At 62.5% G+C, this 114,373-nt stretch carries 102 protein-coding genes, 1 tRNA gene and 5 pseudogenes (2 of these 108 only partly in view); 72 read left to right on the plus strand and 36 right to left on the minus strand.

The window, feature by feature from the left end; genetic code table 11:
• Positions 1-295, minus strand: partial view of a sensor histidine kinase gene (locus ACE10X_RS11930; protein ID WP_016846830.1) — the 5' end (the start) only. Its footprint begins 665 nt before the window's first position; 295 of the gene's 960 nt are visible here — the first part of the coding sequence; the start codon lies at positions 293-295; its stop codon lies beyond the left edge, outside the window.
• Positions 296-486: 191 nt separating this feature from the next.
• Between ACE10X_RS11930 and ACE10X_RS11935 the strand changes: the two genes are divergently transcribed.
• The 4 genes from ACE10X_RS11935 to ACE10X_RS11950 are packed head-to-tail and all read left to right on the plus strand — an operon-like array spanning position 487 to position 3,170.
• Positions 487-1,470 (plus strand): hypothetical protein, encoded by a 984-nt coding sequence (locus ACE10X_RS11935; RefSeq protein WP_038376411.1) that lies wholly within the window; start codon positions 487-489, stop codon positions 1,468-1,470.
• Positions 1,471-1,480: 10 nt separating this feature from the next.
• Positions 1,481-2,050: a hypothetical protein gene (locus ACE10X_RS11940; protein ID WP_016846832.1), complete on the plus strand. Its 570-nt coding sequence runs from the start codon at positions 1,481-1,483 to the stop codon at positions 2,048-2,050.
• Positions 2,047-2,463, plus strand: a complete 417-nt coding sequence (locus ACE10X_RS11945) for a phage holin family protein (protein ID WP_038379332.1) — start codon at positions 2,047-2,049, stop codon at positions 2,461-2,463. Before ACE10X_RS11940 ends, ACE10X_RS11945 begins: the two co-directional genes overlap by 4 nt.
• Entirely contained in the window at positions 2,460-3,170 is a 711-nt protein-coding gene (locus tag ACE10X_RS11950; protein WP_028344472.1) for a hypothetical protein, read from the plus strand. The genes ACE10X_RS11945 and ACE10X_RS11950 overlap by 4 nt, the downstream gene beginning before the upstream one ends.
• Positions 3,171-3,475: 305 nt before the next feature.
• On the opposite strand, the pseudogene ACE10X_RS11955 reads toward ACE10X_RS11950, so the two are convergent.
• Together ACE10X_RS11955 and ACE10X_RS11960 are read right to left on the minus strand one after the other, a co-directional pair.
• Positions 3,476-3,574 (minus strand): annotated as a pseudogene (locus tag ACE10X_RS11955) (low affinity iron permease family protein); the annotation flags it as partial.
• Between the two features lie 263 nt (positions 3,575-3,837).
• Positions 3,838-4,349, minus strand: a pseudogene (locus tag ACE10X_RS11960) (ferritin-like domain-containing protein).
• A 1,173-nt stretch (positions 4,350-5,522) separates the two neighbouring features.
• Between ACE10X_RS11960 and ACE10X_RS11965 the strand changes: the two are divergent.
• The 4 genes from ACE10X_RS11965 (at position 5,523) to ACE10X_RS11980 (ending at position 9,489) form a co-directional block, all read left to right on the plus strand.
• The gene (locus tag ACE10X_RS11965; RefSeq protein WP_375764193.1) at positions 5,523-5,822 is read left to right on the plus strand and encodes an isochorismatase family protein; all 300 of its coding nucleotides are present in this window, start codon (positions 5,523-5,525) and stop codon (positions 5,820-5,822) included.
• Between the two features lie 1,718 nt (positions 5,823-7,540).
• Complete coding sequence (locus ACE10X_RS11970) at positions 7,541-7,813, plus strand: hypothetical protein (protein ID WP_075969288.1); 273 nt, start codon at positions 7,541-7,543, stop codon at positions 7,811-7,813.
• 229 nt (positions 7,814-8,042) lie between these two features.
• Positions 8,043-8,210, plus strand: coding sequence for a hypothetical protein (locus ACE10X_RS11975; RefSeq protein WP_016843161.1), 168 nt, complete (start codon positions 8,043-8,045; stop codon positions 8,208-8,210).
• Between the two features lie 1,099 nt (positions 8,211-9,309).
• Entirely contained in the window at positions 9,310-9,489 is a 180-nt protein-coding gene (locus ACE10X_RS11980; RefSeq protein WP_016843164.1) for a hypothetical protein, read from the plus strand.
• Positions 9,490-9,813: 324 nt separating this feature from the next.
• On the opposite strand, the gene ACE10X_RS11985 is transcribed toward ACE10X_RS11980, so the two are convergent.
• Complete coding sequence (locus ACE10X_RS11985) at positions 9,814-10,125, minus strand: hypothetical protein (protein WP_233475805.1); 312 nt, start codon at positions 10,123-10,125, stop codon at positions 9,814-9,816.
• A 509-nt stretch (positions 10,126-10,634) separates the two neighbouring features.
• On the minus strand, positions 10,635-11,066 hold the full coding sequence (locus ACE10X_RS11990) for a hypothetical protein (RefSeq protein WP_050999402.1): 432 nt from the start codon (positions 11,064-11,066) through the stop codon (positions 10,635-10,637).
• A 457-nt stretch (positions 11,067-11,523) separates the two neighbouring features.
• On the opposite strand from ACE10X_RS11990, the gene rpoH reads away from it, so the two are divergent.
• The 7 genes from rpoH to ACE10X_RS12025 all read left to right on the plus strand — a co-directional run bounded on the left by rpoH (position 11,524) and on the right by ACE10X_RS12025 (position 18,162).
• Positions 11,524-12,414 (plus strand): RNA polymerase sigma factor RpoH, encoded by an 891-nt coding sequence (rpoH, locus tag ACE10X_RS11995; RefSeq protein ID WP_016843170.1) that lies wholly within the window; start codon positions 11,524-11,526, stop codon positions 12,412-12,414.
• 560 nt (positions 12,415-12,974) lie between these two features.
• Positions 12,975-13,289, plus strand: a complete 315-nt coding sequence (groES, locus tag ACE10X_RS12000) for a co-chaperone GroES (protein ID WP_038375291.1) — start codon at positions 12,975-12,977, stop codon at positions 13,287-13,289.
• 35 nt (positions 13,290-13,324) lie between these two features.
• Positions 13,325-14,947, plus strand: coding sequence for a chaperonin GroEL (gene groL, locus ACE10X_RS12005; RefSeq protein ID WP_016843172.1), 1,623 nt, complete (start codon positions 13,325-13,327; stop codon positions 14,945-14,947).
• Positions 14,948-15,144: 197 nt separating this feature from the next.
• Positions 15,145-15,477 carry a hypothetical protein gene (locus ACE10X_RS12010; RefSeq protein WP_129964896.1) on the plus strand — a complete coding sequence of 111 codons (333 nt, stop codon included), beginning with the start codon at positions 15,145-15,147 and terminating at the stop codon, positions 15,475-15,477.
• Positions 15,478-16,004: 527 nt separating this feature from the next.
• Positions 16,005-16,460, plus strand: a complete 456-nt coding sequence (locus ACE10X_RS12015) for an Hsp20 family protein (protein ID WP_038375292.1) — start codon at positions 16,005-16,007, stop codon at positions 16,458-16,460.
• Positions 16,461-16,598: 138 nt separating this feature from the next.
• Positions 16,599-16,931: a hypothetical protein gene (locus ACE10X_RS12020; protein ID WP_016843176.1), complete on the plus strand. Its 333-nt coding sequence runs from the start codon at positions 16,599-16,601 to the stop codon at positions 16,929-16,931.
• A gap of 133 nt (positions 16,932-17,064) precedes the next feature.
• Positions 17,065-18,162 carry a trypsin-like peptidase domain-containing protein gene (locus ACE10X_RS12025; protein ID WP_253592498.1) on the plus strand — a complete coding sequence of 366 codons (1,098 nt, stop codon included), beginning with the start codon at positions 17,065-17,067 and terminating at the stop codon, positions 18,160-18,162.
• A gap of 88 nt (positions 18,163-18,250) precedes the next feature.
• Here the strand turns inward: ACE10X_RS12025 and greA are convergent, their stop codons facing one another.
• Positions 18,251-18,730, minus strand: coding sequence for a transcription elongation factor GreA (gene greA / locus ACE10X_RS12030; RefSeq protein ID WP_028343859.1), 480 nt, complete (start codon positions 18,728-18,730; stop codon positions 18,251-18,253).
• Positions 18,731-19,022: 292 nt separating this feature from the next.
• Between greA and ACE10X_RS12035 the strand changes: the two genes are divergently transcribed.
• Positions 19,023-19,388: a response regulator gene (locus tag ACE10X_RS12035; protein WP_233475806.1), complete on the plus strand. Its 366-nt coding sequence runs from the start codon at positions 19,023-19,025 to the stop codon at positions 19,386-19,388.
• On the opposite strand, the gene ACE10X_RS12040 is transcribed toward ACE10X_RS12035, so the two are convergent.
• The 6 genes from ACE10X_RS12040 to ACE10X_RS12065 all read right to left on the minus strand — a co-directional run bounded on the left by ACE10X_RS12040 (position 19,363) and on the right by ACE10X_RS12065 (position 23,258).
• Complete coding sequence (locus tag ACE10X_RS12040) at positions 19,363-19,557, minus strand: hypothetical protein (protein WP_035633041.1); 195 nt, start codon at positions 19,555-19,557, stop codon at positions 19,363-19,365. The genes ACE10X_RS12035 and ACE10X_RS12040 overlap by 26 nt on opposite strands.
• A 70-nt stretch (positions 19,558-19,627) precedes the next feature.
• Complete coding sequence (locus tag ACE10X_RS12045) at positions 19,628-20,125, minus strand: Hsp20/alpha crystallin family protein (protein ID WP_016843180.1); 498 nt, start codon at positions 20,123-20,125, stop codon at positions 19,628-19,630.
• Positions 20,126-20,202: 77 nt separating this feature from the next.
• The gene (locus tag ACE10X_RS12050) at positions 20,203-20,658 is read right to left on the minus strand and encodes an Hsp20 family protein (protein WP_016843181.1); all 456 of its coding nucleotides are present in this window, start codon (positions 20,656-20,658) and stop codon (positions 20,203-20,205) included.
• A gap of 613 nt (positions 20,659-21,271) precedes the next feature.
• Positions 21,272-21,439, minus strand: a complete 168-nt coding sequence (locus ACE10X_RS12055) for a hypothetical protein (protein ID WP_155258730.1) — start codon at positions 21,437-21,439, stop codon at positions 21,272-21,274.
• 941 nt (positions 21,440-22,380) lie between these two features.
• A complete protein-coding gene (locus tag ACE10X_RS12060) occupies positions 22,381-22,635 on the minus strand; it encodes a hypothetical protein (RefSeq protein ID WP_016843182.1) in 255 nt (84 codons plus the stop codon).
• 362 nt (positions 22,636-22,997) lie between these two features.
• Positions 22,998-23,258, minus strand: coding sequence for a hypothetical protein (locus ACE10X_RS12065; protein ID WP_155258731.1), 261 nt, complete (start codon positions 23,256-23,258; stop codon positions 22,998-23,000).
• 576 nt (positions 23,259-23,834) lie between these two features.
• Here ACE10X_RS12065 and ACE10X_RS12070 point away from each other — a divergent pair.
• From ACE10X_RS12070 to ACE10X_RS12105, 8 genes and pseudogenes are all read left to right on the plus strand, one after another.
• Positions 23,835-24,155: a DUF736 domain-containing protein gene (locus ACE10X_RS12070; protein ID WP_018270286.1), complete on the plus strand. Its 321-nt coding sequence runs from the start codon at positions 23,835-23,837 to the stop codon at positions 24,153-24,155.
• A gap of 314 nt (positions 24,156-24,469) precedes the next feature.
• On the plus strand, positions 24,470-25,189 hold the full coding sequence (locus tag ACE10X_RS12075; RefSeq protein ID WP_028343861.1) for a hypothetical protein: 720 nt from the start codon (positions 24,470-24,472) through the stop codon (positions 25,187-25,189).
• Complete coding sequence (locus tag ACE10X_RS12080; protein ID WP_028343862.1) at positions 25,170-26,363, plus strand: hypothetical protein; 1,194 nt, start codon at positions 25,170-25,172, stop codon at positions 26,361-26,363. The genes ACE10X_RS12075 and ACE10X_RS12080 overlap by 20 nt, the downstream gene beginning before the upstream one ends.
• Before the next feature lie 417 nt (positions 26,364-26,780).
• Positions 26,781-28,903 (plus strand): annotated as a pseudogene (locus tag ACE10X_RS12085) (ParB/RepB/Spo0J family partition protein).
• Between the two features lie 246 nt (positions 28,904-29,149).
• On the plus strand, positions 29,150-33,478 hold the full coding sequence (locus ACE10X_RS12090; RefSeq protein ID WP_028343863.1) for a strawberry notch-like NTP hydrolase domain-containing protein: 4,329 nt from the start codon (positions 29,150-29,152) through the stop codon (positions 33,476-33,478).
• On the plus strand, positions 33,478-34,578 hold the full coding sequence (locus ACE10X_RS12095) for a toprim domain-containing protein (protein ID WP_035633030.1): 1,101 nt from the start codon (positions 33,478-33,480) through the stop codon (positions 34,576-34,578). Before ACE10X_RS12090 ends, ACE10X_RS12095 begins: the two co-directional genes overlap by 1 nt.
• A 337-nt stretch (positions 34,579-34,915) precedes the next feature.
• Positions 34,916-35,839, plus strand: coding sequence for a DUF2493 domain-containing protein (locus ACE10X_RS12100; protein ID WP_028343864.1), 924 nt, complete (start codon positions 34,916-34,918; stop codon positions 35,837-35,839).
• A 141-nt stretch (positions 35,840-35,980) separates the two neighbouring features.
• On the plus strand, positions 35,981-36,412 hold the full coding sequence (locus ACE10X_RS12105) for a hypothetical protein (protein ID WP_018270293.1): 432 nt from the start codon (positions 35,981-35,983) through the stop codon (positions 36,410-36,412).
• Between the two features lie 12 nt (positions 36,413-36,424).
• Here the strand turns inward: ACE10X_RS12105 and ACE10X_RS12110 are convergent.
• Positions 36,425-36,611 (minus strand): annotated as a pseudogene (locus tag ACE10X_RS12110) (IS630 family transposase); the annotation flags it as partial.
• 354 nt (positions 36,612-36,965) lie between these two features.
• Between ACE10X_RS12110 and ACE10X_RS12115 the strand changes: the two are divergent.
• From ACE10X_RS12115 to ACE10X_RS12140, 6 genes are all read left to right on the plus strand, one after another.
• Positions 36,966-38,330, plus strand: a complete 1,365-nt coding sequence (locus ACE10X_RS12115; RefSeq protein WP_016841760.1) for a hypothetical protein — start codon at positions 36,966-36,968, stop codon at positions 38,328-38,330.
• A 1,018-nt stretch (positions 38,331-39,348) separates the two neighbouring features.
• Positions 39,349-41,091 (plus strand): T3SS effector NEL-type E3 ubiquitin ligase NopM, encoded by a 1,743-nt coding sequence (gene nopM, locus ACE10X_RS12120; protein WP_028343865.1) that lies wholly within the window; start codon positions 39,349-39,351, stop codon positions 41,089-41,091.
• 793 nt (positions 41,092-41,884) lie between these two features.
• Positions 41,885-42,163, plus strand: a complete 279-nt coding sequence (locus ACE10X_RS12125; protein WP_075968518.1) for an AlpA family transcriptional regulator — start codon at positions 41,885-41,887, stop codon at positions 42,161-42,163.
• Positions 42,164-42,345: 182 nt separating this feature from the next.
• Positions 42,346-42,810, plus strand: coding sequence for a DUF2840 domain-containing protein (locus ACE10X_RS12130; RefSeq protein ID WP_016845862.1), 465 nt, complete (start codon positions 42,346-42,348; stop codon positions 42,808-42,810).
• The gene (locus ACE10X_RS12135) at positions 42,807-43,319 is read left to right on the plus strand and encodes a S26 family signal peptidase (protein WP_028343868.1); all 513 of its coding nucleotides are present in this window, start codon (positions 42,807-42,809) and stop codon (positions 43,317-43,319) included. The genes ACE10X_RS12130 and ACE10X_RS12135 overlap by 4 nt, the downstream gene beginning before the upstream one ends.
• 155 nt (positions 43,320-43,474) lie before the next feature.
• On the plus strand, positions 43,475-44,206 hold the full coding sequence (locus ACE10X_RS12140; RefSeq protein ID WP_210262968.1) for a lytic transglycosylase domain-containing protein: 732 nt from the start codon (positions 43,475-43,477) through the stop codon (positions 44,204-44,206).
• Positions 44,207-44,369: 163 nt separating this feature from the next.
• Here the strand turns inward: ACE10X_RS12140 and ACE10X_RS12145 are convergent, their stop codons facing one another.
• Both ACE10X_RS12145 and ACE10X_RS12150 read right to left on the minus strand, forming a co-directional pair.
• Positions 44,370-44,624 carry a hypothetical protein gene (locus ACE10X_RS12145; RefSeq protein WP_016845865.1) on the minus strand — a complete coding sequence of 85 codons (255 nt, stop codon included), beginning with the start codon at positions 44,622-44,624 and terminating at the stop codon, positions 44,370-44,372.
• A 43-nt stretch (positions 44,625-44,667) separates the two neighbouring features.
• Positions 44,668-45,558, minus strand: a pseudogene (locus ACE10X_RS12150) (transposase).
• A 66-nt stretch (positions 45,559-45,624) separates the two neighbouring features.
• Between ACE10X_RS12150 and ACE10X_RS12155 the strand changes: the two are divergent.
• The 15 genes from ACE10X_RS12155 to ACE10X_RS12225 all read left to right on the plus strand — a co-directional run bounded on the left by ACE10X_RS12155 (position 45,625) and on the right by ACE10X_RS12225 (position 61,068).
• A complete protein-coding gene (locus tag ACE10X_RS12155) occupies positions 45,625-47,388 on the plus strand; it encodes a DUF3363 domain-containing protein (protein ID WP_028343870.1) in 1,764 nt (587 codons plus the stop codon).
• A 36-nt stretch (positions 47,389-47,424) separates the two neighbouring features.
• Positions 47,425-49,407, plus strand: a complete 1,983-nt coding sequence (locus ACE10X_RS12160; RefSeq protein WP_028343871.1) for a conjugal transfer protein TraG — start codon at positions 47,425-47,427, stop codon at positions 49,405-49,407.
• A 6-nt stretch (positions 49,408-49,413) separates the two neighbouring features.
• Positions 49,414-49,830, plus strand: a complete 417-nt coding sequence (locus ACE10X_RS12165; RefSeq protein ID WP_018270307.1) for a CopG family transcriptional regulator — start codon at positions 49,414-49,416, stop codon at positions 49,828-49,830.
• Between the two features lie 141 nt (positions 49,831-49,971).
• Complete coding sequence (locus ACE10X_RS12170) at positions 49,972-51,300, plus strand: nitrate/nitrite transporter (protein WP_026192414.1); 1,329 nt, start codon at positions 49,972-49,974, stop codon at positions 51,298-51,300.
• A 232-nt stretch (positions 51,301-51,532) separates the two neighbouring features.
• A complete protein-coding gene (gene trbB / locus ACE10X_RS12175; protein WP_016845878.1) occupies positions 51,533-52,447 on the plus strand; it encodes a P-type conjugative transfer ATPase TrbB in 915 nt (304 codons plus the stop codon).
• Positions 52,448-52,493: 46 nt separating this feature from the next.
• The gene (locus ACE10X_RS12180; protein WP_018270309.1) at positions 52,494-52,775 is read left to right on the plus strand and encodes a TrbC/VirB2 family protein; all 282 of its coding nucleotides are present in this window, start codon (positions 52,494-52,496) and stop codon (positions 52,773-52,775) included.
• Positions 52,775-53,038: a VirB3 family type IV secretion system protein gene (locus tag ACE10X_RS12185; RefSeq protein WP_018270310.1), complete on the plus strand. Its 264-nt coding sequence runs from the start codon at positions 52,775-52,777 to the stop codon at positions 53,036-53,038. Before ACE10X_RS12180 ends, ACE10X_RS12185 begins: the two co-directional genes overlap by 1 nt.
• Positions 53,039-53,048: 10 nt before the next feature.
• Positions 53,049-55,490 (plus strand): conjugal transfer protein TrbE, encoded by a 2,442-nt coding sequence (gene trbE / locus ACE10X_RS12190; protein WP_028343872.1) that lies wholly within the window; start codon positions 53,049-53,051, stop codon positions 55,488-55,490.
• The gene (gene trbJ / locus ACE10X_RS12195) at positions 55,487-56,215 is read left to right on the plus strand and encodes a P-type conjugative transfer protein TrbJ (RefSeq protein WP_026192416.1); all 729 of its coding nucleotides are present in this window, start codon (positions 55,487-55,489) and stop codon (positions 56,213-56,215) included. The genes trbE and trbJ overlap by 4 nt, the downstream gene beginning before the upstream one ends.
• The gene (trbK-alt, locus tag ACE10X_RS12200; protein ID WP_016845887.1) at positions 56,215-56,586 is read left to right on the plus strand and encodes a putative entry exclusion protein TrbK-alt; all 372 of its coding nucleotides are present in this window, start codon (positions 56,215-56,217) and stop codon (positions 56,584-56,586) included. The genes trbJ and trbK-alt overlap by 1 nt, the downstream gene beginning before the upstream one ends.
• Entirely contained in the window at positions 56,583-57,806 is a 1,224-nt protein-coding gene (gene trbL / locus ACE10X_RS12205; RefSeq protein WP_028343873.1) for a P-type conjugative transfer protein TrbL, read from the plus strand. The genes trbK-alt and trbL overlap by 4 nt, the downstream gene beginning before the upstream one ends.
• Positions 57,807-57,898: 92 nt before the next feature.
• Positions 57,899-58,582, plus strand: coding sequence for a conjugal transfer protein TrbF (gene trbF / locus ACE10X_RS12210; RefSeq protein WP_038379344.1), 684 nt, complete (start codon positions 57,899-57,901; stop codon positions 58,580-58,582).
• Positions 58,579-59,613, plus strand: a complete 1,035-nt coding sequence (gene trbG, locus ACE10X_RS12215) for a P-type conjugative transfer protein TrbG (RefSeq protein WP_028344502.1) — start codon at positions 58,579-58,581, stop codon at positions 59,611-59,613. Before trbF ends, trbG begins: the two co-directional genes overlap by 4 nt.
• Positions 59,610-60,821 carry a TrbI/VirB10 family protein gene (locus ACE10X_RS12220; protein WP_038379346.1) on the plus strand — a complete coding sequence of 404 codons (1,212 nt, stop codon included), beginning with the start codon at positions 59,610-59,612 and terminating at the stop codon, positions 60,819-60,821. Before trbG ends, ACE10X_RS12220 begins: the two co-directional genes overlap by 4 nt.
• A 4-nt stretch (positions 60,822-60,825) precedes the next feature.
• Positions 60,826-61,068 (plus strand): DUF2274 domain-containing protein, encoded by a 243-nt coding sequence (locus tag ACE10X_RS12225; RefSeq protein WP_075968962.1) that lies wholly within the window; start codon positions 60,826-60,828, stop codon positions 61,066-61,068.
• A 75-nt stretch (positions 61,069-61,143) separates the two neighbouring features.
• On the opposite strand, the gene ACE10X_RS12230 is transcribed toward ACE10X_RS12225, so the two are convergent.
• Together ACE10X_RS12230 and ACE10X_RS12235 are read right to left on the minus strand one after the other, a co-directional pair.
• Positions 61,144-62,052 (minus strand): TauD/TfdA family dioxygenase, encoded by a 909-nt coding sequence (locus tag ACE10X_RS12230; protein ID WP_026192417.1) that lies wholly within the window; start codon positions 62,050-62,052, stop codon positions 61,144-61,146.
• 283 nt (positions 62,053-62,335) lie between these two features.
• Positions 62,336-63,016, minus strand: coding sequence for an HAD family hydrolase (locus ACE10X_RS12235; protein ID WP_016848237.1), 681 nt, complete (start codon positions 63,014-63,016; stop codon positions 62,336-62,338).
• 847 nt (positions 63,017-63,863) lie between these two features.
• Between ACE10X_RS12235 and ACE10X_RS12240 the strand changes: the two genes are divergently transcribed.
• Positions 63,864-63,966, plus strand: a tRNA-Ser gene (locus ACE10X_RS12240).
• Between the two features lie 282 nt (positions 63,967-64,248).
• Here the strand turns inward: ACE10X_RS12240 and ACE10X_RS12245 are convergent.
• On the minus strand, positions 64,249-66,081 hold the full coding sequence (locus tag ACE10X_RS12245; protein WP_038387433.1) for a PQQ-binding-like beta-propeller repeat protein: 1,833 nt from the start codon (positions 66,079-66,081) through the stop codon (positions 64,249-64,251).
• 265 nt (positions 66,082-66,346) lie between these two features.
• Between ACE10X_RS12245 and ACE10X_RS12250 the strand changes: the two genes are divergently transcribed.
• The 3 genes from ACE10X_RS12250 (at position 66,347) to ACE10X_RS12260 (ending at position 70,154) form a co-directional block, all read left to right on the plus strand.
• Positions 66,347-67,912, plus strand: a complete 1,566-nt coding sequence (locus ACE10X_RS12250; RefSeq protein WP_038387439.1) for a sugar ABC transporter ATP-binding protein — start codon at positions 66,347-66,349, stop codon at positions 67,910-67,912.
• Entirely contained in the window at positions 67,909-68,901 is a 993-nt protein-coding gene (locus ACE10X_RS12255; protein ID WP_038387432.1) for an ABC transporter permease, read from the plus strand. The genes ACE10X_RS12250 and ACE10X_RS12255 overlap by 4 nt, the downstream gene beginning before the upstream one ends.
• A 101-nt stretch (positions 68,902-69,002) precedes the next feature.
• Positions 69,003-70,154, plus strand: a complete 1,152-nt coding sequence (locus tag ACE10X_RS12260; RefSeq protein WP_038387431.1) for a substrate-binding domain-containing protein — start codon at positions 69,003-69,005, stop codon at positions 70,152-70,154.
• Between the two features lie 80 nt (positions 70,155-70,234).
• Here the strand turns inward: ACE10X_RS12260 and ACE10X_RS12265 are convergent, their stop codons facing one another.
• Complete coding sequence (locus ACE10X_RS12265) at positions 70,235-71,029, minus strand: DeoR/GlpR family DNA-binding transcription regulator (RefSeq protein WP_038387430.1); 795 nt, start codon at positions 71,027-71,029, stop codon at positions 70,235-70,237.
• Between the two features lie 240 nt (positions 71,030-71,269).
• On the opposite strand from ACE10X_RS12265, the gene deoC reads away from it, so the two are divergent.
• The 8 genes from deoC (at position 71,270) to ACE10X_RS12305 (ending at position 80,733) form a co-directional block, all read left to right on the plus strand.
• Entirely contained in the window at positions 71,270-72,292 is a 1,023-nt protein-coding gene (gene deoC, locus ACE10X_RS12270; protein ID WP_375764194.1) for a deoxyribose-phosphate aldolase, read from the plus strand.
• Positions 72,293-72,302: 10 nt separating this feature from the next.
• Positions 72,303-74,690 carry an aldehyde dehydrogenase family protein gene (locus tag ACE10X_RS12275; protein WP_038387428.1) on the plus strand — a complete coding sequence of 796 codons (2,388 nt, stop codon included), beginning with the start codon at positions 72,303-72,305 and terminating at the stop codon, positions 74,688-74,690.
• A 77-nt stretch (positions 74,691-74,767) separates the two neighbouring features.
• Complete coding sequence (locus ACE10X_RS12280; protein WP_038387427.1) at positions 74,768-75,232, plus strand: RbsD/FucU family protein; 465 nt, start codon at positions 74,768-74,770, stop codon at positions 75,230-75,232.
• Positions 75,229-76,152 carry a ribokinase gene (locus tag ACE10X_RS12285; RefSeq protein ID WP_038387426.1) on the plus strand — a complete coding sequence of 308 codons (924 nt, stop codon included), beginning with the start codon at positions 75,229-75,231 and terminating at the stop codon, positions 76,150-76,152. The genes ACE10X_RS12280 and ACE10X_RS12285 overlap by 4 nt, the downstream gene beginning before the upstream one ends.
• Before the next feature lie 7 nt (positions 76,153-76,159).
• Positions 76,160-77,035 carry a carbohydrate ABC transporter permease gene (locus ACE10X_RS12290; protein ID WP_038387425.1) on the plus strand — a complete coding sequence of 292 codons (876 nt, stop codon included), beginning with the start codon at positions 76,160-76,162 and terminating at the stop codon, positions 77,033-77,035.
• Positions 77,032-78,069, plus strand: coding sequence for a carbohydrate ABC transporter permease (locus tag ACE10X_RS12295; RefSeq protein WP_038387424.1), 1,038 nt, complete (start codon positions 77,032-77,034; stop codon positions 78,067-78,069). The genes ACE10X_RS12290 and ACE10X_RS12295 overlap by 4 nt, the downstream gene beginning before the upstream one ends.
• 49 nt (positions 78,070-78,118) lie before the next feature.
• Positions 78,119-79,558, plus strand: a complete 1,440-nt coding sequence (locus tag ACE10X_RS12300; RefSeq protein WP_233475792.1) for an extracellular solute-binding protein — start codon at positions 78,119-78,121, stop codon at positions 79,556-79,558.
• Positions 79,559-79,641: 83 nt separating this feature from the next.
• Positions 79,642-80,733: an ABC transporter ATP-binding protein gene (locus tag ACE10X_RS12305; RefSeq protein ID WP_038387423.1), complete on the plus strand. Its 1,092-nt coding sequence runs from the start codon at positions 79,642-79,644 to the stop codon at positions 80,731-80,733.
• A 36-nt stretch (positions 80,734-80,769) separates the two neighbouring features.
• Here the strand turns inward: ACE10X_RS12305 and ACE10X_RS12310 are convergent, their stop codons facing one another.
• Positions 80,770-81,768 carry a helix-turn-helix transcriptional regulator gene (locus ACE10X_RS12310; RefSeq protein WP_244435957.1) on the minus strand — a complete coding sequence of 333 codons (999 nt, stop codon included), beginning with the start codon at positions 81,766-81,768 and terminating at the stop codon, positions 80,770-80,772.
• A gap of 250 nt (positions 81,769-82,018) precedes the next feature.
• Positions 82,019-82,141, minus strand: a complete 123-nt coding sequence (locus tag ACE10X_RS12315; protein ID WP_276325882.1) for a hypothetical protein — start codon at positions 82,139-82,141, stop codon at positions 82,019-82,021.
• Between the two features lie 157 nt (positions 82,142-82,298).
• Between ACE10X_RS12315 and ACE10X_RS12320 the strand changes: the two genes are divergently transcribed.
• From ACE10X_RS12320 to serA, 3 genes are all read left to right on the plus strand, one after another.
• Positions 82,299-82,595 carry a hypothetical protein gene (locus tag ACE10X_RS12320; protein WP_244435956.1) on the plus strand — a complete coding sequence of 99 codons (297 nt, stop codon included), beginning with the start codon at positions 82,299-82,301 and terminating at the stop codon, positions 82,593-82,595.
• 155 nt (positions 82,596-82,750) lie between these two features.
• The gene (locus ACE10X_RS12325; protein ID WP_028339617.1) at positions 82,751-83,119 is read left to right on the plus strand and encodes a BA14K family protein; all 369 of its coding nucleotides are present in this window, start codon (positions 82,751-82,753) and stop codon (positions 83,117-83,119) included.
• A gap of 347 nt (positions 83,120-83,466) precedes the next feature.
• Positions 83,467-84,720, plus strand: a complete 1,254-nt coding sequence (gene serA / locus ACE10X_RS12330; protein ID WP_038387421.1) for a phosphoglycerate dehydrogenase — start codon at positions 83,467-83,469, stop codon at positions 84,718-84,720.
• Positions 84,721-84,729: 9 nt separating this feature from the next.
• Here serA and ACE10X_RS12335 read toward each other — a convergent pair whose 3' ends face one another.
• Positions 84,730-86,163: a short-chain fatty acyl-CoA regulator family protein gene (locus tag ACE10X_RS12335; RefSeq protein WP_038387438.1), complete on the minus strand. Its 1,434-nt coding sequence runs from the start codon at positions 86,161-86,163 to the stop codon at positions 84,730-84,732.
• 145 nt (positions 86,164-86,308) lie between these two features.
• On the opposite strand from ACE10X_RS12335, the gene ACE10X_RS12340 reads away from it, so the two are divergent.
• Positions 86,309-87,946: an isocitrate lyase gene (locus tag ACE10X_RS12340; protein ID WP_038387420.1), complete on the plus strand. Its 1,638-nt coding sequence runs from the start codon at positions 86,309-86,311 to the stop codon at positions 87,944-87,946.
• Between the two features lie 266 nt (positions 87,947-88,212).
• The gene (locus ACE10X_RS12345) at positions 88,213-88,695 is read left to right on the plus strand and encodes a DUF4269 domain-containing protein (protein WP_244435954.1); all 483 of its coding nucleotides are present in this window, start codon (positions 88,213-88,215) and stop codon (positions 88,693-88,695) included.
• A gap of 22 nt (positions 88,696-88,717) precedes the next feature.
• Here ACE10X_RS12345 and ACE10X_RS12350 read toward each other — a convergent pair whose 3' ends face one another.
• The 6 genes from ACE10X_RS12350 to ACE10X_RS12375 form a co-directional block, all read right to left on the minus strand.
• Positions 88,718-89,932 (minus strand): PepSY-associated TM helix domain-containing protein, encoded by a 1,215-nt coding sequence (locus ACE10X_RS12350; protein ID WP_375764195.1) that lies wholly within the window; start codon positions 89,930-89,932, stop codon positions 88,718-88,720.
• Positions 89,932-92,265, minus strand: coding sequence for a TonB-dependent siderophore receptor (locus ACE10X_RS12355; RefSeq protein WP_038387416.1), 2,334 nt, complete (start codon positions 92,263-92,265; stop codon positions 89,932-89,934). The genes ACE10X_RS12350 and ACE10X_RS12355 overlap by 1 nt, the downstream gene beginning before the upstream one ends.
• A gap of 277 nt (positions 92,266-92,542) precedes the next feature.
• Positions 92,543-92,776: a hypothetical protein gene (locus ACE10X_RS12360; protein WP_028339610.1), complete on the minus strand. Its 234-nt coding sequence runs from the start codon at positions 92,774-92,776 to the stop codon at positions 92,543-92,545.
• Positions 92,777-92,984: 208 nt separating this feature from the next.
• Positions 92,985-93,911 carry an acyl-CoA thioesterase II gene (locus ACE10X_RS12365; protein ID WP_051003207.1) on the minus strand — a complete coding sequence of 309 codons (927 nt, stop codon included), beginning with the start codon at positions 93,909-93,911 and terminating at the stop codon, positions 92,985-92,987.
• A gap of 5 nt (positions 93,912-93,916) precedes the next feature.
• Entirely contained in the window at positions 93,917-95,032 is a 1,116-nt protein-coding gene (locus tag ACE10X_RS12370; RefSeq protein WP_375764196.1) for a hypothetical protein, read from the minus strand.
• 49 nt (positions 95,033-95,081) lie between these two features.
• On the minus strand, positions 95,082-96,305 hold the full coding sequence (locus ACE10X_RS12375; RefSeq protein ID WP_038387414.1) for an ABC transporter substrate-binding protein: 1,224 nt from the start codon (positions 96,303-96,305) through the stop codon (positions 95,082-95,084).
• A 203-nt stretch (positions 96,306-96,508) separates the two neighbouring features.
• Here ACE10X_RS12375 and ACE10X_RS12380 point away from each other — a divergent pair, with 203 nt between their 5' ends.
• The 10 genes from ACE10X_RS12380 to ACE10X_RS12425 all read left to right on the plus strand — a co-directional run bounded on the left by ACE10X_RS12380 (position 96,509) and on the right by ACE10X_RS12425 (position 106,102).
• A complete protein-coding gene (locus ACE10X_RS12380; protein WP_038387413.1) occupies positions 96,509-98,062 on the plus strand; it encodes a long-chain fatty acid--CoA ligase in 1,554 nt (517 codons plus the stop codon).
• Positions 98,063-98,094: 32 nt separating this feature from the next.
• On the plus strand, positions 98,095-99,123 hold the full coding sequence (locus ACE10X_RS12385; RefSeq protein WP_157788101.1) for a phosphotransferase family protein: 1,029 nt from the start codon (positions 98,095-98,097) through the stop codon (positions 99,121-99,123).
• Entirely contained in the window at positions 99,120-99,629 is a 510-nt protein-coding gene (locus ACE10X_RS12390; RefSeq protein WP_038387411.1) for a hypothetical protein, read from the plus strand. The genes ACE10X_RS12385 and ACE10X_RS12390 overlap by 4 nt, the downstream gene beginning before the upstream one ends.
• Before the next feature lie 188 nt (positions 99,630-99,817).
• A complete protein-coding gene (locus ACE10X_RS12395) occupies positions 99,818-101,077 on the plus strand; it encodes a Rieske 2Fe-2S domain-containing protein (protein ID WP_038387410.1) in 1,260 nt (419 codons plus the stop codon).
• A complete protein-coding gene (locus ACE10X_RS12400) occupies positions 101,077-101,574 on the plus strand; it encodes an aromatic-ring-hydroxylating dioxygenase subunit beta (RefSeq protein ID WP_038387409.1) in 498 nt (165 codons plus the stop codon). Before ACE10X_RS12395 ends, ACE10X_RS12400 begins: the two co-directional genes overlap by 1 nt.
• Before the next feature lie 236 nt (positions 101,575-101,810).
• Positions 101,811-102,605: an enoyl-CoA hydratase/isomerase family protein gene (locus ACE10X_RS12405; protein ID WP_038387408.1), complete on the plus strand. Its 795-nt coding sequence runs from the start codon at positions 101,811-101,813 to the stop codon at positions 102,603-102,605.
• Between the two features lies 1 nt (position 102,606).
• The gene (locus ACE10X_RS12410) at positions 102,607-103,356 is read left to right on the plus strand and encodes an SDR family NAD(P)-dependent oxidoreductase (RefSeq protein WP_375764197.1); all 750 of its coding nucleotides are present in this window, start codon (positions 102,607-102,609) and stop codon (positions 103,354-103,356) included.
• A gap of 1 nt (position 103,357) precedes the next feature.
• Complete coding sequence (locus ACE10X_RS12415) at positions 103,358-104,293, plus strand: alpha/beta hydrolase (protein ID WP_375764198.1); 936 nt, start codon at positions 103,358-103,360, stop codon at positions 104,291-104,293.
• On the plus strand, positions 104,290-105,483 hold the full coding sequence (locus tag ACE10X_RS12420) for an acyl-CoA dehydrogenase family protein (protein ID WP_080583518.1): 1,194 nt from the start codon (positions 104,290-104,292) through the stop codon (positions 105,481-105,483). The genes ACE10X_RS12415 and ACE10X_RS12420 overlap by 4 nt, the downstream gene beginning before the upstream one ends.
• Positions 105,484-105,625: 142 nt before the next feature.
• Positions 105,626-106,102, plus strand: coding sequence for a GNAT family N-acetyltransferase (locus ACE10X_RS12425; protein WP_038387404.1), 477 nt, complete (start codon positions 105,626-105,628; stop codon positions 106,100-106,102).
• Here ACE10X_RS12425 and ACE10X_RS12430 read toward each other — a convergent pair.
• The 8 genes from ACE10X_RS12430 to ACE10X_RS12465 form a co-directional block, all read right to left on the minus strand.
• Positions 106,099-106,842, minus strand: coding sequence for an NAD(P)H-dependent oxidoreductase (locus ACE10X_RS12430; RefSeq protein ID WP_304556608.1), 744 nt, complete (start codon positions 106,840-106,842; stop codon positions 106,099-106,101). The two genes, ACE10X_RS12425 and ACE10X_RS12430, sit on opposite strands and share 4 nt — an antisense overlap.
• Positions 106,843-107,038: 196 nt before the next feature.
• Positions 107,039-108,199 carry an ABC transporter substrate-binding protein gene (locus ACE10X_RS12435; RefSeq protein WP_038387397.1) on the minus strand — a complete coding sequence of 387 codons (1,161 nt, stop codon included), beginning with the start codon at positions 108,197-108,199 and terminating at the stop codon, positions 107,039-107,041.
• Positions 108,200-108,230: 31 nt separating this feature from the next.
• Positions 108,231-109,277: a branched-chain amino acid ABC transporter permease gene (locus ACE10X_RS12440; protein ID WP_038387396.1), complete on the minus strand. Its 1,047-nt coding sequence runs from the start codon at positions 109,275-109,277 to the stop codon at positions 108,231-108,233.
• Positions 109,277-110,149, minus strand: a complete 873-nt coding sequence (locus ACE10X_RS12445; RefSeq protein WP_038387395.1) for a branched-chain amino acid ABC transporter permease — start codon at positions 110,147-110,149, stop codon at positions 109,277-109,279. Before ACE10X_RS12445 ends, ACE10X_RS12440 begins: the two co-directional genes overlap by 1 nt.
• Positions 110,150-112,084, minus strand: a complete 1,935-nt coding sequence (locus ACE10X_RS12450) for a long-chain fatty acid--CoA ligase (protein ID WP_051003206.1) — start codon at positions 112,082-112,084, stop codon at positions 110,150-110,152.
• Positions 112,084-112,878 carry an ABC transporter ATP-binding protein gene (locus ACE10X_RS12455; protein ID WP_038387401.1) on the minus strand — a complete coding sequence of 265 codons (795 nt, stop codon included), beginning with the start codon at positions 112,876-112,878 and terminating at the stop codon, positions 112,084-112,086. Before ACE10X_RS12455 ends, ACE10X_RS12450 begins: the two co-directional genes overlap by 1 nt.
• Positions 112,875-113,729, minus strand: a complete 855-nt coding sequence (locus ACE10X_RS12460) for an ABC transporter ATP-binding protein (protein ID WP_038387394.1) — start codon at positions 113,727-113,729, stop codon at positions 112,875-112,877. Before ACE10X_RS12460 ends, ACE10X_RS12455 begins: the two co-directional genes overlap by 4 nt.
• A 5-nt stretch (positions 113,730-113,734) precedes the next feature.
• On the minus strand, positions 113,735-114,373 hold the 3' end of the coding sequence (locus ACE10X_RS12465; RefSeq protein WP_375764199.1) for a phytoene desaturase family protein. The gene runs 672 nt beyond the window's last position; the window shows 639 of its 1,311 coding nt (coding positions 673-1,311); its start codon lies off the right edge, out of view; its stop codon occupies positions 113,735-113,737.

Genomic DNA, 114,373 nt, shown 5'->3' on the forward strand with positions numbered 1-114,373 from the left:
TAGCGAGAAAGATCAGGAGGGGCGCGATAGCGGCGCTCGGAGGCGGAGGGATAAAGTATCGCGCCGCCAGCGCCGCGCTCGCGCCGGTGGCGAGAAAGCCTGAGCCGCGATCGAAGATGACTGAGGCCAGGAAAATGGCCGGGATGAACAGCATCAGCGGATCGGGTCTCAACTGATCGTCCAGCAGGAGCTTGGCGACAAATGCCAACCCGACAAGCCCGAGGCTCAAGAGGTACCGCACCCACAGGGGATATCTGGGCGTGACGGACATGAAGCGAAGCAGGAGCCGGTCCATGGAAAGCAACGAACCGGCTTGTCGGCGTGTTCCTGTCGCTTGCCTCAAGCGCTTCGGCCGGCGCGCGGACTGCTGAGCCTAAACCAAAGTGGGGTGCTCTGGGCCTGTCTCTCTTCTGGTCCTGAGGAACGATTCAACAAAGCGTGAGTTCGTCCCGAAAGAACCGAACAAAAATCCAAGAGGGTAATTCCATGACGCGATCAGTGGAGGAGCTGAGGGGGGAGTGCGAGCGAAGCCGTGCCGAGTTCGCGGCGACGGTCGATAGGTTGAGGGAGCGGATATCGGATACCGCTGACGACCTCCGTCACAAGGTCTCGCCCCAACACATCAAGTCGGAAGTCTCCGATTACATCAGCAACAAGACCCAGAGTTGGGTCGAGGCGCTGAAGCAACAAGCCATGGACAATCCGATGCAGGCGGTCGCTGCGGGCACCGCGGTCGCAATCCCGCTGCTGCGCCTGGCGCGCGGTTTTCCACTACCACTTCTGATGATCGGGGCTGGCCTTGCCCTGACCTCGAAGACGGTGCGCGAGCAGGCCGCGGAAGCGGCCGCACCGGTGATGGAGAAGGCGGGAGAGATGCTGGATCAGCCCGCCGACCGAGTGGACGCGCCGAGCAGCGACATGAGAGATCGGCTGAATTTGGCTCAGAGTCAGGCCAGCGACATGGCCAGCGATGCGCAAGATGCCGCTGCGGGCCTGGCCGACGATCTTGGCAAGCGGGCGGCGCAGGCCGCCGGCACTGTCGGCGATACGCTCAAGAGCGGCATGGATGCCGTCAAGGGGAGAGCTGGCGCGGTCAAGGACGCGGCGGCCACGGCGCCTGCAAAGGCCCGGCAGGTCATCGGCGACAATGCCGCCTTGATCGCCGGCCTTGGGATCGCGATCGGCGCCATCCTTGCCGCGGCTCTTCCCGAAACAACCGCCGAAGCCAAGGCGATGGGCCCGGCGAGCGACAGCATGAAACGGGCGGCGGGGGAGGCTGCACAATCCGGTTTCGAAGCAGCCAAGGATGCGACGATGTCGGCGGCCGACGCGGCGGCAAGAAGCGTCGGCGAGGCCGATCTCGGTGGGCATGCCAGCCGCATGACCGAAAACGTGGCGGACAGACTCAAAGAGGCTGCCGACGACGTCGTCAGGGCGGCCTTCAGTCCTTCCCCAAACCCAAACACTTGAAAGAACGATCATGAGCGATGTGGACCTGACTAAAGAGACGAATTCCACGCAGAACCAGAATACCGGCCCTTCGCAGACCCTGAAGGAGCAGATGGCCGATGCCGGCGCAGAGGTGAAGCAGCGCGCCGGCGACGCCCTCCGAGCGTCGACCGATGTCGCCAGCGACAAGTTCAAGGAAGCGGCTGACGCCGCCAAAGACGTGGCTTCCGGGACAGTGGACCAGATCGAGGACCAGGCGCGCGACAAGCAGCGGTCGGGCGCGGACTTCATGGCGCGCCTTGCCGATAACATTCGTGAAGCGGCCCGCGCCTTCGAGAGCGATGCGCCGTTTGCTGCTCGTGGCATGACTTCTGCCGCCGAATATGTCGATGACGCGGCCGATAAAGTCCGCCACGGAAGTTTTCGCGACCTGGTCGACGGCGCCACCGATTTTGCGAAGCGGCAGCCGGCCGCGTTTCTAGGGATTTCGGTCCTTGCCGGGTTCGCGGCAGTCCGTTTTCTGAGGGCGTCGGGCGGGCGTTCCTCACCTTCGAAACACCGCGAACAATCGTCATCCTCGCAGCAAAGCAACGTGTCATGAGCATCCAAAACGATATCAGGACAAGTCAGAACGATCTTAGAACCATCTCGACGCTGCTCGGCGACGCGTTGTCGCAGTTCGCCAAGCTGTTCCAGAACGAGGTGGATCTCGCCAAAGCCGAGTTAGGCGAAAAGGTTCAGAAGGTCGGCAGCGCGCTGGTCTTCATCGCCGGCGGTGCCCTCCTGGTGATCCCAGCCTTGGTGATGGCGCTGTTCGCCCTATCGGCGGCGATGATCGGCGCAGGATGGTCACAGCCGCTCTCCTATTTGACGTCGGCGATCGTGGCCGCGGTGATCGCGGGTATACTGTTCGCGATCGGCATCAACCGGCTAGATGCCCGCGGTCTGGTGCCGCGGGAAACCATGCGGCAGCTCGATAACGACAAGGATACCGTGAAAGGGATGGTGCAATGAGCAGCACGCAGACGAGTTTCTTCGATAGTCTCGTAACGGCGGTGCGGGAAAACCCGCTCGCCGCAGCACTGATCGGAGGCGGTGTGTTCTGGCTGTTGGCAGGCGACGAGAAGCTCAAGAGCGCGACGCGATCGGCGACAGCGGCGGCTTCGCCGATCGTTGATCTCGGCGCGCGCAATGTTCGCGCGGCCGCGTCCGGACTCCAAAGGACCGCGGCGCCGCCGACCGCGCCAGAAATGGATCATGATGACGCCACGGAAACCACACGCGAGGCCGGTAGCGCGGCTTCGGACGCCATGTCGGAAGCGGCGGACAAGATCAAGGACCGGTTTGACGAAGGCCTCGCCTATGCGCGCGAGAACCTCAGCATGCCCGGAAAGGAGGCTTTCACGAAAGCGCAGTCATCGTTGGCCGGCATGTTTGACCGGCAGCCGCTCGTCCTCGGCGCCGTGGGCTTGACAATCGGAGCGGCAATCGCGGGTGCGTTCCGGGCTTCCGATCTCGAGAACGAATGGGTGGGCGAGCTCAGCGACGATGTCAAAGCCGACTTGAACACGCGCGCCGGCGCGGTATCGCAAAGCCTGCGCGAAGCCACCGATACGCTGAGCGCCGAAGTCGGCGACGTCGGCGCCGAAACCATCGATCGGGTGAAGCAGGCTGGCATCGATGCGGCGGATGCGGCACGGAAAAAGGTGAGGTCGCCATAAGCCTGAACCGAACCGGACAAGCTGCAATGTGGCGGACGGTCGGGAAAGAGGCGGCGACCAGTTGGTCGAGCCACAAGGATGCGCGGCAGAGCGCCGACCTTGCACACTACTCGGTGTTCTCCTTGGGTCCTATTATCGTGATGGCGATTGCGAGCGCGGGGCTGTTCTTCGGCTACGACGCCGTCACCTCACAAGTCACCTCCTCCTTGAAGGACATGCTCGGGGACACCGGAGCCAACGCAATCGATGCGATGCTGGCGGGAGCCAGCCGCCCCGCCGAGGGCATTCTGGCGACGGTTCTCGGCGTCGGCGCGCTGTTGTTCGCCGCGATCGAGTTTTACCTGCATGGCAGCGCTGTCGCGGTTCTGCGAATTCTGGATCAGGAAAACCATAAGGAAGGTGACAGGAAGTTCTCGTCGGATTGACACGTTCGACGACCTCGCCTCGCGACCGGCCGGATTAAGTGCCGGTGTGGTTCCTTCGCTCAGGGCGCGCTCTTGGAACGCCGTGCTTGCTCGCCTCTCTGACGCGCAGGCTGCGAGAGCGCTCGCACGTTCGTGCGATTGCTTTGCTCTCGACGATCGAGGCAGCCGCACCGTATGGATCGCCTGCTAGAACGCCTGTCGGAGCGGCGTCGGCCAGACTAAGAGGTCGCGCTTGACATCAGTCAGGCGTCTTCCTCTTCTTTCTCGGCTTCAACGTTGACAACCGACTTGGCGATGCCCGTCAGAGTCTTGTCAGTGTTCTTTTCTTCGGTCAGGGTCTCTTCAAGCAGCTGGACGCTTCATCATAGCCGAGCTCTTCAGCCCATGTGGACAGCGTGCCATAGCGCGAAATCTCATAGTGCTCGACGGCCTGGGCGGCTGCGAGAAGACCCGCATCGAGCGCGGGCATTCCCTTGAAGTCCTTCATGATCTCGGAGCCTTCTTCGGCGATGCCGTTGATGGCCGCGCAGGTTTTGCCGCGCGCGGGCTTGCCGATGATCCTGAATACGCGGTCGAGTCGCTTAACCTGGGCCCTCGTCTCGCGCTCATGCTGCGTGAACGCCGCCTTGAGGTCGGGCGACTGCGCCGCCTTGGCCATCTTCGGGAGGGTTTTGAGGATCTTGTTTTCAGCGAAATAGATGTCCTTTAACGTCTCGTGGAAAAGGTCTTCCAGCTTCTTCGGCTTCCTAGCCATGCGCTGCTCCTCTTAAGTGGCGCACAACAACAATTGGCGGGAAACCCGGTTCCAATTAGGACAATGGCGGACCCTCGGCTGAGCGCGCGTCATGCGTTAGGGAGTCAGGAGCAAGAAGCTCTGGAAGGGGCTTCTCAGCATTCGGCGGCACTGACTGTGGCTGACTTGGTTGTCCGGCTGCACGAACAACGATTTCGAGGTCGGGTTTTTACCCGGGCGCCATTCACAAACGTGAGGCGGAAATTGTGGGTTTCGGAAAAGGGGCGCTTCTCTGGTTCATCGCATACCGCTTCCGATCATCATTATTCCTGCAATGCACCACTGAGGTGCGAATGTCTGGCCTAACTCAGAAGTTCTAGCCGGACCGCGTAGGATAAACATGCGTGACCCGGACGTACGGCATTGTCCGGTCAAGCATTGCAGGCAAGTCCAGAAGAGTTGCGGAAAGCGATAGAAGGAAAGCGATAGAAAAGGTCGGCAATTCAGCTGCCGCTGTTGGTAAGGAATTGTCGGCGTAGCCGAAGGCGCGCGGTATTCCGGCGATCTCAGGAGCGGGGCCCACGCGCTTTTTTTGGGTGCGATGCTTCTCCAGTGCAAGAACTACGTCTTCCGCGCGCTTATCTTCTCGCATCCCAAGATATAGACGAATTGCACATTTCGCGGGAGCCCGTCGATTCGGTGAACGTCGTCATGCCCACCCGGATCGGTTGCCTTGCTGGCGTCCTCAAGTATGGTCGCGACCGCTCCGATAGCCCGGACCACGTCGATATCTTTGCTAAGATCTGTCACGCAACGTCCACTTGCTACCGGGCCCGGCGAGTCGCTGGCTACAACCCTCGAGCACGCAGGAACTAACCGGGTCTCGCTCCGTTGGGGCTCGCTTTCCGGGATTTTGAGACAATGGCGAAGGACGATGAAGTTTGGTACGGGCCGCCCGGTGAGAGCGCGGTTCATATCTGCGTTGATATGCAGTAATGTTCGCTGAAGCCACCGACTGGAAGATGCCCTGGCTCCCGCGCGTCCTCCCGAATATCCTCGCCGCAACAGCTGCTCGTCCCGAGAAAACCTTGTTCACTCGCTTTATTCCTGCCCGCAAGCCGGGCCAGGGCGCGTGTACGTGGCGGCACTACTACGAACGCTGGGGATCGATGACAATCGACATCATCGGGCCAGATGGTGGAATTGGTACCCGACCGCGCGAAGTTCGCTCCCGCGGCCCGCAACTTCGACAAACATGTTTGTTCGCCGTGGACAGGCTGCGATCTTCACCAGCAGCTATGCAGCGATGGCATCGATACGGTCATCATCACTGGCAGAGAGACGGATGTGTGCGTGCTGGCGACCATGCTTGGCGCTATCGAGGGTGTCCAACGGGACCAGCGCATAACGCAACTCCACGCAAAACCAAGAGCCAAGTTTGGCTTGGGTACGTCAAGTCGAGTTGCTACAGCTTGCCGGCCCACCGTCACATAACCAATCCGCAGCGAGGCCCGTTGTGGGGTCCTACGGGGCCTCGCCTTGCACGGTAGGGGTTCTCAGCCTGGAGAGAGCTGAGACTCCAAGTGAAACTGTCTTCGGCAATCCCGTGAAGGGGCAGGAAAAAGCGGCACTTTCGCTCTCCAGAGTTCACATGGGTTATTCCGGAACCGGCGTCGTTTGCATTATCCGAGCAATAGAGCAGGCAATTTTTTATTCCGTATTCTTTCAGCCCTAAAACGACGACCGCTGCCTCCTCTCGGTGGACAGCGGTTCGGGCGATCCGGCCTGGCCCCAGCATGATCCGGATGCTGGGGCCTTTTTGTGAACAGGAACGAAGCGCATGCCGCGGCATTGGCCGCCTGTTCGGTGCCGCACCGCTACCGGCACTGAGACGCCCAGCCTCACACTGGCCCCAGCTTCGCAGTTGGGGCTCTTTCTTGTCGGCCAATAGGTCTTTGCCGACTTTGATGCTGTCTTGGGTACTGTTTTGATTCGCTTGGCGTCGGATCGGCCTCAGCTACCTTCTCGCTGGGGCCGTTTCTTTCCGGGAACAAGCAGTAGCGCGCGAAGTTATCTCTCCACGATGGAGTGGGACTACTTAACGGCTTCGGTGCTCCCCAGTGCGCCGGGGCCGTTCGTTTCTAAGGTGGGACCATGTCGGAAGAAGGCCGCGATTGGACCCTCATTATCGTTTTTCTCAGCATTGCCGGCGCAGTGCTGTTGCTTGACCTCATCTTCTAGCCCTCTGTTGTCCATTCGAGGACTAGCCAATACGTCTTTGCCGGCTTCGTGGACTTATAGTAGGTGCCGCTTACGCGCTTCTGAGCCGGTCATGATCGATCCCGGCCTTCCATTCAGCGGGTGCGCCGCTCGATAAAGGGGCGACCCGCTCGCCAGGTCGCGAACCAGGCGGGGCCCGCTTTAGTTGGAAGCAGTGCGCCTGTGAAGCCGGGCTTCATTAAACCCGCTCGCGCGCCTGCGGAGCAAGGCTCACTTGGGGAACCACCTGCACGAGATCAATACGATGGCTAGCGTATCCAGCTCCATATTAACGGCGGGCGCCGGAAAGCTTTTCTCGACTGGAGGAAGCGCAGAAGTCAAGCCGCTCGTTTCATTGCTCACAAGACGCCGAAACTGCAGCCGATGCTGATGGGCCAAAGGTTTGATCACCATTGTGGATTGCAAGAGTTTAGAGGGCTTCGTCATACAGCTGCTATAAAATCATCATGCGTGAGACGAGCAGCTTTTGGTCACTTGAGCTTGAGAACATGGCCGCGGGCCTGACCCGGACCACAAGCGCGGCTACGCGGAGAAGACCGCCGCAATTTTCGACCGTTAGGTAAAGGATATTGTTGGACCAGGTATTCCGCCGCACCAAGGCGTACTGAATATGCGGTCTGGACCGCGCGGCAAACAAGCTCCCTGAAGGAGACGCTGGGAAAGAGCGATGTTGACCTGCCGATCAAGGAGCTGCCGAAGGAAAGCCTCCGGTGGTCTGACGTCGCTCTCCCTCCCGAATAGGCGCCGCCGTTCTAGGCTTGCCAGATCGTCTTCGCGTCACGTCAGCATGGATCTCACCCTCTTTGGTCAACGGGTTACTTGAACTCGGCCCGGACGGTTCTAATTCAATGTATGGCCGAACCGAAGCTTCGGCTAATTGGAGCATAATAAGAGGCAAGCGCGTAAGCGCTTAAGAAGTTGAGGAAAGGGACATGAGAAAGCTTGCTTTTGCAGTCGTCGCGGCGGCAACGCTCCTCATTGGAACGGTTGCGCCGGCTTCGGCCCATTGGCGTCACCATGGTTGGGGCGGTCCGGGTATTGGCCCCGGGCTTGCTCTCGGGCTGTTCGCTGGAACATTAGCGGCCGCCACCGCACCCCCGGTCTATTATGGACCGGTCTACGGCCCGCCACCCTACTACTACGGCCGCCCGTATCGGGTCGTCCGCTACTATCGGCCGGTTTATCCCTACTGGTACGGCTGGTGACGAGGAGAAGGCGCGGCTCCGGCCGGGCCTTCTGTCAATTCCCGCGATACGTCGCTCGCTGCGCGAGAGGAAACTCTCGCGCGCGAATTCATTTGCTCCCGCAAAAAGCGTGCTTCGCGCGCTCGGGGAGTATGTCGAGGGCGACGTCGGTATCCCGTCGCTGGCGGCGGATTGCGACCTATCGCAGGATACGGTCGCGGTTTGCCCTGGCTCGAGGAGATCGGCGCGATTGACCGCACTTAACGAGAACGGCCGCCGCAATGGCGATGGCCGCGGCAAGCGCACCACGGATCCGATCCAGCTGCCGGTCGATGCCGATATCGCGACGATCGAGGCGCGTGCTGCCGGTCGTGACGTCGACGAAAGCCAAGTAAACTCGATTGGCCCTAGCTGCTAGCAAGGGCTAAATTCCAGTCCCGAAACGATTAGGACTCCGCTAGCCCTCGGCCAACGCTCGCAGCTGTGCGACCACCTAATCTCTGAACCTGAACCGGAAGATCCACATAAATCCCATCGGGGCGATTTCCGGAGATCACAAAACGATCGAAGAAGGCGAGACGGTCGAGTTCGCAGCGGCATTCGAGAGCTATGTCGACCATCAGGTCATGCGGCGACTTTTGCAGCGAGGTAGAAAATGTTTCTGACCTGGTTCAGCGCCGGATATAAACGCGACTGTCGGGACGACGTTGCGGACCTTTTCGCTCGCCAGTTGTCCGACCGGCGTTAGGATGCAAACTCTGGTGAACATCATTGCGGGGAATCCCACGCAAAACACCTTTTAATGAACGCACGAAACCGGCCTTACCGACAGCGCACCTAGCTATTCTGTCGGCGGGAACGGTTTGGAAGCATCAACCACCACTTCCGGCAACGCAAATGATCTGCGCATTTGGATTGATACATCAGCGCAGATTGCCGCGCGATCATCCAATGCGAGCACGTCTTACCGCTGCTTTACCCGCGGATGGTTCGATCCGTTGGAGGGATAAAGCTGATGGGATTTGTAGAGCGAAACAGCGATGGTATCATCGTTGGATGGTTTGTCTGTGAGCAGCTGGCGCCGATGGTGACCGAGCAGATCGCCGACGACGACCCGGCGGTGATTGGATTTCTTAATCCGCCGGCGCCGGTGCCGTCCTCCTGCACCGAACTCGGCTTGAAACGGGCCTTTGACGAGCTCGGCACATGGGCCGCGGCTCAAGGTAGTGATCGCGGCGAATGCGAACGTCCAGGACGAGTCGGATCTCGCGACCGAAATCCGCCGCGCAGATCCTCTGGTCCAGCACATGATCGCGGTCGTCGGCCTCTCCGACGCACAAGTGGACCAGCTGCTATTAGTTCGGGCAAACGCCCTGTCTGACTGGGTCGCAGAACGAAAGCTAAAATGACTAATTTGAAGGTACAAGCTCGATTTACTCTCCGCGTCGATGTGATTGACTACCTAGTTCAGAAGCGCGAAGCTCGCTGTCAGGGCGCTCGCGGGATTGTTTTCAATCATGAAGATGCTTACGGAATACTTGGAACGCGCCGTTGAGTTCGAGAAGTTAGCGGTCACTGAGCAGAATGGAGCGTTCAAGGCAGAGCTGTTAAAGCAAGCCTCGGCATACCGACATCTGGCAGAGATGCGTGCGGCGAAATATGGTTTGCCGAAACCAAGCCCTCCAGAAATCAAGTGAGACTACCTACGCTGGAGCACATTAGAAAGGCTGGAAACGATGAAGCCGCCGACCATGCTGCGCTCGCCATAAAGGCGCTTCGCAAGGCAGCGACCGGACAGCCCGCCGTGCAGCTTGCGCGCCAGCTTTTACGCGGCCTGCCTCGTAACGCCGCTAGACTTCGCCAGCGCCTTCAGGACCCCGGCTCTTGCCCCCGAAGACCCGGGGCATATTCTCGATCAGTTTGGAGCGGTCCCGGCTGGCACCTCGCTGGGGCCGTTTCGCTTCGGGGAACAAGCAGCAGTCCAACGACGTTGAGTAACCACGTGGGACTACTTGCCGGCCTCAGCACTCTCCCCGGGAGCTGGGGTCTTTTTTGTCGCGAGTCGTAAACAGCTTCGCCAAAGTCTCAGCCTGCTCTTTTGTCAGCTTCTCGGCGAACGCGCCGTTCTTTTCTATCTGCGCCGGTCCTTTGAGTTCGCTATCGTAGACCATCCATCCGTTGCCACCCTGCCGAACGAGGAAACGTCCCCGCATCGGGCGTCCAGTAAATTCCATCTGCATCCACCATCTGCGAAATACGAGCGCGTCGATTAGTTCGAAGGATGGAGCGCGCGGCATTGAACTATGTGAATCGTGACGATCAACTTTGGACAAGCACCACTCGGCTTTCGCGGCGAACTGAAAACGGCCCCCACCGGGGGCCGCTAACCCGAACGATACGGGTTTTCCTCTGGCAGTCGGGGGCACCTTGGCTGACCAGAAGCGCCAATTAGACGCTGATCTCCTCGCGATGGTTCCTAGCCTGACGCGTGGCAATTGGACAGGAGCGTACTAAAACTAGCTTCGTCGGATCGCGCGGGAAAAACTAGCAACTTCTGACAGCCGTGTTAGCTTCCACGCCTCGGGTCACGTCCCGATTCATCACGGTGACAGGCCTCAGCACCGGCCTCTAGGCCCCCAAAGCTGAGTCACCCTCGCTGACGTGCTTATCTGCGGGAATGGCGCTGCCGGCGATCCATGTCCAGCTTCGATCGCATAGATTGGTGTTGAATAGGGCTTTTCTCAGCTTCGCTGGAATGTCGTTTGTGGCGCTCATCGTCAGCGTAAGTTGGCTGCTGATCGGCTGAGCGTCCTACCTCTCGTGATGACATGACAACTTGGCCTCAGCGCAGCCCGATTGAGCCAACGACGACGTCGCTATAGAGGATGTTCCATTTCTGCCCGGCTGCGGCTCTGTCGCGCCGACGCGTGAGCTCGGTCACGTCGCATCTCCGGTCGGGCAGCGCCGCCACAGCTGCAGCAGCTCCGCGGCCGGCCGCTTGCCCGCCGTACTGCACTTCACGCAGCGCAGGCGACCGGCGAGATCGCGCACGTTGGTGGTCGGAACGTGGCGCAGCGCGGCTAGGCGCGACCGCGAGCGGTGTCTTGCACCGCGAGCAATTGATTTCGAGCCACGGATAGCCGGCTTGATGGCCTGGTCGATCGACGGCGATGCGTCGACCGGGCCCGCCGTCGGCGCAGATCTTTTTGTTCCAGCTCTGGCAGAGCAGATCGTCGGCCTCGCGGATGAGCGCCTCGCCGGCGGCGCAATCCATTTAAACTTAGCCGTGCCGCACCGCTACCCGACTTCGATAGGTATACGTCTCGGCCAAGGTTCGGAATGTCCCAAGTCTACGAGGTGTTTGAACCCTTGACGGACTGAGCACTCGGAAGCCGCCTGAGGCGTCGGGCTCCTCCTCCGCCTCATCGGGCAGCGGCAGTATGGCTTCCGACGAATTGGCTAGCTGATACGAGGAACAACCTGTTGGTTTCGTAGTTCTTTTGGCGCCGCCGGCCCGAGTGTCGCTGGGCGCCTCATGGCCCAGCTAAGCCAGGCGACACGGCGGCTCGTACCATTTTGCTCCGTGGAGGATTTGGATATGAAAACGACCCGTATTGTCGCTTGGCAGCCGATCAGCCTTACTCGCCTCGGCGGGGTCTCGCAGCTGCATCTTCCGTCTGGCCGCTCGTTAGAACTCAAGAGCGGCGACGGCTTATGAAGGAGGGCAAGTCATGTCAATCAAGTCAGCCCTCACCGCTATCCATTCGGAAGCCGGGTTGTCCCGGTACCTGCACGAGATCCGTAGCTTCCCGCTGCTAGATGCCTCCGAAGAAGTGATGTATGCAAGGCGTCTTCGGGATGCCGGGGATAGCGAAGCTGCCTACCGTCTGGTGACGAGCCATCTACGACTGGCTGCCAAGATCGCGCTGAAATATCGGCGCTATGGATTGCCCATCGCCGACCTCATCTCGGAAGCCAACGTCGGATTGATGCTGGCCGTCAGGCGGTTCGACCCTGAGAAGGGATTTCGCCTGGCGACTTATGCCGCTTGGTGGATCAAGGCGTCCGTACAGGAATTCGTCCTGCGATCATGGTCGCTCGTCAAGCTCGGCACAACCGCGGCGCAAAAAAAGCTGTTCTTTAACCTTCAAAAGTTGAAGAGACGCCTTGGAACGCCGGACGATGGCGAGCTTTCGCCGGAGCAGGTGAAGCAGATCTCTGACCATCTTCAGGTCAAGCAAACCGACGTCGTCGAGATGAACGGGCGGATCCGTGGCGACATGACGCTGAATGTTCAACTCAGTGACGAGGAAGGCGAACAGTGGCAGGACAGGGTCGCAGATTCATCTCCTGATCCTGAAACCCTGCTCGTGGAGGCCGGAGACCGAGAACGGCAGAAGGCCGCACTCTCGGAGGCGCTGTGTGCGCTTTCTCCGCGAGAACGCACCATTGTCGAAGCCCGTTACATGGCAGATGAGCAAAGAACGCTTGACGATCTTGCCAATACCTTCGGTATTTCGCGTGAGCGTATCCGCCAGATCGAGCAGCGTGCGTTGCAGCGTATCAAGTCGACGCTGTGCGCACGCCTTCCGGAGCTTGCGGCTGCTTCAGCGAGCGCATAGTAGAAGCAGAACATAGAAACTGCTGGCCGGCTGCTGATCGATGAATCAGCAGCCGGTGCAGATATCAAGCACGATGGCTCCCGCCGAGAAATCACGGTCCTTGCGGCCGCCGGACTTTGTTCTTGCCCGGGGGCTGGCCGCTTTGATCACTGACAAGCTGCTTAACGGTGGCCTCGGAGCTTCGCACTGCTCGCGACGAATCCGCTTCTTTCGCCTGCAGCGAGATCACCATCCCGATTGGAGCAGCAAGTACCATTAAGCTCCACATCTCTGGTTACCCTCCTTTCGACGATGCTCAATTTGCCGCGCAGAGTTGTTCTGAAGCCGAGACAACGTCTCGGTTTGACGGTTTCAATTCTCAAGGTGCGCTGAGCGTTTCCGGACGCAGGAGAATGCTCTCCGGTTACGAGCCGCGAGCAATATCGACGATCCGGCTTTCGCCGCAAAAATTTTCTTCCAACCTCTTGAAAGTAGAACCCTCGCTCCTAGGTGGATTTTTGCCCGGGGGCCGTTATGGACCCGGTTTTGGACATCGCTGAACCTACCCAAGGAGGATGTGCATGCATTTCCGTCCCTTGCACGATCGCGTGCTCGTGCGACGTCTCGACGCCGAAGAGAAAACCGCCGGCGGTATCATCATTCCAGACACAGCAAAGGAGAAGCCGCAGCAGGGCGAGATTGTCGCCACTGGCCCCGGCGCACGCAACGAACAGGGCCAGCTCATTCAACTCGACGTCAAGCCCGGTGACCGTGTCCTGTTCGGCAAGTGGTCTGGTACCGAGGTCAAGATCGACGGCGAGAAATTCCTGATCATGAAGGAAAGCGACCTTCTGGGTGTTGTCGACAAGACAGCGACCGTCAAGAAGGCAGCTTAGCGCGCTGACAGTCATAGAGGAAAGGAGAGATCAAAATGGCTGCCAAGGACGTGAAGTTCGCAACCGAGGCCCGAGAGCGCATGCTGCGGGGCGTCGACACACTGGCAAACGCGGTGAAGGTCACACTCGGTCCGAAGGGGCGTAACGTCGTGATCGAGAAATCGTTCGGTGCGCCGCGCATCACCAAAGATGGCGTAACCGTCGCCAAAGAGGTCGAACTGGAGGACAAGTTCGAGAACATGGGCGCGCAGATGGTGCGCGAGGTCGCCTCGAAGACCAACGATCTGGCGGGCGACGGCACCACGACCGCGACCGTGCTCGCTCAGGCCATCTTCAAGGAGGGCAGCAAATCCGTCGCCGCCGGCATGAACCCAATGGATCTGAAGCGGGGGATTGACCTGGCTGTCGACGCCGTCGTTTCCGACCTCAAATCACACGCCAGGAAAATCACCTCCAATGACGAGATCGCCCAGGTCGGCACAATCTCCGCCAATGGTGATACCGAGATCGGCCGCTTCCTGGCCGACGCCATGAACAAGGTCGGTAATGAAGGCGTGATCACCGTCGAGGAGGCCAAGAGCCTGCACACCGAGCTCGAAGTGGTCGAGGGCATGCAGTTCGACCGCGGCTACATCTCGCCCTACTTCGTCACGAACCCCGAGAAGATGCGTGTCGAACTCGAGGATCCCTACGTTCTGATTCACGAGAAGAAGCTGTCCGGCTTGCAGACCATGCTGCCGCTGTTGGAGCAGGTCGTTCAGTCCGGTAAGCCGCTCCTGATCATCGCGGAGGACATCGAAGGTGAAGCGCTTGCGACATTGGTCGTCAATAGACTGCGCGGCGGATTGAAGGTCGCGGCCGTCAAGGCACCTGGCTTCGGCGATCGTCGCAAGGCCATGCTGGAGGACATCGCGATCCTGACCGGCGGCAATGTCATCAGCGAGGACCTCGGCATCAAGCTGGAAAACGTCACAGTGAAGATGCTCGGGCGCGCCAAGAAGGTCGTCATTGACAAGGACAACACCACCATTGTTGAGGGCGCGGGCGCCAAGAAGGATATCGAGGCGCGCGCCCAGCAAATCAGGCTCCAGATCGAGGAGACGACCTCCGACTATGATCGCGAAAAGCTGCAAGAGCGCCTCGCCAAGCTTGCCGGAGGCGTCGCAGTGATCCGTGTGGGTGGTGCGACGGAGGTCGAAGTCAAGGAACGCAAAGACCGTGTCGACGACGCGATGCATGCGACTCGAGCGGCGGTGGAGGAGGGGATTCTCCCCGGAGGCGGGGTTGCCCTCCTGCGTGCCCTCGAAGCGCTCGACGGCATCAAGACCGCGAACGCCGACCAGAAGGCCGGCATCGACATCGTTCGTCGCGCCATCCGGATGCCGGCTCGGCAGATCGTGCAGAACGCCGGCGAAGACGGCTCACTGGTTGTCGGCAAGCTTCTGGAGCACCAGAGTTACAACTGGGGCTTCAACGCGGCAACTGGCGAGTACGAGGATCTTGTGAAAGCCGGTGTGATCGATCCCGCCAAGGTCGTGCGCACCGCCTTGCAGGACGCTGCGTCGGTGGCCTCGCTGCTGATCACCACCGAGGCACTCGTGGCCGAAAAGCCGAAGAAGGCTGAATCCGCTTCGGCAGCTCCCGCCATGGACTTCTGAACAACCGAGCCCGGCCGATCAAGGCCGGGCTCCACCGATGAGAGGAGAGAAGACCGCTTCCAAAGATGGAGTGTCCCATGAACAAGCCTAATCGTCGTCGGCTCAGGATGAGGCAGGACACGATCCATTGGTTCATGTTCTCCCTGAGTTTTGTCACCATTGCCTGGATCTGTTTTCGAACGATGGGAGGAGTATAGATGCTGAGTTATCACCATACGTTGTCCGACCGGACGGAGACCAACCGCAATCTGCGGCGAAGCCTGCTTGCTTTAGTAGTAGCCGGCGCAATGTCTCTGGCGGCCTTCGGTGCTTACGGCGTGGAAAGCCCGCGGGGAGCCGAGGCCACACAGGGTACCTTCACTGGACTGCCACTGCCGCCAATCCCGTATCTCGACACGATGCCGTGGCTGAAATGGCAGCCCGCGGCGGCAACGATGAAGATCGACATCTTGCTGCCGCCGACCTCCGCGCCGACCGGCATCTGGCCGCAACCGTCGCCCCATCCCGCGGGACTGGCGGCAACAAGCTGAACCTCAGAGAGCGGCCCGCGAAGGCCGCTCCCTACCTTACGCAATCTCGTCAAGAGCGAGCGGCACTCATGTCCGGGCTGAGTTCGGCGAGGCATTCCGTGCGCGGGAACTCTGATGCAACCTCAAGCAACAGTTGAGCTTGCCGTCCGCGACTTCCTCATCCGAGGTTGTCTGAAGGTGATCGGTCACTACGAGCGCCTGCTCTCAACTGCCAGGAGCGAGCAAGGCGGCAGCTCTATCAAGCCCGGATTGAGCGAGAGCAGCGAGTGATGGATGTCCTACGCCAGGGTGCTTACCCGGATCGCTTGGCCGCGTAGTCGCTGACCCGCCAGGCGAGGTTCGGTCAGAAAAAAGCGCACGGCCTCTTGAATTCACGAGTGTCAGTTCTAATTCGTTTCTCGACCGCGACTGCGGTATGTCGAGCGCCAGGCCGGGCTCGACGAGGCTGGACCGGGGGTGTTCGACGATAATCGAAACTCCGATCCTGCCTTGCTTCGTATCCATATTGCTCTTTGGAGGACTTGGCTATGAGGACACTTGATTTTACGCCACTGTGGCGCACCAGCGTCGGCTTCGATCACTTGGCTGGCCTCATCGACGGCATGTCGCGCCGGCCGAATGAGGATAGCTATCCGCCATACAATATCGAGCGGTCCGGTGAGGATCACTATCGAATCACGCTGGCCGTAGCAGGTTTCGGCGCTAGTGACATCTCCGTGACGGCGGAGCAAAATGCGCTCACGATCGAAGGCAAGACGTCCGACGGGGATGCGCGGCGGTATCTCTACCAAGGTATTCCGGCGCGACCGTTCCGGAGAGTCTTCAGTCTGGCCGAGTACGTCCGGGTCAAGCAGGCATCCTTCCGGGACGGTCTCTTGACCATTGATCTCGTTCGAGAGATTCCGGAGACGATGAAGCCGCGCAAGATCCAGATCGGTGCAACGGCTGCTTCGTCGCAAATTGAGCGGAAGAAGGCAGCTTAGGTAGCTTCGATCCGTGGACCGGCGATGTCATCGGACGTTCCTGACCGATCTCATCTCAACGTGGGTGGCGCATCGACTACGCCGCCACCCAAATCACGAGCACCATCCCCTGGAAAGGAGTGAACAGGGAGGCGAGCCATGACTAACGTAAAAATCGACGGCGGCGATCTGCACCCATTCTTCCACCCCGCCGCTCGCTACATTTCTCCGGCGGAAGTCCTGAATGACATTGAGCTCTCGACGCCTGAGAAGCGAATCATCCTGTCCTCGTGGGCGTCGGATATGTACGCCGTGGAATCCTGTCCCGGCATGCGGGAGGTCCCCGGAATGGGCCACGCTGTGAAGTTGGCCGACATACTGGCAGCGTTGCGGCAACTCGACAGAGACGACGATGATGATCCGCCCAGTGGCGGTGGCGTCCCCATGCGGCTGCGGCGGCCCTGGGCCGCCGCACAGCGGAGGGCGCTGTGATGGTCACGGAAGCCGTTCTAGCGATCGTGCTGCTTGGCCATGCCGCAGCAGCCTGGGCAATTCCGCTCCTAGCATTGGAAGGAACGCGTCTGCCTCAGATTGACGATCCCACAAGCACGCAAGGGTGATCGGAATGTTGGGTCAGCGAACAATATTGGCATGGCTTCTGGTTGTGGCGCTATTCGGGGCTTCACCGGCTATATCCCAAGTGCCGGACCTGAAGACGGGTGGTTCTGTGCCAACATTGGCGCCGGTAGTTCGACAGGTGACACCCGCGGTTGTTAATATTTCCGTGCACGGCCGTGTCCGTGAGGACAATCCGCTTTACCGCGACCCGTTCTTTCGTGAGTTTTTCGACATTCCCAAGCAGGTCGAGAAGGAAATCAATTCGACCGGTTCGGGAGTCATCGTCGATGCCAGGCGCGGCTATGTGTTGACCAACAATCATGTTGTCGAAGGCGCCTCGGTCGTTCGGATCACGACCAAGGACGGCCGGCAGTTAACTGCGAAGGTAATCGGGCGCGATGCGCCAACTGACGTTGCAGTGCTGCAGATCCAAGACCCTGCCGGCCTTCAGGCGCTTCCTTTCGGCGACAGTGATGCGCTTGAGGTCGGAGATTTCGTGCTCGCGATCGGCAATCCCTTTGGACTCGGCCAGACCGTCACGTCCGGCCTGGTCAGTGCGCTGGGTCGCACTGGCTTGAGCAAGGAAGGCTTTGAGGACTTCATCCAGACCGACGCTGCGATCAATCCGGGAAATTCCGGCGGCGCATTGGTGAATCTCCGCGGCGAATTGGTCGGCATCAACTCCGCGATCATTTCGCCGGGCGGAGGGAATGTCGGGATCGGTTTTGCAATTCCCGCGAATATGGCCCGGATCGTTATGGAGCAGATTGTAGATAAGGGACACGTTGAGCGAGGCCGCATTGGCGTTTCACTGCGCGAACTCCAACCGTCGACCAAACAAGGGCGCAACGAAGGCGCGGTGATCGCAGAGGTCGCGGCAGACTCTCCGGCTGCAAGGGCCGGCTTGCGGAAGGACGATATTGTTGTCATGGCAGACGACCGTCGGATCCGCAGCGCGTCGCAACTTCGTAACAAGATCGGCCTGGCGCGTGTCGGTCAAGATGTGAAGCTCACCATCGTGCGGGGCGGTCAAACCAGTTCCGCCGTCGTGAAAGTTGCTCCGCCTGACCAGGCAAGCAGCACATCCACTCGCCTGCTGCATTGATGCAAAAGGTTCAAGACAATCTGGCCGGTCGACTGCCAAATTCATGCTCTGGCAGACGTATTGGCTCAAAAGCCCAGCCCCTCTGCTTTTAGGGCAGCCATCTTACTTGCTCAACTTTGTAACTCTTGTCACCGCCTGGCGTCTGGACGGCTACGACTGACCCTTTGGACCTGCCTATCAACGCCCGTGCGAGCGGGGAACTGAACGAGATCTTGCCTTTTGCCGGGTCGGCTTCCGGCTCGCCAACGATTTGGCAAATTCGCTCCTCGCCCGTATCCTGGTCCGTCAGTGTGACCGTCGCGCCGAATTTGATGGTCTCGCCGGAGAGCTTTGACACTTCGATGATTTCTGCACGTGCAAGCTTGCTTTCTAACTCGGCTATGCGAGCTTCGTTGAGCCTTTGCTCGCCCAACGCAGCCTGATATTCCGAATTCTCAATAAGGTTGGGCTCGTCGGCAATCGCTTGCTGAATGCGCTCGGCAAGATGAGGCCGCTTGATTCTAGTGCGGTCGGCCAGTTCGTCGTTAAGGGCGGCATGACCGGCCGCAGTCATGGGGAGGGTTGGCATCAATTCGGACCGCCTTGTGAGAGCACCGCGAGCGGCCGCGGTCGCCTGCCGGGCCTACCTATCTCGGTACTATGGGCTGGCAACTATGCTGGCCTTTACCTGTTCCAAGGACCGCCCGGTCCAAGGAGCCCGACAAGGGAACGGAACTTGGGTTGTCGCAGGTCTACGGGTTTGCCGTGCGAATATCGACCAGTGCAGTTGTATGAGCCAATTGGGCACTCCTTGCATGGGCGCACGGGAGTACATCCTTGCTGTGGACGACGACGCGAGCGTCCGCGAAACGTCACGGAACATGCTTGACGATCTCGGATACCAGGCGATTGCGGCTGATAATCTGGATGCCGCGCTGTCGACCCTTTCTCATCAAGCAATCGATGTGGCGATTATTGATCTGGCGATGCCCGACGTTTCTGGACTCAACGTCGGACTTGAGCTTCAACGGCAGCAGCCGGGCTTGCCGATCGTGTACTGCAGTGGCTATCCAGATCTCATCGAAAAGCCTAGCAAACACATGAACGACAGTCTGCTCCTCAGCAAGCCGTTTTTCTCCCAGGAACTCTCAGCCAAGCTGGAAGCGATGCTACGCACCAGCCGTCTGCTTGACTCGGACGCAGCGCCAAATCCGCGCGGACTCAATCAATACCGGTCCGCACCATAGCGCGCGCCAGCTCGAGTTCGCTGATAGCCTGGCGCAGCGAACGGCGGGCCGCGCTCTTATCTCCATTCGCACAGGCGACTTTCAGTTCCTCGATGTGTTGAGCCGCGATCTTTGCATGCGCAACAACATCCGCAGCGCCTGCAAAACTGGATTTCCGCTTTGTGTCCATGGTCGGGCACACCCCCGCCCGCTCTTATTGGAAATAGGACGGGAGCGGAGACCGCTCCCATCGATTTGTGTCATTTCGAGTTGATCGCAATACGCTTCACCTTGGATTCTGCTTGCGGCAGCTTTGGCATGGTGACAGTCAGAACTCCGTTCTTGAACGCAGCAGAGATCTTGTCCTGGTCCACGTCTTCGATCGGGATGCGCCGTTCAAACCTGCCGTAGTACCGCTCGCTGAACCTGCGATCCTTGTCTTCCGTCTCAGTCTTCTTCTCTCCCTTGATCGAGAGAACGCCATTGGCGAGCTCGATCTGGACGTCTTTCTCGTCGAGACCTGGCAACTCCGCCGTGACTTTCACGTCCTGGTTACTCTCGTTGACCTCGATGCTCGGCCAATTCATCGACTGCTCGAGAAAGCTGCCGCCAAATGGCGCGACATCGAAGCCGCGGAAGGCGTCATCGAATAGCCGGTTCATCTCCCGGTGCAGGGTTAGAACCGGATTGTAGTTTTCGGAGCGACGGGTGGTCAGATCACGACCGCGGCCCCAGGGGGGCAGATCGGTGATAGCCATGGATTTTCTCCTTCTTTGTTCCAAAATTCGCGACGCGATAAAGCCTCGCCGCAAAATTCAATTGTGAGCAGGCGGTGTTACGCCGCATGCTTGTTCTCATCTTTCTGGTGATCAGCACCTGTGTTGATCGCAATCTGGCGCGGTTTCATCGCCTCGGGAACCTCCCGAACCAGATCGATCTTGAGCATGCCATTCTCGAACCAGGCGCCCTTCACTTGCACGTACTCGGCCAGATTGAAGATCTGTCGGAACGGGCGCGCAGAGATGCCTTGATAGAGATATTGATGGCCGCTTTTGTCGGCCTTGCGACCCTCAACGGTCAGTGTGTTCTGCCCGGCCGTGATGGAGACCGTGTCAGGCGGGAAGCCGGCAAGAGCCAGCGTGATTTGGTAGTGGTCCTCACCGACACGTTCGATGTCGTAGGGCGGGTAATTGTCCGCGCCGGTCCATCGGCCGGAGTCCGCGAGAAGGTCGAACAGACGATCGAATCCAACCGTCGATCGCCACAGGGGAGCGAGATCAAGCGTGGTCATAGCCATATCCTCCTTTTGAGCAACATGGATAAGAGCACCCAGGACGCTTGCCGGGTGCCTGCACGCGCCCCGTAGCAGGCGCCCGATTGTGCCGTGCAATTACTGCGTGGCTACCCATAAAATTAGAAGGGGGGCGTATCGTTTCAAGGCCTTCCAGGCACTTGCGAAAGCGGCAGTGCCGCACCCATGTTTTTGTCGGATCCGGCTGAGGCGAATGTGGAAGGACTTCCTGCCGTCCTGCTGCGTCTCAGCCGGTTCCTCCAAAGGTACTCGCCAACGAAAGTGACCATGGCAGCAGTCCAAAACGACGTGATCGACACGGCGCTTCTGGAATCATTTTTCGGGAGTGACCCGCCGTGCTTCGCCGCGCTCGGCGTCACCATCGGATCTCCTGGCCGGTTTGGTATGTCGCGCGCGCAGCTCCTGGAGATGAAACTCCCACCTTCGGTCGCGGCTGAGCGGAAGACCGCGACAAATAGCCCTGGTGTCGGACAGTCACGAGAGCCGCGCATCGTGAGATCTCGGAACGAAGGCTCCTGCCGGGGGGCATAGCGCTGCGCCGGCGGAGCCATGTCGGTCGAGCCGGCAGAAATCTAAGAGTAATAGGCGATCATCAACCGGTTCTGTCATCGCGCCGTTCGGTTTGACAGCAACTTAAAAGGCTAGCGATCACCGATGCCGGAAAGGCGACAATCAATAATGCGCCAAGCATGATGCCGACGTTCGGCGCAACATCGAGAGCATCGTGCGCGCCGATCGCTAATGCTGCTGCTGCGCCCACGGTATTGAATACTTAAGATGCATCGGACGTCCACTCCGTTCTCCATCACAACGCGTTTCCGTGAGCAACTGTGAGTGGCTGGTCTATGAGCGGCTTGCTTTAGCGATTCTAAAGCTCTCCACGGATCATGCCGATAATCTCCACAGCGTTTCGCCGGGCCCGATCTCGGCAGACCCGCGGCGAATGGAAAGTCGCGCGAGCGGCTTGGGGGACCACCCGCGCTAGTCTGGGTGGAAGCTTGGCCATCTCTGGGGGGCGCGATACATGAGGGCCAAGCCGTATTCCTCCGAGCAACTCGCGTGCCAGACGGGCGCGCGCAGCCTCCTCACGGGGCAAACATAAGCTCATGAAGCGCGGCGCCAGGTCGAAGCCATGAAAAACGTGCGGGCGGCGGGAGATCCGCCCGCACGAGTTGCGCTACGAAGCGGCTTGGGCCTCAGGAGGTCGTGATTGAGCAACCAAGCCGTGCATCACTCAGCAACCGGCGTGCCAGACCGTGAAGAACCGACGAGAGACCAAAAAGTTGTGCTTTTTCACGCCGCGCCAGCCAACTCCTCGGGCGGCTTCCGAACATGAATGTCGGTAACCTGACGCGGTCGTACGAGATCGGAGGGCAGTACCCAATGCTATCGTGCACAACGATCGCATCGGGTCACCGTTCAGCCTTTGCAACTGCTCCTCTTCGATCGGGCAGTTGAGCATTGCGGCCGTTGCGCTGCTATTGATCAGGGTTAGTTTCATGGCTTCCGTCGGGCGGCCACGGCAAACGCGCGAGTTAAATGGCTGAACCTTCGTCCTTGTCGTATTCCTTGAAGATCGACGACCGTCACAGTTCATCTTGGTGCGGCTGAACCTCCGGCCAGCGGGTGCGAGTGGAGGGTTACCCGGACACGGCCTCGCGTCAGTCGCTTCCCACCCACCGGTGTGCTGCTGGTTGCGGATCAATCAGTCTCCTTGTCCGGTGCGTTGCCGCCGGCTGCACTCTTCGCGCCCTTGGTCGATTTCCTGCCCACTTTCCCGCCCGCGGTCCTGAGTTTGGGCAAAGAATCGTCATCATCACTCATGCCGCTCTGTACGCTCCTGTCTTGCATGCCTTTGCGAGCCCTGGCGTCGGTGGCGAGGCTTTGCACAATGACGGAGTATGCGAGGAAAGCGGAAATGCCGCATGCGATTACAGAGGTCTTCGCTAATTTCATCCATGTCTCCTGGATCGAATTGCTTGCGAGGGAGCGATTTTGGCTTAATGCGGCTGCGCCGTTCGCTTCGCGTTGAGGGGTACGAACGGCGCAATACTCACGATGACGCCGAACCAGCTCTGTCATTTGGTTGTGTGACGTCCCGATCCGATGCTTCGCGTCATCAGGATCTGCCGACGGTTTCCAGGCTACGCCCTGACGTGGCGTGAGGTTCAAGCGATTTCTGCAGTTTGACTATCAGTCCGCCGTTCCCGGGGCCGTTTTTTATGTGGTATCAGGCTGCTCTTCCGGGATCGTGCAGGTCTGGGCCTGTCGCTCAAGCGGCTTGACGAAAGCGTCTTTCAGCGCGCTGGCTAATAGGCCTAATTTCTCTGGCAACGTGGATTTTCGTTGGTCTGGGCAATGGCGAGCTGCTCATGCTCGGAATTCGAAACCGTCCAACGGAAGATGGCCATCGAGAGGCAGATGTTTTGCCTGCCCCAGATCGCAATGCTTGCCGGGCTGCCTTCGCTTGCCTCGGCGCGTTTCGTGTTGGCGGCAGGACGCGGACGCGCTTGACTGTGCTTGCTTGCGGTGAGCCGTCCGTTCGAGCCGGCTAGACTTGGCGGAGCCGTCTCAACCATTCTCACGGCCGCCACACGCGAGGGATGATCATTCGTCTCCTTCCTCGTCGAACAAGTTCGGGTAGATCGGTTCGTTGAATGCGGGGTCAAGATGACGAGAACGAGAAGCAAATCCGCCTCTTCGGTGCGCTTCGACCAGGCTGCAGCAATCTCGGCCTAGCCCACTCGTCGCGGTGGCGGATTGCGCGCTCTCGATGTTCGTTCACGGACGATACCGCCCTTTGCAGCAGATCGTTTCTATTTCTTCGCTGAATCGTTCCAACATCTTGTGCAGCTGAACCGAAATTGGCCAATCTTCTCCTTGAAATTGCGCTTCAGCACGCGGACGCACGTGGCCTCTTTGATGGCTTGATCTGGCCGAAGACCGGCTTCGCCTCGATCGTCTGAGCCGCAACGCCGTTGATGCGACTTTCTTCCCCTGGGCTTCGCCCATTCCTCGCGAGACAAGAAAGTCGCCTCAACGCCGTCCTCCGCTGCGCTCCGGCCCGAACGGGTGCGTCGCCGATCGTCCTCGGCCTTTAGATCGCCATCGAGGCCGCGGTGGTCGCGGGCTCGAAACACAACAGGAGAAGTGACATGGCTAACATCGGTTCTTTCAAGAAGCTGGGCAACGATTTCCAGGGCGAGATTGTCACCCTGAGCCTGCAGGCAAAGGGCGTCCGCATCGTCGCCGAGACCAACCGCTCCAACGACAACGCTCCGAGCCACCGAATCTATGTAGGCCGGGCCGAGATCGGCGCAGCCTGGTCGAAGCGCTCCGAAGAGGGCCGCGATTACCTCTCGCTCAAGCTCGACGACCCCTCGTTCAACGCACCGATCTACGCGAACCTGTTCGACGACGAAGGCGGCGAGGGCTACACGCTGCTGTGGTCGCGCCCGCGCAAGAACGGCGAGTGAGCCTCGATCCTTCAGAGCCCCGCTCAGACTATTGGGCGGGGTTCGTTTTTCTGCGCGAGCCAGCGAGAATATCTCGCTGTTGGATAGGTTGCACGGATCGATCTGGGCCGGCTCCTCCGGCGCCGGCGCCCCGCCCAGGTTTTGCGCGCGTCTTAGCGGCCTCAAACACGGGGGCGTTCGTCGCCGCCTGTGCGCGCATAAGCGCGGCCTTCTGCGAGGCGGAGCGAGTCGGCGAAGGCGGGCCTGGCTTTGGGCAAGAACCTTCTCGTCCTCGAATTGCAAAAGCGCAAACAGCCGGCCGCTCGCGCTCGACTGTGAGAAGATGGCGCATCTACACGCCGCGTCATGCGCCTGCCGCGACCCTTGAGAGAAATCTGACTTTTGCGCTCAAGAACGAAGCAATAGAGCTCGCCATCCTGAAGCGGCTTTTCCTCGCCGTGCGGGAGGAGATTGCGGAGCTTGTGAAGCAGACGCCGATCGGGCTCTACACGCGTCGCATCTGGTTTCTCTATAAATGGCTGTTGGGACCCGAACTCAATCTGCCCACGGCGGACAAAATCTCCTATGTCGATGCCGTCGATACCGAACTCCAGTTCGCGAACTCCGGGCAGAATTCGATACGGCATCGCGTCCGCAACAATCTGCCAGGGACGTCAGACTTTTGGCCACTCGTGTTCAAAATGTCTTGTCAAGCGTTGGCTGAGTTATTGCCGCCTCCCTGCGGGACCGGGCTGTCGGCTGGCGCTGAAACCCCGGCTTGCGCCGGGTTTTCACCCTTCGGGCTTCCATCCCTGACGGAAGCTGCGACGCGGCGGATGCCGCCGTCGCGGGTCTTGGTCAAGGGTCTTGGTCAAGGGTCTTGGTCAAGGGTCTTGGTAGAAGGCCTTGGTCGCGCGTCTTGGACGTTGCCGTTGGCGACCGATGATACAGGAGAGGCAGAGGGGAGCGGCCTTGGCCATGACGGGTTGAGGGTCGGAGGAGAGTCTTCCGGCGCCCGTCATGGAGATTGCTCCCATGAATACGCAGATTGTTGATGCCAGCCGCAACGCCAGTTTCGGTTACAGAGTGGATGTGAGCCGCGGCGAGCGCATTGGTCGGGTGTCCTCGGAGTGGTTCTGTCGTCCGGCGGATGAGCGCTATCTGTCGCTCAACGAACTGGCCTGCACGGTGCGCGATCGCGCGGACCGCAGCCGGACGCGCGTGGTCGAAAGCGCGCTCATCCATGTCGAGGCAAACCGTGCCGATCCTGAGCGCCTGGCCTTGATGCTGCCCGGCTTGGACACGCCGCTCGCCCCGACCCACTGGAGCTTCGGCCAGCTTGCAAGCCAGGTTGGCGCTCCGGCCACCTACCTGCGGCAGCTCCCCGCGGCACTCGCAGCAATCAACCTGCAATATGGCCTGACCGACAATCGGGTCGAGCAGATCAAAACGCTCGAGACCGAGGGTAGCCGCATCGAGCTTCGCGCTGTCACCGGTCCCGACTATGGCCGGATCTACGACCACGAGCTGGTTGAGGCCGTACAACGCATCGCTGGCAATGGCACAGGCGATACACGGTGGAAGGTGCCTGGTGCGCTCGACTGGTCAAGTGGCATCTACAATCCCCGCGTCGACATTTCCAAGGACACGACGACCCTCTACGCGTCGGACAGGGACGTTTTCCTGTTTCTGGTCGATGATCTGAATCCCATCGAGGCCGGTCGTCTCCGGGACGGCTCGCCCGACCTCTATTTCCGAGGCTTCTATTGCTGGAACTCGGAAGTTGGCGCGAAGACGCTCGGCATGGCGAGCTTCTATCTTCGTGCGGTTTGTCAGAATCGCAATCTGTGGGGCGTGGAAGATTTCGAGGAGATGACCATCCGCCATTCCAAATACGCAGCCTCCCGCTTTGCTCACGAGGCAGCCCCGGCACTGTTGAACTTCGCCGACTCCTCACCCATGCCCTTTGTCAACGGCATCAAGGCCGCCCGCGAGCGGATCGTGGCACGCAGCGACGAGGATCGCACCGAGTTTCTGCGCCGCCGCGGCTTCTCCAAGGCCGAGACAGGCAAGGTGATTGAGGCGGTGCTGGCGGAGGAAGGCCGCCCGCCTGAAAGCATCTTCGATTTCGTGCAGGGCATCACCGCCGTCGCGCGCGACAGGCCGCATCAGGATGTCCGCCTGGACATGGAGGCCAAGGCCAAGAAGTTGCTCGACCGCGTGGCGTAATTGCGGCCAAGCCGGGGATTCCGTTCTCCGGCTTGGCTTGTCTGCGCTCTTCCGGCTCACCAGTTCGGGGATGGCGCTGCCTCTCGGGGAGACGTTGATGTCCGTCGCGGGCCGGCAATTCCGCGGCGGCTCGGAGACCGTAGCGCCGTCGCCAAAACCGGCGCGGCACCGAAAGATGCACGCCAAGTGTCGCGATACTCGCTTGCAGCTTCGACCCACGTGACCTCGACTTCTGAAACGAGAGGTGAACTGGATCGCATCCGAGCTCGGGCAACTCAGTTTTCCGATAGCGCGGCAGCCGCCAACCACCGCCATTGCGCCAGCAAGAAAGCGAGAGCGAGAGAGGGGCAGGCATGTTCGTGAACGGGTTGGAGGCCGAGAGAGAGGCTCCCGGCCGCCCGTTTCGGAGAAACTGACATGGCAAAGGCCGTTCAGAAGATCAAGCTGTCGTCGTCGCGCGACATTCCCTTCAGCAAACTCATCTTGAGCCAGAATAATGTGCGGCGCCTCAAAGCCGGCATCTCGATCGAGGATCTTGCCGAGGACATCGCCCGGCGCTCCCTGCTGCAAAGTCTCAACGTCCGGCCTGTCCTCGACGACGAAGGCCGGGAAACCGGCATGTTCGAGGTGCCGGCCGGAGGTCGCCGCTATCGCGCACTTGAGCTCCTGGTCAAGCAGAAGCGTCTGGCGAAGACCGCGCCGGTCCCATGCATCGTCAGTGACATGGCTGACGTGATCACCGCGGAAGAAGACTCGCTCGCCGAGAACGTGCACCGCATCGCGCTTCATCCCCTGGACCAGTTTCGCGCATTCCAGACCCTGCGCGAGCAAGGGCGGTCCGAAGAAGATGTCGCGGCCATCTTCTTTGTATCCGTCAACGTGGTGAAGCAGCGGCTGCGGCTTGCGGCGGTGTCCCCGAAGCTGCTCGAGGTTTACGCCGACGACGGCATGTCGCTCGAACAGTTGATGGCGTTCTCGGTTACCGCCGATCACGGCCGGCAGGAACAGGTCTGGGAGACCGTCAACAAGTCGGGTTATGAAGAGCCGTATCAGATCAGGCGCCTCCTGACCGAGCGTGCGGTGCGGGTCTCCGACAGGCGCGCCCGATTTGTCGGCCTCGCCGCTTATGAAGCGGCCGGCGGCGGCGTGCTGCGCGATCTCTTCGAAGAAGATGGCGGCGGCTGGCTCGAGGACGTTGCGCTGCTGGAGCGTCTCGTGGCTGAGAAGTTGCGGGCAGAAGCTGAGGCGATCGCCGCCGAAGGCTGGAAGTGGATAGAGGTGACCGCCGCCAGCTTTCCCTACGGCCATGACCACGGGCTCCGCCGGCTCGAGGCAGATCCGGCGGCTCTCACCGCCGAAGAGCAGGCGCGCTTCGATACTCTCCAGGTTGAATACGACGCGCTTGAGGCAAGATTTGAAGGCGCTGACGAACTGCCCGGTGAGGTGGACGCGCGGCTCGGCGAACTCGAGCAGGCGCTCGAAGCGTTCAACAACCGGCCGGACATCTTCGAGCCGGACCAGATGGCCAGAGCCGGCGTCTTCGTCAGCATCGATTGCGAAGGACGGCTTTCTGTCAATCGGGGTTATGTCCGACCGGAGGACGAGGAGCCTGCGGCCGGTGTCGAAGGCGAGCGAGGCACCGATGTAGCGGTGACTGAAGGGCAGGAGCCCGGTGCTTCGGTCCAGCGCACGGCGATTTCGCTCGCCGGTGCATCGACCGAGCCGGAGGAGCATGATGAGGATGCGGCAAGGCCGTTGCCGGATCGACTCATCACCGAAAGGCGCATCGTACGTTGGCATTACGGGACGCGCTGGCAGAACATCCGGCAATCGCGTTCCAGGCGGTGCTGCACAATTTCGTGCTGACGGCCTTTTACCGGTACGGATCGTCCAACACATGTCTGGAGATCGGACTTCGTACGCCGACCTTTCCCGCTCAAGCCCCCGGGCTCAGGGAAAGCGCATCTGCCAAGGCAGTTGAGGCCCGGCACGAGTCCTGGAAGGCCCGGCTGCCCAAGAGCGAGAACGATCTCTGGGATGCGCTCACGGCCCTTGACGGTGCCGCACAGGCATCCCTGTTCGCTCACTGTGCGTCATTTGCGGTCAACGCCGTCCATGAGCCGGCCAACCGTTACAATCAGGGCCGTGTCTATGCTCACGGCGTCTGCTCTCGGTTCGATCAGGCCGATGTGCTGGCGCGTGCTGTCGGCCTCGACATGGTTCAGTCCGGCTGGCGACCGACTGTTGACAATTATCTCGGCCGCGTCACCAAGCCGCGTATCCTGGAGGCGGTGCGGGAGGCGCGAGGTGAATCGTCCGCGCAATTGATCGATCACCTGAAGAAGTCCGAGATGGCCAGCGAGGCCGAGCGTCTTCTCGAGGGTTCGGGCTGGTTGCCGGAGCTGCTGCGCCCGGTCGACGCCACCGCCTCGCCAGTCGAACAGGAAGGGGAGGCTGGCTCGCTCCCCGAATTCCTCGCCAACGAAGGGCAGGAGGAGGGTGGCGACGAGGCTGAACCACAGCTCGATGCCGCCGAATGACGCCTCATCGCGGGACGGCTCCGGCCGTCCCGTACGCCTTCCTTCGCACGTCTCGTCCCGCGCCCGTCCACGCCGTGTCCGGCAGTGATTTCGTCTTGTCGCCCGGCCGAATGTGGTGGCGCGGCGTGAGGGCGCGCGGCTGCCTCCTGAGAGGCAGAGAGCGGCCGAGACGGGTTTGAGCCGGCACGGTCCAGAGAGAGCGCCAGCCGGCTCGACCCGTTCCCGCTCTCCGAAAGACATCCTGCCATGACCGAATCTCTCACCGGCGGCGCTGCCGCCGCGCCGCTCTCGATGCGTGCCGCTGCAAGTCTAACCTCTGCGGCTCTCCGCGCTGCACAGCAGCTCTTGATTGAGCTCGAACGCGGTCGTCGCATCGATGCCGCTGTCCTGCGTAGCGCCATGGAGGCTGCCTTCGCCGGCTCGGACGCGGCCGGTGCCTGGAATTGGAAGACCGCCTATGACGCCTGCGAGGCGGCGACCGTTCTATTCCTTCGCAAGTTCGGCCCGACCATGCGCGCCAAGGCGGGTTCGACGGCTGCCATGCTGCCGATGCTCGCAAGGATCGCAAGCTGTCTGCCGACCCATACGCGGCGTTCCGAGGATGGCCAGGCACTTCAACAATTCTCGACGCCGATTCCGCTCGGCCTTGTTGCATCTGTGGCGGCGGGCGTTACGCCTGCCGATCGCGTTCTCGAGCCCTCGGCAGGGACAGGCTTGCTTGCGATCTTTGCCGAGCTTTCGGGCGGCGCCCTGGTGTTGAACGAGTTGGCCGAGCCGCGCGCGACATTGCTCGATCAGCTGTTCACCAACGTTAAGGTCACCCGCTTTGACGCCGCCCAGATCGATGATCACCTTGAGGCGAGGGTTGCCCCGAGCGTCGTCTTGATGAACCCGCCGTTCTCGGCTGTGGCGAATGTCGAACGACCGATGCCGGACGCAGCTCTCCGGCACATCACCTCAGCCTTGGCGCGCCTTTGCGACGGCGGCCGTCTTGTCGTCATCGTCGGCAAGAGCCTTGCGCCGGATAATCCGGCATGGACGGAAGCCTTTGTTCGTCTCCAGGAACGCGGGCGGGTTGCGTTTTCTGCCGCCATTGACGGCGCCGTCTACGCCAAGCACGGGACACAAACGGACACAAGGCTGCTTGTGATCGACAAGCTGCCTGCGCCTGATCCGAAAATCTTTCCCGCTTCACCGGGCATGGCGAGCGATGTCGCCACCTTATTTGGCTGGGTGGCCCGGCATGTGCCGTCGAGGCTACCCGTCGTCACTACGCCGGTTGGGCGCGACCTTATTCGTTGTGGTCCAGCGAAGGCGAGATCGACCGCCGCCGCTGTACCGTGTCTACCGTCCACGTCGGGACGTGTGGCGCCAAGAGGCGTAGAGCTCAACTACGAGACAGTCGATTGGTCTCCGCCGGAAAGCGCCCGACTGACCGATGCGCTTTATGAGGAGTACGAATTGCAGTCGATCCGGATTTCCGGATCGCATCCACATCCGACCAAACTCGTGCAGTCCGCGGCAATGGCATCCGTCGCGCCACCGAAGCCGACCTACCGTCCGCATCTGCCGCCACGTGTGGTGACAGATGGACTTCTGTCGGACGCTCAGCTCGAGAGCGTCATTTATGCCGGCGGAGCACATTCCGAATTCCTGGCAGGCTCCTGGACCGTCGATCCGACCTTTGATGTTGTGGCCGCCGCGTGCGAGGACGCTCAGAATGCCATCCGCTTTCGCCGTGGCTGGTTCTTGGGCGATGGCACCGGCGCGGGCAAGGGACGTCAGGTCGGTGGAATCCTGCTCGACAATTGGCTCAAGGGCCGCCGCCGTGCGGTCTGGATCAGCAAATCCGACAAGCTGATCGAAGATGCCCAGCGCGACTGGTCGGCGCTCGGCATGGAGCGCCTGCTGGTGACGCCGCTGTCCCGGTTTCGCCAGGGGACGGCGATCCGGCTTTCGGAAGGCATCCTATTTACAACCTATGCCACGCTACGCACCGACGAGCGCGGCGAGAAGCTTTCGCGTGTCAGCCAGATCGTTGAATGGTTGGGCTCCGACTTCGAAGGAGTGATCATCTTCGACGAGAGCCACGCCATGCAGAATGCGGTCGGGGGCAAGGGCGAGCGCGGCGACCGGGCGGCCTCTCAGCAGGGGCGCGCGGGCCTGAGGCTCCAGCACGCCTTGCCGAATGCTCGGGTGGTCTATGTGTCGGCGACGGGCGCCACCACAGTGCACAACCTCGCTTATGCGCAACGCCTCGGGCTCTGGGGCGGCGCGGACTTCCCGTTCGCCACGCGCGCCGAGTTCGTCGAGGCGATCGAGGAGGGTGGGGTGGCGGCCATGGAGGTCCTGGCTCGTGACCTAAAGGCGCTCGGTCTCTATGCCGCCCGCTCGCTGTCTTATGAGGGCGTCGAGTACGAGCTCGTCGAGCACCAGCTTACGTCCGAGCAGGTTCGCATCTACGACGCCTATGCTGACGCGTTCAGCATCATCCATAACAATCTCGACGCCGCGATGCGGGCCGCCAACATCACCGGCGAAACCGGAACGCTGAACGGACAGGCCAGATCGGCGGCGCGATCCGCCTTCGAAAGCGCCAAGCAGCGCTTCTTCGGGCATCTGTTGACCTCGATGAAGACGCCTTCGCTGATCCGATCGATCGAGCGTGATCTCGACGCCGGCCATGCCGCGGTGATTCAGATCGTCTCAACGGGCGAGGCGCTGATGGAGCGTCGGCTGGCCGAAATTCCGACCGAAGACTGGGGCGACGTCCAGGTCGACATTACGCCCCGCGAGTATGTCCTCGACTATCTCGCTTTTTCCTTCCCGGTGCAGCTCTACGAGCCCTTCACTGATTCAGAGGGTAATCCTTGCTCGCGGCCTGTCTATCGCGACGGCCAACCGGTCGAGAGCCGGGAGGCTGTCTTGCGCCGCGATCGCTTGATCGAAAAGCTCGCCTCGCTGCCGCCTGTTCCTGGGGCGTTGGACCAGGTCATCCAGCGTTTCGGCACCGACATGGTCGCCGAAGTGACCGGCCGTTCGCGCCGCATCGTTCGCAAGCATGGCCGATTGGTGGTCGAGAGCCGAGCGGGCTCGGCGAACCTCGCGGAAACCTCGGCCTTCATGGATGACGTCAAGCGCGTCCTCGTGTTCTCCGACGCGGGCGGCACGGGACGGAGCTACCATGCCGAACTGTCGGCCCGAAATCGCCGGTTGCGGGTCCATTACCTGCTCGAGCCCGGCTGGAAGGCCGATGCCGCGATCCAGGGGCTTGGCCGGACCAACCGGACCAATCAGGCGCAGCCGCCGCTGTTTCGTCCCATCGCGACGGATGTGAAGGCCGAAAAACGCTTTCTCAGCACCATTGCGCGGCGGCTCGACACGCTGGGCGCGATCACACGCGGTCAGCGCCAGACTGGAGGGCAGGGCCTGTTTCGGCCGGAGGACAATCTCGAAAGCCGGTACGGGCGTGATGCCTTGCGTCAACTCTACACATTGCTCGTTCGCGGCAGGATCGACGGCTGCTCGCTCGAGAGGTTCGAGGATGCGACCGGCCTGCAACTGACCGATGCCAATGGGCTGAGGGATGAGCTGCCGCCGATCACGACCTTCCTCAATCGTTTGCTGGCGCTCACCATCGACTTACAGAACGTCCTGTTCACCGTCTTCGAACAGCTCTTGATGGCTCGGATCGAGGGCGCGGTTGCTTCCGGCACCTATGACATTGGGCTGGAAACGCTCCGCGCCGAGAGCTTTGTCGTCTGCGACCGGCGGACGGTCTACACCCATCCGGGCACGGGGGCGCAGACCCGCCTGCTTACGCTGACCCAGCGCTGGCGCAATCATCCCTTAAGTCTCGATGAGGCTCTGGCTCGGCTTTCCGATCATCGCGCGATTCCGTTGTTCAATGAACGCTCGGCCCGTGCGGCCGTGCAGCTCCCGGCGCCAAGTTTCATGCTCGACGACGGCGAGATCGAGCGGCGCATCCGCTTGATACGGCCGATGGAGCAGCACAGCGTCTCCCTCAACATGATGGCGGAAAGCCATTGGGCCGAATCGGATCGCGAACGCTTTGCCGCCGCCTGGCTGGCGGAACTCGCAGAGCTACCCGAGTTCTCGGAGAGTACGATCCACGTCGTGGCCGGCTTGCTGTTACCCATCTGGAAGCGGCTGCCGAACGAATCAAGCCGAGTTTATCGGCTCCAGACCGACGCGGGCGAACGCATCATCGGCCGCAAGGTCTCCGCCGCCTGGGTCGCGAACGTCCTTGCCGCGGATGCGCCCACGTTGACGCCGGACGCTGCCTTTGCCGCGCTGATGGAGGGACAGATCGTCCTCGATCTTGCCGAAGACCTCCAGCTTCGCCGTGTCCGATTGATGGGCGCAACCCGCATCGAACTGTCGGGACTCAACGACACGATGCGCGATCGCCTGCGGGCTTATGGTCTGTTCGGGGAGATCATCTCCTGGAAGCTCCGCATGTTCGTGCCCACGGACGCAAGCGGTGTGGAGGTCCTGGCGAAGGTGCTCGACAGCTATCCGGTCGCGCGCGTCGGTGGACGGGAGGCCGCGTGATGCCCCGCGACGCCTCCGAATTGGCACGCCGCCTCGCGCGCGAGGCCGAGGCGGTATGCAGGCACTATCTCTCCAATGGTAAGCGGGCCGGACGGTACTGGGTGGTCGGCGACGTCCGCAACACGCCGGGCCGTTCGTTGTTCGTACGGCTCCAGGAATCGCCGAAGGGACCCGCCGGCAAATGGACCGATGCCGCGACCGGAGAACATGGTGACCTCCTCGACGTCATCCGCGAAAGTCTGGCCTTGCGAGACTTTCGCGAGGTGGCCGAGGAGGCGAGACGCTTTCTGAAGCTACCTCGTTCCGAGCGGCAACCTACCCCGGAACGGGTGGGTCCAGCCGTGCTGGCCGGATCGCAGCAAGCCGCCCGTCGCCTTTTTGCCATGTCCAGCCCAATCGACGGGACTGTGGTCGAAGCTTATTTGCAACGTCGCGGAATAGCCCGCATCCACCATGGTGGCAGCTTGCGCTTCCACCCACGTTGCTACTATCGACCGGACGATCATTTGCCGACCGAAACATGGCCAGCGATGATCGCCTGCGTCACGAACCTCGCCGGGCGGATCTCCGGCGTGCATCGCACCTGGCTCGATCCTGACGGATTTGATCGCGTCCGGCTCGGCAAGGCCCCTGTCGACACGCCACGACGGGCCATGGGTGACCTGCTCGGCAATGCCGTTCGTTTCGGCCTGGCGGACGACGTGCTCGCTGCCGGCGAGGGTATCGAGACCATGCTGTCGCTGCGTTACCTCCTGCCGAGCCTGCCGATGACAGCGGCGCTGTCGGCCAATCACCTCTCGGCCATGTTGCTGCCGTCTGGGCTACGTCGGCTCTATATCGCCCGCGACGCCGATGCCGCCGGAGATGCCGTACAAGCTAACCTTACCCAGCGCGCGGAAGATGCCGGCGTTGAAGCGATCGCGTTGTCGCCTCGGCTGGGCGACTTCAATGAAGATCTGCACATCTTAGGCCCTGAAGCGCTCCGAGCAGCGTTGCGGCTTCAACTCGTACCAGAAGATGTCGTTCGCTTCTTGCATTCGCTCCCGCCGGCCGCGGAAAAAGCCGACATCGTTCGATCGATCGCGATGGATCGGTGGTAGATTGGGCCAATGCCGGAAGGGCACGCGACCACGGCCTTCTAGAGGGCGATCGGACGCCAAGCGGTTCGGGCCGGCAATGGCTGCGTCCGGCTATTTTCCGCCGCGCGCAGGCGATGAGAAGGCACGCCAGCGATCCGACCGGCGCGCTTTGCATCGCGAAGCAAAATAGCCGGCCTTCGCCATCCTCCGCTGCCGCTTCGGCCCTCCGCTTCCGCCTGCGCCCTAGCGGGCTTCGGCGGACAAGCCGCTCCGGGTTCTGGCCCGTTCCGCCCGCCGTCTGAGTGATCGCCACGAAGGCCGCGATGGGCGCGGCCAATCCGGCAAAGGACCTCTTCCCATGACCGACCACGACGACATCGAACCGGCGCAGGCGGCGTCTCCAACCGACCACGTCCTGAGCGAATTGCAGCTCTTCGGCTATCGTCCCTTCGACGACCAGCCAGATCCAAGACCCCTTCCCGAGGCGAAAACGATCGCCGGTGCCATCGTCGATATGTTCGACGCCCTGGTCGCCACGCTGAGCGATACGCGGCTAGAGCCGGACCTCGACGAACTCCTTTGGTCGACGGTCAACCTGTTCCATCGTGCCGTCGACCGCATTGAACGTCAGCTCGACGACAATGAACAAGCTCAGCACAAGAGCCAACGGGAGCAGAACGGGTCGGAGGTGCGATCGGTCGAGCTTGAGCGCCTGATGGCCGAGGGCATCACGCTGATCGAGCGCCGAAATTGCTTGGAAATCTTTCGCGATCAGGCGATCGAACGATTTGAGGTCCACACCGGCTCGTCGTGGCGTCCTCGGTCGGGCTCGCTGGTCAACCACCGCACGCTCACCGCAGCGATGATCGACTCCCGCGACTTTATCGCCGCCAAGCGTCGTACCGAGAGCGAGGACATGTTGCCGCCGGGAGTGAAGATCGCACTCACCGGCGGGCTGGACTTCAACGACCACCGCCTCATCTGGGATCGCCTCGACAAGGTTCGCGCCAAGCATCCCGACATGGTCCTGCTCCATGGCGGCTCGCCCAAAGGCGCCGAATTGATCGCCTCCAAATGGGCGACCACCCGCAAGGTACCCCAGATCGTCTTCAAGCCCGACTGGACAAAGCATGCCAAGGCGGCTCCCTTCAAGCGCAATGACGCCATGCTCGAACTGCTGCCGATCGGCGTCATGCACTTTCCGGGTACAGGGATCCAGGACAACCTCGCCGACAAGGCGAGGCGTTTCGGCATCCCCGTTTGGAGATTCGGCGGCGCGTGAGCGCCGTCGTCTCGCCTCCAAACCATCAAAGCGGAGTTGTACGCGCCGCAACTCCGCCTCGTTCAGACCTTATATCCGAAGTCGCGCCGTGGTGGTGGTGGAAGGCGCGACTTGCAAATCCATGCAATTGGAGCCGCCACCATGCCCGCCCTTGGGCTTGTTCTCAACGCACTCGGCATCGGTTTGTTCTGCTGGGCGGTTTTCGCGCTGGCAGTGTATGCCTTGCCGTTTTTCGTCGCACTTAATTTCGGGATGATAGCGTTCCATGGTGGCGCCAGCGTCATCGGCGCGCTGCTCGTCGCAATTGCCGCTGGCGTGCTGACATTTGCCGTCGGTGAGATCACCTTCGCTGGTAGCCGATCCGTGGCCCGGCGCGTCATGATCGCGACCATATTCGCTGTCCCAGCTGCCATCGCCGGCTACAATGTGGTTCTCGCGCTGTCGCAGATCGCAGTGCCGTCGCTGGCCTGGCGTGAGGCCTTCGCTTACCTCGGCGCGCTTTGCGTAGGCGGCACGACGTGGACGCGCTTGACTGTGCTTGCTCGCGGTGACCCTTCACTTCGAGCCGGCTAGAGCATGATGTATTTACACGGAAGCATAGCCTGGGTTTTTGAAGTAGTTGGTGCACTCCTCCTGGGAGAAGATCGAGGAGTTCACCAACCTTCCGCCAGGTTGCCTCCACGTCACGAGGCTCTGCGGCTCGCACGAGATGTTTGAGTTTGGCGAAGACGTGCTCGATCGGGTTGCGGTCAGGGCTGTAGGGCGGCAAGAAGATACGGTGGTCTGGCGCGTACGAGGGGCTCTGTAGCGCCTCTGCGATCGACCGAACCATCTCGCCCGCGTCAGCGCGAGCCAAGGCGCGTTCACGGATGTCTTTCGAATAGGGGCGCATCATCCGTGCTGGCCTCCGCACTCCAGCATGGAGCTTGAATCAGAAATCGCCCGCTCCGGGAACCCCGATTCCAGTCAAAAACAACATGCTCTCTAAGTCCAAACGGCACTCCAGAGACGATCACAGCCAAGTCGGAATTCTAAGCGCGTCAGCTTGTCGACAGCTGATCCCAATAAAGGGAGAACCAGAGAGTGAACCTGCTTAGGATTGCGAACCGACTCAAACGGAGGGGATATGGACCCATTTAACAGCATCAACCCGTTCGACCGGGATTTCGCTGCTTACAACGCTGCGGTGACACAACCGCAACAGCAGCAAGCGGAGTTTGAGCCGTACCTGGATGAAGTGCCGCAGCTTGATACCACTGCCGTCGCAGGGGTTCCTGTTTCTCCAGATCGCTACTATCCTCATCTGCCTGGCGAAGACCGTAGACTCACCGAGGCGTTGGAACTTGGGGCCGGCGGTCCTCATCCCGAAGACGCAGTCACCAGAAGCGTCGGGCACGTCGCTGCGCAGCACAGCGCGCGGGGAGCTTCGAGTTGGCCGAGCGGGCTGACTGCGGAAGGTCACGATCAGGATTCGCCGCGAGGGATGATCGGCGAAGCCGTCCTAGCATCGTCTCTCAAGCCAACCGCGCACGATCACCAAACACCGGATCCCGGACTAGCCGTTCGTCACTTCAATTGGAGCGACGGATACCAGCCGGCTCCGAACGAGCTGACCGGGAGCGCCCCCCCTTCAAGTCACGCGGCCCTCATGGGTGAGGATTACAGCGGGCACCTGAGGCCTGCGAAGAGGCAGAGGACGCTAAGCCATGCGGAACTGGATGCCATTGAGCGCCAGCTGAGCGAGCCGGGCACTTCAATGGCTCGTGTGCTGATGGAAAGCGCCGGAGCACCGTCGCCTCTCGGGCCAGCGGTCGGCTCGCCATTGGTCCTTCCTGAGGAAGGTTACGATCAGGATCAGCTGTGGGCGATGGTGGAAGACGCCGGCCCATCATCGTCTCTCGAGCCAACCGCGCGCCATCAGCAGACCCCGAATTTAGGAGCGGTCGTTCGTCGCTTCAACTTCCGGCACGGCGACCAGCACGCGTCGGCGGCGCTTGACGGTAGCAGCATCCCGCCGAGCCAGGACAGCCGACCCAACAGCTTTATCGTTCACAATGACCGCTACACGGCGCTATTCGTGCCCGCGGCGGCGATGAGGCGAAGCACCCCACTCAATGCGCCAGGCGCTGCCATTCCTCTCGGATCTCGACCGGAACACGTTCCGCAGCCCAGCGCGCAGCCTGCGAATCGAGCCTCACTAGCGCTGCTTGGACGTTCGATGGAGCATGCCGCTCCGGCGTCCTCCAGGGCTGAGAGGACGCCCCCCGCGGCCCGCGAGATTTATGCTGCATCATTCGCCGTTCCCGAGAATTTTTCGCACGGCACCCAACCCGCGCCGGACACGATGCTCTCGAAGCTCGGCCGCTGGGGCCTCTTGCCGGACGAGACGCAGCCGGTAAAAGAATACGACCTTCGAGGCGAGCGTTACACCGCCCGCTTGGGGCCTGGAGGCCCCAATGACGTTTGGCTCATTCATCACCCGGGAATGTAGATGCCGAGCGACAATCGCACGCTAGGAGCCCGTCCACACAGCTCCGGTATTGGACTTGTTAATGGACCATAGCTTGCTCCAGCGACTCTTGCGAGCTTGGCGCGGCTCCGGGCGGTGCAGGTGAGCGCTACCGGCCCGATTAACTTGCGCGCGTCGTCGCCATGCGGCTCCTCGTTGAGCCGCACGGCCACCGCCCTTTGATCGTTCCGAAGAGCCGGCGGCCAAAGCTGCGAAGAACACCTACGGTGTTATTGCCGTTGCGTTTTACAGCACTGCCATTAATCGGGGCTCCTCAAGCCCCGAGACAGGGGAAGCATCCTGGGAGTAAAGAGGCTGCTTCCGGCGCCCCATTGAACACGCGTCGGCTGAGCTTAGAGAGCATGTTGTTTTTGACTGGAATCGGCGGCGGGGCGCGTCGCGGCTGGCGAGAGGCGGCGTACGAAGCCGCGGCGCCTTTCGAGCCGATCTCCCGGTTCGATCCCAATGCTCAGCAAATTGTCCGAGCATGGCGACGCTTGCTGAGACATCGCCGCGGTTTGATGGCGCCGTCGTAACGGGCGCATAAACTCGCTCGCTCGGCCAGATCCTCCTGTCATTTGTAATCGTGGCGTTTCCGACGCAGATTTAAAGTCACATATTGCCCTTACGTCGAAATCGCCATCAAGCGTCAAATTCGGCGTTGCATATGACCAGCCGTTAAGCAAACGGCCATCATCGCAAGGCTTCGATCACCAGCGGTGCCAACGGTTGAGCGAACGGGTCGCCCCGACGGCAATACTCGTCAGCTGATCGACAGGTAGGCCTGCAAAGGACGGAACGCTCCCACGTTAGGGGTCCTGCACTCGATCTATTGGCCGCTGTGGGATTCGCGTGACGCTGTACCACCTCGACCAGGAGTGGGCGCTGCAGCGCACGTGGCACTCGCCCGAATAATTATTGCGTTGGCGCGCAGCGACCTCCTTCGGAGCCTGACGAAGTGGCAGGCGTACTCTTTAGTTTCTAAAGGCGGAGAAAGTTGATGGATACAGGACAGACACAGCGGAGCACACGTTCAGATCCGGACACTTTTGAAGAAGAGGAGCAGGAAAGCTACCTCGCCGGCTTCAACCGTGCCGTGGCAAATTTGTTCGAAGTCTTGACGGGGTATCGGACCCCCGCCTCCGTGCGCGCGGGGATCCTGGACAACTGGGTTGCCGAAGAGGGGCAGGGCGATGCCGAGAACCGACGACAGGGGCGCATGCGAATTAGGGCTTCGGACAACACGAGCTCGCATTCGCTAGATTTGTCGTCTCTGTCCCTGACCGCCTTGCCCACTGCCCTGCCGCCAAGGTTGCAGGAACTGTACGCCAGGCACAACGAGCTAAGCAGCCTGCCCGCTATGCTCCCACCCGGTCTCCAGCATCTTCTCATTAGCCATAACCGGTTGACGGGTTTGCCGGACGCTCTTCCGGCAACCCTCTCCTGGCTAGAGGTGGCCGATAACAGCTTGACCAGTCTGCCCGCCAACCTTCCGGCTGGGCTCGAGATGCTGAATGCAAACGACAACCGACTCAGTAGCCTGCCCGACGCTCTCCCGAGCCGTCTCACCTCGCTCGCGGTTAGTGGAAATCAGCTGACCGAGCTCCCCGAATCTCTCCCATGGGGTCTCATTGAACTCGATGTCAGCCGCAATCAATTGGCGAACCTGCCGGCGACCCTTCCCAGCACGCTTCAATCGCTCAATCTTAGCGGTAACCAGCTGACCAGCCTGCCTGAGGGTCTCGTCGAGAGTGCACCGCATCTTGGTCTCAATTACCCGCATTTGGAGACCCTCGAGTTGGAGGATAACCCACTGCCGGACGATGTCCTCGCTAATCTGGCGGCGGTCGGAACGCCACCGCAGCTTGCTCAGCAGTCTTTGTATGAGGCTGCCGCGCACTGGCTCGCCGAGGACCCGGCGACGCTGGCCGAATGGCAGCACTTTGCGGATGAGGCAGGCGCCCAGGACTACGCACGGTTCCTGGGGAGGCTGCGAGGGAACGTGAACTACGGCAATGACGAGTTTCGGCAGGCAGTGGCTGATGATCTGCGGCAGGCGGCGGCCAATCCGAGATTGCGCGAGCAGTTTTTTGCACAGGCTTCCGAGGCCAACGAGACTTGCGACGATCGTGTTACCTTGCACTGGAACGGCATGCAGACTGCGCGCCTCAACGCTGACGTCGAGGAGGGAGTATATGACGATCGGCTTGGCGAACTGATTCAGCGCGGCCGTATTGCGTTCCGCTTGGAGGCGCTGGACGAGATCGCGCGCGATAGGGTCAACCTGCTCGCCGGCGACCATCCGAATGTGGACGACGTCGAAGTCTACCTGGCCTACCAACATCTGCTGCGCGAGCCGCTGGAGCTCAGTCACGTCGCGCCCGACATGAGCTTCCTGGCGGTCTCTGACGTAAGCCAGGACGATGCGGCGCGGGCGCTAGACCTGGTCCGGGAGCAGGAAGCGGACCAGCTCAACGACTACATGGCAGCCCGCTGGCAACCCTGGGAGACGGTGCTGAGGCGCATCGCTCCGGACCGATATGAAGCGATGCAAGACCGGTTGATCGAAGCCATGGGCGAGGAGTTTGAGAGCCGGCTCGATCAGCGATTGGCCGAGCATGGTCTGCTAGGCGATGCGGATGCCGAGCGCGTGCTCGGCGCCCAGGTTCGAAACGAGGTCGCCGGCGAGATCAAACGCGAGGTCATGCACAATGTGCTCGCAGAACGTGGCCTTGAACTGTGAGACTTGCGAAACCGCCGCAACATCTTGCGTTCCCTCCGCCAGCGATCGCGCTGCTCACTTCCTTTTCGCATTGTCTTCCGATGCCGGCTCCGGCTCGTTGTCGCGGAGCCAGATCTTGGGGATCGCCAGGCCGATGACGAAAATCGCTGTTCTCGACGGCCGCCGCCGGAGATATCGCCGCTGCCGAATTTCCAGCTGGGGGCAACACGGTCCTGTCTGTCTCAACGCCGCGCTGGCCTTCACGAGTGAGCTGCGCAAGTTGCCAGACGACACCGTCAAGCTCCTTGGCGAGATCCTTCCTGTAGGCCGACGCATATTAGACGGTCCGGTCAACGTTCCAATGCTCCCGTTCCGGCTCAACTAGCTTGAAGTGGTCCGATGCAAAACTGCTTCGGGCCATACCGGCGCCTCGGAACTCGTTGCCGATTTGCTTGATCGTCATCCGGCTGCGGTCTTGGACCCAGACCTTGATCGACTCAAGCTGTTCCTTCGCCCGCCGGATGTCGAGGAATTCTTTCTGGTTGAATTCGACGCTGATCTGCTTCTTGGTCGAGACGCCGGATAGCTATGCGATGTCGCGATATGCGATCTGCTCGCAGACATTTCGAGGCTGATTGTGCATCTCGTCGCAAGCTTCTGCGGTCCGAGCGCGAGAACCAATACGTCTTCCGTGAGGGTATCGAAAATGACCCCGTCATCTTCGGCATCCCCATAATCACTGCTGCTCCGCGATTGTGGCCGTCGATGCGCGGCGAACCTAGCTCGCGCTCCAGACGATCACGGAGCTTTTCAGATGTCCGACCTGAACACGGATAAACCGCCGCGGTACCTTCGCACGTCCGAAGCCGCGCGCTTTCTGAGTTTGTCCGGCCGCACGTTGGAAAAACATCGAACGTACGGAACCGGTCCCGAATACCACAAGATCGGCGGGCGTGTGGTCTACTCAGTAGCCGACCTGACAGCCTGGGCCAAACTGGGCAGAAAGAAATCGACCTCCGATCCCGGTGCCGGCACCGTACTGCCCGCAAAGCGGCATGCGCCAATTCCCTATGCGGGTAAAGAGCGGCGCTAAGCCATGCCCGTCAGCAAATCCCCAGCGCACTACGGCCGCTCCGAGCGTGAGCCGCGCGACCTGTTTCGCACGCTTCCTGGCGATCTTGCGCCGCGCCGGATGGCCAGTTCTGCTCTCCTTCGGACGCGCTTCACCCAGCCGAAAGCATACGATCCTCGGTTCGAGATTCAAGGAGCGGCGGCATGAGCGATCTCACCGAAGTGGAAGTGCTGTGGCTCGAAAAGCGTATTGAAAACCGCGTTCGTTTCGGTCGCATTGTCAAGGAACGGAAGCTTGATCGCCACCGGCGCATCCTGTCATTCGCAGCCGGCGGCATCTTTGCCTTCGTCCGTTGGACTTCCAACGACTTTGGCACGGTCATTTCGCGGATCGACATCTTGCGCGCGGTCGCAGCAGGACAGCGCTGCTCGACAGTGCCCTATGTAAAGCCCGGCGGAGAGATTTTGCTGCGGCTCTCCGGCTGGCCTAAAGTCGAACGGGCGCTGCAGATGATCGACGCGATCGATGCGCTGAGCATCGATCCGGCTGATGTAGCGCCCGATCATTGGCATCACGTTCACAATCGCCTGTCCGTCAACGAAAACCCGCGTCCCTACACGAAGGGCCGCCACCAGGCTTGGCTACATCGTCAAAGGGTGATGCGATGACGGACCGTCTATGGACGCTGACCACGACGTTTGCCGTAGCTTCCGCTGTCGTCGCGACGATCGCCCTGGAGCCGCTGCCGATCTACATTTGGAATGCATCGGCAAGCGTGCCGATCGGTCTCTATGGCTTGCGACCAGCGAAGCGCTTCTTTGTCACGGAGCTGGTCGCCGTTCAGCCGCCGGAACCGCTTGCGACCTTTCTCGACTTCAACGGCTATCTGCCGCTCGGCGTCCCTATGCTTAAGCGAGTCTTGGCTCTGCCCGGGCAGACGGTCTGCAGAAGCGGACCCGCAATTTCGGTCGACGACATTGCAGTGGGCGAGGCGCGGGATCGCGACGGACGCGGCCGGCCGCTGCCGAAATGGCAGGGTTGCCGCGTCGTCAGAGACGGCGAGCTGTTTGTCATGAATTGGCAGTCGGTCGACTCCCTCGACGGTCGATATTTTGGGCTTCTTCCGGCCTCGGCCGTGATCGGCCGTGCCATCCCGGTGTGGACATGGGAGGACTGATCTTGCGGGGTTCACGGCGCCACGCCATTCCTCTGATCGATCGATTGGCGGACCATTCCTCCCTGCCGGTCAATCTCCGCAAAGCCGATGGGTGCGGGAGTCAAGGGCGGTCCAACGGCCGCCGCGAAGCAGCTTTACACTGGACGGAAGCGAACATGGCATCTTTGATTCGACTGGGGATGCGCGTTTGGGCTGTCGTGCCACTGCTGCTCATTTTGACTGCGTCGCATAGTGTTGGTCAGACCGAGAATGGATCGACTGCGGTTCGAGCGGTCTCTCGGACGAGCAACCCGTTTGCAGCTTTCGTCTACGAAGCGTCAAAACGCTTTGCAGTTCCGGAGAACTTGATCAGTTCAGTCATTAGCATCGAAAGCGCTGGTGACGTACACGCGAAGTCCCCAAAGGGCGCAATCGGCCTGATGCAGATTATGCCGGCGACCTGGGCGGAACTTCGCGAACGCTATCATCTCGGAAGCGATCCCTACGATCCGCGCAACAACATTCTGGCCGGCACGGCGTATCTCGGCGAACTGCTTGACCGCTATGGTTCGCCCGGGGCGTTCGCCGCGTACAACGCGGGCCCAACTTGCTACGACGGGCATCTCGCGGGCGGTCCTTTGTCAGACGAAACGCGAGTATACGTGGCCAAGCTTGCAAATCTGCTCGGCATCGAACTGCCAGCGACTTGGGCCGCGAGCCAGCAGCCGTCAGCAGCTGCGACGCTGTTCGTCGGGCGAATTGACCCAGTCAAGGCGGGCGATCGGAAGCCGGCGTTCCTGTCCTCGACCGGCGCAACGACTGCAATCTCGTCGCGAGATGTTTTGCAGATGGTCCCCACGGCCACTGACGTGTTTGTCGCCCGGTCGAACTCGGGAACAGCGCGATGATCAGCTGTGCAGCATGGGAGGCGATCGCGTGGTTCAGCGAGGAAAACAGTCTGAGAGCAGGGACTGGTTGCAACACGACGGTATGCGTCCAGGGGCCGCACATGACGTCGGGTCTTGACGTGCCTAACGGCCTTACGTGGCAACGCTCCGAGCCAGAGAACTCCTACTCTGTGCGGGACGCAGCCATGGCAGCTTCCGCCTTCGCGATCACTGCTTCAGCCCGATCTGTTGCGGCACGGAGTTCCTCGCTCTTCCAAATATCAACCGAATGGCCGTCGTCAAACGACTCGTCCGTCGCGTCTTGCGTGCGTGAAAGCAACTCACGAAGCGCCGCAATGGCCTCGCAGAGCAGCTTGATATCTTCCCCGTTTCGGGAAGACTGGGTCATCTCTATAACGCCATCATACCCCAGCGCCATCGCTCTCGCCGAAGAGATTGTTCTTGCCTCCGAACGCCACCGGTCAAATCGCGCGGTCGACGGGCTTCGTGTCAAGTTCGATGCAGTACTCATGGAGGAAGCGGGTCAATCCATCCCAGTGCGACAGTGCATAACCGATCGCTTCTCCGAGATTGCTGCGGCCGGGCAGTTGAGGAAGCTGCACCTCCAGCTAGAAGCGAAGGCTGTCAATGACCGGCTTGGCGAATGCGCGCCGCATCGCCAGCCGATGCGCCGGCGATTGACCACGCAGCTGCGCTTCGAGGGCATAGAGGCTAGCGATGCGCCGCAGGGCCTCGTGCGAGACGGGCATGTCCTCGGACTGCGCAACTTCGTAGAACTTGTGCCCGGTGTGCGCCCAACACGCGGCGAGGATGACGTTTCCGGCGTCAGTCAGCCGACCGAATCCCGCGTATCCGTCGATGTGCAGAAGGCCCTTGAAGTGCGCCAGATGCGTAGCCGGGCGCTCCGCCTTGCGGTCGGACGCGAACACATAAACTGCAGCCGGCGGCTCAGGTCCAGCCAAGCTCCGTTGATCGTGGGCATACATCCACAGCCGTCCAGGCTTGGTGCGCCCTCCGCTCGGGGACGAGAGCGTCGGACTGCTTGGATAGCCCTGTTTACCAACCTGATGGAGAGCATGCGACGGTCCAAGTGCTGAACGCGAAGGAACGCATGGACCTCGCCCGGTGAATGGGATCGCAAGCGCGGTGTAGTGACGTCTGTCCGTTGTCGATGCAGGGAGCCCTGTCATGGCTGAAGTGCGAAGAGTCGGAGAAAAGCGTAGGAATGAGTTGACTTTGAACGCCCGATTAGGAAGGCGAGATAAAAGGGGCTCGCCGGTCGAACCGCAAGCCATTGACATGGCTTGGGTTCTAGCGTGCCGGTCGGTCGCGGCGCGTGCCGCGCCTTGCATCTTTAACAATGCAATCAAGGACAATCTCGGCACTGTAGGCGCTTTCGCCCACCTGGAGGACCGCCTGTGACCGCAGCCGATAGCGACCTGCGTATTCGGCCTGGGCGCATTCGCAGCACGCGCGCGCCGAAGCCGAAGAGTTTCATCAACCAGGTGCTGCGGGCGGCGAAGAAAGCAGGGCACACCCCAGCGCAGGCTATGGCCGGCAGGCGTTCGGCGGCCTATGGGCGCTCGACGTTTGGCCGCGGGCGCCTCGCCTTCAGCCGCGCCAGATTGTTCAGCCCGACGCGGCGCGCTGTGGTGAAGGCACGCGTGGTTCGGCATAAAGGGCGCGCCTTCCGTTCAGCACCACTGACCGCCCACCTCTCATATCTGAAGCGCGACGGCGTGACTCGGGGTGGTGAGCGCGCCGAGATGTTCGATGCGGGCACCGACCGCGCCGATAGCGCGGCTTTCGCAGAGCGGTGCAAGGACGACCGGCATCATTTCAGATTCATCGTCTCACCGGAGGATGCCGGCGACATGAACGACCTGCGCGCCTTTACCCGCGATCTCGCCACGCAGATGGAGACCGATCTAGGCACGCGGCTCGATTGGGTGGCTGTCGATCATTGGAATACCGATAACCCTCACGTTCATATTCTCGTTCGGGGAGTAGATGAGGAAGGGGCGGATCTAGTGATCTCCCGCGACTACATCAGCAGGGGACTGCGTTCACGCGCCGAGGAACTGGTCGCCATCGAACTGGGGCCAAAACCGGAGCATGAGATCCGCAATTCGCTGGAGAGGGAAGTCACGGCGGAACGATGGACGCGGCTCGATCGGGAGATCCGGCTGACTGCAGACGAGACCGGCACTATCGATCTTCGCCCAGAGAAGCCCGGCAAGTCCGACCCCGAGATCCGGCGCCTGATGGTCGCTCGCCTTCAACACCTGGAGAAGATGGGCCTGGCCGCATCCGCCGCACCTGCGGAATGGATGGTAGGGCTCGAGGCCGAGCGTAGCTTGCGCGACCTCGGCCTGCGCGGCGATATCATCAAGACCATGCACCGTGCCTTTACCGAGCGCGGGGAAGCGCGCGGCGTTGCCGACTTCGTCATCGACGGTGGACAGCCGACATCCCAGATTATCGGACGACTGGTCGATCGTGGATTGCACGACGAACTGACCGGCGAGGCCTACGCCACGATCGATGGAACAGACGGACGCGCTCACCACGTGCGCTTTCGAGGGCTCGAGGCCTTCGAACATGCGCCACCGGTCGGCGGCATCGTCGAAGTCCGACGCTTCGGTCAAGCCGGCGATCCGCGTCCCACCCTGGTGCTCGCGCCCCGTTCCGATATCGATCTTGGGGCGCAGGTCACCGCCAAGGGCGCGACCTGGCTCGACCACCGGCTCGTCGAACGCGAGCCCATGCCGCTCGCCATGGGCGGATTCGGCCGCGAGACCCGTGACGCCATGGAAGCCCGAACCGAGCATCTGATCCAGGAGGGCCTGGCGCGGCGGCAGGGCCAACGCATCATTCTGCAGCGCGATCTCCTTAATACGTTGCGCCGGCGCGAGTTGGAGGACGTGGCCGCACGGGTCTCGGCCGACACCGGCTTGCCTCATGTGAACGCCGCTTCCGGGGAGCATGTGGCCGGCACGTATCGCCAGCGGCTGACACTTACCTCGGGACGATTCGCCATGATCGATAATGGGCTCGGCTTCGCGCTCGTGCCCTGGTCACGTGAACTCGAAAAGCGGCTCGGCCAGCACGTCACCGGCGTCGTGAAGGACGGCGGCGGCATCGAATGGGGCCTTGGCCGCAAGCGCGACCTCGGCCTCTAGCAATCTCTCCAATTCAGTTGCGGAAGGGCGTTCGGGATGTCCGGAACCAAAATCCTCTGGGGACAGGTAATCGTTGTCGGTCTGATCGTTTTGTTGGCCATCTGGGGAGCCACCGAGTGGACAGCCTGGCGGCTCGCTTGGCAACCGGAGCTTGGGCGACCCTGGTTCGAACTATTAGGCTTCAAGATCTATTACCCGCCGGTCTTCTTCTGGTGGTGGTTCGTCTACGACGCCTACGCGCCTCAAATCTTTGTCGAGGGAGCCTTCATCGCGGCGTCAGGAACCTTCGTTTCGATCGCGGTGGCGATCGGCATGTCGGTGTGGCGCGCGCGTGAAGCCAAGAACGTCGAAACCTATGGTTCGGCGCGCTGGGCTAATGGCGACGAGGTTCGAGCGGCCGGTCTTCTCGGTCCGGATGGCGTTGTGCTTGGCAAACTCGACCGCGACTACCTCCGCCATGACGGACCGGAGCACGTACTGTGTTTTGCACCGACCCGGTCGGGCAAAGGTGTCGGCCTCGTCGTTCCCTCATTGCTGGCATGGGCGGGCTCGGCTATCGTCCACGACATCAAGGGCGAGAACTGGCAACTGACCGCGGGCTTTCGCTCGCGGCATGGCCGCGTCCTGTTGTTCGATCCCACCAATCCAAGGTCCTCGACCTACAACCCGCTCCTCGAAGTCCGGCGCGGGGAATGGGAGGTTCGCGACGTCCAGAACGTCGCGGACGTCCTGGTCGACCCCGAAGGCTCGCTCGACAAGCGGAACCATTGGGAGAAGACCAGTCATTCGCTTCTGGTCGGCGCCATACTCCATGTCCTCTATGCCGAGGCAGACAAGACCTTGGCCGGCGTCGCAGCTTTTCTTTCCGACCCGAAGCGGCCGATCGAAGCCACTCTAAAGGCGATGATGACTGCTCGGCACCTCGGCGAGCAGGGCGCTCATCCCGTGGTCGCATCGACCGCGCGCGAACTCCTCAATAAGTCGGAAAATGAACGTTCTGGTGTCCTATCCACGGCGATGTCGTTCCTCGGGCTGTACCGTGATCCAGTGGTGGCCCAGGTGACCTGCCGTTGCGATTGGCGGATCGCCGATCTGATCGCGGATAGCCACCCTACAACGTTGTATCTCGTAGTGCCGCCATCCGATATCTCACGGACCAAGCCGTTGATTCGTCTGGTGCTGAACCAGATTGGTCGTCGCCTAACCGAGGACCTGCACGCCTGCGACCGCCGGCATCGAGTCCTGATGATGCTCGACGAGTTCCCAGCGCTGGGGCGGCTCGATTTTTTCGAGTCCGCGCTCGCCTTCATGGCGGGGTACGGCATCAAGAGCTTCTTGATCGCGCAGTCGCTCAATCAGATCGAGAAGGCCTATGGGCCTAACAACGCCATCCTAGACAACTGCCACGTCCGCGTCAGCTTCGCGACCAACGACGAGCGGACGGCCAAACGTGTGTCCGACGCCTTGGGTACGGCGACCGAGATGCGGGCCATGAAGAACTACGCCGGGCACAGGTTGAATCCTTGGCTCGGTCACCTCATGGTCTCGCGCCAGGAAACGGCAAGGCCGCTTTTGACCCCGGGCGAAGTCATGCAGCTTCCGTCGATGGACGAGATCGTCATGGTGGCGGGCACGCCGCCGATCCGGGCCAAGAAGGTCCGCTACTACGAGGATCGGCGATTCGCCGAGAGGGTTCTACTGCCGCCTGATCCGGCGAGGGCCAGCCGATCATCGCGAACGGACGGGTGGTCAGCGCTCCGAACGCTAAAGCCGGCGGGAGGTCCAACTGACAAGGCCGCGGAGACCGAGAAAGACACGGCGAACAGCGGGCTCCGTCGTGAGCCGGAACTCCCCGATCACGTCGCGATCGTCAAGGAAACGACCGAACTGACGCCGGCAGAGGAATTTGCTGCCGTTCTTGACGACGACGAGGATGCAGTCCGCCAGTCTCGACTTATGCAGATGCTTGGCGTCGCGCGTCAAGTCGCTATGGACCCGAATGACGGTATGGAGCTCTGAGGCGATATGCGCGACCGGATGAACGTCTATTTCCCGCCCGAGCTTCTGAAACAGATTTCTGATCTTGCCGATCGCAAAAAGCTTTCGCGGTCTGCAATCGTGGAAGCGGCCGTCGCTTCGTTTCTGTCACCGGATGGAGCGGACAGGCGGGAAGCAGCATTTACCCGCCGTTTGGATCGGCTTTCCCGTCAGATGCAGAGGCTGGAACGTGACGTTGGTCTGACGGCCGAGACCTTGGCCCTCTTCATTCGTTTTTGGCTGACGATCACGCCACCGTTGCCCAACGATGCGCAAGCGGCCGCTCAAGCAAAGGGAAGGGAGCGCTTTGAAGGATTTGTCGAGGCGCTCGGGCGTCGTATGCAAAAGGGGCAAAGCTTTCTGCGCGAGATTCCAGAAGATATCCGCCGTCAGGAATCGGCCTAAGAGCCTGATTGAACCTATGTCGATAGACCATTTCGCCGCTCCTTCTTTTTCTACGCCAGCCTACTACCACCGCGAGTTAGCCGAACTGACAAAAGCTGGACGCGCTATCGGCTCGGGTGAGCTGAGAGCAAAGGGGCCAGCATGCAAATTTCAACAGCATGGCGTCGAATCGCGCGCGTTTTTCTCCCTTTTGCAGCTGGGTACTACCTCTCGTATCTGTTTCGAACGATCAACGCCGTGATCGCCAGCCATCTCAGCTCGGACACCGGGCTTGGGACTGCCGACCTCGGGTTGCTTACGTCAATCTATTTTCTTGTTCTGGCGGCGGCCCAGATCCCCGTCGGTATATTGTTGGACCACTTTGGTCCGCGTCGCGTCCAGAGCGTTCTGCTCTTGCTCGCAGCCGTCGGCGGCGGACTGTTTGCGGTATCGACCGGCTTCCTGTCGCTTTTGATCGCGCGCGCAATGATCGGGCTTGGCGTGGCGGCGGCACTGACCGCAGGACTGAAGTCGATCATCCTTTGGTTCCCTAGGGAACAAGTTGCCTTACTGAACGGCTATATGATCATGCTGGGCTCGCTAGGAGCGGTGACCGCGACGGCTCCCGTCGAACACCTGCTGACGTCGATGGGCTGGCGGCAGCTCTTTGAGATTCTGGCAGTCGCGACCGGTACGACGGCCATTCTCATCTATCTTGTGGTGCCTGAACGAAGCGTAGCCCCATCAACAGCTTCCGCCACCCTGAGCTCCGTTTTCAGCGATCGGCGCTTTTGGCGAATGGCCCCGTTGTCGGCGACTTGCATTGGATCGGCTTGGTCTCTGCAGGGATTGTGGGCATCGCCATGGCTGACCGACGTAGAGGGGTTTGATCGCGCAAGTCTCATCAGACAGCTCTTCATTATGTCGATCGTACTTAGCGCTGGTGCCTGGTTGTTCGGTATGACAGTCCATTGCGTCAAACGAAGGGGAATCGGGGCGGAGACAATATTGGCGATAGCTGCGGTACTATTTATCGCAGCCGAGTGTGCCTTGATCCTGCGAGCGTCTCTGCCATCTATCTTGCTCTGGTCTGTTGTCGCAATTGTAGGAACGGCAACTGTGGTCAGCTTCGCCGTGGTGGCGGATTACTTTCCGCCAGAGCTTGCCGGTCGTGCCAACGGTGCCTTGAACGTCTTGCACTTTGGTTGGGCGTTTCTAGCACAATACGCAACAGGTCTTATCCTGGAGCAATGGTCTGCGAATGATGGCCATAGGCCCGTCCAAGCCTATCAAGCAGCGTTCGGTTTCAACGTAGCGCTGCAGATCGCGACGTTTCTCTGGTTCGCGCTGCCTTGGTTTCGGTCCTTTGCGTCATGGGTGGGTTCAATCTGTCTCGAGATGTCGGCTAGCACCTTCGAACCTGCCGAGTCAGTTGGCTTGTACCAGAATTCGGCCATCCTCCTGCCCCCGGATGACGATGCGGAGTGGTGAGCACAAACTCGCAGCGAACCGATACGATTGAGTAGGTGTCAAAAAAATCGCCTCTCAATCTTTCTTTTTCTACGCCAGTCTTCGATCACCGAAAGCGCTTGTTGCGCTAAGTCCGTTGGTGCCTTTTCTAATCGTCCCCATCTGGGCGCCCCTCTGTGGACGCCCTCATTCGGGGAGGGCAACGGTGGCAATCCATTCCTTTCAATCGGAGGCGAATTCGCGCGGTGCGCGAATGCTGCGTAGTGCTCTTGGCCCAGCGATCGCCGGATACCTCGAGGATCAATCGATCATCGAGGTAATGCTCAACCCAGATGGGCGGCTGTGGATCGACCGTTTGTCGCATGGCCTGACCGATACAGGCGAAACTCTGTCCGCAGCGGATGGCGAGCGCATTGTTCGTCTGGTTGCGCACCATGTAGGCGCCGAAGTGCATGCCGGCGCGCCACGGGTCTCGGCCGAATTGCCTGAGACCGGCGAACGCTTCGAAGGGCTCGTGCCCCCAGTCGTTGCAGCACCGGCCTTTGCTATCCGCAAGCCCGCCGTCGCCGTGTTTACGCTGGATGACTACGTCGTCAAAGAGATCATGACATCGGAACAGGCCAACATCCTGAAAAGCGCAGTCGCCTCACGCAAGAACATCCTCGTCGCCGGCGGGACATCGACCGGCAAGACAACATTGACGAATGCGCTCTTAGCCGAGGTGGCAAAGACTTCTGATCGGGTCGTGCTGATCGAAGATACCCGCGAACTTCAGTGCAAAGCGCCCAATCTCGTCGCTTTGCGTACCAAAGATGGCGTGGCCACGTTATCGGACCTCGTTCGCTCCTCGCTGCGACTGCGTCCTGACCGGATTCCAGTCGGCGAAGTTCGCGGTGCTGAAGCACTCGATCTGCTCAAGGCCTGGGGCACCGGCCACCCCGGCGGCATCGGCACTATTCATGCGGGCACTGCGCTCGGTGCCCTGCGGCGGCTCGAGCAACTCATCCAGGAAGCCGTCATCACGGTTCCGCGCGCCCTGATCGCTGAGACCATCAACCTCGTTGCTGTGCTTGCGGGGCGCGGCGCTGACCGTCGCCTCGCTGAGCTTGCTCTCGTCACCGGGCTAGGGCCCGCCGGCGACTACGACCTTTCATCAACAGGAGACTGACATGCGTCCGCAATTTCGCTTTCCTCGAGATGCCGCTTCACTGGCCATGTCCGGGATGCTTCTTTTGGCGTCGGCACCGGCCTGGGCTGCCGGATCGAACATGCCGTGGGAGCAGCCACTCAATCAGATCCTGCAGTCGGTCGAGGGGCCAGTCGCCAAGATCATTGCCGTCATCATCATCGTCGTAACCGGGCTCACGCTCGCGTTCGGAGACTCGTCGGGTGGTTTCCGCAGGCTGATCCAGATCGTGTTCGGTCTGTCGATCGCGTTTGCCGCCTCGAGTTTCTTCCTTTCGTTCTTCTCCTTCGGCGGCGGCGTGGTGATCTGATGGATGAACCAGTCACAGGCTTTGTCGTGCTCGTTCATCGCGCGCTCACTGAGCCAATCCTGATGGGCGGCGCGCCACGGTCGGTCGCGATCGTCAACGGTACGCTTGCTGCAGCCTTGGGGCTCGGGCTTCGGCTCTGGATCGCGGGCCTTGTCCTGTGGTTCATCGGCCACATGGCCGCCGTCTGGGCAGCCAAGCGCGATCCTGCGTTTGTCGACGTCGTGCGCCGACATCTTCGCATTCCCGGCCACCTCAACGCCTGAGCTCTCTACCATGATGAACCTTGCCGAATACCGCCATTCCAACGCGCGTCTTGCGGACTTCTTGCCGTGGGCCGCCATAGTCGACGAGGGAATCATCCTGAACAAGGACGGTTCGTTTCAACGGACGGCGAAATTCCGTGGCCCCGACCTCGACAGCGCGGTCCCGGCTGAGCTTGTCGCCGTCGCCGGTCGTCTGAACAACGCCCTGCGCCGCCTCGGATCAGGTTGGGCCGTATTCGTCGAGGCACAGCGCCATTTTGCCGGGGCCTATCCTCCGAGTACATTTCCGGATGTCGCATCCGCACTGGTCGACGCCGAGCGCAGAGCTCAGTTCGAAGAGGCGGGCGCCCACTATGAGTCCAGTTATTTCCTCACCTTTCTCTATCTGCCCCCCGAGGAAGGAGCCGCCAAGGCAGAACGACTGCTTTACGAGGGGCGTGATCGCACTGTTGGAGCCGACGCGCGCGAGGTGCTGCGCGGGTTTGTCGATCAAACCAACCGCGTGCTGCAACTCGTCGAAGGGTTCATGCCGGAGTGCACCTGGCTCGATGACCAGGATACTCTGACCTATCTGCACTCGACGATCTCGACCAAACGTCATCGGGTTCGAGTGCCCGAAATTCCCATGTACATCGATGCGCTCTTGGCCGACCAGCCGTTGACCGGCGGGCTAGAGCCGATGTTGGGCTCAGCCAATCTTCGGGTCCTAACAATTGTCGGCTTTCCGGGCGCCACGACGCCGGGAATCCTAGACGACCTGAATCGCCTGCCATTCTCTTATCGTTGGTCGACCCGGGCGATCATGCTCGACAAGACAGACGCCACCAAGCTGCTGACCAAGATTCGGCGGCAGTGGTTCGCCAAGCGAAAGTCGATTGGCGCCATTCTCAAGGAGGTCATGACCAACGAGGCGTCGACGCTGCTCGATACCGACGCCCACAACAAGGCGCTCGATGCTGACGCAGCGTTGCAGGAACTGGGGTCCGATCAGATCGGACAAGCCTTTGTCACCGCGACCATCACTGTCTGGGACCGCGATCCCAATGCCGCCGATGAAAAGCTGCGGCTGGTCGAGAAGGTAATCCAGGGGCGTGATTTCACCTGCATGATCGAGACGGTGAACGCCGTCGAAGCCTGGCTCGGCAGTCTGCCGGGGCATGTCTATGCGAACGTGCGTCAGCCGCCGGTTTCGACCCTCAACCTCGCCCATATGATTCCGATTTCCGCCATATGGGCCGGCGAGGCGAGGGATCTGCACTTCAAGGGGCCGCCCCTCCTGTTCGGCAAGACCGAGGGATCGACCCCGTTCCGATTTTCCCTCCACGTCGGCGACGTCGGCCATACCCTTGTGGTCGGACCGACGGGGGCCGGCAAGTCGGTACTGCTCGCTCTGATGGCACTGCAATTCCGCCGCTACCCGAACTCCCAGATCTTTGCGTTCGATTTCGGTGGTTCGATCAGGGCGGCCGCGCTCGGCATGGGCGGCGACTGGCATGATTTGGGCGGTGCTTTGTCTGACGGAAGTGATCGGCCCGTCGCGCTGCAGCCGCTGGCTTGGATCGATGATCCCTCAGAGCGCGGATGGGCCACCGAATGGATCTGCGCGATCCTGGCACGGGAAAAAATCGAGATCACCCCGGAGGTCAAGGATCATCTGTGGTCGGCGCTGACGTCTCTCGCCTCGGCGCCGATGCAGGAACGCACCCTGACCGGCCTGTCAGTCCTCCTCCAATCCAACTCCCTGAAACGTGCACTGCAACCCTATTGCGTGGGTGGTCCCTCGGGGCGCCTGCTCGATGCCGAATTCGAGCGCCTTGGCGAAGCGTCGGTCCAGGCATTTGAGACCGAAGGCTTGATCGGAACGAGTGCTGCGCCGGCCGTGCTGGCTTACCTCTTCCATCGTATTGGGGACCGTCTCGATGGTCGGCCGACGCTCCTTATGGTCGATGAGGGTTGGCTTGCCCTCGATGATGAGGATTTCGCGGGGCAGCTCCGGGAGTGGCTGAAAACGCTTCGGAAAAAGAATGCCTCCGTCATCTTCGCTACCCAGTCGCTCTCGGATGTCGACGGCTCAGCGATCGCGCCGGCGATCATCGAAAGCTGCCCAACTCGCTTATTGCTGCCGAACGAACGGGCGATCGAACCGCAAATCACCGCCATCTACCGCCGCTTCGGCCTCAATGACCGCCAGATCGAGTTATTGAGTCGGGCAACGCCAAAACGCGACTATTACTGCCAGTCCCGTCGCGGCAACCGGATGTTCGAACTCGGGCTTGGTGAGGTTGCGCTCGCATTCACCGCGGCCTCTTCCAAGACAGACCAAGCTGCCATCGCGCAGCTCTTCGCCGAACATGGACCTGACGGCTTCGTGCCGGCCTGGCTCCAGCACCGTGGCGTCGCCTGGGCCATAGATCTAATTCCCAATCTCGTCAATCTGGAGAAATCGCCATGAGGCGTCTTGCCCTATTGGCCGCAGCCGGCGTCACTGCGCTGGCGCTTGGCGTTGCGATCCCCGCACGGGCGCTGATCGTTTTCGATCCCAACAACTACGTTCAGAATGTCCTGACCGCTGCGCGCGAGCTTCAGCAGATCAACAACCAGATCACCTCGTTGCAGAACGAGGCGCAGATGCTGATCAATCAGGCGAAGAATCTGGCGAACCTTCCGTATTCGTCGCTGCAGCAATTTCTATCCTCGATTCAGCGGACCCAACAGTTGCTGGCGCAGGCTCAGCGCATCGCCTACGACGTCCAGGAAATCGATCGCGCCTTCTCGACCAGCTACGCGCCAGCCACCAGCAACCAGTCGAACCAGCTGCTGGTCGCCAACGCTCAAGCGCGATGGCAAAATTCCTATGCCGCGACGCAAGACGCGCTTCGCGTCCAAGCCGGCATCGTTGGTAACCTCGACACCAATCGCATCCAGACATCCGCGCTCGTGACGTCAAGCCAGGGGGCCGCCGGCGCGCTGCAGGCAACGCAGGCTGGCAATCAGATCCTCGCGCTTCAAGCGCAACAACTTGCCGATCTCACGGCGGCCACGGCGGCGCAGGGCAGGGCGCAGAGCCTCGAAGCGGCGCAGCGCGCCGCGGCCCAGGATCAGGGTCGAGAGCAGCTCAAGCGCTTCCTAACACCAGGACAGGGCTATCAATCCTCCAATGTACAGATGTTCCACTGATGACCGACGTAAAGGCATTCAAGGCGCTTTCGCTGCTTACGACAATCGGCCTAGTGGCCGTCGCCGCCTGCACGATTCAGCTGCGCGGACTGGACGCGTCTCGGTCGGCACCGAAGGCGGAGCAAGGGACCGATGCAGCCAGCTCCGAGCTCGCACGCTGCCGCGGTGTCACTCCAGAGGACACAGTGGGTTATCGGCATTGCAAGCAGATTTGGGACGAAAACCGGCGTCGCTTCTTTGGCAAAAGAATCGGCCCAGCAGACCCTGGCCAGAATGATTCCTTCGCAGGGCTGGCGCCCGCCCCAAAGGATCAGAGCCGGATCCCGCAAGCATATCCGCAACCGGCGACACCCGAGGCGAGCAAGCCATGACGGGTACCGGGATCATCGACCAGTTCTTGGAAACGTTTACGCGTTATATCGATAACGGATTCGGGTTGCTGGGCAGTGACGTTGGATATCTCGCGACGACACTCGCCGCGATCGACATCACTCTCGCTGCGTTGTTCTGGAGTTGGGGAACTGACGAGGACATCATCGCGCGGCTCGTCAAGAAGACCCTCTTCGTGGGCGTCTTTGCCTACCTCATCGGCAACTGGAACAACCTGGCGCGCATCGTTTTCGAGAGCTTTGCCGGACTTGGGCTGAAAGCGTCGGGTGCAAGCCTATCCGCATCCGATTTCCTGAGGCCGGGAAAGATCGCCCAAGTCGGACTCGATGCCGGCCGACCACTGCTCGATTCGATCTCGAACCTGATGGGTTACATCAGCTTTTTCGAGAATTTCGTTCAGATCGTCGTTCTCTTATTCGCATGGGTCGTGGTGCTGCTCGCCTTCTTCATTTTGGCGATCCAACTTTTCGTCACTCTGATCGAGTTCAAGCTTACGACGCTGGCCGGCTTCGTGCTCATTCCATTTGGTCTGTTTGGCAAGACCGCCTTTGCCGCTGAGCGGGTCCTGGGCAATGTAATATCTTCGGGGATAAAGGTTCTGGTCCTAGCTGTCATCGTGGGCATCGGTTCGACCCTGTTCTCGCAGTTCACCTCTGGTTTCCGAGGTGCTCAGCCGACCATTGAAGACGCAATGACGCTAGTGCTCGCGGCGCTCTCCCTGCTGGGCCTCGGCATCTTCGGTCCGGGTATTGCAAACGGCCTGGTATCTGGCGGACCGCAGCTCGGCGCCGGTGCGGCGATTGGATCGGGTTTGGCTGCTGGCGGGCTTGTTGCGGCAGGTGCTGGTGTAGCGGCCGGTGCTGGTCTCGCTAGTGGCGCGATTGCAGGCGCCGCGCGCGGTGGCGGCGCTGTCCTAAGCGGAGCGTCAGCCGCCTATCGAAACGGCGGCCTTGCCGGCGTCGCGGAGGCTGGCGCTTCGGCTGCCATGAGTCCTTTGCGTCGCGCAGCGGCTGCCGTCGGAGGTGAGCAAGCGGGCGAACGGGCGGCGAGCACCTCGGCCGAGGGGCGGCCTGATTGGGCGCGCCGGATGAAGCGTGCCGAGACTATTCGGCATGGTGCTTCGGCTGCCGGCCACGCGGTCCGCTCGGGCGATCACGGTGGCAGCGGCTCCTCCGTCGATTTGTCCGAAGGAGAGCGCTGAGACGCACCACTGTACCTACGCCGCACAGCAGCACCTCAACCCTTCCATCGCCCGACTTGAAACCGATCACTCGATACCAGGGGCAACCATCGATGTTCAAACGAACTTCCGTTCATTACGGGCGCATGCCCGCACCGGTCACGCCGTATCAGAAAGCAGCTCAAGTTTGGGACGAACGCATTGGATCAGCGCGCGTGCAAGCCAAGAACTGGCGCCTGATGGCATTCGGCTGCTTGATGTTGTCAGCCGGTCTCGCAGGTAGCCTTGTCCGGCAGTCGAATCAAGGCTCGATCACGCCCTGGGTGGTCGAAGTCGACCATCTTGGCCAGGCCCAAAGGGTCGCGCCGGCCAACATCGACTATCAACCCACTGATGCACAGATCGCCTACCATCTGGCGCGCTTTATCGAGGATGTCAGGGGCCTTCCGGCCGACGGCATCGTTCTGCGCCAAAACTGGCTCCGGGCATACGATTTTGCAACCGATCGCGGCGCCGCTGCGCTCAACGACTACGCGCGCAACAATGACCCTTTTGCCAAACTGGGTAAGGCGCAAATCTCCGTCGACGTGTCGAGCGTCATTCGCGCGTCTTCAGAAAGCTTTCGGGTCGCATGGATCCAGCGCACCTACGATAATGGCTCGCTGAGTTCGACCGAGCGTTGGACCGCAATTCTCACCGTCGTGATCGAGATGCCGCGCGATGCCGAACGCCTGCGCAAGAATCCCCTTGGCGTCTATGTCCGCGCCATCAACTGGTCAAAGGAGTTGAGTCAGTGACCAAGACCCCGTCTTACGTTTATTCGAAGCGTCCTATCGTGTACAGTAGGTGCAATTCGACTTGGTCCGAGCTCGTGACATCGAAGCGAGCATTTCTATCCGCTCTTCTGGTTTGTTCGTCGGCGCTCGGTGGGTGCGCGACCTACATCCCGCCACAGATCAGCTATGACGCGGAAATCCCGCCGCCGCCGGCGCCGCCAGCGCCTCTGGATGACAAGTCGCGACCGCTTCACGTTCCACCGCTCTGGAAACCGGCTCTCGGCGGCAAGTCAGGAGGGAAGGAAGAGCCCGACCCTGTGAGCCGGGTTGAGACGGCAAACAGCGCAGCCCGGGTCGAACCGCGGAAGCGGGGATATTTCAACGCAGCGCAGATCTACGCCTACAGTCCCGGGGCGCTCTATCAGATCTATGCCGCGCCGGGGCAGATCACGGACGTCGCGCTCGAGGAGGGAGAGCAACTGACGGGATCAGGGCCCATCGCGGCCGGAGATACCGTACGCTGGGTCGTAGGCGATACTGAGAGCGGGAGCGGCGATACGCGACGCGTCCATATCCTGGTCAAGCCGACCCGCGCATCGATCGAGACTAACCTCGTTGTCAATACCGACCGGCGCACCTACCTCATTGAGCTCCGCTCCCGCGAGCGGCCATATATGCCGTCTGTTGCCTGGTACTATCCTGAAACAGCGCGCGAACGATCCCGTTCAGTCGCTCTGAGACCCCCTCTTCCGGATCCAGGGCAGCGTATCTCCCGCTATGCCATTGAAGGGGACAGTCCACCCTGGCGGCCGCTCGCCGCATACGACGATGGCCGCAAGGTCTACGTCGAATTCCCTAAAGGTATCGTCCAGGGAGAGATGCCACCGCTCTTTGTCATCGGCCCTGACGGGAAGACCGAGCTCGTCAACTATCGCGCCTACGGTAACGTGTTAATCGTCGATCGGCTGTTTGGAGCAGCTGAACTGAGGCTCGGCAGTGAGCGCCAGCAAAAGGTCAGGATTGTCAGGACCGACGGGAGGCCGTCGTCATGATCAGCCAGAGTGGAAACGATCACGAGCAAGCAGATCCGCCGGAGACACAAGAGGAGCAGTCCAAAAGCTTCCGACTGAGAGCGGAGCATCCGCGCGTGACACGGTTGTCGCGAAAAGTCCTGGCCGGAGGGAGTGCGCTTGCCCTCTTTGTCATTGGTGGAGCAGTCCTGTGGTCGCTGCAGAACAATCGTCCCCGAAACCAGGCGGCCGATGAACTCTACAGCACTGACCATCACAATGTTGCCGATGGCCTTACGACGCTGCCGAAGGATTATGCTGGCGTTCCGCGCCAGCCAATACCGCAGCTTGGTCCGCCACTCCCTGGCGACCTCGGTCGGCCAATCCTTGCTGCCCAAGGCCACTCGCCGGCGATCGGGGCTGATGCGGAACAGCAGCGCCGAGACCAGGAGACGGAGGCAGCCCGCATTAGCCATTTGTTCGCTCCGACCAAGGGAGGAGAAGGACGTCCGCCTGCCGCTGCGGCTGTTGAAGGCGACCGCGTCGCGTCGCCGAACTTATCGAGCACTGGCGACGACGGATTGGCGCAGAACGGTCAAGACCGAAAGCTTGCCTTCGTGAATGCTTCTGTGGACCGTCGCACGGTCAGCCCCGACCGCATCACCAAGCCGGCTTCACCATATGTCGTGCAGGCTGGGACGGTCATTCCGGCAGCCCTGATTACCGGGATCCGATCGGACCTGCCGGGCCAAATTACCGCGCAGGTCACCGAGAATGTTTTTGACACGCCGACCGGCCGCTTTCTGCTTGTGCCTCAGGGAGCGCGTCTGATCGGCACATACGATAGTCAGGTTACTTTCGGCCAGTCCCGTGTCCTACTGGTCTGGACGCGGCTGATTATGCCGAATGGACATTCTATCGTTCTCGAGCGGCAGCCTGGCGCTGATAGCGCTGGGTATGCGGGTCTGGAAGACCAAGTCGACAATCACTGGGCAGAGCTATTCAAGGCTGCGGCACTATCGACGTTTCTGGCGGTCGGGACCGAACTAGGGGCTGGTTCGGACACCAATAGCAACGACAGCGCCATCATCCAGGCGTTGCGACACGGCGCCTCCGACTCACTAAACCAAACCGGACAGCAGGTGGTTCGACGCAGTCTCAATATCCAGCCCACTTTGACCGTGCGGCCTGGTTTCCCGGTTCGTGTTCTTGTCAATCGTGACCTCATAGTTACGCCGTATAGAGGGTGACAACATGCCAAAACTCAAAATAGGAGAGCTTCCAGACGACAAGCCGGTCAAAGTGAGTACGGAGCTGCCGGCGGCCGTGCATCGTGATCTCATTGCATATGCAGAGGCCCTTTCGCTTCAAGGTGGTCAAGTCGTCGAACCGACTAAGCTTATCGCCCCCATGTTAGCGCGCTTTATGGCCACCGATCGAGGGTTTTCTAAACTGAAACGTCGAGGCGACGCACCGGTCGCCGGCGCAGGACAGTGATGCCTAAGGTTTCTCAAAGCTGTCGCGCGACGCTTAATGCGATGCATAAACCTAGGCGCCGCCGAGTTTGGGCCGCTATTCCGTTACCTTCAGGCGCGTTACACTGCTCCGGCCATCTACGCTGATGGGCACGTCACCATCGATCGTGGCCCGACGTACGACGCGATGCTGGTCACCGTAATCGTTGACTGCGTAATGCTGTGTTGCGCGATTGTCCCATATCGCGATATCGCCCTCTAGCCAGTTCCAGCGCACAGTGTTTTCGGGCGCGGTGACGTGAGACTGGAACAGATCGAACAGCTTTTGTCCGTCGTACTTAGGGACCCCAATAAAGTGCTTCACCAAGGCGCCGAGCACCAGCGCCCGCTCGCCTGTTTCGGGGTGGACGCGCACGACGGGATGCTCGGTCTCAAAAACCGTTCTGGTGAACACCTCGTCAAAGTGTCTCTTGTCGACCTCGCGGACGCGCGCGATTCCGGCGTAATCGAAAACGTTGCTGTGAACGGCCCATAGTTCCTCTGCAAGCCGCTGTAGCGGTGCCGGTAGATCAAGATAAGCAGCCGCTGTGTTCGACCACACGGTGTCGCCTCCGAACGTTGGCATTACAACGGCTCGTAGGACCAAAGTTTTGGGATAGGCTTCGGCGAAGGTCCCATCCGCATGCCAAACATCGGCGCGACCGCCGCCGCGACTGGAGTCCAGTTCGAGGAGCGACGCCATCCCCTTGGTAGGACCGAGCATCGGATGGGGAACTAGCTTTCCAAGGCGAGCGGCAAAGCGCTCATGCTCGGCGTCATTGAGATGTCCTTGATTGCGGAAGAAGATCACCTTGTGCTCGAGCAACAAGCTGTTAATAGCGTCGATCGTGTGGTCCGGTAGATCGCCCGATAGCTTGATATTTTTGACTTCGGCACCGATGCGCGCTGCACGCTTCACAACATCGGTGCCTGAAATGACGTCACCGATCACAGCCGTTCTGCTCATGTTGTTTTTCCAAGCCCCTCGCAGTGTCTTCCTCGCCTCTCGGTAGCGAATGATTCCAGCAAGCATCGTGCCATGTGACGGACTCAGACCGACCGCGTAGACTCACATGGGCGCCGAACGGATCGCGATATTTGGCGCAAGCTTTCGGACTGAACTGACTGATAGTTCGCCCGTGTGACGAAAGAACTTGATCGCCGACCACTCTCGTCGAATGGTGTGAAGACCAAGCGGACAGCAATAGCGCGCCAACCGGCAGCTTCTTCTGTTATGCTCTTGTGGTGACTCATCCGATCGGAAGAATGCAATGCTTCTGCAAAATGGGTAATAATTCGTGATGGTCATGAATCATGTAATCAGGCCCCGCGGCGCGCAAGCGTGCTTCGGAAACGAATCCCCCCATTATTGATACGTTGATAAGACCGAGATTGCGGGCAATCTCCGTCTCAACTGGCATGTCACCCACGATGACGGTTCTTTGTGGAGGTATATCATTGGCCTGCATATACAAGCGCAGACGTTCTTCCTTGTTCACGCTCTTAAACTGGGTTGCGCGGTTCTCAAATGCCAAAATGTCCGTGACGTGAGTCTTGATTCCAAGTCTTCGCACTTGTGCGCGAATTGGTTCAACAATGTGATTGCTGACAATAATGGTGTGAACGGCTCTGTGATCAGCGGCGAGCAAAACATTTCGTGCCCCTTTGCGTAAGGCAGCGTTGCGCGCCAAGAATTCGTAAGTGTCATGAAAAATGGCGCTGTCATTTCTCTCCACGACGTCGATTTCATCTTTCGACATGTCTAGGTTGCGGAAGAGAACCGAAAGAGGGAGTTCGAATTCCTCTCGAAGCCTGCGCATATCTACGGTTGCGCGACCGAATCGGCTCAAAATTGCATTGATGGTTTGAAGCACCGCATTGGCATCATCGAGCAGCGTGCCATTCCAGTCGAACACAATCGCGGATTTCATGGGCGAATGAACCTAAGGCAAGTACCGCGGCGGTAAATGCATTTGCGATCGGACAATTGCGGGTCCGTATGTCTAGTATTGCGCCCGGTCAAGTAAACGCGCGGATCGCTGTTCTGTGTAGGACGCGCGAGCTAGGGAAGAAGAGCATGACCGTTTTCCTCTGTATCTTTGAAGCTGATCTTTGCTGGAGCAATGGTCGTGCCAACGCCGCAAGCGCGCAGTAAGCGGCAAACTGTGCTTTGAAAAATCTGAACCCGACGCGCAGTGTGGCGATCCTGACATGACCTTACGTCGCTGTCAGAAACGGACCAAGATTTTTACGGTGGACCAGCCACAGCATAGAGCTGGCGACGCCGACGTATCTTGTTTTCGTCATTCGGCGGTCGGATCCCTCCCGCGCCAGCAATGAAATGCATGAGTAGTGAAAAGACTTGGCTTACTGTTTTAGCTGGCTACCCAGACAAGCCCGAGGGTGGCGCTTTGGAGCAGTCGTGGAGTAACTCGTCACCGACGCAGTCAAGGAAGTTGGCGAGCGGCAGGTCCGGTCGATGGCCGGGTGCAATCGGTGCCGATCGTGGGCGCCGCCAGATCACTTTTTCCGAAGACGTCATCAGAGTCGGTCTTCTGAAAGAACTGAGCTTGTTACGTAAAAACCAGTGTTCATGCGGCAGAGTTTAGGGGCGCTCGGAAATCGCTAGGATTGCTTCTCCTTGCGATCAGATGCTGATTTTGAACTTAGTCAGGTCACATTGCAGCTCGCCGGCTCGACATCTCAGCGAGCGCCGTTCTCGTCAGGAAATGCCGCAACGAAATCGCAATGAATTGGGTGAAACGACCGTGAACAAAACGGGACGGGAGTGGCCACCACACAAGAAAAATCAATAAGTTAGAAGATGCTCACTGCGTTCGGGACGCAGGGGTCGCAGGTTCGAATCCTGCCACTCCGACCATTCTTTCAAGCACTTATAGTTTCTGTGTTTTTCGTGCGCAACGACATGCACATCGATTTGAAGCGCGGCTGCCACGTCGGTCGATTTCAGGACGCCGGTCCCTGATATCGGCGATTCGGGACCATTGGAGCGCGCGAGGGTAACGGCCCCTGACGTGATATTGCGTAGCACGTCACCAATCACCACACGGTCTCCCTTCGGACCTCTCGGCTGATCCTGTCCGGCATCAAAGCACGAATAGCCCGCCGCGAGTAGTGCTCAGCTTGCCGGCGCGAATACCTGTCAGGGGTTGCCGACTTCAAAGGCCAGCAGAACATTGCCGGGCAGCCCGCTCCATTGCGCGTAGCCGGAATTGACGTACAGCATGCCGTCGACGACGACCGGGCCGGGTCCGTCCATGGCGCCGCCATGGGCCGCAACGCCGTTGACCGTGGTGTAGTCGCGGGCGGTGTCGATTTCCCAGAGCAACCGTGCGTCATCGGTCGCGTAGGCGCGCAGGAAGCCGCTCACGCCGCCCGAGAAGACGACGCCGGGAATGGCGGTGACCGCCGCGGAGAGAGCGGGACTGCACTGGGGGCGGTCGCCACAGGCCACCGGCGCCACCTGCATCGCGATCTTGCCGGTCGCAAGATCGAGCCCGAACAGGCCGCCACCTTCGCTTGAATTCAGACGTCGCGTGCCGTCCCTTAGAAATCGTACGTCCGAATTGGCGACATAGATTCGGTCCTGGTCGGCGGCGGAACCCCACTCGGTCCCGCCCAACGCGCCTCCCTTGCCGATCCGCGTCTGCCACAGGATTTTGCCCTCGTGGTCGGGATCGAACGCGTGGACCACGCCGGATTTCTGGCCGATCACCAGCACGCGCTGTCCGTTGCGCAAGCTCACCAGGATCGGCGATTGGCCGAAGTCATGGTCGGGGCCGCGGTCTTCCGGACAATTGCTCTGATCGGTGCCGAAACACGCAACGATGAAGCTGTCCTTCGGCGTGGCTTGCTGATGCCACAGCATTCGGCCGGTCGTGAGATCGAACGCGAGGATGGCATCGCTGGTGTCGGTTGCCGGATCGGCATAGCTGTTCGAGGTCGCGACATAGAGCGCCTGGCGTTGCACATCGATCGTCGGCGCGGACCAGACCGACGCGCCGGCCGGACCGAACAGCTGGGTCCCGAGGGCGTTCGCCCGTGTCGGATGCGGTGCCTCAGGGATTGTGTAGGCCTTCCAGATCTGCGCACCGGTCTCGGCCTTCAGCGCAACGACGCTGCCGCGAAACGTGCAGCACTGGTAGGTGGGACGAGACCCGATGGCCTCCTCGATCGATGAAACCCCGACATAGACGACGCCGGAATAGAACACTGGCGCACCGGTGATCCGGGCGGCCACATGATCGTCGACCTTGCTCTTCCAGATCAGCTTGCCGGTCGCGGCATTCAGGGCGTAGACGTTGGCACGCACATCACCAAAGAAGATGGCAGGCTGGCCGTTGTCCAGCGGGGCAAAGCTGATCGCCGTCCGCACCGGCGCCTCGGTCGGAAACGCCCAGCGCGTGCAGCCGCTTTTGGCGTCGAGGGCGTGGATCTTGCGATCGCCGCCACCGACGAACAGCAAGCCGCCGACGACAGCCGGCTGCGCGTTGGCGTTGGACGTGTCAGGGAATCCGAACGCCCATTTCAGACGCAGTCGCGGGACCTGATCTTGCGCGAGGCCGGCCATTGCCGCCGGCTGAAACCGGCTGTTGTTGATATCCGCGCCCCAACCGTTCCACCGCGGCCCGTCGATCGGCTGCGGAAAGCCGGTCTCGTTCTGCGTGCATTCGCCCGCGCTCTCGGTTGCCGCGAGCGAAGCGGCCTTTCCGGTGACGAGCGAGGCGATCGCCGCCCGCTCGTCGCTGCTCAGTCCCTGCGCGAATGACGCCATCGGGCCCGTGGTGATCGCACCAAGCACCTCGTCGAACGATCTGGATTGCAGCGCGGCGCGGCTCGGCGCGCGAACACCCGTATTGCTGCTGTCGTGACATTGCGCGCAGCGTTGCGCGTAGAGGTCGGCACCGCCTTGCTGCGCTGTTGCAGGCAGGCAAGAGGAGATCAGGGCGACGGCAATCGCGGCACTCAGTTTCATCGTGTTTCACCGGCGTTGGCTTTGATGAAGAGAGTGATTGCAGCGTAGCACAACCTTCCGGCTGCATCCTGCCTGGCGAGGCCGGCGGCACGTATGGCGGTGCAGGATCCGATTGCCGCCGCCCCCAATTCGAGCGCCCGGCGGCGCGATCTCCCATTGACAGGTCGGCCGATGTGATAGAATTATAACACAATAAGTTGCAAAAATAACAACATGTCACCATCGTACCAGCGCCTCGCGCGGGCGACGGGAGGAAAATTTGGAATTGTCCGGTTTGATCGCAGCCGAGCCTCGGCCGTCGACGGCGCTGTTGATGGTCGGTGGCATCAACAAGCGCTTCGGCGGCGTGCGGGCGTTGCGCGACGTCAACCTCGAGGTCCGGGCCGGCGAGGTGCACGCGCTGCTGGGCGAGAACGGAGCCGGCAAGTCCACGCTGATCAAGATCCTCAGTGGCGTCCACGCGGCCGACAGCGGCGCGATCGAGATCGCCGGCAAACCAGCGACGTTCGACAGTCCGGCTAGATCGCGCGAGGCGGGCATCGCCGTCGTCTATCAGGACCTCAGTCTCGTCGAGTCGCTGAGCGTTGCCGACAACCTGTTGCTCGGCCGCGAGCCGCGTACGCGGTTCGGCTTTGTCCGCAAGCGCGAACTGATGGTCAGGGCCGAGGCGTTCCTGAGCGAACTCGGCATTCCCCTCGATACCAAGGCAACAGTCGGCTCGCTGCCGTTCGCCTACCGCCAGATGACCGAGATCGCCAAGGCACTGATGGGCGAGGTGCGCCTGTTGATCCTTGATGAACCGACATCGTCCCTGACTTCGGATGAAGTTCGTATCCTGTTCGACGCGATCGGCAAGGCGACGCGCCGCGGCGTCGGCGTGATCTATGTGACCCATCGGCTCAACGAGGTGTTCGAGATCTCGCAGCGTGTCACGGTGCTCCGCGACGGCGCCAATGCCGGCACGTTCGTCACCGCCGAGACCGACATGAAGCGGCTGGTGAACGCCATCATCGGCACCGATCGATTGGCGCCCGCGGTGTCGCGCGCCGAGCCTGCGGCCGCGCGTTCGTTCGATCCGTCGCCGGTTCTGTCGCTGTCGGGCGTGTCCAACGATCGCCTGTCGGCCGTCGAATTGTCCGTGATGAAGGGGGAGATCCACGGCCTTGCCGGATTGATCGGCAGCGGGCGCACCGAGATCCTGGAGACGATCTTCGGCCTTCGGCCGGTCGAGAGCGGCTCACTCGCGATCGAGGGCCGGCCGTGGCTGCCGAACGGCGCGGCCGATGCGATCGACCGTGGCGTCGCGCTGGTGCCGGAAGACCGGCACATGCAGGGCCTTGTGCTGGATCATTCGGTCGAGCGCAACATCACATTGCCGCGGATTCCGCATTTCTCGCGCTGGGGCTTCATGCAGCAGCGCGCCGCCGCCCGGCATGCGGACGCTGCGGTGGCGAGGCTGTCGGTGAAGGCGCAAGGCGCCTCGAGCCTGGTCAGGACATTGTCCGGCGGCAACCAGCAGAAGGTCGTGTTCGGAAAATGGAATGATCCGCGGCCGCGCCTGCTGCTGCTGGACGAGCCGACGGTTGGCGTCGACGTCGGCGCGCGCGAGGAGATCTACGGCGTGATCCGCAACGCTGCACGCGACGGCACCGGCGTCCTGGTGGTCTCGTCGGACCTCGTCGAACTGATCGAGCTCTGCGACCGCATCTCCGTGATCGTCGATGGACGCGTGGCGCGAACGCTGGTGCGCGGGGAGATCGATGATGCCGAAGAGCTCCATCATCTGCTGCAGATCTACCAGGCTTCCGAACAAGGCGTATTGCAAGCATGACCGAACTGACCGCGCCCAATCTCGTCGCCTCGTCGACCCGATCCGATCGTCGCCGCAAGTTGCTGCAGAATCTGCTGCGGGGCGAGCGGCCCTACATGCTGTACATCGCCTTCCTGGTGCTGCTGGTCGTGTTCAGCCTGTCCTCGCCCTGGTTCCTGTCGGTCGACAATTTCCTGAACATCGGACGCCAGACCACGCTGGTCTCGATCATCGCGGTCGGCATGACCTTTGTGATCATCGCGCGCCAGATCGATCTGTCGGTCGCATCGACATTGGCACTGTCGGGCATGGCCGCGGCGCTCGCCATGAGCCAGATCAACAACAGCTGGATCGTCGGCGCTGCCGCCGGGCTCGGCACCGGCGCGCTGGTCGGGTTGCTCAACGGTATCCTGACCACGCAGCTCTCGATCCCGTCGTTCCTGGTGACGCTGGGTTCACTGAGCATGGCGCGCGGTTTGGCGATGATGGTGACCAATACCAAGCCGGTGATCATCACCAACGAGACCTATTTCGCGATCTTTGGCGAAGGCTCGTTCCTGGGCATACCCGTTCCGATCGCCTGGACGCTGGTCGCGATGATCGTCGGCATCCTGCTGCTGCACTACAACGTGTTCGGCCGCCGCATCTATGCGGTCGGCGGCAATCCGACCGCGGCGCTGTATTCCGGCATCAATACCAAGTGGGTGACGACCGCGGCCTTTGTGCTGACCGGCGCGCTGGCCGGGCTCGCGGCGCTGGTGCTGTCCGCGCGCTCGCACGCCGCGCGGCCCGACGTCGTGCAGGGCATGGAGCTCGACGTCATCGCCGCCGTGATCCTCGGTGGTTGCAGCCTGTTCGGCGGGCGCGGCTACATCCTGGGGACGCTGTTCGGCAGCCTCATCATCGGCACACTCAACAACGGCCTCGTGCTGCTCGGCGTCAGCTCGCCGCTGCAGCTCGTCATCAAGGGAGCGATCATCGTAGCCGCGGTCGCCTTCACGAAACGCTAGAGCACGATGGCACAGCGCATGGGCCGCAAGGTCAGGCGTTGCAAGGGTAGGGGCAAGGTCGCCGGCCTCCGGTCAATCGGCGACCAAAACGGGAGGAAACAATGAAGCCAATCTTGCGACAAACCCTGCCGCTGACCGCGCTGATCGCGGCGACGGCCATTTCGATCGCCCCTTCGGCCCGCGCCGAAGTGCCTGCAACCTGCGTCAAGGGCGTCGATCTCGCGACGCTTGGACCGAAATCGATCGTCGGTCAGGGGCCGCATGGCGAGAAGGCCGCCTCGCCCGAGGTGCTGGCGCTGTCGGACGCCGATGCCGCCAAGATCAAGGAGAAGCATTTCAAGGTCGGCATCTCCATGCAGACCGTCAATCTCGACTGGGCGCAACTGCAGATCCAGGGCATCACCGATACGCTGAAGAAGTATGGCGTGACCGTCACCGGCGTCGCGTCCGCCGAATATCAGGTCGACAAGCAGATCGCCGATATCGAGAACACCATCCAGCAGCATCCGGATGGCATCATCTCGATCCCGGTCGATTTCACCGCGACCGCGCCGACCTACAAGAAGATCGCCAAGGCCGGCATCAAGCTCGTGCTGATGGACAGCATCCCGACCGGGCTGAAGCATCCCGAGGAATATGCGTCCATGATCTCCGCAGATAGCCAGGGCAATGGCCAGATCGCGGCCCAGATCCTGGCGTCCTGCGTCGCGCAGGGCGGCACCATCGGCCTCGTCAATTTCGGCGTCGACTATTTCAGCACCAACGAGCGCACCAAGGGTGTCCGCGAGTGGATGCAGAAGAACCGTCCCGACATCAAGATGAAGCAGGTCGACTTCACCGACCCGCCGAAGGTGTCGCAGATCGCGGGCGACTTCCTCACCGGCAATCCGGATATCAGGGGCCTGTTCGCGGTCTGGGACCAGCCGGCGCTCGATACGCTGAGTTCGATGCGCGCGCAGGGCATCGACATTCCGGTCACCACCGTCGACCTCGGCCTGCAATCGGCGATCGAGATCGCCAAGGGTGGTCCCTTGAAGGCGACCGGGTCGCAGCGCCCCTATGACCAGGGTGTCGCCGAAGCGATGGCCATGATGAATGCGCTGCTCGGCAAGGAAACGCCCGGCTGGATCGGCGTGCAGTCGCTGCCGGTGACGCAGTCCAACGTGCTGGAATCCTACAAGACGGTGTTCAAGAAGGAGCCGCCACCGGAGCTGACCGACGCCTGCAACAAGGCGAAGCCAGCCTGCAACTGAGCAGCGGGAGTTCGATGCGTGGTCCCGCGAGCCCGCGCATCGTGAGCAGCCTGATCCGGGCGTGCCAGCCCCCGCTCGGATCAGGTTGCGCTGGCCACGTACTCGACGGGAAGGCTGCGGAAGTGCTTGCGCATCTCCGCTGACGCCGTGCCGCCGACGATGATCCGCGAGAACGCGCCGATATCGGAGAAGAATGCCGATTTGAGACTGCCGAGCTTGCTCGCGTCGATCACCAGGATGCTCTCCATCGCGGTCTCGATGACGGCCTGCTTGACGGCGACCTCGTGAAAATTCGAGCAGCTCGCGCCGCGGGTCCAGTGCACGCCGCCCGCGGAGATGAAGGCCTTGTTGATGCCGAGCCGTCGCAGATAGGACAGGCCGTCGTCCGACGCGAAGGACTGCGACGACGGATGGTAGAGGCCGCCCATCAGCATCACCTGCGTGGCCGGCCGTCGCGTCACGATCGACGCCACGTTCATCGAATAGCAGATCACCGAAAGCGGCAGGTCCTCTGGCAGGCAGTCCGCCAGCGACTGCATCGTCGTGCCGCAATCGATGAAGATCGTATCACCTTCCTTGATCGAGGCCGCGGCAGACCGGCAGGCGAGGCGCTTGTCCTGGGTGTGCTGATCGATCTCCTGCTCGAACGTGTACTTGATCCCGGTCGGCGATGCCGCATTGACGACGTAGCCGCCGAGCAGCGCCAGCGCGGCGTCCGGCCCGGCGAGATCGCGCCGGACCGTCATTTCGGAAACCTTGAGGAGCTCGGCGGCGTCCTTCAGATGCAGCGTGCCGCTCGATTCGACGGCGCGGCGCAGCCTCTGCAGGCGCTGCACGCGCGTCTCGCTTGGTCGTGCGTTCGATGTTTCAGCCATTTTGATCGCCGGGCTTGCTTATCCGATTGACAATGATCTTACAATGTTGTGAGTTTATCAACGTCGATTTGTTACAATAATAACATCCAGTCCGGCGGGCTGATCGAGGGTCGGGGACGATAGCGTCCGCAGGTCGTCGGCAAACCCCGCGGCAAGGTCAGGGGAGGATCACATGTTGCGATCGACACATTCAGTCTATCTGGCGATCTCGTCGATTCGCTAGGACCGCACGGCGCCTCCATGACGCAGAGCGTCTTCATACAGAATTCGTCCCCATTGGCCGCGCAGCCGCCTTCCCCGGGCGGCGGGCATGAGCTCCCGCGCAACAGTGGTCGCGCGCTCGAGATGGATTGGGTCGACGGGATCAGGATCAATCTGTCGGCCGCCGAACGTCGCGTTGCAAGCTTGCCGGGCCGGCGCACGGTCAAGAAGGACGCGCAGGCGGCGTGGCTTCTCAAGGCGATCACCTGCGTCGACCTGACGACGCTCAATGGCGACGATACGACCGAACGGGTGAAGCGCCTCTGCGCCAAGGCCAAAGCGCCGGTGCGCGGCGACCTTCTCGAGCGGCTCGGCTTTGCCGGCCGCGAGCTGCATACCGGCGCGGTCTGTGTCTACCATCGGTTCGTGGCGACGGCCGTCGAAGCGCTCGAAGGATCCGGCATCCCGGTCGCTGCGGTCTCGACCGGATTTCCCGCAGGTCTCGTGCCGCACGATCTGAAGCTGAAGGAGATCGAGGCGTCGGTCCGCGACGGCGCGGAGGAGATCGACATCGTCATCACGCGCGAGCATGTGCTGACCAGCGATTGGCGGGCGCTCTACGCCGAGGTTCGGGATTTCCGCGCCGCCTGCGGCGACACGCATCTGAAGACGATCCTGGCCACCGGCGATCTCAAGACCCTGCGCAATGTCGCCAAGGCGTCGATGGTCTGCATGATGGCCGGCGCCGACTTCATCAAGACCTCCACCGGCAAGGAAGGCGTCAACGCGACGCTGCCGGTGACGCTCGCGATGCTGCGGATGATTCGCGTCTATCAGGAGCGCACCGGCTACCAGATCGGCTTCAAGCCGGCCGGCGGAATCTCGACGGCAAAGGACGTGCTCAACTACCAGTTCCTGATGAAGGAGGAACTGGGACGCGACTGGCTCGAGCCGGACCTGTTCCGCATCGGCGCCTCCAGCCTGCTCGCCGATATCGAGCGACAGCTCGAGCATCACGTGACCGGCCACTATTCGGCCTTCAATCGCCACCCCGTGGGATGAGACTCCAGCGATGAGCGTCGCAAGCTATTTCGAGACCATGGAGTATGGCTCCGCGCCGGAGGCGGACGGCGAGGCACGCGCCTGGCTGGCGCGGCATGGCGCCACGTTCGGGCATTTCATCGCCGGCAGGTTCACGGCGCCGCATGCCGGCAAACACCTCACGACGACCGAGCCGGCCACGGGCAAGACGCTGGCGCGCATTGCGCAGGGCGCCGCCGCCGATGTCGAGGCGGCGGTTGGCGCCGCGCGCACCGCGCAGACAGCGTGGGCAAAGCTCGGCGGTCACGGCCGCGCGCGTCATCTCTATGCATTGGCGCGCATGCTGCAACGTCACGCCCGGCTGTTCGCCGTGCTGGAGGCGATCGACAACGGCAAGCCGATCCGGGAAACCCGCGATCTCGACGTGCCGCTCGCGGCGCGCCATTTCCTCTATCACGCCGGCTGGGCGCAACTGCAGGAGCGTGAATTCGCCGATCAGGTGCCGGTTGGCGTGATCGGGCAGATCATTCCGTGGAATTTTCCGCTGCTGATGCTGGCGTGGAAGATCGCGCCGGCGCTCGCCGCGGGCAATACGGTGGTACTCAAGCCGGCGGAGTTCACCTCGCTCACGGCGCTGCTGTTCGCCGAGCTTTCGGCCGAGGCCGGCCTCCCGCCGGGCGTGTTGAACGTTGTGACCGGCGACGGTGCCACCGGCGCGCTGCTGGTCGAAAGTCCCGGCGTCGACAAGATCGCGTTCACCGGCTCGACCGAGGTCGGGCGGCTGATCCGCCAGTCGACCGCCGGCACCGGCAAGTCGCTGACGCTCGAGCTGGGCGGCAAGTCGCCATTCATCGTGTTCGACGATGCCGACATCGATGGCGCGGTGGAAGGCGTAGTCGATGCCATCTGGTTCAACCAGGGCCAGGTCTGCTGCGCCGGCTCGCGGCTGCTGCTGCAGGAGGGGATCGCGGACACTTTCCGCAGGCGCCTGATCCGCCGCATGGAGACGCTTCGCGTCGGCATGCCGCTCGACAAGGCGATCGACATGGGCGCAGTGGTCGCACCGGTTCAACTCGAACGGATCAAGTCGCTGGTCGAGACCGGGGTGAAGGAAGGCGCCGAGAAATATCAGGCGTCCGGTGCGATCCCGGCGGAAGGATGTTTCTATCCGCCGACCTTGCTCTGGAACGTGCATCCGTCCTCGACGGTTGCGACCGAAGAGATTTTCGGCCCGGTCCTGGTGGCGATGACGTTCCGTACGCCCGACGAGGCGGTGATGCTCGCCAACAACACGCGCTACGGCCTTGCCGCCAGCGTGTGGAGCGAGACGATCGGTCTGGCGCTCGATATCGCGCCGAAACTGCTAGCCGGTGTCGTTTGGGTCAATGCGACCAATCTGTTCGACGCCAGTGTCGGCTTCGGCGGCTACCGCGAGTCCGGCTTCGGCCGCGAGGGCGGCCGTGAAGGCATATACGAGTATCTCAAGCCGAAGGCCTGGAGCGGGCGCAAGGCGCGGGCCAAGGCGTCGCCACTGCCGACGGCTTCCGGCGCCGGTGCCGGATTCGATGTGCCGCCGATCGATCGGACGGCAAAACTGTTCGTCGGCGGCAAGCAGGTGCGCCCGGACGGCAATTATTCGCGTGCGGTGCTGTCGCCGAAGGGGCGGCGCCTGGGCGAGGCAGGCGAGGGCAATCGCAAGGATATCCGCAATGCGGTGGCCGCGGCGCGCTCCGCCGAGTCCTGGGCGCGGGCGACGGCGCATAATCGCGCCCAGATCCTCTATTACCTTGCCGAGAATCTTTCCGCGCGCGGCGACGAGTTCGCCCGGCGCATCGCCGACATGACCGGTGTGTCGGCTGCGAAGGCGCGCACGGAAGTCGATGCGAGCATCGAGCGGTTGTTCAGCTATGGCGCCTGGGCCGACAAATTCGAAGGATCCATCCACGCGCCGCCGCTGCGCGGCGTGGCGCTCGCGATGCATGAGCCGATCGGCGTGGTCGGTGTCGCCTGTCCCGACGAGGCGCCGCTGCTCGCCTTCATCAGCCTGGTGGCGCCGCTGATTGTGATGGGCAACCGGGTCGTCGCCGTCCCCAGCGAGCGGCATCCGCTCGCCGCGACCGACTTCTACCAGGTGCTGGAGACCTCGGACGTGCCGAGTGGTGTGGTCAACATCGTCACCGGCGATCACAGCGAATTGGTCAGGGTGCTTGCCGAGCACGACGATGTCGACGCGCTCTGGGCGTTCGGATCGCAGGACGCCTCGGTGACGGCCGAGCGGCACTCGATCGGCAATCTCAAGCGCACGCTGGTCGATCATGGCCTCGCGCTCGATTGGTACGACAAGGCCGCGAGCGAGGGCCCGATCCTGCTCCGCCATGCGGTGCAGGTGAAGAACATCTGGATTCCGTATGGCGACTAGAGAGATCAGCTTGCGGTGATACCGGGAATCCGGACCACCAGAGTCCGGCGAATTTGAAGACGAGGGAGGGACGCAACATGCTGAAGGGCATCAATCCACTGCTCAATGCCGACGTGCTCTATGCCCTGCGGGCGATGGGACACGGTGATCGCCTGGTGGTGTGCGACACCAATTTTCCGGCCGACTCGATCGCGCGCCAGAGCGTGCTCGGCAGGCTGCTGCGCATCGACAATGTGAGTGCCGCCCAGGCGGTCGAAGCCGTTCTTTCGGTGATGCCGCTCGATACGTTTGTCGACGATGCCGCGATCCGCATGGAGATCGTCGGCCAGGCTCAGGAAGTGCCACCCGTGCAGCGCGAGGTGCAGGCCGCGATCGATCGCGCGGAGGGACGGTCCTGGCCGCTGGTCGGCGTCGAGCGCCACGCTTTCTACGAGAAGGCCAAGACGGCCTATTGCGTGATCGCGACCGGCGAGCGGCGCTTCTACGGCTGCTTCCTGTTCAGCAAGGGCGTGATCGGGCCGGACGGGGGAGTGACGAGATGAGCAAGAGTGGCGTCGCCGTCCTCGGTGTCTTCGTCGTCGACCTCGCGTTCCGCGCCGGCAACATGCCGGCGATCGGCGAGACCATCGCCGGATCGGGATTCGCGATGGGGCCCGGCGGCAAGGGATCCAACCAGGCTGTCGCGGCCGCGCGGGCCGGCGCCGGCGTGAGCTTCATATCGCGGATCGGCAGCGACGCCTTCGGCGAGCTTGCGATCAAGACCTGGGAGGCCGAGGGAATCCGGCCGCGCGTGGCCAGGACGGCGGAGGCGCCGACCGGCGCGGCGTTCATTTATGTCCATGAGACGCGCGGCGACAACGCCATCATCGTGGTGCCGGGTGCAGCGGGCGGTATCGGCCCGACCGATGTCGACGCGGTGGCGGACGCGATCCGCGACTCCAGCGTGTTCGTGACGCAGCTCGAGCAGCCGGTCGATGCGGCGCATAGAGGGCTCGAGATCGCGCGCGCCGCCGGCAGCATCACGGTGTTCAATCCGGCGCCCGCGATCAAGTTCGACGATGGCCTGTTTGCGCTGTGCGATTATGTCGTTCCCAACGAGACCGAGGCCGAAGCGCTGACCGGGATCGCGGTGGGCGACCTCGCCGGCGCCCGCCGCGCCGGCGACGCCCTGTTGGCCAAAGGCGCCGGAACGGCGCTGATCACCCTCGGCGAGCGCGGCGCGCTATTCCATGCGCGGGATCGCTCGCTGCACGTGCCGCCCTTCGTGGCCGGCAAAGTCGTCGAAACCACCGGCGCGGGCGATGCCTTCGTCGGCGGCTTCGCGGCGGCGCTCGCGGACGGCGTCGATCCGCTCGAGGCTGCGCGCTTCGGTTCGGCCACGGCGGGTATCTCGGTGACCCGGCCGGGCACCGCGCCCGCGATGCCGCGGCGCGCGGAGATCGAGGCGCTGCTGAGGGGATGATGCTGCGATGATGCGGAATGATCCGATCAAGCATGTCTTCATCTGGCCGGCGGTGCTCGTCGTGCTGGCGATCTCCATCTTTCCGCTGATCTATTCGCTGACCACGAGCTTCCTCAGCTACCGCCTGATTCCGCCGATCCCGCCGCGCGTCGTCTGGCTCGGCAATTATGCGACGTTGTTGCAGGAGCCGCGGTTCTGGAATGCGCTCTTCACCACGACGCTGATTGCGCTGATCGCGGTCGGGCTGCAATACGCGATCGGGTTCGGCGTCGCCCTGGCCCTGAATGCGCGAGTGCCGGGCGAGCGGCTGTTCCGCGTCGCCCTGCTGCTGCCGATGCTGCTGGCGCCCGTCGCGGTCGCGCTGGTGGCGCGCATGATCTTCAATCCGACGATGGGACCGCTCAACCAATTCCTGTCGAAGTTCGGCCTGGTTAACCTGCCGTTCCTGACCAACGGACATTGGGCGCTCGCCTGCATCATCGCGGTCGAGGTCTGGCAGTGGACCCCGTTCGTCATCCTGATGATGCTGGCCGGCCTGCAAACGCTTCCAGAAGATGTCTACGAGGCCGCCGAGCTCGAGAATGCCAGCGCCTGGCAGCAGTTCTGGGGCATCACCTTTCCGATGATGCTGCCGATCTCGGCCGCCGTCGTCTTCATCCGTCTGATCGAGAGCTACAAGATCATGGACACGGTGTTCGTGATGACCGGCGGCGGGCCGGGCGTGGACACCGAGACGCTGACGCTGTTCGCCTATCAGGAAGGTTTCAAGAAGTTCAATCTCGGCTACACATCGGCGCTCAGCTTCCTGTTCCTGATCGCGATCACGATCATCGGCGTGACTTATCTGGCGCTGCTGCGGCCGCATCTGGAGAAGCGCCGATGAGCGGGCAGGGCTTGACGGGACTGTCGCCATGGAGTCGCCGCCTGGTCGCGGTCGGCGTTCTCGTCTGGTGCCTGATCACGGTGTTTCCGCTCTATTGGGTGGTGGTGACCGCCTTCAAGACGCCGCCCGGCGTCGTCGGCGGACCGACCTATCTGCCGTTCATCGACTTCACGCCGACCTTGCAGCCCTTCATCGATCTCTATCAGGGCATCCGCGGCGAGTTCTTCCGGACCTTCCTGAACTCGACCATCGTTGGCCTGTCCGCGGCGGCCATTGCTACCGCGATCGGCGCGATGGCGGCCTATGCGCTGGTGCGCTTCGAATTCAAGGTCCGCTTCGGCGCGGGCCTCGTATTCTTCCTGCTCGCGCTCGGCGGCTACCTGCTGTTCAACACGACGTTCGGGTTCACCCGCCCGCAGGCCCTGTTGCTGGCCTTTCCGATCGCGCTGATCGTGGCCGTCGCCGCCAACCGCCTGCCGCTGCCGGGACCGATCCTCGGCAATGAGGACATCCTGTTCTGGTTCGTCAGCCAGCGCATGTTCCCGCCGATCGTCACCGCCTTCGCGCTGTATCTGCTCTACAGCGAGATCGGCCGGCTCGGCTTCCAGCTGATCGACAGTTTTGTCGGCCTGACGCTGTGCTACGTCGCCTTCTCGCTGCCGATCGTCGTCTGGCTGATGCGCGACTTCTTCGAGGCTGTGCCGATCGAGGTCGAGGAGGCGGCGATGGTCGACAATGTGCCGAGCTGGCGCATCTTCCTCGGCATCGTGGTGCCGATGTCGATGAACGGGTTGCTGGCGACGTTCATGATCACGCTGGCCTTCGTCTGGAACGAGTTTCTGTTCGCGCTGTTCCTGACCAATTCCAGATGGCAGACGCTGCCGATCCTGGTGGCGGGACAGAACAGCCAGCGCGGCGACGAATGGTGGGCGATATCGGCTGCGGCGCTCGTCGCCATCGTTCCCATGATGATTATGGCGGGCCTGCTCAGCCGGATGATGCGGTCGGGCCTGCTGCTCGGGGCCATCAAATAGCAAAAAACCTTGTAGGGAGGACTAGACGATGTTGCGACGGACGTTCCTGATGCTGACCACCTCGCTCGCGATGGCCTGTGCCGCGAGCCAGGCGAATGCTGCCTGCAGTCCGGACTATACCGGCGTCACCCTGACGGTGGCGTCGCAGACCGGGCCGTATATCGCCTCCGCGCTCAAGCTCGGCGCGGACGAATGGGCCAAGAAGACCTGCGGCAAGGTCAATGTCGTCGAATTCCCGTGGTCCGAGCTCTATCCGAAGATCGCGACATCGCTGACGGCGTCGGACGCGACGTTCGACCTCGTCAGCTTCGCGCCGGCCTGGCTGCCTGACTTTGTGCCCTATCTCAGCGAGATGCCGAAGGAGATGCAGTCCGGCAAGGACTGGGACGATATCGAGCCGGCCTATCGCGAACGGCTGATGGTGTGGGAAGGCAAGATCTACTCGCAGTCGATGGATGGCGACGTCCACACCTATACCTACCGCACCGACCTGTTTAGCGATCCCAAGGAGAAGGACGCGTTCAAGGCCAAATACGGCTACGACCTCGCGCCGCCGAAGACCTGGAAGCAGTATCTCGACATTGCCGAGTTCTTCCAGAGGCCCGACAAGGGGCTGTGGGGAACGGCGGAAGCCTTCCGCCGCGGCGGTCAGCAGTTCTGGTTCTTCTTCAGCCATGCGGCGGCCTACACCAACAATCCGAACTATCCGGGCGCGATGTTCTTCGACCCCGAGACGATGGACGCACAGATCAACAACCCGGGATGGGTGAAGGGGCTCGAGGAATACATCAGGGCATCGAAGCTCGGGCCGCCCAACGCGCTGAATTTCTCGTTCGGTGAGGTGAACGCTGCCGTGGCCGGTGGCCAGGTTGCGGAATCGATCGGCTGGGGCGACACCGGCGTCATCGCCGCCGACCCGAAGCAATCGAAGATCTCGGGCAAGGTCGGTTCGGCGATGCTGCCCGGTTCGGACGAGATCTGGAACGCCAAGACCAAGAAGTGGGACAAGTTCCCGAGCGTGCTTCCGGGCCCGTTCATGGCATTCGGCGGCTGGCAGATCGCGGTGCCGAAGGCCGGCAAGAACCAGAAGGCGGCGTGGGATTTCGTCAAGACACTGACAAGTCCTGAAGTGTCGGGCCAGGCGGCGATCACCGGCGGCAGCGGCGTCAATCCCTATCGCAAATCGCACACCGCCAATCTGCAACTGTGGAGCAAGATCTTCTCGCCGGAAGAGGCCAAGGAATATCTCGGCGCGCAATCGGACTCCATCAATGCCAAGAACGTCGCGCTCGACATGCGTCTGCCCGGCTACTTCTCCTATACCGAGGTGGTGGAGATCGAGCTCGGCAAGGCGCTGGCCGGCCAGACCACGCCGCAGGCGGCGCTCGACGCGATGGCCAAGGAGTGGAATCGGCTGACCGACGAGTTCGGCCGGGCCAAGCAGCTCGCGGCCTATCGCGCGGCGATGGGCCTTCCGCCGAAGAATTAGCTTTCCAGTGAGAGGTCCCGGATGATGCGCGAGCATCGTCCGGGACTTGACTTGCCGTCGACGAAGGGGCGGAAAAGGATTCCATGGCGCACGTCGAGATCGAGAACGTCAGCAAGGCATACGGGCCTTACAAGATCATTGAAGGGCTCGACCTCAACGTGGCCGACGAGGAGTTTGTCGTGCTTGTCGGCCCGTCCGGCTGCGGCAAGACGACGACGTTGCGCATGATCGCGGGACTGGAGGCGGTGACGAGCGGAACCATCCGCATCGGCAATAGCGACGTGACGCAATTGCGTCCCGGCTTGCGCAATTGCGCGATGGTGTTCCAGAACTACGCGCTCTACCCGCATATGACGGTCGGAGAGAACATCGGCTACGGCATGAAGGTGCGGGGCGAATCGCGCGCCAGCATCGAGAAGGCCGTCAATGACGTGGCGCGCGTGCTGGACCTCGAACAATATCTGCAGCGCCGGCCCAAGCAGCTCTCGGGCGGACAGCGCCAGCGCGTGGCGATCGGCCGTGCCATCGTGCGCAGCCCGGATGTATTTCTGTTCGACGAGCCATTGTCCAATCTCGACGCCAAGCTCCGTATCGAGATGCGGACCGAGATCAAGGCGCTGCACCGGCGTCTCGCTAAGACGATCGTCTATGTCACGCACGACCAGGTCGAAGCCATGACCATGGCCGACCGCGTCGTGGTGATGAACCGCGGCCGCATCGAACAGGCGGCCGATCCGATCACGATTTACGAGAAGCCCAGCAATCTCTTCGTCGCCGGCTTCATGGGCGCGCCCAGCATGAATTTCATCGATGGCAAGATCGTCGCCCGCGACGGCGCGCTCGCCTTCACCGAGTCGTCGGGCACGGCGTTGAGAGTGCCGAAGTCACGCGAGGCGGCCTATGCCGGCAGCGTCGGCAAGCCCGTGGTGCTCGGCGTCAGGCCCGACCATGTGTTGCGGCAAGACGCGCCGGCGGGCTCTTCCGTCCGGATCCTTGTGAAAGACGTCGAGCCGCTCGGGCCGCACACGCTGGTGATCGGGACCGTCGGCCCATTCGCGTTCACGGCGCAAATGCCGGTCGGCGTCGCCGCGGAACCGGATCATGTCATCGACGTCGCGCTCGATCTTGAGCGAACGCACTTGTTCGACAAGGCGTCTGGGACGGCTATTTGCTGATCCGCCGCAGCCTGGCTCGACAACCGCCTGCCTAGACTAGCTTAAGAAACCTCGCGCGCGCCGGACCGTATCGGACGGATACAGGCCGAAGGCCGAGCGGTACACCGCAGCGAAACGGCCCATATGCGTAAAGCCCCACTTCAGGGCAACTTCGCTGATCGGAAGCATGTTCTCCGGTCGCGACAGCTCATCGTGGATTGCCTCAAGGCGAATTTGCCGCAAATAGGCGACCGGCGTCGTGCCGTGGATTTTGCGGAAGCCCAATTGCAGCAACCGGCTGCTGACCCCAACCGTTGCGGCAATATCCGATATCGTCAGCGGCAGATGCGGATTGGCCCGCATATACTCGACCGCACGCCGAATGTAGCGCGGCGGCGCATCAAGCGGGTGGCGGCTCAACCGGTCGGTCAACCGATGAGGAACGTTCTCAAGGATGAGCTGTATCGCTGCTTCCGATAGCAGCGCGCTGGCTTTCGGAGAGCGTACCAGGATCCCGTCATACAAACCGGTGGTGCTCGTGCGGACAAGCTGAAGAAGCGTCTGTCCAATGCCGGTCGACAAGCCGACGATCGGCGTCAGATTGAGATCTTCCAGCGCCGTGCTCCCGAACGTCGCAGACAGCACCTTTGTAACTACGCCCGTATGCAAGGTGAGCGTGACACTTGAGTATCGTCCATCGACCGCTTCGACCCGCTGCGCCTGCATCGTCGGGAGGGGCACGATGGCGATCTCGGAGGGGGTCCGCTGGATGCTCTTTCCTGCAATGAGCATTTCGGCCTGGCCGGCATTCAGCAGGCTTATTGCGAGCTCTCCGGCAGAATTCTCGTACGAATAGCGCCAATCCCAACCGGCCGATAGATCGGCCCGTACGACGTCAATTTCCGCGCCGATGGCTATATCCGCATGCCAGCGAAACGATTCGTCGGGGCGCGGCGAGGAATGCGCATTGATCCCGTGGGGGTGGAGCATTTCAAGGAGTTCTTCAAACGAACATCCCGATCGCGCGGGAGGTGCAGCGAGTACGTCTTCGACCATCAAATCCCAACCATCGGATGATTGCTGTTTCGCGGATTGCCCGATCCATCAGACCGGCTTTCCACTGTCCGGCCACACGCGTAGACCGCACCACAACACTAGCACAGCTTAGGTAATCTTGGGTCGCGTGCCCTTTCTCACAATTCCTTCGATATCCGAATAGCGAACAGAATATCCAGATCGTGCAATCGAGCCGCGAAAGCCAGCATTTCATCTAATTCGCTCGCCTGCATTGCGCGAACGTTCCGATTCAATCCCTCGCGCCGACGTTCGAGAGCACCAGCGGATGCACAGCATCCGCGATCGACTGTCCTAGCCACAATCCGAACGCCTCCATCCGGAATGCGACGTCGTCCATGGACTCGTAGCCCATTTGGCCTAAATCGTCACGACCAACTCAAACGGGTTATGAAAGCATGCTTACAAGGATTACTTGCGTACTCGCGCTTACAGTTCTTTCGTCCATGCCTGCGCTGGCCGATGGTTGCGCAGATCACGTCCAGAGCACCGGCGTTCCCATGGTAACGGGCATGACGCACAAGACCTGGATGATCTTCCCGTCGGTCAATCCAGGTGCTGCCCTCGACAAGGTGTCCCGCGCTGTTCTGGCAGAGGGTTTTGTCGGCGTGAACGTCGACAAGAAACTCGGCACGCTGACCACCCAGCAGGAGACCACCGGATCCGGCCGGCCACAAACGTTGCAGGTTGTCGTCCGCAAGGACGGCAAGGGTAGCCGCGTCGATGCGACCTTCAGCTTGCCGCCGGGGCAGTTGGCTCCAGGTGTCGGCGATAACCTCTGCCGCGTCGTGAACGCAGCCGGCCAATGAACGCCGCCCATCTGTGAAGCAGGCTGACGCGCGAATTGTAACCGGCCGCGCGTGTCCGGGTGTCGTCCGGTCCGGGACCAGGCGAGCCCGTCCATGTCGAGGAAATCGGGATGCAGGTGCCGGCCTGCGCCCACAGCAATGAAGCAGGAGATCTGATGCGTAGGGCTCGCTTTGCGAAAGTTGTTTTGATGGCCGCCACCGGTGCCATGGTGTTTTCGGCCTCCGCCATTTCGGCTCCGTTGCAGCACGGTGCCGGCGTTGCGGCGGCAGTGCCGTCGTTGACCGAGAAGGTCTGGTGCCGTTACGGGCAGTGCTATGACAATGGCGGCGGCGCTGCCGTCGGAGGATTGGTCGGTGGCCTCATCGGCGGCGTCATCGCGGCCGGTGCAGCCAACGCCGCCGCGCAGCAGGAAGCTGCCGCCGCCCAGCAGCACGCGGCGTCCTGCGCCCAGCGCTATCGCTCGTACGATGCGGCGTCGAACACGTTCCAGGCAAAGGACGGCCGGCGGTATCCCTGCCAGTGAGACTGCAGCAGGCTTGCGGCACCGGAACGGCGGAGTGAAACCGCAGCTCCAGGCAATAACCCTCGGCGTCGAACTGAGCACGAATGGAGCTCCGGCCAGTGAGCCGGAGCAGGCGTTCGAGCGCCCCAGGAGCCGCAACGTCGCTTCTGCCGGCGAATTGACCAGGACTTTTGGCTGAACGGGTTCCCGCGCTGCGCCTGGATGCGCGGATCGAACGGATTTATCGGGAATCGCAGAGCGGGCGGCCCACGGCGGCTTCTGACCCGATCGTTTTCTATGCTATCACGCGATCCGTCGAAACTGCGCTCGTGGCAGGATCTGCCCGAACCTTACGAATCCGGATCTCGATGATGTTGTCGCTTCCCAAGACCAAAATACGCGTGCTGCTGCTGGAGGGCGTGAACGAATCCGCGGCCCGGATGTTCGAGGCGAATGGCTATACCGAGCTGCAACGTCTGCCCAAGGCGCTGGGACCCGGAGAACTCAGGCAAGCGCTGTCGGGCATCCATATGCTGGGAATTCGCTCGCGAACCCAGTTGACCGCGGAGATCCTGGAGGCCGCGGACCGATTGCTCGTTGTCGGCTGCTTTTCGGTCGGCACCAATCAAGTCGATCTCGACGCCGCGCGAAAGCTCGGGATCCCCGTATTCAACGCGCCATACTCCAACACCCGCAGTGTGGCGGAGCTGACCATCGCCGAGATAGTGATGCTGTTCCGCCGGATCTTTCCGCGTTCGGTCTCCGCACATGCCGGCGGCTGGGACAAGTCCGCCGAAGGCAGCCGCGAGGTGCGCGGCAAGACGCTCGGCATCGTCGGCTACGGCAACATCGGCTCGCAGCTGTCGAACCTCGCCGAAGCCATGGGCATGCGCGTGATCTATTTTGATCAGACCGACAAGCTCCGCCATGGCAATACCGAGCCCGCCGAATCCCTCGACGCGTTGCTCGCAGCCAGCGACGTCGTATCGCTGCATGTGCCGGAGACGCCGGCCACCGCCAACATGATCGGCGCGGCCCAGCTCCAGCTGATGAAGCCCGAGGCCTATCTGATCAACAACTCGCGCGGCACCGTGGTCGATCTCGATGCGCTGGCGAGCGCCTTGCGTGAGGGCCGGCTGGCGGGGGCCGCGGTCGACGTGTTTCCGGTCGAGCCGGTGTCGAACGAGGCGCGCTTTGTCTCGCCGCTGCAAGGTCTCCCTAACGTCATCCTCACGCCGCATGTCGGCGGTTCGACGGAAGAGGCGCAGGATCGCATCGGCGGCGAGGTTGCACGCAAGCTGATCGATTATTCCGATGTCGGGTCGACCTTCGGCGCGGTCAATTTTCCGCAGGTGCAATTGCCGGCGCGCCCGACCGGCACTCGTTTCATCCATGTTCATCGCAACGTTCCCGGCGTCTTGCGCCAGGTCAACGACGCGGTCTCCCGGCACGGGATCAACATCCTGGCGCAATATCTGCAGACCGATCCGGAAGTCGGCTATGTCGTGCTCGAGACCGACGTGGTCGGCGGCGAGGGCGAAGGACTGCTGGCCGATTTGAAGGCCATCGACGGCACGATCCGCGTGCGGGTGCTGTACGACCAGAATCGGCCGCAGGGGTGATCGACTTCGTCAATCAGCCGAGAACCCGAACGGAACGCTCGAGGTCCTGAAATCGTCGGGAAGAATCTCGCGTCCGATCGGCGGCGCCGACCGTGCCGCGCATCTTGGGCGATGGCAGACCCGGCATGCGACGCCGATCGGCGTCGGCTCGTCGGCGTTCGGCCCCTGTCCGTCGCGCGTGTAGATCAACTGGCCCGCATGTTCGGCGGCGCAGCCGATCGCGATCGCCCGCTCCACGCGGATGGCGCCGAACGCGCCGCCGCCGGCGGTCACGGTACGGGCGATCGAAAAGAACCGCTGCCCGTCGGGCAATTCCAGCCATTGCGTGACGATCTGGCGCGGCGTCTTGAAGATGTCGTGCACCGACCACAGCGGACATGCGCCGCCGTGCTTTGCAAACGGGAAGCCGGCGCCGTCGAGCAGCTTGGAAATGTTGCCGGCCGGATCGACCCGGATCAGGAAGAACGGGACCTTCTCCAGACCCGGCCGTTGCAAGGTCGTGACGCGGTGCGCGATCTGCTCGAAGCTGGTGCCGAATTGCCGCGCCAGCGCCTCCAGATCGTAGCGGCGCGCCTCGACCGCTTTCGCGAACACGGAATACGGCATGATGAGTGCGGCGGCGGCATAGGCCGCAAGCGCACGGCGGGCCAGCAGCTCGGCGCTCTTGGTCGTAAACTTGCCGGCTTCGACGGCGGCGCCGATCTCGTTTTCCAGTTCCAGATAGGCAAGTTGCTTGGCCAGCTGAAAATTCAGGCCCGCGGTATCGAGCGAGTCCTCGAGCAGCAATTGTCTGCGATGCAGGTCCAGTCGCCTGATCGAACCCAGCATGACGTTCGGCGGCAGATAGCGGACCTGGAGTTTATGCCGCTCCCGAAGCCGCTCGATAAATCCGGCCGGCCCGGCAGGTTCGTGGACGAGCCGCTCGGCGGCATCGTCGAGACTGGCAAAATTGTTGCGGCGCGCGGCGAGAAATCGCCGGACTTCGGCGACGGGATCGTTGGCGTCAAAGTTCTCCTGACCCGGTGAAGCGATCGCCAGATCCGGAGCTCGTCGCTCTGCAAGCGCCAGCTGCTCTTCGCGGTATGCGGTGTAGAGGCGCAGGAACGCCTCGGTCATTCCGGGATAGCTGACAGCAAGGTCGCTGACCTCGAGAGCGGGGATGTCGATGTCGGCAAACATCGGTTCCTTCAGGACGGACTGCATGCGGGCGGTATGATCGGCGCCGCCGTCACCGGCGAGGTCGGCCAGATCGATCTTGTAGGTGCGGGCGAGCCGCAGCAGCATGTCGGCCGTCACCGGGCGCTGATTGCGTTCCAGCAGCGCCACATAAGGGGCCGAGATTTCGAGATCGGCGGCCATGTCGGCCTGGGTCAGCCCGAGGTCGCGCCGCAGCCGGCGCAGTCGTGGACCCATGAAAACGGAACGGGCGCTTGAAGTTACCATCGCCATATCCAAGGTTTGTAAGATTCTTACAACAATACATCGGTTTCTTGTAAGTTATGACAAGTTTTCCGCGCCAGGTCTAGCTCCCGATGACGCCGCGCGTCACAAACGGTGCAGTTATTTCGTCACCGAAGGGATCACGGACATGAACTTCCAACCGCGCGGGATCGGCGACCGGGCCATCCAGGGACCGGCTTCGTATCAGAGCGAGATCGAGGCGGCCGAAGCGCTGCTCAAGGGCAAGGACACCTGGAACGGCGTCACCGCCGAAGCCGTGGCGCGGATGCGCCTGCAGAACCGCTTCAAGACCGGTCTGGATGTCGCCCGTTACACGGCTGCGCTGATGCGCGCCGACATGGCGGCCTATGACGCCGACAGCACCAAGTACACCCAGTCGCTCGGCTGCTGGCACGGCTTCATCGCCCAGCAGAAGCTGATCTCGGTCAAGAAGCACTTCGGCAATACCGACCGCCGTTACCTCTATCTCTCCGGCTGGATGATCGCGGCGCTGCGCTCCGAGTTCGGCCCGCTGCCGGATCAGTCGATGCACGAGAAGACCTCGGTGCCGGCCCTGATCGAGGAGCTCTACACCTTCCTGCGTCAGGCGGATTCGCGTGAGCTCAACGACATCTTCCGTGCGCTCGATGCGGCCCGCAAGGAAGGCGACAAGGCCAAGGAAAAGGCGCTGATCGAGAAGATCGATAACTTCCAGACCCACGTCGTGCCCGTCATCGCCGACATCGACGCCGGCTTCGGCAATGCCGAGGCGACCTATCTGCTTGCCAAGAAGATGATCGAGGCGGGTGCCTGCGCCCTGCAGATCGAGAACCAGGTCTCCGACGAGAAGCAGTGCGGCCACCAGGACGGCAAGGTGACCGTGCCGCACGAGGTGTTCATCGCGAAGATCCGCGCCTGCCGCCATGCGTTCCTCGAGCTCGGCGTCGAAGACGGCATCATCGTGACTCGCACCGACTCGCTCGGCGCCGGCCTGACCCAGCAGATCGCCGTGAGCCACAAGCCCGGCGACATCGGCGACCAGTACAACAGCTTCCTTGATTGCGAGGAAGTGACGGCCGCCAACGCGCGCAACGGCGACGTCATCCTCAACCAGAACGGCAAGATGATGCGTCCGAAGCGTCTGCCCAGCAACCTCTACCAGTTCCGTCCCGGCACCGGTGCGGATCGTTGCGTGCTCGACTGCATCACCTCGCTGCAGAACGGCGCCGATCTTTTGTGGATCGAGACCGAGAAGCCGCATATCGAGCAGATCGCCAGCATGGTCGATCGGATCCGCAAGGTCATTCCGAACGCGAAGCTGGCCTACAACAACTCGCCGTCGTTCAACTGGACCCTCAACTTCCGTTGGCAGGTCTACGACGCGATGAAGGAAGCCGGCCAGGACGTCAGCAAGTACAACCGCGCCGAGCTGATGAAGGCGGAGTACGACGACACGCCGCTGGCGAAGGAAGCCGATGAGCGCATCCGTACCTTCCAGGCGGATTCGGCCAAGCGCGCCGGCATCTTCCATCACCTGATCACGCTGCCGACCTATCACACGGCTGCGCTGTCGACCGACAATCTCGCGAGGGAGTATTTCGGCGAGCAGGGCATGCTTGGATACGTCAAGAACGTGCAGCGCGCAGAGATCCGTCAGGGCATCGCCTGCGTCAAGCATCAGAACATGGCGGGCTCCGACATCGGCGACGATCACAAGGAGTACTTCGCCGGTGAGGCTGCCCTCAAGGCGGGCGGCGCCCACAACACGATGAACCAGTTCGGCTAACCGATCGAACGGATCATTTCGACTATCGGCTGGACGGCCCGGCGCGCGAGCAGCCTGGCCTGTCCGCCGGCGGCGGGGCGATTTTCGACCACGGACGCGGTCGAGATCGCCCCGTGACGTTTTTGGGCCCGCTTCCCCTCAAGCCCGCCCGTTCGCAGAGGTTCGCGCGTTCCACGCGTGTGTGGTAATGCGTCGCTGCGATCTCGAGGGCATGCCACGCGATGAGTGTCGGGCACTACGCATCCGCCGTCACCAGCTCCGCCGTGATGGAACTGCTGAAGCCGTTCGATCCCCGTATCGTCGGAACGCTGCCGCTCGGCCTCGCCGTGCCCGGCAGCGACGTCGATATCGTCTGCCATGCGTCCGATCCGAACGCATTCGCGGACATCGTTTGGGCTCACTATCAAGCGTGCGATGATTTCGTCCTCTTCCGGTGGACCTCGGGGACGCGGCCGGTGATTGCCCGCTTTGTGTGCGACGGCTGGCCGTTCGAACTGTTCGGTGATCAGCGTCCGGTGGAGCAGCAACGAGGCTGGATCCACTTCGAGGTCGAACGGAGGCTGCTTGCACTTGATGATGGACGGCTGCGGCGAGCCGTCGGCGAATTGAGGGCAGGCGGTCTCAAGACCGAGCCTGCGTTCGCTACCGTGCTCGGGATATCGGGCGATCCCTATCGTGGACTGCTTGAGCTTGCGGCCGCAACGGACGCCGAGTTACGTGCCCGGCTCGTGGCATGCGATCTCGGCTGAGCGCCAAATTGATGAGACGGCTTCATTCGCCCGGAACGAGGTGGCCGACCGGCTGCCGCGCCAGCCGCCGGTGCCTGCGACGGGACAGATAAAGCAGCAGGCCGGTCACGGCAAACAGCGGCATCATGGCGGCGGCCAGCATGAAGGCGAGCTTGCCGAGCCATCCCAGGATGGCGCCGCGGTGGATGTCGAGCACGCTGGCGAGGACGCGTTCGCCAAACGTCTTGTCGGCGTAGCGATCCGATGAGATGACGCGGCCAGTGAGGGCATCGATGCGGAATTCGTCACGCACGGCCTCGCGCGACGAGTCCCGCGACCATGACCGCACGCGCACGGCCGTGCCCGCGCCGGCCGGCAGGGTCAGGAGGGCCCTTCCGTAACCGTTGTTCTCCTGCTGCAGGAACGCCGACCAGACGCGATCGAAGGCAAGCGGCTTTGCCTCGGCCTTCGCTTCAGTCTTGGCTTCAGTCTTGCTCTCGGCAGCCGCGCCGCCGCGCGGCGGCTTGGACTGCATCGCGGCGGCCGTGGCCTGAGGCCGCGCGAACAGCCAGTTGGCGCCGGCCTTGTACCATTCGAACGAATACCACAGGCCGGTCAGCGTCATCACCAGATAGACCGGCAGCACCCAGGTCCCGATCACGGCGTGCAGCGAGCGATGCAGGCCGCGGCCGCGCAGTCTGAGATTCGGCTTCAGCCACATCTTCACGCTGCGCGCACGACGCGGCCAGCGCAGCACGAGGCCGGTGATCAGCATCACGATCAGGCAGATCGCGGCTGACCCGGTGATCTTGCGCCCGATGCCGTTGCCGTCGCCCGGCAACAGCAGCCAGCGATGCAGCTTGCGGACGGTTGCGAAAAAGTCCTCGCCGCGCGGCGAGCCGAGCACGTGTCCATCATAGGGGTCGACATAGACCGAGGACGGCCGCGTGCCGCCTTCGCTGCGAGCGAAACGGATGCGGGCCGCGGCCGATGGATCGCTGACCATCGTCACGGCCGAGACCTTGCCGAAATCGCCCGCCGCTGCCAGCCGCGCGATCAACTCGTCCGGCGTGAGCCGCCGGGCCGCGCTGGCCTCGACGCGCATCATCTGACTGTTCAGGCTGGCCTCGATCTCGTCCTCAAAGGCCATCGTCGCGCCGGTGAGGCCGACCACGGCCCACAGCAGCGCCAGCCCAAGGCCGACCAGGGAATGGACCTGAAGCAGTGCAGCCTTGATCGGGCGCCAAACGTCACTCATCAGAATTTCACCGTCGCCGAGAGCGAGAAGCGCCGCGCGTCGCCCATCGCGACCGTCAGGATGCTGTTGGCTGAAGGGTAGTAGACCGTGTCGAACAAGTTCTTGACGTTGAACTGGTAGATGACCGGGAACGACTGGACCTTGGTCTCGTAGGTCGCAAACACGTCCGCGACCGTGTAGGCTGGCAGCACGAAGCTGTTCGCGGCATCGCCAGGTCGGTTGCCGACATAGCGCGCGCCGCCGCCGAGCCGCAGTCGGCCGGGCAGGGCGGTGCCGAAATCATAGACGAGGTAGAGCGATGCGGTGTTCAGCGCGACGTTCTGCAGGGCGTTGCCGGCGAGCGTCGGGTCCTCGGTTACGCGTGCGTCGGTATAGCCATAGCTGCCGATCATGCTCCAGCTGTCAGTCAGCCTGCCGGTGACGTCGAGTTCGACGCCGCGCGAGCGAACCTTGCCTGCCGTACGGTACTCGACGGTGCCAGTCGTGGAGTTAAGCTGCGAAACCAGCACGTTCTTCTTGTCGATGTCGTAGAGCGCAAGCGTGCCGGATATCCGTTTGTTGAAGTCGAACTTGACGCCGGTCTCCCACTGGGTGCCCTCTTCGGGCGCGATGTTGGAGCCGATCACGCCGCCGCCGGTGAGCGGCGCGATGGTCGAGGTCGGCTTCAGCGATTGCGTGTAGCTCGCATAGAGCGAGACCTGGTCGGTGAGCTTGAAGATGGCGCCGCCGAGCGGCAACACCTTGTCGGCCGAGACATTGGTATTGGTGACGAACGGGCGGCCCTTGCCGGCGAGCTGGTCGTAATCCATGTAGCGCACACCGCCGACCAGCGCGAAGCGCTCGGTCAGATGCAGCGTGTCCTGGAAGAACAGCGACCACTGGCCGAGCTTGTCGGTCTGGGCGCTGTCAGCGGCGGACACCGTCGTCCCCGGCGTGATCAGACCATAGACCGGATTGTAGAAGTTGAAGCTCGGGGTCGCCTGCCGGATCAGGTTGTCGCGATAGATCGTGCGGTACTGGCCGTCGCCGCCGAACAGCACTTCGTTGCGCATATCGCCGAGCCAGACATTGCCCTGCAAATAGGAGGTGCCGTAGCTGGCATTGCTGAGCGAGCCCCACGTGCCGTCATTGCTGCGGGTCTCGACGCCGGTCTTGGCGTTGACGCCGGTGATGCGGAGCTGGTTGGCGCTGAAGGTTTCGGTGTTGTAGCTGTAGGCCGCGAACAGCTTCCAGTCCCGGTTCAACCGGTGCTCGACCGACGCCTGCATCAGGTCGGAGGTTCCCCACATGTTGTTGAATGGCTCGTCGAGCCGGCGCGTCGCCGGGATCGCCAGCGGCGCCTTGGTCACGGAATCGAATGCGGTACCGCGGTCGAACGGCGTGATGAATTCGCGGTGCTCGTAGTTGAGCTGGACGGTGGTGTTCTCGCCGTACCAGGCCAGCGACGGCGCGACCAGCATTTCGCGATGGCGCCCGAAATTGCGCCAGTAGTCCTCGCTCACGCCATAACCGATGAAGCGATAGGCGAGTCCGCGATCGCCGATCGGGCCGGTGATATCGATGGTGCCGTCGGCTCCGGTCCTGGAGTTGGCGTAAGTCGAGCCGAGCAGGGTCACCGAACCATGCTGATAGAGCTCGGGGCGCTTGCTGATCGTGTTGACGATGCCGCCGGGATCCATGATGCCATAAAGCAGCGACGCCGGGCCCTTCAGCACCTCGACGCTTTCGACCGCGGCGTTGAGGCTGCGGCCCTGCACCAGCGGCATGCCGTTGCGCATGATCGAGCCGTCGCGGTTGTCGCCGAAGCCACGGCGCATCACCGCATCCTGGGTGCCGGCCAGCGTATTGGCCTGGGTGACGCCGCTGACATTGGCCAGCGCGTCATCGAGGTTGCGCGGCAGCTGATCCTTCAGCACCTGCTCGGGCACGACGTTCACCGTCTGCGACGTGTCGAGCGGCGAGGCGCCGCTCCGCAGCGTGGTTGAGCTTGGCATCGCGCGATAGTGGAGCTTGGCCTCGTTGAGCACCGCGGCGGCAGCTGCTGCGCGCTCCGACGGTGTCGGCGGCGCCGGTTGGGCATTCCGGCTGCGCTGCCGTGCCGTGGCGGCCGCCTGCGTTCGCTGCGCCGGCTTTGCCGCGGCGGCGGCCGGCTTGCGCTTCTGCGTCGGCTGGTCGACCGAAACAGGCGGCAACGGGACGCTCGATTGGGCGTTTGCCGGCGTTGCCGCGGAGGCGACATCGGCGAGCAGGAATGCTGCGCCGATCAGCAGATGGGGGCGGCCCTTGTCGGCGGCATTTCGACGGTCGCCGACAACCCGGCCACCAGCATTCACAGGCACTCTTGGACTTCCGATTCACGCGCACTTGGTCACGCCGCCTCTAGCAGTCGGCGCGCGCGAAAAGAACCGGAGCAAACTTGAATCTCTCTAACCGGAATGGATTTGAATCGTTCTAAGACGCGACAGGGCCCGCGCGTGTGCGCGAGCCCTGAACCCCGTAACTTGCTTGTCGCGTCTGCGCGTCAAATGGCCGTGCGATCGTTGCCCGAGGCTGTAGCCGTCGTCCTGTCACATCTCAGGTGTATGGTTCGCCGTATGCCGCGCGATGTCCTCACGACATCGCCAGGCTGACCGGTGCAGAGCCGACCATTCCCGTGCTGACGCCGTCGCGGGCCATCGATTCGATCGTACCCCAGTTCTCGCGAAAGATCCGCGCCGCCTCGTTGGCGCTTTCCGCCTGGATCGTCAGACTGCACGCACGTCTCGTGCCGTTGCTGGCGAGCTGGAAGTACAGAACATATCCAGACGATTCCGCACTCCGTGCGGCCAGCGGTGCCTGCTGCATGTAGGTTTTCCCCAAAGTGTTTTTGTTGCGCCACCCGCAGGCAGGATTTGACAGGGATGCGGCACAGTCGTGGTCGCGATCGGGCTAAGCTGAACGTTTGTTCATTTTGTTTGCCGGTGTTGCCAGGATTCAACAGCGGGTGGAACTTGCTGTAGCTCGTCACTGCAACTAAGCGGCGATCGCGGCATCAGCTCAACCGTCGTGGCGTCTACGCGTCGCCTTCTGGATGGACCATCAGCGTCTCTTGGATCGCGGTGGCGAGCATCGCGCCGTCACGGTCGTGGACGCGCGCGATCGACAGTCCGCGGCCGCCATCGGCGCAGGGGCTGTCGGTTTCGACATGCATCCAGGCGTCCGGCGAAAATGTGCGATGAAACCAGATGCAATGGTTGAGGCTCGACAGATAGAGCGGAGCACGCGCCTGCAAGGCGTCGAGATGGCCGCCGACGCTGGAGAAGTTGAGCCACCAGTCTGAGAGATAGGCGAACACCGCGGCCTGGGCGCGGGAAGCAGCGGTGAGCGGCTGCCTGGATCTGATCCAGAAGCGCAGGCGCGGCTCTGCCGTCGCGGCCGAGAGCTGACGTTCGATCTCGGGGATGCGGAAATCCATGCTGGGCTTGATGTGCTGGGAATAAGGACCGAGCGGTCGCAACTGCGCCATCAGGGCGTCGGGGATCATGCTCAGATCGGGCAGGCTTTCGGGATCCTCCGATCGTGCGAACGGCACCGCGTGCCGCGGGCCCGGCTGCGGCGCGCAGAATGTGGCCTGCGCGCTCAGGACCGTGCGCCCGTTGCCCTGGCTGCCCACGACGTGGCGTGAGGAGAACCGCTTACCGTCCTGCAGGACCTGCGCGTCGAACGTGATGCGGCGGCCGGGATCGGCACCGCGCAGGAACAGGAGCTGCAGCATCGCGGCGGGACGATCTTCGGGCGCGCTGAGGGTCGCGGCCATCATCGCCTGGCCAAGGATCTGGCCGCCATAGGACCGGCCATTGAGATTGCCGTCGCCGAAGCGGCTGCGATAGCGGAGCGGGGCGATGGTCTCGAGCGAGACCAGCGCCTCGGCTGCCTGATTGTCCCATGGATCGCACGCGGATTCGCTGGCTTCCGCGACGCGCTTGCCTTGCCCGTCCATTCCGATCACATCGCCGGGAATTTCTGTGGTCCGGGATAGAGCGAATAGCCGGCGGCGACACCGTATTCGCTGATGCCAAATCCGGTCTCGTTGCCGCTCTCGAGCCGGACGACATGATCCGACAACGTGCGTGCGATGGCGCGCGTCGCCGCATCGTCGAGGTTCCAGATGTCGTGCCCGGCATGGTTCTCGCCGCGGTCATCGCCATGGGTCCAGCCTTGCAGGCCGCCATACATGCCGGCCTTGAGATAGAACCGGGTCGGTAGCCCATGCATCCTGACGCGGCGCGGCTCGCCGCGATCGAATGTGAAGGTGAAGTCGGCCGACGCGATGGTCTGACCGAGCGGATCGTCAGCCCACTCGATCTTGTGCTCCAGCGAGGTCACCTCGCGATGCGACACCGATCCGTCGGCTTCGCGGCGGAACTCGGTGCCCGAGAGGTAATGCGGCTTGCCCGGCGTGCGCTCCTTGATGAAGATCGACAGCGCCGACTCCGGGAACTGGAACATCGACCAGGTCCAGAAGAAATTGCGATGGGTCGCGACCGGCGGCCTGGTCTCGTCGGTGCGCATCTCGGATCGCAGGCCCCAGGAGCGGTCGCGCTGCCCCCACCACAGCTCGGGCTCGATCTCGTAACGCTTGCCGTCGGCGACGATCCAGCCGCGCCAGCGGCCGAATTGCGAGACGCGCGCGAGGTCTTCCTCGACGACACCGTTGCGCTCGCGAAAATTCTGCTTCTCCTGCGCCGCCGGAAAGCTCGCCTTGAATTCGAGCGCGAAGCTGATGCCGGACGGATTGTCGGCGAGCGAGATCCTATGCAGGCCCATGCCCTCGACGATCTCGATTCTGAGCCCGCCGACTTCCGTGTCCAGCGGGCGCGCGCCGAGCCGGCGCGAGGCGCGGAAATTGTGCTGGCGGCGGCCGATGGTGATGCCGGCAAAGCCGTCCATGACGTTCTGGTTCGGGTAATAGCCGAGCCCGATGTCGATCAGCAGTTCGCTGCCGTCGATCGGATGCGCGGTGTACCAGTAGCGCTCGGTGAACCTGACATCGCCGCCGCCTGCCTTGGCAAACGGTTGCGGCGTCTGGTGGCCGATGAGATCGTCCTGGGCTGTCAGCATTGTTCTTGTCCCTGTGTTTGAGCCGTTCGGTCGGATGGGTGGCGCGGGATCAGTCCTTGGCCGGGCCGGCGCCCACGATGTCGCCGAACAGCACCCAGGTCGAGCCGTCGAAGCGGGCGAAACGGCGCTCGGTGATCGCTGCGTAGTCCTGCGGCGTGGTCTGGATCGTGATGCCCGGGAGCAGCATCGGTAGCTCGATGCCGCTGAGGTTGGTGGCCTGCTTCAGCACGTTCTCGCGCGTGAGATTGTCGCCGCAGCGCTGCAGGATGATGGCGCCGAGCTGGGCCGTGGTGTAGCCGGTCACCGCGATCACGTCGTTCGGGTCCATCCCCGGCATATATTTAGCGGCGAAGGCGAGATAGTCGGTCATGCCCTTGTCATTAGCCCAGGCCGGATCGTTCGGTGTCTTGTAGGAGGTCGTGGTCAGGATACCGGTCGAGGCCTCGATGCCCGCCGGCACCAGCACGCCGGCGATCGAATTCGCGGTCGAGCCGAGGAAGATCAGCGGCTTCCAGCCGAGCTCGTGGATCTTGCGGATCGCCATCGAGGCGAATTTGTTTTGCGCGGCGATCAGGATGGTATCGGCGCCTGATGCCTTCAGGTTCACGATCTGGGAATCGATCGTGGGCTCGGTCGACTGATACATCGCCTCCTTGACGATCATCGTGTCGGCCCTGGCGCCGAGCCCTTCCTTCAGGCCAAGCACAAAGTCCTTGCCGATGTCGTCGGCCTGCAGCAGCACGCCGATCCTGGCATCCGGCTTCTCGCGCAGCACGTAGCGCGCGATGATCCGGGACTCGTTGACGTAGGTCGGCGAGTAGGGCGTCGTCCAGGGGAACTGCTTGGGATCGTTCCAGCGCGTGCCGCCGCTCTGCACCAGCAGATGCGGAACGCTGTTGCTGTTGAGATATTTCTGGATCGCGGCGTTGGTCGGCGTGCCGAACGGCGCCATGATCGCGAGCACCTTGTCGTTCTCGACCAGCGCGCGCGTCACCTCGACGGTCTTGGGCGGGCTATAGGCGTCGTCGCGGGTCAGGAAGTTGATGTGGCGGCCATTGATGCCGCCTTTCTCGTTCAGCATCGTGAAATAGGCGAGCATGGTTTTCGGGAAGCTCGCATAGATCGATGCCGGTCCGCTGTAGGGCGCGTTGGCGCCGAGCAGGATCTCGCTGTCACTGACCCCGGGGCCATAGGCCTTCTGGGCGTTCGCTGTTCCGAGCGCGCCGGTGAGCGCGAACGCCCACACCGCAAGCGTGACGATTGGCTTCCGCATCTTCCCCTCCCATGACGCCCTCTTTTGCGGGGCTGGTTGATCCGGCGATGGAAGCCTTGAAAGGCTTTACCCTTCGCATCGGCTGTGTAATAATAGACCGTCTGTCCGGATTATCAACTGGAATCTCCGGGCGGCGTATCGGCTTCACGCGTGACGGAAACATCCGCGCGCGTGCGCGGCCGCATGGCGGTTGAGGAGGAAACATGAAGCTGACGCAGGCGCTGATCGCGGCGGTGCAGTTGCGCAAGGACGCACCCGGCACCATCCATGCCGGACGGTCGCGGAGTTGGAAGGAGATCGGCCGGCGCGTTGCCTGCGCCGCGGGCGGGTTGCGGCGGCTCGGCGTCGAGGCCGGCGACCGTGTCGCTATCCTCGCGCACAACAGCGATCTCTATATCGAGGCGCTCTATGCCATCGCCTGGGCCGGCGCGGTCGCGGTGCCGCTCAATACGCGCTGGGCGGTCGCCGAGAACGCCTATGCGATCGACGATTCCACGCCAAAACTGTTGCTGATCGACAAGGCCTTCGTCGAGATTGCATCCGCGCTGCGCGGCGCAAAATCACTCACCGCGATGGTCTATCTGGACGAGGGACCGGTCCCCGGCGGCATGCAGGGCTATGACGAGTTGGTTGCGCATGCGCCGATCGCGGATGCGTCCGGCGCCTACAACGATCTCGCGGGCATCTTCTACACCGGCGGCACCACGGGCTTTCCCAAGGGCGTGATGCTGTCGCATGCCAACATCATCTATGAATCGCTGGTCTGGATCTATGCGCTCCGGTTCCGCGAAGACACCCGGTATCTGCACTCGGCCGGCATGTTCCACCTGGCGGGCACCTCGCCGATGATCGCGCTGACCCTGGTCGGTGGCACGCACGTGACCATCGCGAAATTCGAGCCCGAGCTCGCGATGAAGACCATCGCCGAGCACAAGGTGGATTACTGCCTGTTCGTGCCGACCATGCTCAACATGATGCTTAATCATCCGTCCTTCGGCACGTATGATCTGAGCAGCGTGAGGGATTGCGAATATGGCGCGTCGCCGATGCCGGATGCGCTGCTGGTCAAGCTGATGCGCGTGCTGCCGAGCTGGCGGTTCCATCAGGGCTACGGCATGACCGAGAGCGCGGCGCTGGCGACGATCCTGCCTTGGGAGTACCACGCGCTGGAAGGGCCGCTGGCGGGCAAGCGCAAATCGGCGGGACGGGCGGCGCCCGGCGTCGAAATCCGCATCATCGACCCCGCGGGCAACGAAGTACCGCGCGGCACCGTCGGCGAGATCGCAATCCGCGGCGCCGGCGTGATGCTCGGATACTGGCGCAAGCCCGAGGAAAGCGCGCGCGTGCTGCGCAACGGATGGCTGCACACCGGCGACGGCGCCTGGATGGACGAGGACGGGTTTGTCTATATCGTCGACCGACTGAAGGACATGATCGTCTCGGGCGGCGAGAACGTCTATTCCGGCGAGGTGGAGAACGCCATCTTCCAGCACGAGCACGTCAAGGAATGCGCCGTTATCGCGGTGCCCGATCCGCAATGGGGCGAGGCGGTACATGCGATCGTCGTGCCGAAGGACGGCAGGAGTCTCGATTCCGAAATGGTGATCGCGCACTGCCGCACCTTGATCGCCGGTTACAAGTGCCCGCGTTCTGTCGATATCCGCCTCGAGCCATTGCCGCTGACCGGCTCCGGCAAGATCATGAAGTCGGCGCTGCGCGAGGAGAAGTGGCAAGGCTATACGAGGTCGGTCAATTGATGCCGGAGGCTGCGAAACGATCCGATCAAGATGTGCCGGAGCCTGTTCGCCCGGTCGTGGTCAATGACGACGCGGTGCGGCCAGCACTCGCGCGGCATTTGTCGCGGATATCCGGGAGCCGGACGGAGATTGTCGGCTTCGGTCGCAAATCATCGGGTTTCTCCTGGATCACCTATGCGTTCGTGGCCCGCACTGCGGCTGAAGGCGACCGCAAACTGATCCTGCGCGTCGGTCCACCGAGCGGGCTGTTTGCGCCTTACTCGGTGCTGCCCCAGGTTTATGCGCTGCAGTCGCTGGCCGGCAGCGGCGTACCGGTGCCGGCGTTGGTGTCATCAGAGCAGGATGGCGCCGAGATCGGCTTTCCTTTCTTCATCTGCGCGCATGTCGAGGGTGATGTTCCTGCGCCCTGGGCGGCGAGCGGGCTTGATGTCGACCACAAGCGCGAGATCGCCCGGCAATTCGTCGAGATCCTCGCGTCGCTGCACCGGATCGACCCAGGCGCGACACCATTCGCTTCGCTGCAGCAGGGCGGGGAACGCGCCGAGCTGCGTGCGATCGCCGGCTGGCGCGCCTCTCTCGCGCGTCCCACTGCGCGCTATTATCCGCTGCTCGATTGGGGTGGACGCTGGCTGCACGACAACTGCCCGCAGCCGCCCCGCCGAACCATCGTGCATGGCGACTACCGGATCGGGAACTTCATCGAGGAGAAGGGGCGGATCACCGCCATCCTTGATTGGGAGCTCACGCACCTCGGCGATCCCCACGAGGATCTGGCCTGGGCGATGATGCCGACCTTCAACGCCAGGAGCCGCAAGCTCTATGGCGTGCTCGAGCGCGCGGAGGTGATCGATCTCTATCAGCGTGCCTCCGGCATTGCGGTCTCGGACAAGAGCCTCGCCTTTTATGAGGCCTATGCGCTGTACCAGGCGGCCGCGATCCAGATGTGCGCGGTGCGCGCCTTCGAGGTCGATCGTTTCAACGACATGCGGCTCGCGGTGATGGCAAGCCAGATGCCCTCGATCGTGCGGGCCTTCGAGCGCGCATTGGAGGCCGCGGCATGAGTGCATCCTTCGAGCGGCTGATCGACGGCATCATCGATGCGCTGCAAAGCCATGTCGTGCCGAAGAGCAACGACGATTTCGTCCGCGGCCAGGTGTTCTCCGCGATCTACGCGCTGAACAGCATCAAGCTCGCAGCCGACTGGAAGGCCGCGCCGCTGCTCGGGCAGGTGCGCCTGCAGGACGATGCATTCGTGGCAGTCAAGCGATTGGCCGACGGCATGACGCATCCGGAGATTCCAGCGACGCCACGCGTCCGGGGCGACATGTCCGACGCTGCCGCGATCGAGGCGCTGCGCGACGATGGCGACCGTCGGCTCGGGCAGCTTCTGCTCTGGGCGACCGGCGAGGGCGCGCGTGTGGCCAATCGCAATGCCGCGACCGAGATCGAACGCCTGCTGCGGCAGGCGACCTGCGACCAGCTGAAGATCGAGCTCGCGACAACGCCGAAGTCGATGCTGCAGCAGATCGCAGGCGGCGAACGCGACGGTGGCGCGGCGCAGGACTGAGCCCGTCGCATCGCCGGCTACCCGGAATTGCATCTTTGCGCAGTGTTCCGGGATTCATTGGTAGCGCCGGGAAAGAAGCTTGCCGGCCCGCGGTGCCCGTGCTATTAATTCACCGAACGGTCGTTCGGATTATTATTGACCATCGATGAAAACGTCGGCGGCAGGCGATCGGTGAGGGAGACGGAACGATGAACATGATGACCGGCGCCTCGCCATGGGAACGGTTGATCCGGCCCGACCGGGTGCACGGATCGCTCTATACCGATCCCGAGATCTTCGAGGCCGAGCTCAAGAACATCTGGTACCGGACCTGGGTCTATGTCGGGCACGAGAGCGAGGTGCCGAACGCCAACGACTACGTCGTCAAGTCGATCGGCCCGCAATCCGTGATCATGACGCGCGACGAGCAGGGCAAGGTCAATCTGCTGCTCAATCGCTGCTCGCATCGCGGCAACCAGGTCTGCTCCTATGAGCGCGGCAATGCCCGCTCGTTCACCTGTCCGTTCCACTCCTGGACCTTCGCCAATGACGGCCGCCTGGTTGGTTATGCCTTCCCCGACGGTTATGAGGGGCAGGACAAGGCGCAGCTCGCGCTCGGGCGGGTGACGCGCGTCGAGTCTTACCGCGGCTTCGTGTTCGGTTCGTTCGCGGCCGATGGCCCGACGCTGAAGGAGTACCTCGGCGGCGCCGCCGAGACCATCGATCGCCTGGTGCGCACCTCGCCGGAGGGCGAGGTCGAGATCACGGCGGGCTTTCTCAAGCATCGCGTCAAGGCGAACTGGAAGTTCATCCTGGAGAACGAGTGCGACGGCTATCACCCGGCCTTCGTGCACACCTCGATCTTCGGCGTCGCCGACAGCATGATCGGCAAGCTCTATGGCGGCGCCTCGACCGCGCTGACGCGCGACTACGGCAACGGCCATACCGAGATCGATCTGCGGCCGGAATTTCGCAAGCGCGATGCGCCGATGAGCTGGTTCGGCACCAGCGAGGACCGGCTGCCGGACTACACCGCGCGGATGAAGGCCGCCCATGGCGACACCGCGGCGCGTGAGATCATGATCGACGGCACGCCGCATGTGATGATCTTCCCGAACCTGTTCATCGCCGAGATCCAGATGTTCGTGATCCAGCCGCTCGGCGTCGACGACAGCGTGCAGCACGTCACCGCGCTGCAATTCAAGGGCGCGCCCGATCTGAACCGAAGGCTGCGCCAGCAGACCATGGGCTCGGTCGGCCCGGCCGGCTTCCTGCTGGCGGATGATTCTGAAATGTACGAGCGCTGCCATCGCGGCGTGCTGGCGCGCAATCCGGAATGGATATTCCTCGGCCGCGGCGAGAAGCGCGAGCGGCAGGATGAGCTCGGCTTCACGGTCGGTCACGTCACCGACGAGGTGCCGTCGCGCGGCATCTGGACGCACTATCGCAAGCTGATGGAGCCGAACTGATGCTGTCGCGCGAGAGCAGCGCCACGTTGATGAGCGCCATCACCGCCTTCCTCTATCGCGAGGCGCGGTTGCAGGACGAGCATCAATACGAGGCCTGGGAAAAGCTCTGGACAGACGACGGCGTCTATTGGGTGCCGGCCAACGGCGCCGATATCGATCCGGAACGGCAGATGTCGATCATCTACGACAATCGCTCGCGGATCGCGCTGCGCGTCCGGCAGCTGATGACCGGCAAGCACTTCACCCAGACGCCGCAGTCGAACCTGCGCCGGCTGATCTCCAACATCGAATTGATGGACGAGCAGCCTGATGACGGAGACATCGCGGTCGCCAGCAACAGTCTCATTTTCGAGTCGAGCCTGCGCGACGATACGCTGTGGGCGGCGCGCAATGAATACCGGCTGCGCCATGTCGATGGCGAACTGCGGATGGCCGCCAAGAAGGTCATCCTCGTCAACAACGACAAGGCGATCTACACGCTCTCATTCCTGGTTTGACATGAATCTGCATCGCACAGAGACGGGCACTCCGCTTCACCTCTCCCCGCGCGCGGGGAGAGGTCGGAACGCATCGCGAGATGCGTTCCGGGTGAGGGGGAGTCTCCGCAGACGCAGCTACTACCGTACACGCGGAGACGGCCCCTCACCCCAACCCTCTCCCCGTAAGAACGGGGAGAGGGAGCGCACCGTCACTATTCGACTCTGTCCGACCTCGTTCTAAGAAAGGTCTCGCCATGATCGATAACGGCCCCGTCCTGCTCGACATCACCGACGGCATCGCGCGGCTGCGGCTCAACCGCCCTGATGCTGCCAACGGCATGAGCGTTGAGCTGCTCCACGCGCTGTGCGACGCCATCATGGTCTGTCATGGTCATCCGGATCTGCGCGTCGTGCTGCTGAGCGGCGAGGGCACCAACTTCTGCGCCGGCGGCGATGTCCGCGCCTTTGCCGCCAAGGGCGAGAAGCTGCCGGACTATATCCGGCAGGCCACCGCCTATCTGCAGAATGCTGTGACCGGATTGCTGCGGCTGGAGGCGCCGGTGATATCATCGGTGCAGGGCTTTGCGGCGGGCGGCGGCGGCTTCGGCCTGGTCTGCGCTTCCGACATCGTGATCGCGGCGGAATCGGCAAAATTCCTCGCTGGCGCGACGCGGGTGGCGATGGCGCCGGATGCCGGCGTCTCCGTCACGCTGTCGCGGCTGGTCGGCCTGCGGCGGGCGATGTCGATCCTGCTGACCAATCCGGTAATCCCGGCGGCCGAAGCGTTGCAGATGGGCATCGTCACCAAGGTCGTGCCCGATGCCGAGCTTGCCGAGGCATCGCTCGCGCTGGCCCGCGAGCTTGCGGCCGGCGCGCCGAAGGCGCTGGCGGCGACCAAGCGGCTGGTCTGGGCCGGCACCGGGACCAGCATCGAGCAGTGCCTGTCGGAAGAGGCGCGCACCGTCGCCGAACTCTCGGGGATGGCCGATGCACGCGAAGGCCTCGCCGCGGTGATCGAGCGGCGCCAGCCTGTATTCACGGGGCGCTGAGGTGGCGACCTTGCCATTCGGACGTCTCGATGGCCGCCGCGCCTTCGTCTCCGGCGGCGCGCGCGGCATCGGTGCTGCGATCGCGCGCAGCTTTGCCGGCGCGGGTGCGAGGGTCGTGATCGCCGATCTCGATGTCGCCGCGGCCTCGGAGTTGGCGCGCGAGACCGGCGCCGGCGTCGCCGGGCTCGACGTCAGCGATGCGACCGCGGTGCAAACGGTGATGGCGCAGGACGGCCCATTCGACATTGTCATCAACAATGCCGGCGTCGATCAGCACGCTTTCTTCACCGATACCACGGCGGAGGATTGGGCGCGGCTGATCGCGGTCAATCTCACCTCGGTGTTGGCCTGCACCCACGCCGCGCTGCCGGCGATGCAGGCGGCGCGCTTTGGCCGCATCATCAACGTCACCTCGGAGGCCGCACGGCTCGGCTCCAAGGGTGGCGCGGTGTATTCCGCGGCCAAGGGCGGCGTGATCTCGTTCACCCGGAGCATCGCGCGGGAAAATGCACGCTATGGCATTACCGCGAACGCGATCGCGCCGGGACCGATCCGCACGCCGATGCTGGAGCAGGCCGTGGCAAAGGGCGGCGACGGGATCCTGCAGGCGATGACCGGTGCAACGCTGCTCGGCCGCCTCGGCGAGCCGGAGGAGGTCGCGGCTGCCGCGCTGTTCCTGGCTTCCGACCAGGCCGCCTATATCATCGGCGAGACGCTCGGCGTTTCCGGCGGCATGGGCATCGGCGGCTGAAATGGGCAGCGCGGACGACGATATCGCAATCACGCCGGTCGATCGCGCGATCGAGCGTTTGCGCGCGATCTATCGCGGCTGGACTCGCGATACATCGGTGGCGCAGATGCGCGACGACTGGGACGCCGCCTTTGCCGGCTGCTCGGTGCCGGTGACGTGCCAGCCGGTCTCGACCGGCGAGGTCGACGGCGAATGGCTCGTGCCGACAGACGCGCCTCGCGACAAGGCGATCCTCTATTTTCACGGGGGCGGTTTCCGCATCGGCTCGGTCGCGTCGCATCGCGACCTGGCCGCACGGATTGCTGACGCATCCGGCTGCCAAGTGCTTTCGATCAACTATCGCCTGGCGCCGGAGCACCGGTTTCCGGCGGCGCTCGATGACGCAGTCGCTGCCTATCACTTTCTACGCGATCAGGGCCTGCGTCCTGCCGATATTGCCTTCGCCGGGGACTCCGCCGGTGGCAATCTCGTGCTCGCTGCGATGCTGGCGGCGCGCGACCGCGGCCTGCCGCTCCCTGCCGCCGGCGCGCTGATGTCACCCTGGACCGATCTCACCGCGAGCGGCGCGAGCTATCAGAGCCGGGCCGCGGCCGATCCGATCCACCAGCGCGCGATGATCCTGGCGCTGGCGAAGAATTATCTCGGCAAGGACGGCGATGTCAGCGATCCCTTCGCCTCGCCGCTTTTTGCCGATCTCACCGGTCTGCCGCCGCTGCTGGTGCAGGTCGGCGACCGTGAGACCGTGCGCGACGATGCGACGGAACTGGCCGCACGGGCGAAGGCTGCCGGAGTCGACGTCGCGCTGCAGGTTTGGGACGGCATGATCCACGTGTTCCAGATGTTCCCGGAGATTCCGCCGGCGCGAGAGGCGATCGCATCGCTGGCAGCTTTTTTGCGCAACCATCTTCACATCGGCCATGAGAGAGCGCCACAATGAACGTCATGACCTCGGATCCGCGCCAGCTCACTGAGACCGAATTCCATTTCCCGGAGCCGCCCAATCTGCCCGAGGAGCTGCGCATGCTGCGCGAGCAGGTCCGCCGCTTCGTCCAGAAGGAAGTGGTGCCGCATGCCGAGGCGTGGGAGCGCGACGGCAAGATCCCGCGCGAGATCTATCGCCGCATGGGCGCGCTCGGCTTCCTCGGCATGCGCCACGCCGCCGAATATGGCGGCACCGACATGGGGCCGCTGGCCTCGATGGTGTTCGCCGAGGAGCTGGGGCGCTCCAGCTTCGGCGGCTTCACCTCGTCGATCCTCGTGCATACCGACATGTCAGCGGTGCACATCTCCTTGCGCGGCACGCTGGAACAGAAGCAGAAATATTTGCCGGCGATCATCCGCGGCGAGACGGTCTGCTCGATCGCGGTGACCGAGCCCGATGCGGGCTCCGACGTTGCAGGCTTGAAGACGCGCGCGCGGCGCGACGGCGATGTCTGGGTGATCAACGGCGCAAAGATGTTCATCACCAACGCGGTCTATGGCGACCTCCTGATCGTCGCCGCGCGGACCGATCCGCATGCCAAGGGCAGCCGCGGCATCTCGCTGTTCATCGTCGAGCGCAACACGCCGGGCATTTCGGCAACCAAACTCGACAAGCACGGCTGGCTCTGCTCGGACACCGCCGAACTCGCGTTCCAGGACGTGCGCGTGCCGGCGGAGAACCTGCTCGGCGAGGAGAACAAGGGCTTCTATGGCATCATGGAGACCTTCCAGAACGAGCGCATCTGCATCGGCGGCATCTGCGCGGGCGAATCCGCCAAAGCGATCGAGCTGACGGCGAATTACGTGAAGACGCGACAGGCGTTCGGCGGCCCGCTCTGGAATCAGCAGGGCGTGCGGCTGAAGCTCGCCCAGCTTGCGGCGAAGGCCGCGGCGGCGCGGGCGCTGGCCTATCAGGCCGCCGAGCTCGCGGCGGCCGGGCAGGATTGCCTGCGTGAGGTCTCGATGGTGAAGGCGCTGTCGCCCGAGGTGCTGCACGAGGTCGTGCATGGCTGCCTGCAACTGCACGGCGGCTCAGGCTTCATGCGCGGCACCCCGATCGAGCGCATGGTGCGCGACGCCCGGGTGCTGACGATCGGCGGCGGTGCCACCGAGGTGATGCTGGAAGAAGTGGCGAAGCGGATGTGAACGCCTCGCCTGGAGCGGAAGCTGTCGACGCAGCCTTTATCCGCTCTTGCGATCGGTGTCCTGGAGAGTGCGCGCGTGCGCAAGCGGGCTTGAATTCTTGTGATCTCCGGCTATGTGATTGCGGCAGGGACTGGAGACGGCAATGACATGCAGCCGGATAAGGCCAGCGCGCGTCGACGAGGCCGAGGAACTGACCCGGATCGCGGTGCGCGCGACGATGCGCAGTGGTTATGACGACGCGGCCGTCGCTCGGTTCATGCCGGGACTGAAGGTTAATCCTGCGCTGATCGCGGCCGGACTGGTCCTTGTGGCCGAGGACGAGCAGGGCAGTCAGCGAGGCTACACGGCCTTGAGACCTACGGGCATGGGCGGCCTCATTCTGCTCGAAGGCATTTTTGTCGATCCGACATGCGCGCGGAGCGGCTTTGGTACGCGGCTTTTCGAGACCGCAGTACAACTGTCGAGAAAGATGGCAGGAAGTGTCATCCTGATTTATTCGAGCCCACGCGCAGTGGAATTCTACGACCGTCTCGGCGCCATCAAGATCGGCATGACGCCCTTCGTATTTTCGCCCGAGATTCAATTGTCCATGTTCGCGTTTACGATACCTGCCTCTTAGCTTGAAGGCCGGACCTGGCCGACCGTTTGCGACATGATCCCCGGCTTCAGCCGCCAGTCCTCGCCGAAATCCGCGAGCGGATGGAAGAACAGCGGCTCGGTGGTCTCGATCTGCCGCAGCCGCTCGGCGTAGTCGTTGAGATAGCGGTGCCGTGTGGCCTCGTCGACGAAATTCACCGAATACGACACAAACGGCGGCAGCACCTTGCAGCCGGCATAGGCGAGCATGCCGTTCTGGATCGGCCACAGCACCACATCGAGTGCGCCGACCAGCCCGTCGGGCGCGCACATGCCGGGATAGGCGGCGGTCGAGGTCACGACCATGGCGCGGCGGCCGTTGAGGCCGCCGGTGTCGTAGCGGCGGCCGCTGCCGTAAATTGCGCCGTTGACGAACACGCGGTCGATCCAGCCTTTCATGATGGCGGGGACGGAGAACCACCACAGCGGAAATTGCAGGATCAAGAGGTCGCACCACAACAGCTTCTCGATCTCGGCGGCGATATCGCCGCTGAGCGCCCCGTGCTGCAGATTGTATTTCTGCTCGCGGTCATATTGCAGCCGATCGGGAAACCGCCGCGCGCCAAAGTCTCCGGCAGTCGCCACCGGGTTGAAGCGCATGGCGTAGAGATCGGAGATCCTGACCGCGTGTCCGAGCGCGGTCAGCTCCGCCACCGACCGCGCCAGCAGTGCGGCGTTGAACGACTGCGCTTCCTGATGAGCAAAGACGATCAGGACCTTCATCTGTTCACCGATTTGAAGCTCGACGTTGCCGCGACGGCGCTCTGCTCCCTCTCCCGCTTGCGGGGGAGGGCTGGGGTGGGGGTATCGCCACAAAGGACACTCTTTGCGTGGAGAGAGCCCCCACCCGTATCGCATCTCCGATGCGATACGACCTCCCCCGCATGCGGGAGAGGTAGAATGAGGTTGCGGAAGCTACTCACTGCACCGGCTTGAAGCTGAGCGTCGCGGCGTCGGCCTGCATGACCTGCAGCTTCTGGTTGGAGAAGCGGACGCCGGGCCCGAAGCTGATCGACGCCATCACGCCGGTCTCGACGTTCCTGGTCTTCTCCAGCTCCGAGATGGTGCAGGCCCAGGTCGGCTGCTTGCCGCAGCGCTCGATCGCCGCGATCAACACCTTCGCGGCTGCATAGCCGGTCATGGTGTAGCGGTTGATGCCCTTGAACTCGGCCTCCGACACCAGCGACTTGGCCTTCTCGAGGAAGGCCTTGCCCGCCTCGCCCGCGAACGGCTCGACATAGTCGACCGCGTAGATGCCGTCGCCGGCCGGGCCCATCAGCTTCAGCACCGGCTCGATGCGGCCGGGCCAGAAGATGCCGGTCACCGGCTTTATGTTCAATTTCTCGAGCTCCTTTGTCATCGCGATGTTCTCGGCGATGATACCGCCGGCCAGGAACACCTCGGCGCCGGAATCCTTCAGCTGCAGCATGTCGGACGAGAAGTCCTGCTGGCCCTTCTTGTAGTTGCCGCTATAGACGACGTTCAGCTTCTTGGCCTTGACCACGGAATCGAAGCCGTCGCGCACGGTGATGCCGTAATCGTCGTCCTGGGTAATCAGGCCCCATTTCTTGCCGGGGTTCCTGTCGACGAGGAAGTTGACGAGGTGGATGATGCCTTCCTCGTAGGATTGGCCGACCACGAACACGTTCCTGCGCGGCGGCTCCCACAGGAATTTGACCGGCGCGACGTCGATCACGGTCGGGATGCCGGATTTCTCCAGCACCGGCATCACGGCGATCGACTGGCCCGAGCCGGAGATGCCGAGCACCGCAAAGACCTTGTCGACGTCGATCACCTTCTTGACGCCCTGGATGGTGCGCGCGGTGACGTAGCCGTCGTCCTCCAGCACATATCTGATCTTGCGGCCGTTGATGCCGCCGGCGGCATTGGCTTCCGCGATCGCGATCTTGTGGCCGATCGAGGCGGCGACGCCGAGCAGCGCCGGCGGGCCGGTCAGCGGCTCGACGTCGCCGATCAGGATCTCGCTGTCGGTGATCCCGGGATCGGCGGCAGTCGCCGGGCTGACCGCAAGGCAGGCCGTGGTGAGCAGCAGCGCGGCCGCCGCCAGGTGTTTGATCATTGTCTCCTCCTCATGGTGTTGCGTTTTTTTGTTAGTAGCGCAGCGGCCAGTGCACCCAGGCCCGCCTGATGTCGTGCCAGGCGCCGACCAGCCCCCTCGGCTGGAAGCGCAGGAACAGGATGATGACGAGGCCGTAGAGCATGCTCTTCAGCTCCTGCGCGCCGGTCGTGAAGGTCGCGTCCATCTGTGCGCTGAACAGGCTGAAGACGATCCGTGTCGCCTCCGGCAGCAGCACGATCAGGATGGTGCCGAGCACCGCGCCGAGCGCCGAGCCGAGCCCGCCGACGATCAGGATCGCCAGCGCCTCGATCGAGAGCAGGAACGGAAAGCCCTCGACGCTGACGAAGGAGAGGTAGATGCCGTACAGCGCGCCGGCGATGCCGGTGATGAACGCCGAGGTGATGAAGGCGAACAGCTTGTAGGCATGCAGGTTGATGCCCATGACGCGCGCCGCGGTGTCGTTGTCCCTGATCGCGACGAAGGCGCGGCCGACCCGGCTGCGGCGGATGTTGAGGGTGGCGAACAGCGTCAGCCCCGCGATGCCGAGGCAGAGATAGGTGAAGGCGGCATCGCTGTCGAAGCTGATGCCGAAGATCTCCGGCCGCTGCACCTGAATGCCGCGCGCGCCGTTGGTGAGCCAGCGCATCTCCAGGATCACGGTGTTGATGATGAAGGAGAAGGCGAGCGTGGTGATGGCGAGGTAAAGTCCCTTGAGCCGCAGCGACGGCGCGCCGACGATCAGGCTCGCCAGCGCCGGCACCACGCCGGCGCCGAGGAAGCCGACCGGCGGCGGCATGTGGTACTTCGAGACCAGCACCGCGTAGGCATAGGCGCCGGTGACGAGGAAACCGACATGGCCGAGCGAGATCAGACCGGTGTAGCCGGTCAGGATGTTGAGCCCGAGCGCGCCGGTGACCGTGATCAGGATGATCATCAGGAACGACAGGGCGTAGGAATTCAGAACGTAAGGCGCTGCGATCAGCGCCAGCAGCAACACGGCCGACCATAGCCACACCGGCGGGGAATCGATCAGCGCAACCAGTTCGCCGTAGCTCTGCTTGTAATCGCCGGTGCGCATCACACCCTCTCGATGTCGCGTTCGCCGAAGATGCCGAACGGGCGGATCATCAGCACGATGATGATCATGGCAAAGCCCGCGACCTCCTTCATGCCGGAGCCGATATAGCCGCCGGCCAGGTTTTCGGTGATGCCGATCAGGAGGCCGCCGAGGCCGGAGCCGAGCACGGCGTCGAGGCCGCCCAGGATGGTGGCCGGAAACGCCTTCAGCCCGAGCTGGAACATCGCCGGCGATAGATCATAAGACAGCGCGAAGAACACGCCGCCGATGCCGGCGATCACGGAGGAGGCGGCCCAGGCCAGCGCATGAACTCTTGTTGCGCTGATGCCCATCAGCAGCGCGGTGCGATCGTCGGCCGCGACCGCGCGCATCGCAACCCCGACCTTGCTGTAGCGGAAGAACGCCCAGATCGCGGCAAGCAGCAGAAGCAGCGTCGCGATCACGGCAAGCTGCCCGGTGCGCACGCCGATGCCGCCGAGATGCACGATGCCGCGGCCCATGCCGATATCGAGGCCATGCGGATAGGCATCCCAGATGAAGTTGATGGCGGAGCGCAGGATCACCGCGAGCCCGATCGTCACCATCACGGTCGCGAATACCGGCTCGCCCAGCATCGGCCGCATCACGAGGCGCTCGATGATCAGCCCGAGCAGGACAGCGGCGAGAATCGCGCCCACCGCGACGACGAACACATTGCCGCTGACCGTGGTCGAAATCGTCCAGGCGATGTAAGCCGTGATCATGGTCATTTCGCCCTGCGCGAAATTGACCAGCCCGGTCGACTTGTAGATCACTGCGAAACCCATCGCGATCAGGCCGTAGATCGCGCCGATCGCGAGCCCCGAGATCAGCAGCTGGATGAGATACTGCATTCAGCCCTCCGCCCGGTAGATGATCGCGAGCTCGCGCGCGAACTTCTTCTCGATCATGGCGCGGCGTACCTTCTGCGTGGCGGTCAATTCGCCGTCGTCATGGTCGAGCTCCTTTTCCAGGATGGCGAACCGCCTGATGTTCTCGACCCGGGCGAACCGCTTGTTGGTCTCGTTGACGACGCGCTCGACCAGCTCATTCACTTCGGGAAGCTGCGACAGCGATTTGTAGTTGGTGTAGGCGAGCGCCCGGTCGCGCGCCCAGCGGCCGACATTGTCGTAGTCGACCTGGATGATGGCGCCGAGATACTTCTTGGCCTCGCCGACTACGATCGCTTCCTTGATGAACTCGGAATCCTTCAGCGCGTTCTCGATCTCCGACGGCGCGATGTTCTTGCCGCCGGCGGTGATGATGATCGCCTTCTTGCGGTCGACCACGGCGATCTCGCCATTGTCGAGGACATCGATGATGTCGCCGGTGCGCAGCCAGCCGCCGGGCTCCAGCGAGGCGGTCGAGGCGTTCTCGTCGAGGAAGTAGCCCTTGAAGACGCCCGGGTTCCGCAGCAGGATCTCGCCGTCGGTATCACACTTCCATTCGGTCTGCGGCAGCGGCACGCCGCAGCCGCCGATCCGGTGATGGCTCTCAGTCTGGATGAAGGCGACGCCGCCGCTTTCGGTGAGCCCATAGCCCTGCGACACCGGGCGGCCGATGATCTCGAAGAAGCGCAGCGTCTCCGGCGAGATCGAGGCGCCGGCGCAGAGCCGGTGCCGGCTGTGGGCGAAGCCGAGATGGCGCTGCAAATTGCGGAACATCAGGAGATAGAGCACCCCATAAGCCACGCGATCGAGCCAGTTGTCGTCGCCGACCTGCCGGCGGTCGGACAGCGTGCGGCCCCAGGCGAGACAGGCCCTGGTGAAGCTCTGGCGCAGGCGACCGCTCTCGCCGAGGCGGAACAGAAAGCCCTGCTGCAGCTTCTCGTAGATGCGGGGAACGCCGACGAAGAAGGTCGGTGCGATCTCGCGGATGTTGATTGCGACCGTGTCGATCGATTCGGCAAAGGACACGGTGCCGCCGAGCACGAGATGGGTCACTGTGCCGTAGCAGCGCTCGGCGACGTGGCACAGCGGCAGATAGCTCACCGCCTCGAACGGCTTGTCGGCGATCCCGACGGTCCTGGCATAGGCATAGGCGGCATAGACGAGATTGCGATGGGTCAGCATCGCGCCCTTGGGCGGACCTGTCGTGCCTGAGGTGTAGACGAGGATGCAGACGTCGTCGGGCGCGCCCTGGCTGATCAGGCGGTCGAGCGTGGCGTCGGCCTCCGGGTTCTGCTGCGCGTAGGCCCTGCCGCGCTCGCACAATGCGGCGAACGACATCAGCTCCGATTGCCGGTAATGCCGCAGGCCCTTCATGTCGATGCAGACGATGGCCTCGAGGTCCGGCAGGCCGCCATTGCCCGCCATCGCATCCAGGGCCTTGTCGGTCTGCTCCTGGTCGCCGGTGACGACGATGCGGGCACCCGAATGCTTGACGATATATTGCAGCTCGACCCAGGGGTTGGTCGGATAGATGCCGACCGCGACCGCGCCGATCATCTGCGTACCGAGATCAGCATAAAACCATTCCGGCGTGTTCTCTCCGGCGATGGCGATCCGGTCGCCCGGCTTGATGCCGAGCGACAGCAGGCCAAGCGCCACCGCGCGCGCGGTGTCGTAATAGTGGTGCCAGGAATAGGGATTCCAGATGCCGTAGTCCTTCTCGCGCAGCGCCAGCGCCTCGCCGTGCATGGCGGCGCGCTGCCGCAGCAATTGCGGGATGGTGATGGCGGCATCCGCAAGCGCGGTTTGGAACGCGTCGGCGCCGGTCGCCGGCGGGTTGCGCGGCGCGCTCGCCTGCAGCGGCGGATGAGCGGTGCGCAGGCTGTCCAGCGTCGACATCACGCGCCTGCCTTTGTCATCGCTTCAGTGCGCTGGCCGCCGAGATAGGCCTCCGCGACTGCCGGATCGCGCCTGATCTCACCAGGTGTGCCTTCGGCGATCTTGCGGCCGAAATTCAGCACATGGACGCGGTCGGAGATGTCCATCACGATGCGCATCTCGTGCTCGATCATCACGACGGTGATGCCGAGTTCGTCGCGGATGTCGAGCACGAAGCGTGCGATGTCCTCGGTCTCCTCCTGATTCATGCCGGAGACCATCTCGTCCAACAGCAATAGCTTCGGCTCGCAGGCGAGCGCGCGGGCGAGCTCGACGCGCTTTTGCTGGCCGTAGGACAGCGTGCCAACCACGGCGTCCCTGATATGCTCGATCTCGAGAAATTCGATGATGTGCTCGACGCGCTGCCGTGCCGCGATCTCTTCCTTGCGGGTACGCCCGTAAAACCACACCGCATCGAGCACGGTCGAGCGCAGATGGGTGTGACGGCCGGTCAGGATGTTCTCGACCACGGTGCCGTGCTTGAACAGCGCGAGATTCTGGAAGGTGCGGCCGATACCGACCGCGGCGAATTTCCACGGCGAGATCGTCGAGAGGTCGATGCCGTCGAAGCTGATGCGGCCGCCACTCGGCCGCAGCACGCCCGAGATCATGTTGAACAGCGTGGTCTTGCCGGCGCCGTTCGGACCGATCACGCTGCAGATCTCGCCGGGCGCGACGCGCAGGCTGACATCGGCGACCGCCTGCAGGCCGCCGAAGCGCTTTGACAAGTTCTCGACCGTGAGCAGCGCGGTCACGACAGCCACCGCTTGCGGCGCTTGTAGTGCTTGACGTCGCGCAGGCTCTTGCGGCCGGTGGAGGAGACGCCGAGATAGAATTCCTGGACGTCCTCGTTGGCGGTGAGCCTCGCTGCCGTGCCGTCGAGCACGACGCGGCCGGTCTCCAGGATGTAGCCGTAGTCGGCGATATCGAGTGCGCGCTGCGCGTTCTGCTCGACCAGCAGCACCGTCATCTTCAGTTCGTCGCGCAGCCGGACGATCACCTCGTAGATGCGGTCGATGATCAGCGGCGCGAGGCCGAGCGACGGCTCGTCGAGCGCCAGCAGCACGGGATCGGTCATCAACGCGCGGCCGATCGCGAGCATCTGCTGCTCGCCGCCGGACATGTAGCCGGCGATCTGATCGCGCCGCTCATATAGCCGCGGAAACAGCGCGAACACCTTGTCGCGGCGCTCGCGCGCCTCGGCGCTGGTCCTGGTGTAGCCGCCCATTTGCAGGTTCTCGTCGATGGTGAGTGCCGCGAACACGCGACGGCCCTCCGGCACCTGCACGATGCCGCGGCGGACCAGCTCGTCCGGCGCAAGGCGATGCACCTCGTCATTGCGGAAGCGGATGCTGCCGTTCTCGATCACGCCTTCCTCGGTATAGAGGATGCCGGACATCGCCTTCAGCAGCGTCGACTTGCCGGCGCCGTTGGAGCCGAGCAGGGCGACGATGCTGCCCTCAGGCACCGCGATCGAGACGTCGCGGATCGCCTCGATCGCATTGTCGTAGACGATCCGGATGTTGCGGAAGTCGAGCAGGCAATCCTGCGCCGGCATGGCCTCTGGCGCTGCTTGCGGCATCGGATGCGGGATGGTCGTCGGCATCGCGCTCAGACCCGGCCGGCCGATAAGCGCGGGCGCGCGGCGAGGATCGCATCGGTGACGAGCTTGGCGGTCTCGGCGCAAGCTTGCGTGCCGCCATTGCCATATTGCTTCACCGCGTCGCCGACGCACCAGAGGCCCTCGATGCCGGTCTCGCGCGGCAGATCGTAGCCGGCGCAGCTGCGTTGCGCCGGCCAGTCGTCGCGCATCACCCGGATCGACAGGATCCTGGCCTGGTCAAAATTCGCGAACTGCTCGCGTAGATCCTCGAGCGCGAGCGCGACCTCCGTGTCCGGATCGAAATCGCCGAGCGCAGGCACCGGCACGGCATAGGCGACGTAGAGGTGCCAGCCGGGTGGCGCCAATTCCGGGCAGGTGGCAGAGAGGTTCGCCATGTTGCAGAGCCGGCGCGTCTTGCCGAAGGTGACGATACCGGGATGATTGATCAGCGGCTCGCGGCTCGCGACATTGATGACGATGTTGGCGGCCGGGCGCAGGTCGTTCTTCACCTTGGCGAGGTAGTCCGCCGGGAACGCCTCGCTGCCGGCAAGCGCGACCGTGGCCTTTGGCCCGGCATTGCTGATCACGAGATCGGTGTCGATCCGTACCCGCTCGCCATTCCTGAGCACGGTGACGCCCTCGACCTT

It is taken from the genome of Bradyrhizobium sp. Pha-3, assembly GCF_042258325.1.
In the GTDB taxonomy this organism is placed as follows: Bacteria; Pseudomonadota; Alphaproteobacteria; order Rhizobiales; family Xanthobacteraceae; genus Bradyrhizobium; species Bradyrhizobium elkanii.

Bases quoted from the DNA above. Each gene is read 5' to 3' on its own strand.
- ACE10X_RS12395 (WP_038387410.1), top strand. From the start codon at position 99,818: ATGAACATGATGACCGGCGCCTCGCCATGGGAACGGTTGATCCGGCCC.
- ACE10X_RS12310 (WP_244435957.1), bottom strand. From the start codon at position 81,768: ATGGTCGAAGACGTACTCGCTGCACCTCCCGCGCGATCGGGATGTTCG.
- ACE10X_RS12315 (WP_276325882.1), bottom strand. From the start codon at position 82,141: ATGGGCTACGAGTCCATGGACGACGTCGCATTCCGGATGGAGGCGTTC.
- ACE10X_RS12340 (WP_038387420.1), top strand. From the start codon at position 86,309: ATGAACTTCCAACCGCGCGGGATCGGCGACCGGGCCATCCAGGGACCG.
- ACE10X_RS12020 (WP_016843176.1), top strand. From the start codon at position 16,599: ATGACTAACGTAAAAATCGACGGCGGCGATCTGCACCCATTCTTCCAC.
- ACE10X_RS12100 (WP_028343864.1), top strand. From the start codon at position 34,916: ATGACCGACCACGACGACATCGAACCGGCGCAGGCGGCGTCTCCAACC.
- ACE10X_RS12050 (WP_016843181.1), bottom strand. From the start codon at position 20,658: ATGACCACGCTTGATCTCGCTCCCCTGTGGCGATCGACGGTTGGATTC.
- ACE10X_RS12445 (WP_038387395.1), bottom strand. From the start codon at position 110,149: ATGCAGTATCTCATCCAGCTGCTGATCTCGGGGCTCGCGATCGGCGCG.
- groL (WP_016843172.1), top strand. From the start codon at position 13,325: ATGGCTGCCAAGGACGTGAAGTTCGCAACCGAGGCCCGAGAGCGCATG.
- ACE10X_RS12420 (WP_080583518.1), top strand. From the start codon at position 104,290: ATGAACGTCATGACCTCGGATCCGCGCCAGCTCACTGAGACCGAATTC.
- ACE10X_RS12305 (WP_038387423.1), top strand. From the start codon at position 79,642: ATGGCGCACGTCGAGATCGAGAACGTCAGCAAGGCATACGGGCCTTAC.
- ACE10X_RS11950 (WP_028344472.1), top strand. From the start codon at position 2,460: ATGAGCAGCACGCAGACGAGTTTCTTCGATAGTCTCGTAACGGCGGTG.
- ACE10X_RS12380 (WP_038387413.1), top strand. From the start codon at position 96,509: ATGAAGCTGACGCAGGCGCTGATCGCGGCGGTGCAGTTGCGCAAGGAC.
- ACE10X_RS11940 (WP_016846832.1), top strand. From the start codon at position 1,481: ATGAGCGATGTGGACCTGACTAAAGAGACGAATTCCACGCAGAACCAG.
- trbK-alt (WP_016845887.1), top strand. From the start codon at position 56,215: ATGACCGACGTAAAGGCATTCAAGGCGCTTTCGCTGCTTACGACAATC.
- ACE10X_RS12060 (WP_016843182.1), bottom strand. From the start codon at position 22,635: ATGAAATTAGCGAAGACCTCTGTAATCGCATGCGGCATTTCCGCTTTC.
- groES (WP_038375291.1), top strand. From the start codon at position 12,975: ATGCATTTCCGTCCCTTGCACGATCGCGTGCTCGTGCGACGTCTCGAC.
- ACE10X_RS12325 (WP_028339617.1), top strand. From the start codon at position 82,751: ATGCGTAGGGCTCGCTTTGCGAAAGTTGTTTTGATGGCCGCCACCGGT.
- ACE10X_RS12295 (WP_038387424.1), top strand. From the start codon at position 77,032: ATGAGCGGGCAGGGCTTGACGGGACTGTCGCCATGGAGTCGCCGCCTG.
- ACE10X_RS12140 (WP_210262968.1), top strand. From the start codon at position 43,475: ATGGCATCTTTGATTCGACTGGGGATGCGCGTTTGGGCTGTCGTGCCA.
- ACE10X_RS12400 (WP_038387409.1), top strand. From the start codon at position 101,077: ATGCTGTCGCGCGAGAGCAGCGCCACGTTGATGAGCGCCATCACCGCC.
- ACE10X_RS12145 (WP_016845865.1), bottom strand. From the start codon at position 44,624: ATGGCGCTGGGGTATGATGGCGTTATAGAGATGACCCAGTCTTCCCGA.
- trbL (WP_028343873.1), top strand. From the start codon at position 56,583: ATGACGGGTACCGGGATCATCGACCAGTTCTTGGAAACGTTTACGCGT.
- ACE10X_RS12220 (WP_038379346.1), top strand. From the start codon at position 59,610: ATGATCAGCCAGAGTGGAAACGATCACGAGCAAGCAGATCCGCCGGAG.
- ACE10X_RS11990 (WP_050999402.1), bottom strand. From the start codon at position 11,066: ATGGATTGCGCCGCCGGCGAGGCGCTCATCCGCGAGGCCGACGATCTG.
- ACE10X_RS12440 (WP_038387396.1), bottom strand. From the start codon at position 109,277: ATGCGCACCGGCGATTACAAGCAGAGCTACGGCGAACTGGTTGCGCTG.
- ACE10X_RS12320 (WP_244435956.1), top strand. From the start codon at position 82,299: ATGACGCACAAGACCTGGATGATCTTCCCGTCGGTCAATCCAGGTGCT.
- serA (WP_038387421.1), top strand. From the start codon at position 83,467: ATGATGTTGTCGCTTCCCAAGACCAAAATACGCGTGCTGCTGCTGGAG.
- ACE10X_RS11970 (WP_075969288.1), top strand. From the start codon at position 7,541: ATGAGAAAGCTTGCTTTTGCAGTCGTCGCGGCGGCAACGCTCCTCATT.
- ACE10X_RS12350 (WP_375764195.1), bottom strand. From the start codon at position 89,932: ATGAGTGACGTTTGGCGCCCGATCAAGGCTGCACTGCTTCAGGTCCAT.
- ACE10X_RS12280 (WP_038387427.1), top strand. From the start codon at position 74,768: ATGCTGAAGGGCATCAATCCACTGCTCAATGCCGACGTGCTCTATGCC.
- ACE10X_RS12245 (WP_038387433.1), bottom strand. From the start codon at position 66,081: ATGAAACTGAGTGCCGCGATTGCCGTCGCCCTGATCTCCTCTTGCCTG.
- ACE10X_RS12460 (WP_038387394.1), bottom strand. From the start codon at position 113,729: ATGCCGACGACCATCCCGCATCCGATGCCGCAAGCAGCGCCAGAGGCC.
- ACE10X_RS12285 (WP_038387426.1), top strand. From the start codon at position 75,229: ATGAGCAAGAGTGGCGTCGCCGTCCTCGGTGTCTTCGTCGTCGACCTC.
- ACE10X_RS12040 (WP_035633041.1), bottom strand. From the start codon at position 19,557: ATGGACACAAAGCGGAAATCCAGTTTTGCAGGCGCTGCGGATGTTGTT.
- ACE10X_RS12415 (WP_375764198.1), top strand. From the start codon at position 103,358: ATGGGCAGCGCGGACGACGATATCGCAATCACGCCGGTCGATCGCGCG.
- ACE10X_RS12010 (WP_129964896.1), top strand. From the start codon at position 15,145: ATGCTGAGTTATCACCATACGTTGTCCGACCGGACGGAGACCAACCGC.
- ACE10X_RS12090 (WP_028343863.1), top strand. From the start codon at position 29,150: ATGACCGAATCTCTCACCGGCGGCGCTGCCGCCGCGCCGCTCTCGATG.
- ACE10X_RS12095 (WP_035633030.1), top strand. From the start codon at position 33,478: ATGCCCCGCGACGCCTCCGAATTGGCACGCCGCCTCGCGCGCGAGGCC.
- ACE10X_RS12300 (WP_233475792.1), top strand. From the start codon at position 78,119: ATGCTGACCACCTCGCTCGCGATGGCCTGTGCCGCGAGCCAGGCGAAT.
- trbF (WP_038379344.1), top strand. From the start codon at position 57,899: ATGTTCAAACGAACTTCCGTTCATTACGGGCGCATGCCCGCACCGGTC.
- ACE10X_RS11945 (WP_038379332.1), top strand. From the start codon at position 2,047: ATGAGCATCCAAAACGATATCAGGACAAGTCAGAACGATCTTAGAACC.
- ACE10X_RS12435 (WP_038387397.1), bottom strand. From the start codon at position 108,199: ATGATCAAACACCTGGCGGCGGCCGCGCTGCTGCTCACCACGGCCTGC.
- ACE10X_RS12130 (WP_016845862.1), top strand. From the start codon at position 42,346: ATGAGCGATCTCACCGAAGTGGAAGTGCTGTGGCTCGAAAAGCGTATT.
- deoC (WP_375764194.1), top strand. From the start codon at position 71,270: ATGACGCAGAGCGTCTTCATACAGAATTCGTCCCCATTGGCCGCGCAG.
- trbB (WP_016845878.1), top strand. From the start codon at position 51,533: ATGCTGCGTAGTGCTCTTGGCCCAGCGATCGCCGGATACCTCGAGGAT.
- ACE10X_RS12405 (WP_038387408.1), top strand. From the start codon at position 101,811: ATGATCGATAACGGCCCCGTCCTGCTCGACATCACCGACGGCATCGCG.
- ACE10X_RS12035 (WP_233475806.1), top strand. From the start codon at position 19,023: ATGCTTGACGATCTCGGATACCAGGCGATTGCGGCTGATAATCTGGAT.
- ACE10X_RS11965 (WP_375764193.1), top strand. From the start codon at position 5,523: ATGGTGGAATTGGTACCCGACCGCGCGAAGTTCGCTCCCGCGGCCCGC.
- ACE10X_RS12065 (WP_155258731.1), bottom strand. From the start codon at position 23,258: ATGGTTGAGACGGCTCCGCCAAGTCTAGCCGGCTCGAACGGACGGCTC.
- ACE10X_RS12370 (WP_375764196.1), bottom strand. From the start codon at position 95,032: ATGCTGACAGCCCAGGACGATCTCATCGGCCACCAGACGCCGCAACCG.
- ACE10X_RS12070 (WP_018270286.1), top strand. From the start codon at position 23,835: ATGGCTAACATCGGTTCTTTCAAGAAGCTGGGCAACGATTTCCAGGGC.
- ACE10X_RS12025 (WP_253592498.1), top strand. From the start codon at position 17,065: ATGTTGGGTCAGCGAACAATATTGGCATGGCTTCTGGTTGTGGCGCTA.
- ACE10X_RS11980 (WP_016843164.1), top strand. From the start codon at position 9,310: ATGAAGATGCTTACGGAATACTTGGAACGCGCCGTTGAGTTCGAGAAG.
- ACE10X_RS11935 (WP_038376411.1), top strand. From the start codon at position 487: ATGACGCGATCAGTGGAGGAGCTGAGGGGGGAGTGCGAGCGAAGCCGT.
- ACE10X_RS12390 (WP_038387411.1), top strand. From the start codon at position 99,120: ATGAGTGCATCCTTCGAGCGGCTGATCGACGGCATCATCGATGCGCTG.
- ACE10X_RS12170 (WP_026192414.1), top strand. From the start codon at position 49,972: ATGCAAATTTCAACAGCATGGCGTCGAATCGCGCGCGTTTTTCTCCCT.
- ACE10X_RS12255 (WP_038387432.1), top strand. From the start codon at position 67,909: ATGACCGAACTGACCGCGCCCAATCTCGTCGCCTCGTCGACCCGATCC.
- trbJ (WP_026192416.1), top strand. From the start codon at position 55,487: ATGAGGCGTCTTGCCCTATTGGCCGCAGCCGGCGTCACTGCGCTGGCG.
- rpoH (WP_016843170.1), top strand. From the start codon at position 11,524: ATGTCAATCAAGTCAGCCCTCACCGCTATCCATTCGGAAGCCGGGTTG.
- ACE10X_RS12275 (WP_038387428.1), top strand. From the start codon at position 72,303: ATGAGCGTCGCAAGCTATTTCGAGACCATGGAGTATGGCTCCGCGCCG.
- ACE10X_RS12160 (WP_028343871.1), top strand. From the start codon at position 47,425: ATGTCCGGAACCAAAATCCTCTGGGGACAGGTAATCGTTGTCGGTCTG.
- greA (WP_028343859.1), bottom strand. From the start codon at position 18,730: ATGCCAACCCTCCCCATGACTGCGGCCGGTCATGCCGCCCTTAACGAC.
- ACE10X_RS12365 (WP_051003207.1), bottom strand. From the start codon at position 93,911: ATGGACGGGCAAGGCAAGCGCGTCGCGGAAGCCAGCGAATCCGCGTGC.
- ACE10X_RS12115 (WP_016841760.1), top strand. From the start codon at position 36,966: ATGGACCCATTTAACAGCATCAACCCGTTCGACCGGGATTTCGCTGCT.
- ACE10X_RS12260 (WP_038387431.1), top strand. From the start codon at position 69,003: ATGAAGCCAATCTTGCGACAAACCCTGCCGCTGACCGCGCTGATCGCG.
- ACE10X_RS12290 (WP_038387425.1), top strand. From the start codon at position 76,160: ATGATGCGGAATGATCCGATCAAGCATGTCTTCATCTGGCCGGCGGTG.
- ACE10X_RS12185 (WP_018270310.1), top strand. From the start codon at position 52,775: ATGGATGAACCAGTCACAGGCTTTGTCGTGCTCGTTCATCGCGCGCTC.
- ACE10X_RS12135 (WP_028343868.1), top strand. From the start codon at position 42,807: ATGACGGACCGTCTATGGACGCTGACCACGACGTTTGCCGTAGCTTCC.
- ACE10X_RS12235 (WP_016848237.1), bottom strand. From the start codon at position 63,016: ATGAAATCCGCGATTGTGTTCGACTGGAATGGCACGCTGCTCGATGAT.
- ACE10X_RS12335 (WP_038387438.1), bottom strand. From the start codon at position 86,163: ATGGTAACTTCAAGCGCCCGTTCCGTTTTCATGGGTCCACGACTGCGC.
- ACE10X_RS12265 (WP_038387430.1), bottom strand. From the start codon at position 71,029: ATGGCTGAAACATCGAACGCACGACCAAGCGAGACGCGCGTGCAGCGC.
- trbE (WP_028343872.1), top strand. From the start codon at position 53,049: ATGATGAACCTTGCCGAATACCGCCATTCCAACGCGCGTCTTGCGGAC.
- nopM (WP_028343865.1), top strand. From the start codon at position 39,349: ATGGATACAGGACAGACACAGCGGAGCACACGTTCAGATCCGGACACT.
- ACE10X_RS12225 (WP_075968962.1), top strand. From the start codon at position 60,826: ATGCCAAAACTCAAAATAGGAGAGCTTCCAGACGACAAGCCGGTCAAA.
- ACE10X_RS12015 (WP_038375292.1), top strand. From the start codon at position 16,005: ATGAGGACACTTGATTTTACGCCACTGTGGCGCACCAGCGTCGGCTTC.
- ACE10X_RS12125 (WP_075968518.1), top strand. From the start codon at position 41,885: ATGTCCGACCTGAACACGGATAAACCGCCGCGGTACCTTCGCACGTCC.
- ACE10X_RS12360 (WP_028339610.1), bottom strand. From the start codon at position 92,776: ATGCAGCAGGCACCGCTGGCCGCACGGAGTGCGGAATCGTCTGGATAT.
- ACE10X_RS12080 (WP_028343862.1), top strand. From the start codon at position 25,170: ATGAATACGCAGATTGTTGATGCCAGCCGCAACGCCAGTTTCGGTTAC.
- ACE10X_RS12165 (WP_018270307.1), top strand. From the start codon at position 49,414: ATGCGCGACCGGATGAACGTCTATTTCCCGCCCGAGCTTCTGAAACAG.
- ACE10X_RS12430 (WP_304556608.1), bottom strand. From the start codon at position 106,842: ATGAAGGTCCTGATCGTCTTTGCTCATCAGGAAGCGCAGTCGTTCAAC.
- ACE10X_RS12450 (WP_051003206.1), bottom strand. From the start codon at position 112,084: ATGTCGACGCTGGACAGCCTGCGCACCGCTCATCCGCCGCTGCAGGCG.
- ACE10X_RS12375 (WP_038387414.1), bottom strand. From the start codon at position 96,305: ATGCGGAAGCCAATCGTCACGCTTGCGGTGTGGGCGTTCGCGCTCACC.
- ACE10X_RS12105 (WP_018270293.1), top strand. From the start codon at position 35,981: ATGCCCGCCCTTGGGCTTGTTCTCAACGCACTCGGCATCGGTTTGTTC.
- ACE10X_RS12180 (WP_018270309.1), top strand. From the start codon at position 52,494: ATGTCCGGGATGCTTCTTTTGGCGTCGGCACCGGCCTGGGCTGCCGGA.
- ACE10X_RS12345 (WP_244435954.1), top strand. From the start codon at position 88,213: ATGGAACTGCTGAAGCCGTTCGATCCCCGTATCGTCGGAACGCTGCCG.
- ACE10X_RS12045 (WP_016843180.1), bottom strand. From the start codon at position 20,125: ATGGCTATCACCGATCTGCCCCCCTGGGGCCGCGGTCGTGATCTGACC.
- ACE10X_RS12230 (WP_026192417.1), bottom strand. From the start codon at position 62,052: ATGAGCAGAACGGCTGTGATCGGTGACGTCATTTCAGGCACCGATGTT.
- ACE10X_RS12425 (WP_038387404.1), top strand. From the start codon at position 105,626: ATGACATGCAGCCGGATAAGGCCAGCGCGCGTCGACGAGGCCGAGGAA.